The sequence below is a fragment of the Dongia soli genome, assembly GCF_034044715.1.
Classification (GTDB): Bacteria; Pseudomonadota; Alphaproteobacteria; order Dongiales; family Dongiaceae; genus Dongia_B; species Dongia_B soli.
The window spans coordinates 1-115,343 of sequence record NZ_JAXCLW010000009.1 but is presented as its reverse complement, the minus strand read 5'-3'; the positions used below and the strand labels follow the sequence as shown (position 1 = coordinate 115,343).

General features: G+C 59.1%; 93 protein-coding genes, 1 tRNA gene, 1 pseudogene and 1 CRISPR repeat array (1 of these 96 running past the window's edge). Of the genes and pseudogenes, 60 read left to right on the top strand and 35 right to left on the bottom strand.

Annotated features, from left to right (window positions below; all coding sequences use genetic code 11):
* The 4 genes from SMD27_RS21275 to SMD27_RS21260 form a co-directional block, all read left to right on the top strand.
* Positions 1 to 974: the 3' portion of a hypothetical protein gene (locus SMD27_RS21275; protein ID WP_320510459.1), read on the top strand. 1,321 nt of this gene lie to the left of the window's left edge; the window shows 974 of its 2,295 coding nt (coding positions 1,322-2,295); its start codon lies off the left edge, out of view; its stop codon occupies positions 972 to 974.
* 10 nt (positions 975 to 984) lie between these two features.
* On the top strand, positions 985 to 1,926 hold the full coding sequence (locus SMD27_RS21270; protein ID WP_320510458.1) for a TniB family NTP-binding protein: 942 nt from the start codon (positions 985 to 987) through the stop codon (positions 1,924 to 1,926).
* Positions 1,927 to 2,658: 732 nt separating this feature from the next.
* Positions 2,659 to 3,909 carry a hypothetical protein gene (locus tag SMD27_RS21265; protein ID WP_320510457.1) on the top strand — a complete coding sequence of 417 codons (1,251 nt, stop codon included), beginning with the start codon at positions 2,659 to 2,661 and terminating at the stop codon, positions 3,907 to 3,909.
* Positions 3,910 to 4,281: 372 nt separating this feature from the next.
* A complete protein-coding gene (locus SMD27_RS21260; RefSeq protein WP_320510456.1) occupies positions 4,282 to 5,091 on the top strand; it encodes a metallophosphoesterase in 810 nt (269 codons plus the stop codon).
* Positions 5,092 to 5,670: 579 nt separating this feature from the next.
* On the opposite strand, the gene SMD27_RS21255 is transcribed toward SMD27_RS21260, so the two are convergent.
* From SMD27_RS21255 to SMD27_RS21230, 6 genes are all read right to left on the bottom strand, one after another.
* Positions 5,671 to 6,075, bottom strand: coding sequence for a DUF6527 family protein (locus SMD27_RS21255; RefSeq protein ID WP_320510455.1), 405 nt, complete (start codon positions 6,073 to 6,075; stop codon positions 5,671 to 5,673).
* Positions 6,076 to 6,077: 2 nt separating this feature from the next.
* Positions 6,078 to 7,271 carry a ThiF family adenylyltransferase gene (locus tag SMD27_RS21250; protein ID WP_320510454.1) on the bottom strand — a complete coding sequence of 398 codons (1,194 nt, stop codon included), beginning with the start codon at positions 7,269 to 7,271 and terminating at the stop codon, positions 6,078 to 6,080.
* Entirely contained in the window at positions 7,231 to 7,482 is a 252-nt protein-coding gene (locus tag SMD27_RS21245) for a multiubiquitin domain-containing protein (RefSeq protein WP_320510453.1), read from the bottom strand. The genes SMD27_RS21250 and SMD27_RS21245 overlap by 41 nt, the downstream gene beginning before the upstream one ends.
* A gap of 175 nt (positions 7,483 to 7,657) precedes the next feature.
* Positions 7,658 to 9,136: a tetratricopeptide repeat protein gene (locus SMD27_RS21240; protein WP_320510452.1), complete on the bottom strand. Its 1,479-nt coding sequence runs from the start codon at positions 9,134 to 9,136 to the stop codon at positions 7,658 to 7,660.
* A gap of 324 nt (positions 9,137 to 9,460) precedes the next feature.
* A complete protein-coding gene (locus SMD27_RS21235) occupies positions 9,461 to 10,234 on the bottom strand; it encodes a protein kinase domain-containing protein (RefSeq protein WP_320510451.1) in 774 nt (257 codons plus the stop codon).
* Positions 10,235 to 10,246: 12 nt separating this feature from the next.
* Positions 10,247 to 10,576 (bottom strand): MarR family winged helix-turn-helix transcriptional regulator, encoded by a 330-nt coding sequence (locus SMD27_RS21230; protein WP_320510450.1) that lies wholly within the window; start codon positions 10,574 to 10,576, stop codon positions 10,247 to 10,249.
* 783 nt (positions 10,577 to 11,359) lie between these two features.
* On the opposite strand from SMD27_RS21230, the gene SMD27_RS21225 reads away from it, so the two are divergent.
* The 8 genes from SMD27_RS21225 (at position 11,360) to SMD27_RS21190 (ending at position 20,110) form a co-directional block, all read left to right on the top strand.
* Positions 11,360 to 13,555 carry a glycosyltransferase family protein gene (locus SMD27_RS21225; RefSeq protein WP_320510449.1) on the top strand — a complete coding sequence of 732 codons (2,196 nt, stop codon included), beginning with the start codon at positions 11,360 to 11,362 and terminating at the stop codon, positions 13,553 to 13,555.
* Between the two features lie 500 nt (positions 13,556 to 14,055).
* Positions 14,056 to 14,472, top strand: a complete 417-nt coding sequence (locus tag SMD27_RS21220) for an organic hydroperoxide resistance protein (RefSeq protein WP_320510448.1) — start codon at positions 14,056 to 14,058, stop codon at positions 14,470 to 14,472.
* Positions 14,473 to 14,652: 180 nt separating this feature from the next.
* On the top strand, positions 14,653 to 15,174 hold the full coding sequence (locus SMD27_RS21215; protein WP_320510447.1) for a DUF1097 domain-containing protein: 522 nt from the start codon (positions 14,653 to 14,655) through the stop codon (positions 15,172 to 15,174).
* Positions 15,175 to 15,204: 30 nt separating this feature from the next.
* Complete coding sequence (locus SMD27_RS21210) at positions 15,205 to 16,263, top strand: alpha/beta fold hydrolase (RefSeq protein WP_320510446.1); 1,059 nt, start codon at positions 15,205 to 15,207, stop codon at positions 16,261 to 16,263.
* A 145-nt stretch (positions 16,264 to 16,408) separates the two neighbouring features.
* Positions 16,409 to 17,464, top strand: coding sequence for an alpha/beta fold hydrolase (locus SMD27_RS21205; protein ID WP_320510445.1), 1,056 nt, complete (start codon positions 16,409 to 16,411; stop codon positions 17,462 to 17,464).
* 31 nt (positions 17,465 to 17,495) lie between these two features.
* Complete coding sequence (locus SMD27_RS21200) at positions 17,496 to 18,020, top strand: thioredoxin family protein (RefSeq protein WP_320510444.1); 525 nt, start codon at positions 17,496 to 17,498, stop codon at positions 18,018 to 18,020.
* A gap of 27 nt (positions 18,021 to 18,047) precedes the next feature.
* Positions 18,048 to 18,788 carry a response regulator gene (locus SMD27_RS21195; RefSeq protein WP_320510443.1) on the top strand — a complete coding sequence of 247 codons (741 nt, stop codon included), beginning with the start codon at positions 18,048 to 18,050 and terminating at the stop codon, positions 18,786 to 18,788.
* 2 nt (positions 18,789 to 18,790) lie between these two features.
* Positions 18,791 to 20,110, top strand: a complete 1,320-nt coding sequence (locus tag SMD27_RS21190) for an ATP-binding protein (protein ID WP_320510442.1) — start codon at positions 18,791 to 18,793, stop codon at positions 20,108 to 20,110.
* Between the two features lie 19 nt (positions 20,111 to 20,129).
* Here SMD27_RS21190 and SMD27_RS21185 read toward each other — a convergent pair whose 3' ends face one another.
* The gene (locus SMD27_RS21185; RefSeq protein ID WP_320510441.1) at positions 20,130 to 20,297 is read right to left on the bottom strand and encodes a hypothetical protein; all 168 of its coding nucleotides are present in this window, start codon (positions 20,295 to 20,297) and stop codon (positions 20,130 to 20,132) included.
* Positions 20,298 to 20,537: 240 nt separating this feature from the next.
* A complete protein-coding gene (locus tag SMD27_RS21180) occupies positions 20,538 to 21,578 on the bottom strand; it encodes a pentapeptide repeat-containing protein (protein ID WP_320510440.1) in 1,041 nt (346 codons plus the stop codon).
* Between the two features lie 244 nt (positions 21,579 to 21,822).
* Between SMD27_RS21180 and SMD27_RS21175 the strand changes: the two genes are divergently transcribed.
* Positions 21,823 to 22,236, top strand: coding sequence for a hypothetical protein (locus tag SMD27_RS21175; RefSeq protein WP_320510439.1), 414 nt, complete (start codon positions 21,823 to 21,825; stop codon positions 22,234 to 22,236).
* Between the two features lie 139 nt (positions 22,237 to 22,375).
* Positions 22,376 to 24,436 carry a methyl-accepting chemotaxis protein gene (locus SMD27_RS21170; RefSeq protein WP_320510438.1) on the top strand — a complete coding sequence of 687 codons (2,061 nt, stop codon included), beginning with the start codon at positions 22,376 to 22,378 and terminating at the stop codon, positions 24,434 to 24,436.
* A 75-nt stretch (positions 24,437 to 24,511) separates the two neighbouring features.
* Here the strand turns inward: SMD27_RS21170 and SMD27_RS21165 are convergent, their stop codons facing one another.
* The 3 genes from SMD27_RS21165 to SMD27_RS21155 form a co-directional block, all read right to left on the bottom strand.
* On the bottom strand, positions 24,512 to 27,703 hold the full coding sequence (locus SMD27_RS21165) for an efflux RND transporter permease subunit (RefSeq protein WP_320510437.1): 3,192 nt from the start codon (positions 27,701 to 27,703) through the stop codon (positions 24,512 to 24,514).
* Positions 27,704 to 27,714: 11 nt separating this feature from the next.
* On the bottom strand, positions 27,715 to 28,959 hold the full coding sequence (locus tag SMD27_RS21160) for an efflux RND transporter periplasmic adaptor subunit (protein WP_320510436.1): 1,245 nt from the start codon (positions 28,957 to 28,959) through the stop codon (positions 27,715 to 27,717).
* Between the two features lie 224 nt (positions 28,960 to 29,183).
* On the bottom strand, positions 29,184 to 30,116 hold the full coding sequence (locus tag SMD27_RS21155) for a LysR family transcriptional regulator (RefSeq protein ID WP_320510435.1): 933 nt from the start codon (positions 30,114 to 30,116) through the stop codon (positions 29,184 to 29,186).
* Between the two features lie 209 nt (positions 30,117 to 30,325).
* Here SMD27_RS21155 and SMD27_RS21150 point away from each other — a divergent pair, with 209 nt between their 5' ends.
* Entirely contained in the window at positions 30,326 to 31,348 is a 1,023-nt protein-coding gene (locus SMD27_RS21150) for a zinc-dependent alcohol dehydrogenase family protein (protein ID WP_320510434.1), read from the top strand.
* Between the two features lie 2 nt (positions 31,349 to 31,350).
* On the opposite strand, the gene SMD27_RS21145 is transcribed toward SMD27_RS21150, so the two are convergent.
* From SMD27_RS21145 to SMD27_RS21135, 3 genes are all read right to left on the bottom strand, one after another.
* Complete coding sequence (locus SMD27_RS21145; protein ID WP_320510485.1) at positions 31,351 to 31,947, bottom strand: sterol desaturase family protein; 597 nt, start codon at positions 31,945 to 31,947, stop codon at positions 31,351 to 31,353.
* A gap of 127 nt (positions 31,948 to 32,074) precedes the next feature.
* The gene (locus SMD27_RS21140; protein ID WP_320510433.1) at positions 32,075 to 32,674 is read right to left on the bottom strand and encodes a class II aldolase/adducin family protein; all 600 of its coding nucleotides are present in this window, start codon (positions 32,672 to 32,674) and stop codon (positions 32,075 to 32,077) included.
* Positions 32,674 to 32,961, bottom strand: a complete 288-nt coding sequence (locus SMD27_RS21135) for a hypothetical protein (RefSeq protein ID WP_320510432.1) — start codon at positions 32,959 to 32,961, stop codon at positions 32,674 to 32,676. The genes SMD27_RS21140 and SMD27_RS21135 overlap by 1 nt, the downstream gene beginning before the upstream one ends.
* A 16-nt stretch (positions 32,962 to 32,977) precedes the next feature.
* Between SMD27_RS21135 and SMD27_RS21130 the strand changes: the two genes are divergently transcribed.
* The 7 genes from SMD27_RS21130 to SMD27_RS21100 all read left to right on the top strand — a co-directional run bounded on the left by SMD27_RS21130 (position 32,978) and on the right by SMD27_RS21100 (position 40,891).
* A complete protein-coding gene (locus SMD27_RS21130) occupies positions 32,978 to 33,424 on the top strand; it encodes a YaiI/YqxD family protein (RefSeq protein WP_320510484.1) in 447 nt (148 codons plus the stop codon).
* 114 nt (positions 33,425 to 33,538) lie between these two features.
* On the top strand, positions 33,539 to 35,857 hold the full coding sequence (locus tag SMD27_RS21125; RefSeq protein WP_320510431.1) for an adenylate/guanylate cyclase domain-containing protein: 2,319 nt from the start codon (positions 33,539 to 33,541) through the stop codon (positions 35,855 to 35,857).
* Positions 35,854 to 36,732 carry an MlaE family ABC transporter permease gene (locus SMD27_RS21120; protein WP_320510430.1) on the top strand — a complete coding sequence of 293 codons (879 nt, stop codon included), beginning with the start codon at positions 35,854 to 35,856 and terminating at the stop codon, positions 36,730 to 36,732. The genes SMD27_RS21125 and SMD27_RS21120 overlap by 4 nt, the downstream gene beginning before the upstream one ends.
* Before the next feature lie 3 nt (positions 36,733 to 36,735).
* A complete protein-coding gene (locus tag SMD27_RS21115) occupies positions 36,736 to 37,428 on the top strand; it encodes an ATP-binding cassette domain-containing protein (RefSeq protein ID WP_320510429.1) in 693 nt (230 codons plus the stop codon).
* Between the two features lie 15 nt (positions 37,429 to 37,443).
* A complete protein-coding gene (locus SMD27_RS21110; protein WP_320510428.1) occupies positions 37,444 to 38,424 on the top strand; it encodes an MlaD family protein in 981 nt (326 codons plus the stop codon).
* Positions 38,421 to 39,332 carry a tetratricopeptide repeat protein gene (locus SMD27_RS21105; protein WP_320510427.1) on the top strand — a complete coding sequence of 304 codons (912 nt, stop codon included), beginning with the start codon at positions 38,421 to 38,423 and terminating at the stop codon, positions 39,330 to 39,332. The genes SMD27_RS21110 and SMD27_RS21105 overlap by 4 nt, the downstream gene beginning before the upstream one ends.
* A 50-nt stretch (positions 39,333 to 39,382) precedes the next feature.
* On the top strand, positions 39,383 to 40,891 hold the full coding sequence (locus SMD27_RS21100) for an MFS transporter (RefSeq protein WP_320510426.1): 1,509 nt from the start codon (positions 39,383 to 39,385) through the stop codon (positions 40,889 to 40,891).
* On the opposite strand, the gene SMD27_RS21095 is transcribed toward SMD27_RS21100, so the two are convergent.
* A complete protein-coding gene (locus SMD27_RS21095; protein ID WP_320510425.1) occupies positions 40,892 to 41,581 on the bottom strand; it encodes a queuosine precursor transporter in 690 nt (229 codons plus the stop codon).
* Between the two features lie 172 nt (positions 41,582 to 41,753).
* Here SMD27_RS21095 and queA point away from each other — a divergent pair, with 172 nt between their 5' ends.
* From queA to queG, 4 genes are read left to right on the top strand one after another with little or no spacing between them, the layout of a single operon-like run.
* Positions 41,754 to 42,812, top strand: a complete 1,059-nt coding sequence (gene queA, locus SMD27_RS21090) for a tRNA preQ1(34) S-adenosylmethionine ribosyltransferase-isomerase QueA (RefSeq protein WP_320510483.1) — start codon at positions 41,754 to 41,756, stop codon at positions 42,810 to 42,812.
* A complete protein-coding gene (gene tgt / locus SMD27_RS21085; RefSeq protein ID WP_320510424.1) occupies positions 42,809 to 43,936 on the top strand; it encodes a tRNA guanosine(34) transglycosylase Tgt in 1,128 nt (375 codons plus the stop codon). Before queA ends, tgt begins: the two co-directional genes overlap by 4 nt.
* Before the next feature lie 25 nt (positions 43,937 to 43,961).
* Positions 43,962 to 44,426 carry a preQ(1) synthase gene (gene queF, locus SMD27_RS21080; protein WP_320510423.1) on the top strand — a complete coding sequence of 155 codons (465 nt, stop codon included), beginning with the start codon at positions 43,962 to 43,964 and terminating at the stop codon, positions 44,424 to 44,426.
* Between the two features lie 3 nt (positions 44,427 to 44,429).
* On the top strand, positions 44,430 to 45,620 hold the full coding sequence (gene queG, locus SMD27_RS21075) for a tRNA epoxyqueuosine(34) reductase QueG (protein ID WP_320510422.1): 1,191 nt from the start codon (positions 44,430 to 44,432) through the stop codon (positions 45,618 to 45,620).
* Positions 45,621 to 45,708: 88 nt separating this feature from the next.
* On the opposite strand, the gene SMD27_RS21070 is transcribed toward queG, so the two are convergent.
* A complete protein-coding gene (locus SMD27_RS21070; RefSeq protein WP_320510421.1) occupies positions 45,709 to 46,287 on the bottom strand; it encodes a helix-turn-helix domain-containing protein in 579 nt (192 codons plus the stop codon).
* 519 nt (positions 46,288 to 46,806) lie between these two features.
* Between SMD27_RS21070 and SMD27_RS21065 the strand changes: the two genes are divergently transcribed.
* The 4 genes from SMD27_RS21065 (at position 46,807) to SMD27_RS21050 (ending at position 51,277) form a co-directional block, all read left to right on the top strand.
* The gene (locus SMD27_RS21065; protein WP_320510420.1) at positions 46,807 to 47,955 is read left to right on the top strand and encodes an ABC transporter ATP-binding protein; all 1,149 of its coding nucleotides are present in this window, start codon (positions 46,807 to 46,809) and stop codon (positions 47,953 to 47,955) included.
* An 86-nt stretch (positions 47,956 to 48,041) separates the two neighbouring features.
* Positions 48,042 to 49,091, top strand: coding sequence for an ABC transporter substrate-binding protein (locus SMD27_RS21060; protein ID WP_320510419.1), 1,050 nt, complete (start codon positions 48,042 to 48,044; stop codon positions 49,089 to 49,091).
* 100 nt (positions 49,092 to 49,191) lie between these two features.
* Complete coding sequence (locus SMD27_RS21055; RefSeq protein ID WP_320510418.1) at positions 49,192 to 50,445, top strand: ABC transporter permease; 1,254 nt, start codon at positions 49,192 to 49,194, stop codon at positions 50,443 to 50,445.
* 4 nt (positions 50,446 to 50,449) lie between these two features.
* The gene (locus SMD27_RS21050) at positions 50,450 to 51,277 is read left to right on the top strand and encodes an ABC transporter permease (RefSeq protein ID WP_320510417.1); all 828 of its coding nucleotides are present in this window, start codon (positions 50,450 to 50,452) and stop codon (positions 51,275 to 51,277) included.
* Between the two features lie 20 nt (positions 51,278 to 51,297).
* Here the strand turns inward: SMD27_RS21050 and SMD27_RS21045 are convergent, their stop codons facing one another.
* The 8 genes from SMD27_RS21045 to SMD27_RS21010 all read right to left on the bottom strand — a co-directional run bounded on the left by SMD27_RS21045 (position 51,298) and on the right by SMD27_RS21010 (position 60,146).
* Complete coding sequence (locus SMD27_RS21045) at positions 51,298 to 52,419, bottom strand: DSD1 family PLP-dependent enzyme (protein WP_320510416.1); 1,122 nt, start codon at positions 52,417 to 52,419, stop codon at positions 51,298 to 51,300.
* Positions 52,420 to 52,433: 14 nt separating this feature from the next.
* Positions 52,434 to 53,363 (bottom strand): serine hydrolase, encoded by a 930-nt coding sequence (locus tag SMD27_RS21040; RefSeq protein WP_320510415.1) that lies wholly within the window; start codon positions 53,361 to 53,363, stop codon positions 52,434 to 52,436.
* A gap of 21 nt (positions 53,364 to 53,384) precedes the next feature.
* The gene (locus SMD27_RS21035; RefSeq protein WP_320510414.1) at positions 53,385 to 54,401 is read right to left on the bottom strand and encodes an ABC transporter ATP-binding protein; all 1,017 of its coding nucleotides are present in this window, start codon (positions 54,399 to 54,401) and stop codon (positions 53,385 to 53,387) included.
* Positions 54,398 to 55,384 (bottom strand): ABC transporter ATP-binding protein, encoded by a 987-nt coding sequence (locus SMD27_RS21030; RefSeq protein WP_320510413.1) that lies wholly within the window; start codon positions 55,382 to 55,384, stop codon positions 54,398 to 54,400. The genes SMD27_RS21035 and SMD27_RS21030 overlap by 4 nt, the downstream gene beginning before the upstream one ends.
* Positions 55,381 to 56,217, bottom strand: a complete 837-nt coding sequence (locus SMD27_RS21025) for an ABC transporter permease (RefSeq protein WP_320510412.1) — start codon at positions 56,215 to 56,217, stop codon at positions 55,381 to 55,383. Before SMD27_RS21025 ends, SMD27_RS21030 begins: the two co-directional genes overlap by 4 nt.
* On the bottom strand, positions 56,214 to 57,155 hold the full coding sequence (locus SMD27_RS21020; RefSeq protein ID WP_320510411.1) for an ABC transporter permease: 942 nt from the start codon (positions 57,153 to 57,155) through the stop codon (positions 56,214 to 56,216). Before SMD27_RS21020 ends, SMD27_RS21025 begins: the two co-directional genes overlap by 4 nt.
* Positions 57,156 to 57,245: 90 nt before the next feature.
* Entirely contained in the window at positions 57,246 to 58,793 is a 1,548-nt protein-coding gene (locus SMD27_RS21015) for an ABC transporter substrate-binding protein (protein ID WP_320510410.1), read from the bottom strand.
* A 96-nt stretch (positions 58,794 to 58,889) separates the two neighbouring features.
* The gene (locus SMD27_RS21010; RefSeq protein WP_320510409.1) at positions 58,890 to 60,146 is read right to left on the bottom strand and encodes a D-amino acid dehydrogenase; all 1,257 of its coding nucleotides are present in this window, start codon (positions 60,144 to 60,146) and stop codon (positions 58,890 to 58,892) included.
* A 117-nt stretch (positions 60,147 to 60,263) separates the two neighbouring features.
* On the opposite strand from SMD27_RS21010, the gene SMD27_RS21005 reads away from it, so the two are divergent.
* The 10 genes from SMD27_RS21005 to SMD27_RS20960 all read left to right on the top strand — a co-directional run bounded on the left by SMD27_RS21005 (position 60,264) and on the right by SMD27_RS20960 (position 71,707).
* Positions 60,264 to 61,181 (top strand): LysR family transcriptional regulator, encoded by a 918-nt coding sequence (locus tag SMD27_RS21005; protein ID WP_320510408.1) that lies wholly within the window; start codon positions 60,264 to 60,266, stop codon positions 61,179 to 61,181.
* Between the two features lie 15 nt (positions 61,182 to 61,196).
* Positions 61,197 to 63,365 carry a malate synthase G gene (locus tag SMD27_RS21000; protein WP_320510407.1) on the top strand — a complete coding sequence of 723 codons (2,169 nt, stop codon included), beginning with the start codon at positions 61,197 to 61,199 and terminating at the stop codon, positions 63,363 to 63,365.
* A 105-nt stretch (positions 63,366 to 63,470) separates the two neighbouring features.
* Positions 63,471 to 64,361, top strand: coding sequence for a proline iminopeptidase-family hydrolase (locus SMD27_RS20995; protein WP_320510406.1), 891 nt, complete (start codon positions 63,471 to 63,473; stop codon positions 64,359 to 64,361).
* Positions 64,362 to 64,442: 81 nt separating this feature from the next.
* Positions 64,443 to 65,381 (top strand): ABC transporter permease, encoded by a 939-nt coding sequence (locus SMD27_RS20990; protein ID WP_320510405.1) that lies wholly within the window; start codon positions 64,443 to 64,445, stop codon positions 65,379 to 65,381.
* On the top strand, positions 65,378 to 66,232 hold the full coding sequence (locus SMD27_RS20985) for an ABC transporter permease (RefSeq protein WP_320510404.1): 855 nt from the start codon (positions 65,378 to 65,380) through the stop codon (positions 66,230 to 66,232). Before SMD27_RS20990 ends, SMD27_RS20985 begins: the two co-directional genes overlap by 4 nt.
* The gene (locus SMD27_RS20980; protein WP_320510403.1) at positions 66,229 to 67,281 is read left to right on the top strand and encodes an ABC transporter ATP-binding protein; all 1,053 of its coding nucleotides are present in this window, start codon (positions 66,229 to 66,231) and stop codon (positions 67,279 to 67,281) included. The genes SMD27_RS20985 and SMD27_RS20980 overlap by 4 nt, the downstream gene beginning before the upstream one ends.
* Positions 67,281 to 68,285: an ABC transporter ATP-binding protein gene (locus SMD27_RS20975; RefSeq protein WP_320510402.1), complete on the top strand. Its 1,005-nt coding sequence runs from the start codon at positions 67,281 to 67,283 to the stop codon at positions 68,283 to 68,285. Before SMD27_RS20980 ends, SMD27_RS20975 begins: the two co-directional genes overlap by 1 nt.
* A gap of 11 nt (positions 68,286 to 68,296) precedes the next feature.
* Positions 68,297 to 69,835, top strand: coding sequence for an ABC transporter substrate-binding protein (locus SMD27_RS20970; protein WP_320510401.1), 1,539 nt, complete (start codon positions 68,297 to 68,299; stop codon positions 69,833 to 69,835).
* Positions 69,836 to 70,223: 388 nt separating this feature from the next.
* The gene (locus tag SMD27_RS20965) at positions 70,224 to 70,721 is read left to right on the top strand and encodes a hypothetical protein (protein ID WP_320510400.1); all 498 of its coding nucleotides are present in this window, start codon (positions 70,224 to 70,226) and stop codon (positions 70,719 to 70,721) included.
* 470 nt (positions 70,722 to 71,191) lie between these two features.
* On the top strand, positions 71,192 to 71,707 hold the full coding sequence (locus SMD27_RS20960; RefSeq protein WP_320510399.1) for a DoxX family protein: 516 nt from the start codon (positions 71,192 to 71,194) through the stop codon (positions 71,705 to 71,707).
* A gap of 687 nt (positions 71,708 to 72,394) precedes the next feature.
* On the opposite strand, the gene SMD27_RS24265 is transcribed toward SMD27_RS20960, so the two are convergent.
* Both SMD27_RS24265 and SMD27_RS20945 read right to left on the bottom strand, forming a co-directional pair.
* The gene (locus SMD27_RS24265) at positions 72,395 to 72,925 is read right to left on the bottom strand and encodes an amidase family protein (RefSeq protein WP_379991260.1); all 531 of its coding nucleotides are present in this window, start codon (positions 72,923 to 72,925) and stop codon (positions 72,395 to 72,397) included.
* Complete coding sequence (locus SMD27_RS20945; RefSeq protein WP_320510396.1) at positions 72,922 to 74,328, bottom strand: amidase; 1,407 nt, start codon at positions 74,326 to 74,328, stop codon at positions 72,922 to 72,924. Before SMD27_RS20945 ends, SMD27_RS24265 begins: the two co-directional genes overlap by 4 nt.
* A 54-nt stretch (positions 74,329 to 74,382) precedes the next feature.
* Between SMD27_RS20945 and SMD27_RS20940 the strand changes: the two genes are divergently transcribed.
* Positions 74,383 to 75,216: a helix-turn-helix transcriptional regulator gene (locus SMD27_RS20940; protein ID WP_320510395.1), complete on the top strand. Its 834-nt coding sequence runs from the start codon at positions 74,383 to 74,385 to the stop codon at positions 75,214 to 75,216.
* A gap of 46 nt (positions 75,217 to 75,262) precedes the next feature.
* Here the strand turns inward: SMD27_RS20940 and SMD27_RS20935 are convergent, their stop codons facing one another.
* A complete protein-coding gene (locus SMD27_RS20935) occupies positions 75,263 to 76,594 on the bottom strand; it encodes an APC family permease (RefSeq protein WP_320510394.1) in 1,332 nt (443 codons plus the stop codon).
* A 569-nt stretch (positions 76,595 to 77,163) separates the two neighbouring features.
* Between SMD27_RS20935 and SMD27_RS20930 the strand changes: the two genes are divergently transcribed.
* Together SMD27_RS20930 and SMD27_RS20925 are read left to right on the top strand one after the other, a co-directional pair.
* A complete protein-coding gene (locus SMD27_RS20930; RefSeq protein ID WP_320510393.1) occupies positions 77,164 to 78,459 on the top strand; it encodes a lactonase family protein in 1,296 nt (431 codons plus the stop codon).
* Between the two features lie 323 nt (positions 78,460 to 78,782).
* The gene (locus SMD27_RS20925) at positions 78,783 to 79,727 is read left to right on the top strand and encodes a transporter (RefSeq protein ID WP_320510392.1); all 945 of its coding nucleotides are present in this window, start codon (positions 78,783 to 78,785) and stop codon (positions 79,725 to 79,727) included.
* Positions 79,728 to 81,414: 1,687 nt separating this feature from the next.
* Here SMD27_RS20925 and SMD27_RS20920 read toward each other — a convergent pair.
* From SMD27_RS20920 to SMD27_RS20905, 4 genes are all read right to left on the bottom strand, one after another.
* On the bottom strand, positions 81,415 to 82,017 hold the full coding sequence (locus SMD27_RS20920) for a sulfite oxidase-like oxidoreductase (RefSeq protein ID WP_320510391.1): 603 nt from the start codon (positions 82,015 to 82,017) through the stop codon (positions 81,415 to 81,417).
* 177 nt (positions 82,018 to 82,194) lie between these two features.
* Positions 82,195 to 82,746, bottom strand: coding sequence for a PAS domain-containing protein (locus SMD27_RS20915; protein WP_320510390.1), 552 nt, complete (start codon positions 82,744 to 82,746; stop codon positions 82,195 to 82,197).
* A gap of 262 nt (positions 82,747 to 83,008) precedes the next feature.
* Entirely contained in the window at positions 83,009 to 87,778 is a 4,770-nt protein-coding gene (locus tag SMD27_RS20910; RefSeq protein ID WP_320510389.1) for a trifunctional serine/threonine-protein kinase/ATP-binding protein/sensor histidine kinase, read from the bottom strand.
* A 57-nt stretch (positions 87,779 to 87,835) separates the two neighbouring features.
* The gene (locus SMD27_RS20905; protein ID WP_320510388.1) at positions 87,836 to 88,519 is read right to left on the bottom strand and encodes a response regulator transcription factor; all 684 of its coding nucleotides are present in this window, start codon (positions 88,517 to 88,519) and stop codon (positions 87,836 to 87,838) included.
* Positions 88,520 to 88,721: 202 nt separating this feature from the next.
* Here SMD27_RS20905 and SMD27_RS20900 point away from each other — a divergent pair, with 202 nt between their 5' ends.
* Together SMD27_RS20900 and SMD27_RS24260 are read left to right on the top strand one after the other, a co-directional pair.
* Positions 88,722 to 89,114 (top strand): response regulator transcription factor, encoded by a 393-nt coding sequence (locus tag SMD27_RS20900; RefSeq protein ID WP_320510387.1) that lies wholly within the window; start codon positions 88,722 to 88,724, stop codon positions 89,112 to 89,114.
* 852 nt (positions 89,115 to 89,966) lie between these two features.
* Entirely contained in the window at positions 89,967 to 90,404 is a 438-nt protein-coding gene (locus tag SMD27_RS24260) for a helix-turn-helix domain-containing protein (protein WP_407651944.1), read from the top strand.
* A gap of 862 nt (positions 90,405 to 91,266) precedes the next feature.
* On the opposite strand, the gene SMD27_RS20895 is transcribed toward SMD27_RS24260, so the two are convergent.
* Positions 91,267 to 91,794, bottom strand: coding sequence for a PAS domain-containing protein (locus tag SMD27_RS20895; RefSeq protein ID WP_320510386.1), 528 nt, complete (start codon positions 91,792 to 91,794; stop codon positions 91,267 to 91,269).
* Positions 91,795 to 91,918: 124 nt separating this feature from the next.
* Between SMD27_RS20895 and SMD27_RS20890 the strand changes: the two genes are divergently transcribed.
* The 11 genes from SMD27_RS20890 to SMD27_RS20845 all read left to right on the top strand — a co-directional run bounded on the left by SMD27_RS20890 (position 91,919) and on the right by SMD27_RS20845 (position 106,273).
* Entirely contained in the window at positions 91,919 to 92,161 is a 243-nt protein-coding gene (locus SMD27_RS20890) for a hypothetical protein (protein ID WP_320510385.1), read from the top strand.
* Positions 92,059 to 92,466, top strand: coding sequence for a DUF3644 domain-containing protein (locus SMD27_RS24255; protein ID WP_379991286.1), 408 nt, complete (start codon positions 92,059 to 92,061; stop codon positions 92,464 to 92,466). The genes SMD27_RS20890 and SMD27_RS24255 overlap by 103 nt, the downstream gene beginning before the upstream one ends.
* A gap of 109 nt (positions 92,467 to 92,575) precedes the next feature.
* Positions 92,576 to 94,819, top strand: a complete 2,244-nt coding sequence (locus SMD27_RS20885; RefSeq protein ID WP_320510384.1) for a CRISPR-associated endonuclease Cas3'' — start codon at positions 92,576 to 92,578, stop codon at positions 94,817 to 94,819.
* A 68-nt stretch (positions 94,820 to 94,887) separates the two neighbouring features.
* Positions 94,888 to 95,556 carry a type I-C CRISPR-associated protein Cas5c gene (cas5c, locus tag SMD27_RS20880; protein WP_320510383.1) on the top strand — a complete coding sequence of 223 codons (669 nt, stop codon included), beginning with the start codon at positions 94,888 to 94,890 and terminating at the stop codon, positions 95,554 to 95,556.
* Complete coding sequence (gene cas8c, locus SMD27_RS20875; protein ID WP_320510382.1) at positions 95,553 to 97,331, top strand: type I-C CRISPR-associated protein Cas8c/Csd1; 1,779 nt, start codon at positions 95,553 to 95,555, stop codon at positions 97,329 to 97,331. The genes cas5c and cas8c overlap by 4 nt, the downstream gene beginning before the upstream one ends.
* The gene (gene cas7c / locus SMD27_RS20870; protein WP_320510381.1) at positions 97,328 to 98,284 is read left to right on the top strand and encodes a type I-C CRISPR-associated protein Cas7/Csd2; all 957 of its coding nucleotides are present in this window, start codon (positions 97,328 to 97,330) and stop codon (positions 98,282 to 98,284) included. Before cas8c ends, cas7c begins: the two co-directional genes overlap by 4 nt.
* 2 nt (positions 98,285 to 98,286) lie before the next feature.
* Positions 98,287 to 98,973, top strand: a complete 687-nt coding sequence (gene cas4, locus SMD27_RS20865; protein WP_320510380.1) for a CRISPR-associated protein Cas4 — start codon at positions 98,287 to 98,289, stop codon at positions 98,971 to 98,973.
* Positions 98,970 to 100,004, top strand: coding sequence for a type I-C CRISPR-associated endonuclease Cas1c (gene cas1c, locus SMD27_RS20860; RefSeq protein WP_320510379.1), 1,035 nt, complete (start codon positions 98,970 to 98,972; stop codon positions 100,002 to 100,004). The genes cas4 and cas1c overlap by 4 nt, the downstream gene beginning before the upstream one ends.
* Positions 100,005 to 100,008: 4 nt before the next feature.
* Complete coding sequence (gene cas2 / locus SMD27_RS20855; protein ID WP_320510378.1) at positions 100,009 to 100,299, top strand: CRISPR-associated endonuclease Cas2; 291 nt, start codon at positions 100,009 to 100,011, stop codon at positions 100,297 to 100,299.
* Between the two features lie 208 nt (positions 100,300 to 100,507).
* Positions 100,508 to 103,731: a CRISPR direct-repeat array (repeat unit 32 nt; unit sequence GTCGCTCCCCATGCGGGAGCGTGGATAGAAAC).
* 1,445 nt (positions 103,732 to 105,176) lie between these two features.
* Positions 105,177 to 105,797 (top strand): hypothetical protein, encoded by a 621-nt coding sequence (locus SMD27_RS20850; RefSeq protein ID WP_320510377.1) that lies wholly within the window; start codon positions 105,177 to 105,179, stop codon positions 105,795 to 105,797.
* The gene (locus tag SMD27_RS20845) at positions 105,764 to 106,273 is read left to right on the top strand and encodes a hypothetical protein (RefSeq protein ID WP_320510376.1); all 510 of its coding nucleotides are present in this window, start codon (positions 105,764 to 105,766) and stop codon (positions 106,271 to 106,273) included. The genes SMD27_RS20850 and SMD27_RS20845 overlap by 34 nt, the downstream gene beginning before the upstream one ends.
* Here SMD27_RS20845 and traD read toward each other — a convergent pair.
* Positions 106,263 to 107,054, bottom strand: coding sequence for a conjugal transfer protein TraD (gene traD, locus SMD27_RS20840; protein WP_320510375.1), 792 nt, complete (start codon positions 107,052 to 107,054; stop codon positions 106,263 to 106,265). The two genes, SMD27_RS20845 and traD, sit on opposite strands and share 11 nt — an antisense overlap.
* Positions 107,055 to 107,397: 343 nt before the next feature.
* On the opposite strand from traD, the gene SMD27_RS20835 reads away from it, so the two are divergent.
* From SMD27_RS20835 to SMD27_RS24250, 4 genes and pseudogenes are all read left to right on the top strand, one after another.
* Positions 107,398 to 110,742, top strand: a complete 3,345-nt coding sequence (locus tag SMD27_RS20835) for an AAA family ATPase (protein ID WP_320510374.1) — start codon at positions 107,398 to 107,400, stop codon at positions 110,740 to 110,742.
* A 211-nt stretch (positions 110,743 to 110,953) separates the two neighbouring features.
* A complete protein-coding gene (locus SMD27_RS20830) occupies positions 110,954 to 111,409 on the top strand; it encodes a hypothetical protein (protein WP_320510373.1) in 456 nt (151 codons plus the stop codon).
* A 112-nt stretch (positions 111,410 to 111,521) separates the two neighbouring features.
* Complete coding sequence (locus tag SMD27_RS20825; protein ID WP_320510372.1) at positions 111,522 to 113,024, top strand: Fic family protein; 1,503 nt, start codon at positions 111,522 to 111,524, stop codon at positions 113,022 to 113,024.
* Positions 113,025 to 113,369: 345 nt separating this feature from the next.
* Positions 113,370 to 114,461 (top strand): annotated as a pseudogene (locus tag SMD27_RS24250) (recombinase family protein); the annotation flags it as partial.
* A gap of 42 nt (positions 114,462 to 114,503) precedes the next feature.
* Here the strand turns inward: SMD27_RS24250 and SMD27_RS20815 are convergent.
* Both SMD27_RS20815 and SMD27_RS20810 read right to left on the bottom strand, forming a co-directional pair.
* Positions 114,504 to 114,974, bottom strand: coding sequence for a hypothetical protein (locus SMD27_RS20815; RefSeq protein WP_320510370.1), 471 nt, complete (start codon positions 114,972 to 114,974; stop codon positions 114,504 to 114,506).
* Positions 114,975 to 114,999: 25 nt separating this feature from the next.
* A tRNA-Met gene (locus SMD27_RS20810) sits at positions 115,000 to 115,076 on the bottom strand.
* Between the last annotated feature and the right edge of the window lie 267 nt (positions 115,077 to 115,343).

Below are 115,343 nucleotides of genomic sequence, written 5' to 3'. Positions count from 1 at the left end.
CCGCAAAGACCGCGGTTCTGACGCTGGAAACGCTGTGGGAACTCATTTTAGAGGCGATCGTCGACAACTATCACATCACGGTGCACGACGGCATCAACATGCAGCCAAATCTCGCATGGAAGATCGGAGCTCGCGCAACTGGGATAACCGTATTCGCCGACGATCCTGATCGCCTCGATGCGTTCTTCGGGATGACCGTCAGTGACATCACTGTCCGGCGATCGGGCGTCCGGCATTTTGGCCTCAAGTACCATGATGAAGATGTCGTTACTCAGTTACTTCACGACAACGCCGCTTATCAAGTTGGAAGAAACCCGGCCAGGGGATCAAATCAGTTCAAGACCAAATTCACAATTAATCCAGCCGATATTGGGGGCATGAACGTCTGGAGCATAGCTCGCCAGGAATATGTCCGGCTGAAATGCACCGACGAGAAATATGCAAATGGTCTACCGTTGGCTGTTCACCGGCAAGTCAGGCAATACGCCAATGAGCGCAATAACGAATACCGAACAGAAAAGGACAGGCTTGCGGCATTGAACCAGCTTCGGGCCCATGCCGAAACGCATGACCCAAAGCTGCGGATGCGCAGCCGACGCAAGGAACTTCAACTCCGAAATGGTGCGCTATCGACGCCGTACAAGGGCGGTGTTCCGCTATTGACCGTGCCAGCATCAACATCTGGCATGGGTGCTTATTTCATCGCTACCGATGTCATGGCCGGTGACCGCCAAGATGGCGGTAAACCTCTACGTCAGTCACGGCGCGGCGGTAAAGCCGCTACGGAGAAGGCCGCCGGCACTCGTGCGGCCAACCAAGAAAAGGAGCGCCGCATCGGCGAAATTACACCTCCACCAACAGGCGATCAGTCGTCGCCGGTAGCTCGCCTCGACAAGGTCTCCAAGGATGTCGTCGATATGTTTTCCTCAGAAGATCCAGCGAGCATCAGGTCAAGTTGGACCAATGAAAAGTAGGAGCCTTTGGATGTCTGCAGCCCATAAAACAGAGCTCATCGCCGATTTCCAAGCAGCGTTTGAGAAGATCCGCTTTCATCATCCGCGAACAGTTCGACTTCATCATGAATTTGAAATAATGCGCAAGATCGCGCGGAAAACACGCTTCAAAATGCAGCGGGCATTGCCGGTCATTGGCCCTTCATCGTCCGGCAAATCCTGCGCCGTAGACCTTTATATGAAAGGGCTAAGCATTCCAGAATATGATGGGGAAATAGGCGTTCGCCCTGTAATCTACGTCGAGCTGCAGCCCAAGTCGACGCCGCGACGGCTCTATTCGGACATACTACGCACCTTTGAAGGGGAGAAAAGCAAAGCCGGCACCGAGGCTGACATGAGAGAGCGAATGTATCGGTACCTCATTGAAGCTCGGGTGGAGTTACTTATCATCGACGAATTTCATCACCTCATTCATCGGGAAGATAAAGCGCCGCAATACTCGGTCGCCGCTTCATGCAAGCAACTTTTGAACGAGGGGATCTGCGCCATGGCCGTTCTGGGCTTGAAGCGAGTCGAGGTAATTACGAAAGACCCGGAGTTCGCGAGCCGCACTCGACCACCGATCCAATTCGATCCACTAAATCCACTGAAGACGAAAGACCGCCAGCTCTTTATTGGCTACATTGATGAGCTCGATGAGCATCTCGTGTCGGCGGGGATTACCGGACGAAAATCCAATCTCGCGAAGCCGGAAATCTGCGCATGTCTTCAGGATGTCTCTTCGGGCACTATTGGTCACGTATCGAATCTCGTCCGATTTGCCATCTCAGGCATGGTCGAACGCGAAGACGACATCATTACGGAAGACGATCTCACCCTCGCAGTGGAAGAGTGGGCAATTCCGATGGGTGTTTGCGGCAGAAATGCTTTTGTCGAAGGCATTTCTTCGAGATCACTTGAGCCTATCGGATGACGACCTATGTATCAGCTATCTCCTAAGAGGGAACGCTTTTTGCTCCGGCCAGAGCCATCGATCTTGCCCGACGAGAGCCTATTGGGATTTTTAGCGCGAAGGGCCAGCGATAATGTGCATCAGGTTCTTCGCGAAGCTTTGAAGCGCGCGGGCTTGGTGACTTCGAGACCGCGAAATCTTCCTTTTATTGCTTCGCCTTTTGCGGAAAGCCTGGCGGATGTTCTTGGCTGCTCCAGTTCCGATATTATTTTGCGATGCTATAGCGGAGCGCTGCGCACAGAAAGAATGAACTTCTTCGGAAATGACCTACTAAGGACTTTTCGGGAACCCGAATTGCGACGAGTGTGTCCAGAAACGCTTCGGTTATCCGCCCACCATCGGGCCATCTGGGATATTCTAGCATTTGACCATTGCCCTCATACCGGTGGCGCACTTATATCGCAGTGCCCTAACCCCGCATGCGAGCGTCCGCTCAGGTGGAAGTCGTCATATGGCGTCCATATATGCGAGAACTGTAGAATCGACCTGCGAGATCATCGGACAATCGCCATCGAAGGAATCGAACTCGAAGCGACCCGTAGGATTGCTGCATTAATTGACCCCACATCAGAGTTGCACGAATCGGTTTGGCAATGGCTACCTACCGGGACTGAACTTACGACTGCCGGGCAGTGGTTCGAGTTTTGTGTAGCGATAGGGCCTTGGCTTGAGGATAGCTTCGCTGAAGTAGCAATGCCTCAACGTAGCATCCGCCAGCACAGAGAGAAAGCACGGTTCACTTCGAGGAGGTTGGCATTGGTTTACCGGTGGATAGTCGGCCTGCCTAAGTCGGCTTTTGATCTGTTCGACAAGCTGCGCGCAGCATCCAGCAAAAGGGCCGGGTATTACGGTGTTTACAAAGACCTGGGCGTGCTTTTTGGACAGAATGCATCGTACCTCAGCTATCGTCCACCTGCACGGCGGTTCATGAAGGAGATGGTCCACCAGTACTACGCGCTGCTCAACGAGCCTGTTTATCGATCGCCCAAGAAGCGCGCAGAAATGGCAGATGGTTCCTTGATCCCTATTTACACTGCAATCAAGACATTCAAAGTGGCTGGCTATATGATGCGACGCTTGCTTGTATCCGAAAGCATCGAATGTCATCGGCCGTCAGCTGACGTTCGCACTCCTATCTTCGTGCGTCGCAGTCAACTCGAGGAAATCCTCGAAGAAAGAAAGCGACTTTGTCGTGCCGAAGCTGCCTGCGAAGAGCTAGGAATTCCGGAGCACACCCTGTCCACACTTTCTGCCGACGGTCTCATCGATGCCGAAACTGGGCCTGCCGCTATAATCGCAGGAGATGGCCGCTGGTTCTCTCAAAGCAAGATTGGACAGCTTAAAAGTCGCTTAGTTGAAACGTCGTCTTGGTCTGACCGGCCGGAAGAAGATCGAATTTCCGTCAGAGATTTCTTTGCTCTCCACAAGCTCTCGGCTCGTGCATGGACCCCTCTTCTGCGTGCGGTGATGGCAGGAACGATCAGCCTTCGATCATCGAGTTCTAGCGACCAGATCGGCGAAGCGACCATATCCCCTGCCGCAAATCTCACTTTCAGAAGCCTACCCGAAGAGTATTGGGACGAGACGCTCCCTGGTGCGCCTGAGTTGATGAGTGTTATCGCGGCCAGCAACTACTTGGGTTTGCCGGAACACCATATCATCGCACTACTTAATATTGGACTTCTCGAGTGGAGAAGGAGGGGTGCGAAGAGGCGTCGACCACTGCGATCATCAGTATACGCGTTTGCGAAGACTTATATCCACGTTCCAGAAATTAAGCGGTTCATGGGCTGGGGTCGATGGCAACTCTACCATTTCCTCGAGCGGACCGGCACACATCCTGTTGCGTCGTATCAGGTTTGGGATGTCAGGCGCCGTCTCTGGGACAGAGATGCGATTCTGTCTTTTCCCGAGTTCCGGGAAAACCGGGGGATCTGGAGATAATAGCGGTATTGTTCGAAAGAGAGGAGATAGGTATGTCGCCCCGAATGTCAGTTTGGCTTGTCCACTCTGGACAAATTGACCTCTTACTAGTCCCAGCAACTGACCGCTCAGAGGCTCTTCTGCGTGGGCGCGAGATTCTAGCTCGGCTTCGATCAGCACAGTATACGGCTAGAGATTTTGACAACAACGGCCTGGACTGTAGGCTGGCTACTGACCGTGAACGGCGCGAGTTCGCAGCAGTGGATTTGAAGTGGCAAGATGCGCACCTCGCGGCAGTATTCCTGGAAGAGACCTCGGAGCCACCGACATAGTGCTATGCCACCTATCCTACCGCTAATGGGTCCACCCGCCGGAGTTCAAGAGGACAACGTTATGCGAGTGCACGTTTACTCCGATTTGCACCTCGAATTTGCCCCCATCCTTTTTCCTCAGGATGTGACATCTGGACGCCTAGCGGAGTTGGTTATCCTGGCAGGCAACATTCACACCAAGCGACGGTCGGTAGGATGGGCTGCTAAGACTTTTGATCAAGCAGTTGTGTTGGTTGGTGGAAACCACGAGCCCTATGGAGATAGTCTATATGCTGCCATTGCGGCAAGTCGATTGGCGGCGGCGCGGACTAACAGGAGAACAACTCCTGTGTATTTTCTTGAGCGAGAAGTATGTGATTTCAAAAATATTGATGGCCTTAATGTAAGGATCATTGGCGCGACTCTGTGGACTAACTTCCTTCTGTTTGGCCCTGAACAGATGAGCACGGAGATGGCGCGGGCTTGGCAGAACATGAATGACTACACTCGCATAAAAGTGCAGAACCGCGAAGTTGCTGAGAAGATACGGCTCACACCACATGATACGCTGCGCTTCCATGTCGCTGCTCGCACATTTATCGAAGGGGAGCTTTCAAAACTCTACGATGGACTCACGATAGTGGTCACGCATCATGCACCATCTGCTAAAAGCCTTTCTACAGATCAAGCTCGTGATCCCTCATCTTCAGCGTATGCATCCTCGCTCGAGACTTTGATCGAGGATTTTCAGCCGCATCTCTGGGTGCATGGCCATATTCACACTTCGTCGGACTACAGGATCGGGAGGACACGCATTGTATGTAATCCGCGCGGCTACCATCCTAACTACCTGAACCCTGATTTCGACCCGTCGCTCGTTGTAGAGATCTGATTTTTCAAAGAGAATCTGTAAACGTCCGGACGCTTACCTTCCAGTGGTGTGGATGAGATCAAAGAGGGGATAGTCGGTGAAAAGGTTTGCCAAATTGATCCTGTCAGGCTGGGCGATCGCCCCCTTAAATGCTCCAAGCTCCCCATACGGCCTCAGCACGTTAACGATCTGATGCTCTTTTCCGCCTAGCAGATCAAACAGCAGAATTTTGATACCTACAATGTGCTGCGTCTCGATGAGATGCCGGCTATGGAGGTCATCGTGCCCTCGGGTGGTTGGGACGGCGCCGGTGAGCCGACAATTGCTGTAGCAACCCGCGGTGTTAAACGCCGTATTTGACCGCGGCTTTGAATATCCGCTGATGCTCGGCTTTGTTGCCCCTCACATCGCCGTCACCGGTGGCGGCCGGTTCTTCGTCGACCCGTCGATGCCCTCGCTTTGAATCCTCCGTCGAACGTGCCGAAAATCGTCAATACACGTTATCGTGGGTTTCTCTACACAGTTCCGCGCATCGGCGGACGATCACAGGTCCGCAAATCTACACACCGCTCCAGCGCCGGAACCACCGCTTATAGCTTTTCATCGAAAGAGGGAGACGATGAACTTGATGACCTTTTGTGCGGCGGATCGCAAATGATCAAGCCAGAATGATGGTCGCGCATCGCGTGCGACATGGCGATCAATCTGGCTACGCATGATTGAAGCCGCCTGCGCATCTGTAAAGGCCGGTAATAAATCTACTTTACCAGCAGTGATGAAAAAATGTGATTTACACGGGGCATCAAAAACGCCAATCGAGGGCCGAATTGTCGCGAGCCTATTGCTTGACGTTACCTGATGACTATCCGGCACAAGAAGAGTTATCCGATGACCACAGCCGCATACACATAGCAATGCCGCGAGTTCGAATTCTTCGCTATGGTATACAACACCTTCTCGCAGCTGATTGGGGATGCGTTCAACAGTCTCATATACATATTTCATTCTTATTGTCTCACGGCGTTGATCTCAAAGGACGCTGTTTCAAATATATATGAGACTGCGTCGTCTTCGCGCTCATAGAGCCGAAAATGTTGCTTAAACCGGATCACCGCAAAAGCCGCATTCAACGCGTTAAGCTCAGCGATTTGCGCCTGTTTGCGGTACTCATCGGCTTTGTTATCCCCAGTTGGCAAATAGGGCGTGTCTAGGCTTTGCTCAAATGCCGAGCGGTCGACGCCGGTGACCCGAACGACGCCATTCATCCCAGTGACAGATCGGTTGAGACCCATTCCGCAATCCACAAATGGAATACTGTTCGCACTTAACCAGCCCACAATTTGTAGCCGTGAGGGACCGTTATCGATCGAGACAAATACAAAATCGAATTCGCGTAAGCGCTCGATATTTCCCGAGGTAACGAGTTCCGCTATTGGAACAATTCCATTATGCCAGTTTCCATACTGTTGTGCGAAGGCGTCGACTTTTTTCTGCCCGATCGCTCGATGAATGTAGCCAGGAATTCGAAATATCGTGTGCACTTGAACGTCGTCATCGTCGAATAGGGCGATCCGTTCGAGATGCGTGCGGGCGAGAAAGTCAAGGATATACGCGCCGGTGCCTCCCAAGCCGATGATCGCAACCTTTTTGCCTTTTAAAAGCGCTGATACATCGTTGATGTTGTAGCGAGACGACAGGGTGTCTGGAAAACGAAGAGGGCTACCCTGTTCGGCTGCCTTGATGGCAATCGCATGCAATGGTGTTGCGTCAGAATAGGCGGCCAGCGCCGGCGCTGTGATTACTTCAAGATATGTGTTCACCTTCTCCTCAAACGAACGATACGGACGCATTACGCCGCCATCGGTAAGTTTGAAGGAGAAAGAGTGGTCGGTGACGTAGCCTTCGGCCACCGTCACCTGGCCAGGTCCTCCCCCAAGCCGTAGTGCGCGCCCGCTTTGATCATGAGGCCGACTACCCCGAAACCACGCTTGATGATTGCTAGGCGGGTCGAGGACGTTATTTGTCAGATCGACAGGACTAATCCAGTCCCCATGTTTAAGGGTACCGTCTTTATCCAGGTAGGGCAGGCCATAGATGATGAAATACCCGTTAATGAAGTCGACCAGATAACCCTGGTCTTCTAGCTCCTGAACGAACGGATTATGATTCGCCAGTTCCCGAAACCCTAAAGCGCATGCCATCTTGCACCATCACCTTTTGTCCGGGAGCCAACGTGCCACTCACATTGTCGGAGTGACCACGCGAATATTTGATGAGATATTCAGTCGAGGTGGCGCCGCCGTCCTGAAGGTAAAACGCGACAACCTCATCGTAAAAGATCTTTTCTTTGCCGACTTCGTGTTCGTCTTGATTGACGAAGATCTCAACGGTTTTTTCTGGCTTGCCACTCACAGGTGACTTCTCCTTGCTGCGAATTGGCACATTCCGTGCCGCGTCTTGGATTGGCCGCGACTATTTGCGGCGTTACGTGTTTGCGTCTCGCTCGTCTGATCATTGTGCGTTCTCTTTGCGAATAAAGTCAGCATCAGCTGGTTGATCTCTCACTCGCGAAGCTACGACGGCGGGACTATGTTTTTTCGACACGAGGACCTTCGGCGCCCCCGAATTGGGAGGCCAGAAGTCTCATCTTCGCGGCAGAAACAATTTCCTTAAGTCGCAGATCATTCGAATTCGCGACAATATCGACGGCCTTATTGATGATGTCGGCCCGATTGGGAATTTGCGAATTTGATGCTTCTCGCGCCAGATAAGCCCAGGCCGATGCAATCAAGTTTGGAGCTTGCAATTTCTTGAAACCCTCGATGGCCATCAAATAATATGCAACTGCCTCGGCATAATGACTTTCTCGAAAAGAGATCAGGCCGCGATTGGCTAGTGCAATGTGTTCACTGATCGGATCTGCCTGTTTGATTTTATCTAGTGACGACTTTGCGGCCTCCAGGTCGCCCAGGTTTGCGGCGGAAAACGCTACCGTGTTTAGCAGAGCTGGCGTATCAGGCCGCACATTTAGGCCACGGTTGGCAAACTCCAAGGATGATTGGAATTCGTCTATATAGGCCGCTGTCGCGGCTCCGAATTCATATGGCCGGATCGAAAACGGATCTTCGGCGGCCCAGAGTTCACAGGCCGGAATCACATCGTGAAAGTTCCGAATGCGGTATAGGTGAAAGGCATTCGCCTCGTGGGACTCTTTGACGGTTTCGAATCGGGTCGGCGGAACTAGGTCGGTGGTGAGGACCCCGGCTGCCCATTCCGCCTGAGCAAGGGAATTGCCGGTTGGGTCGTCCATGCTTTGCGAGAAAAATTTTCTCGCTTTCTTTCGATTGCCACTGACCATTTCAGCTGTTGCGGCGGCGCCCGCAAGCTCCGTAATCTGACGCGGTCGCAGCTGCGCGCCTTCCAGGATCGCCATGGCTTGCTTATAACAACGGATCTTTTTGCCAGCTAAGTCGGAAATCGCAATTTCCGCTGCGATAAGCCAAGGATCGGTCTTAGTTGCGGGGCTTTGGGCGATGATGTCATAGGCGTGCTGGGGATCTCCTAAGTGGAGAAACAGCCGAGCAGCCGACCGGAGAACATGGCGGTTGAGGGGAGCCAGCTGCATGGCAACCAACATCGACTTTCGAGCCTGATCAGCTTGGCCCTCGATTGTCTGGGCGAGAGATAATTCTACCCAGCCAAGCGCATTGCGGGGATGCATACGCAGGTTGGCACGCCATCTCCTAATTGCCTGCCATGGCGTCAATGAGGGGCGATCAGCACTCCCTTCCCTTTCCGCACGGCCGAGCAAAGCCCTTGCCTGCTGCCGAATAGCTTCAGTTGCCGGAACATCCGCTAGAAGAAGATATTGTGCCGCTGCAACGCCTTCGATTTCACGTCCGTCGACCAGAGAATTTTCAACAAGCTCAGCTGCTGTCACGAGGGACGGAGATTTCCTCCACTTCATGGCACGTTTGGTCAAGTCGGCGGACAACTCAGCATCAATTGTCGCCTGGTTTCGCTTATGCGGTGTTCCCAGTTCGGAGGCGGTGATCGTCTGCGACAAACTGCGCCACCTGGGGACCATCCGGCGTTTTTCATTCCACACACGTATTGTCATGCCGTGGCTGCCTTTATTCTCGAAAGAGAACTATGATGCGACCAGATTCGGTTTAGGTCTGATACGTGTCGTTCAAGGGAATACTGGTCTGCCCGCCCGATTAATCGAGGATGGCCACGGCGAACTAGATCGGGGTTACAGAGGTGCCTGATCAGCGGAATGACGTCGGCGCGCACAGCGTCATCGATATACTGGGCGACGTCTTCGAGAAACCGTGAAAACGCCTCCTGCAGATATGGCAAGACACCGTCATACGTTGACGCCCATTGCTCAGGCCGAAATTGCTGATTCAGCCGCGCAAATTTCGGCCGTGACATTTACCCCAGTAAACAGAAAAGCAGCGAGGTTCCCCAGCATATACAGATCACATCCCATGCGCCGGGGGACAAAATCTGCATGGGTGTATCCGTAAAGTAGTTCGGGCGGTGCATATGAGCGATCGCCAGCGAACTTGCGGTCATCATGCCAGACGGGATGGCCCTTTCGCGCAGATCGACCGAAGTCGGCAATTTTTGATCCGGCCTTCGTGTAAAGGAGGATATTTGACGGCTTGATGTCTTGATGGGCAATCATCTCCTTATGGATTTGCCAAAGCCCGAGGCAGACGCTCTTTAGGACGTGCATGCACCAAACGTTGTCTAGTCTCAAGTTGGTGTTCATCTGGCATCGGACATCGCCGTCGGCCATTTCAAAGATCAGATAATATACTCTGCCTTCCATCTGGCTGTATCCGGGAACATCGACATTCCCGTGTTCAATGGCAAGAACGACGTTTGAGAGGCGTCTCTCGCGGCAATGTGCAAGAATTTCTCGCTCGTGATGGTAGGCCGATATAAGGATCTGCAATAGCTCGATCGTCTCCGCACCCGGCTCAAAAGCATCGGTGAAGTCAAACGCCTTCAGGAAACCGCGCTTATCGCTCTTCTCGACCTCGTAGCTGTGAGAGAACATTCCACCGCTGCCATTAGGGCGTCGGGCAAGATGCTTGGTAACCTTCCATCCACCTGAGAGTGTCATTCCTTCCAGTTTTTCTGCAGCGGTCATTGCCGTCTCCAGTTATTTGTTCATTGCTTCAAGAAGACGGTTCAGTCGTTGTTGACCCTGCTCAGTCAACAATAGGGCCCGTTTTCGAGGGTCCTCATCATTGATCTGCTGCGTGATGAGCGGCACCGGAACCGTGTTGCTGACGTTTTGATATCGACCGAGAAGGATGGAGACGTACCGGCTCGCCGTTTGCTGCGGAAGATTGAGTTCCTCCGCAAGTTCGTTGACGGATAAACCTGGCCGACTGGCGATAGCGATAAGCGCAATCAATTGCTGAAGGCTCAGTTCGGATTGAACTGTCTCCAACCCAGCCCTGAGCTGCGCAAGCTTCACCACTGACATACCTATACCCAATCCAACTCTCATTCACGTATAAACCCAAGTATGAGTATAAACACGAGATCGCGTTTATTCAATGGGTTTAACTCTTTTTAGTTCGGGGGCGTATAAATTTCGCACAGAAACGCGATGCAAACACCTGCATTGTGGCAAATTGCGCGTATCCAGGATGATAGGCCTAGATCTCTGGTTACCGTCAATTACAGCCGAGGCCCAGGTTGCGCATATCGGAATACGGAGGGAATTAAAGCTGCTTGAATGGGCGGTCGCTGCGACGTAAGGCAACGGCAATTCCTAACCCATGCAAAAGCGGCTGCAACGCTAATCCTCGGGCATTGGCTGATCGCCCGCACTAGGGAGAAGTTAGCTATCACGGGCCGGAGACACTCTAAATGAGAGTCCAGAACCCCGGAATTGCATATTTTGGGGTCGGGAATTTATCAATTAAAACATATGGTTATGCATGTGAATCATTTAGACTGTCCGAACTCTCGCATTGAACCATATTGTCCGGAAACCGTTGATTCTTCGAATCACCTAACCCATTGAAAAATAAAGGAATCAGGAATCACTGTTCGGAGGAGCGGATACGCTAGGCTCAGTCTCCAATAAATAAATTCCGGTTTCGCCACTTCAGGCGCCCAACTCGCGGCCATTCTCATTCATGCCTGTCCAGGGATTGTGTCCAGAGGCAGGCCGGTTATAAATGCCTAGGTCAGCATAGCTTGCGCGGACTCTCCGCCAGTTGAGTATCGTGCTGCGCCGCAATTGGCCTTGTGGGGGAAAATGATTACTGAAAATGGCACGGCGGCGACGGCCGCACAGCCGGGGCGCGTGCCGGCAATTCTTTCGGCACTTGTTGTCGTGGCGAGCGGGGTATTTATCCTGCGACTTGTCCTCGCCTATCTCGGTATCCTGCCCCCGATCAATGCAGGGAACCCTGATCTCTCGGCACCCGGCCTGATCCCCGCCATCTTGGTTCACATCGGTATCGGCTGCCTGCTTTTCGGCGGTGTTCTCGGCACCGGATTGTCGGCTGTAAGCCTCATCCCCGCACGCCTCAGACTGACGCGATTTGACCTGTTGATGGTCGCGCCGATCGCCGGGCTTTGTCTTTGGATCATCCTTTGCTTGATGGTCAGACTGCTCGACGGCGGCAGCTTGACGATCCTCGCTATCGCATTGGGCGTCATCGCGATACGCGGTCGGCATATCCCGGCCATGCTGACCGGACAGCGCTATTATCGCGCAAATTGGACCGGCGAGCCGGTAGCGCCGGCCTCCGCCAGCATTAATCCGCGCACGATGCTAATCACTGCTATCATGGCAATTGCCTTCGCCAGCAATTACGGCCTGCTCTGGCGTCTCCCCAGCGCGATCCCCAACGGCACGCTGGGCCTCGGCGACATGGCCTTCTTCACCGGCGCCTATCATTCGATGAAGCTAGGGCTTAATCCCTTCCTTGCCCTTACGATCGAAGGCGAGAGCTTTCATCCCTTCAACCAAACACCGCAACTGCTGGCATTGGGCTTCGACGCGATTCCGGGATTCGAGATTTCGCTTTATATGAGCACGGCGGTCTCGCTGTTCTTCTTTCTCACCATGGCCTTCCTGATAGCGACGCTCTGCCATTACCGGCGATCGATTGGCCAACCGGCGCTCAATGCGGGCACTCTCGTGGTTCTGGTGCTTTTGCTCTGTGCCTCGACCCGATATCCGAGCTGGATTGTCGAGACGCCGCCTTATGCTTTTGGCGCACCGCTCGCTTTGTCGATCATCTATTTGATCGAGCGCGGCCGGCAGCGCACCGGCTTTCTGATCGCCAGTTTGCCCTTGAGCGTCATCGCGTTTGGGGTCACCAAGGTGATGGTCCTACCCGTCATTGGCTGCTATGCAGCCTGCAATCTGTGCTACAAGTCCTGGAAGGACAAATCCAAATGGGCGCTGCTAGGCCTCGCCATCGGTGGCGGCTTGGCTTTGACTTTAGCTGTCATCCTGGTCGCGGTCTTCTGGCGCAAGTTCACCTCCTTTGCGACGCCGGAGGACATCGGACCTTATAGCTTGCACAAGCTTTATTACCATCTGGCCAAGGGCACGAAATTCATCAAGACGATGCGCAAGGCACTGCCATCCTTGTCGATGGATATCGCCCTAGTCTGGGTCCTCTTTGCCGTCTGGCGGCTGCGCAATATCGCCTTGTTTTTGTCCGTGCTGCTGGGCGCATCGCTCTGTTTCATTTATGCCTATGTTTTCGGACCGACAGCACCGACGAGCTTTTTGCTGGTTTTCGCCTGGCTGCTCATCAGTGCTCGGGAAAGCACATTCAATCAGACTGGGGCCATGCGGCATCTGGGGATCGCAGCCGCGCTTGCCTTATACAGTTTTCTGGGTCGCGATGTTGGCCGCTGGGAAGTTACCTTTGTCTGGGCCATCCCGATCGCGACAATGGCTTTCACGATTCTGAAAAACGTTCTGGACACATCCGAATCGCCGCAGCCTAGCAAGCCAAAACTGCATGCGTGGCAATATGCGGTTAGCATGGCGGCGGTGCTGTCGATTTTCGCTCATGCGACTGGCGAATTGCGGCTGGGCTGGGACGATCGTCGACCTGTCTCGCCGCGTCTCTATGACCTTTGGGTAAAGGTCAGGGAATTGACGCCGGCCAATGCCTTGATCTTCACAGATCAGACCGGCGAATCTGTCGACCGGCTGGTAGGCTGGAACGATTTTTCCATGACGGCGGAACGGCAATTCTACATTTCAAGCTGGTCGACTTCCGCTTTACGGGGCGATAAGGTTGCCCGGGCGTCCCGCCTGGAGGCGAATGCAGCGGTCATCAAGGGTGATCGGCAACCGCAGGACCTGAGGCTGAAGCGGTCATACGACGTCTATTTCGCGGCCGTTCGCGCGGATCGGAGCGTACCGGTCACATTCAAACCGATCTACAATAACGGCGAATACGCGATCTATCAGATCCCCTAGGAGCCGGGCGGTCGTTCGTCGCTGGCGAGCCGGGTCGTCTCGCTTCTAATGGCAAGCAAGCTTGGTCGGGCGTTATGTATCCATCTATATTCAACGCCATTTGCCGATAGCTGACAAATCACCGGTCGGGCTGAGAGGCTGAGGATTCCGTCCGCGGCAATGCACAGACGCAACCCAGTCGACGACGCCCCCTGGCCCTGGGGATGCTAGCAACCCGCTGATCGTCCAGGCCGGTGCCCCGGTCTTCATCGGGCACATCGATCTGACTGAGCCACCATCGGATGATCAGGATTGCCGACTGGTGTTTCCGGCGAAAAGCGAAGCTCATCATCGATAACCGGTCGTTAGCCGGGCATTGCACCCAAGCCGCGACACACTTCGATACAAATCGGCTTTTTTCCGACACATGGGGCATACGTCCCGTCCCCAGTTTCTGCGCCATGGCTGATGACAGCCACGGGTCCCGCAGCGGGGCCTCCGACAAGCAAGGAACAGACATCATGACGCAGATCGAAAAGGTCCTTTATACCGGTAAGACCCACACCACGGGTGGCCGGGATGGCGCCTCTCGCAGCAGCGATGGCCGCCTGGAGATCAAATTGTCATCGCCGGGCAGCGCCGGCAACGGCACCAATCCGGAGCAGTTATTCGCCGCCGGCTGGTCTGCCTGTTTTATCGGCGCCATGGGCCTTGCCGCCGGCAAGATGAAAGTCGCGCTGCCCGCTGATCTCGCCCTCGATACCGAGGTTGATCTCGGCACCGGTGATGGAGGCTATTTCTTGCAGGCCCGACTCAATGTCAGCCTGCCGGGGCTGGAGCGGTCGGTGGCGCAATCCATCGTCGATGCTGCGCATCAGACCTGCCCTTATTCCAAGGCCACGCGGGGCAATATCGACGTGACGATCAACCTCGTCTAATCCGCCATGACGATGGCCTGCCCGCCGATATGCGGCAAGCCATCGTCCCGTCGGCACAGTCGAACGCATCATCAGCGCCACGACCAGTCGTGCTTTCGGGTCATCGACAGGAGGCTTGGCCAACGCATTGCCTTGCCTGCTGTCCCGGTCTGCGGCCCCTCTAGTTCATGGAGATACGACATGACTCTCGGTTCATTTTCGCTCGCTCGCCTAACCGCAGCCATACCCGCCAAACCCCGGCATTTTCACACGGTGACATTGATCGCCGCCGTCGTCGCGGCGATTGCCACCTTCGCCACGACCGCCGTGCCGTTGCCGGCTTGGGCGATGTTTCTGGGTTGGGTCGGCTACAGCCTTGGCGCCCAGACACGGCGCGACGGTATCGCCAATCTGGCTTCCTTCCTGCTGGGACTGAGCCTAGGTGTCGGCACTGGCCTCGTCATCAAGCTGCTGACACCGCTGCTCGGCGATACCGCCGCGCCCTTCGCGGTGTTCGGTGATGTCATCCTGGTCCTCAGCTTGCGGAACCTGCCGCGCATCAACAATCCGCTCGCTTACTTCCTGGGCTTGATCAGCTTCTTCGCTTCAGCCCAGGCACCATCCGGATCGCTGCTGGCGATGCTGGCCGCGGCGGGGGTGATCGGCGCCCTAGGCGCGGAACTCTCGCGTCTGCTGCAATCTCGTCTCCTGCCGGCCGCCTGATCGCAACACCTCATTATCGGAGAGAGACATATGTCCGACGATATCAATCTGCCCCGTCGCCGCTTCCTAGCTACAACTGCCCTTGGTGCCACCGCTCTTGGTGCTACCGCCTTGACGCTGGGCGTGAGCCAACTTGGCCTCGCCGGTCCGGCTGAGGCCGATAGCGAAAACAACAAAAACGACACAGCCGCTTCCTTCGGTAAGCTCAAGCAGATCAATGCCGGCCTCCTGAACATCAGCTATGTCGAGGCCGGCCCGGCCGATGGCCCTGCGGTCCTGCTGCTGCATGGCTGGCCTTACGACATCCATAGTTTTGTCGAGGTCACGCCGATACTGGCAAAGGCCGGCTACCGCGTGATCGTGCCTCATCTGCGGGGCCATGGCACGACACGGTTTCTGTCTGAGACGACCTTCCGCAACGCCCAGCAGTCGGTGGTGGCACTCGACATCATTGCCCTGATGGACGCCCTGCACATCAAGCAGGCGGTGCTTGCGGGCTATGACTGGGGTGCGCGAACCGCCAATATCATTGCGGCGTTGTGGCCAGAACGCTGCAAGGCGATGGTCTCGGTCAATGGTTATCTGATCAACAATCTTGAGCGCAACCGGAAACCTCTGCCGGCCGAAGCCGAGCACGGCTGGTGGTATCAATATTATTTCGCCACGGAACGCGGCCGCGCCGGTCTTGCCGCCAATCGGTGCGATCTGGCGAAACTCGTCTGGCGAGTGAATTCGCCGGCTTGGCACTTCGCAGCCGCCACCTTCGACCGCACCGCTCGCTCCTTCGATAATCCGGATTATGTCGACATCGTCATCCATAATTATCGCTGGCGGCTGAGCCTGGCGGAGGGTGAGGCGCAATATGACGATCTGGAAAAGCGGCTGGCTGCGGGCCCGGTGATCGCCGTCCCGACCATCACGATGGACGGCGATTCCGATGGCGTCACACCGGCAACAGACGGCTCTGCCTATGCCGCAAAGTTCTCCGGCAAGCGCACCCACCGGATCGTCAGGGGCGCTGGCCATAACCTGCCGCAGGAAGCACCGGACGCCTTCGTCAAAGCCGTCATCGAAGTGGCCAGTACCTGAGCCGGCAGCTGCGAACATCAGGAGCGATACAAAAGATTACAAATATCGGCCGCAGCGGACACGTCGGAGATACCGCGGCCGGTTCACTATCCCAGTCGTTGCTCCCGGTTCGCGAGACATCATTACAAAGGCCTGGAGATAAAGCATGTCCGATATTCTTACACAGTCCCGCCCCACCCAATCCCGGCGCGACTTCATGAAAAAGATTGCCACAGGCGGCGTGGCGGTTGCCGGTGCCGCCGCCATCGGCTCCTCATTGGCCGAGGTCGCTCAAGCAACGAACCTTCCGCCGTCCGATAAGGAGGGCCTGGGCGAAGTCAAGCAAATCCGCACCGGGCAATTGGATGTCGGTTACTACGAGTTCGGCCCCCGTAACGGCCCCGTCGCCATCCTGCTGCATGGCTTCCCTTATGACGTGCACAGCTATGTCGAAGTTGCGCCGATGCTGGCTGGACGCGGGGCGCGCGTCATCGTTCCCTATCTCCGCGGCCATGGGTCGACACGTTTCCTGGAAAAAGCGGCGCCGCGCGCCGGGCAACAAGCGGCGATCGGCGCCGATGTCATCGACCTAATGGATGCGCTCGGTCTGCCGAAGGCAGTGCTCGCCGGCTATGACTGGGGCGGTCGTGCAGCTTGCGTGGCCGCAGCCCTCTGGCCGGAACGCTGCAAAGGCCTGGTCTCGGTCAACAGCTATCTGATCCAGGATATCGCCAAAGCCCAAGCGCCCCTGGCGCCCCGGGTGGAATGGGGACTGTGGTACCAGTTCTACTTCCAGACGGAACGCGGCCGTGCCGGCCTTGCCGCCAACCGGAAAGATATCGCCCGCATTTTGTGGGCGAACAACTCACCGAACTGGGCGTTCGACGATGCCACCTTCGAGCGCAGCGCCGCCGCTTTCGACAATCCTGACTATGTCGATGTGGTGATCCATTCGTATCGCCACCGCCTGGGATCGGTGGAAGGCGTCGCCCGTTATGCGACGCTTGAACGCCGACTGGCAGAGCAGCCGGTGATCCACGTGCCCAGCATTACCCTGGACGGTGCCGCCGATGGTGTTGTGCCCGCCACGGATGGAACCGCCAGCGCCGCACATTTCGGCGGGTCCCGCGTCCATCGGGTCGTTCCCGGTGTCGGCCACAACTTGCCGCAGGAAGCGCCGGGTCCTTTCGCCGCCGCCGTCTGGGAGCTGCTCTCCGCGTAACGCGCAACACCCCTGTTCAAGGAATTTGGAAATGCTCAAGCAGATTCTTCTGCCGCTCTCCCTCTGCCTGGCGGTTTCCGCCTGCAAACCGGAAGCCGCCTATAGCCAGACCGCAACGCCTTCCACCGCACCAGAATTCGCCGGCATCGATACCTGGATCAACAGTGAGCCGCTGACCATGGCCGGGCTTCGGGGAAAGGTGGTGCTGGTGGAATTCTGGACCTATTCCTGCATCAATTGCATCAACGTCATCCCCCATGTGACAGCCTGGCACGAGCAGTACAAGGATCAAGGGCTCGTGGTGATCGGCGTGCATTCCCCGGAATACGGCTTCGAAAAAATCACGGAGAATGTGAAAGACGCAGTGGCGCGCTACGGCATCCCATATCCGGTCGCGCAGGACAACAGCTATGCGACCTGGAAAGCCTATGGCAACCTGTACTGGCCCGCTCTATACCTGATCGATCGAGACGGCCGTATCGTTTACCGACATTTCGGTGAGGGCGATTATGCGGAGACCGAAGCCAGGCTCCAGCAATTGCTGGGAACATCTTAGGGCTATACTGAAGACGGGGTGGGCTGCATGGACCAAGTCGATCATATCCTGATCGTCGATGACGACCGGGAAATCCGCCGGATGGTCGCCGATTATGTGGAGAAGAACGGCTTGCGGGCAACCGCCGTCGCCGATGGCCGGCAGATGCTCACCGTGCTTGAGACCACGGCGGTCGATCTGATTGTCCTCGACGTGATGATGCCGGGGGATGACGGTTTGGTGCTGTGCCGTAATCTGCGCACCAGCAAGCATCGGTCGGTTCCCGTTCTGATGCTGACCGCCCGCGACGATGAAACGGACCGTATCATCGGCCTGGAGATGGGCGCCGACGATTACGTGGTGAAGCCTTTCTCGGCGCGCGAGCTTCTGGCGCGGATCAGGGCGGTGATCCGGCGCACCCGCATGCTGCCACCCAATCTGCAGGTAACCGAGGCCAGCCGATTGATCGCATTCGGCGATTGGCGACTGGATACGACAGCGCGCCATCTGCTTGACAAACAGGACACTGTTGTCGCTCTCAGCGGCGCGGAATTCCGCCTGCTGCGCGTCTTTCTCGATCACCCTCAGCGCGTGCTAAGCCGCGACCAGCTCATGAATCTCACCCAGGGGCGGGATGCGGAATATTTCGATCGCTCCATCGACCTGCTGGTAAGCCGGCTGCGCCAGCGCCTGCTCGATGATGCGCGCGAACCGGCTTACATCAAGACCGTGCGGAGCGAAGGCTATGTCTTCTCTCTGCCCGTGAAGCTTCTCGACAGTGACGCCTGACCATGCAGTTAACGCAACTGGCCTCACATTTTTTGCCCCGCTCTATCGCATCGCGGCTCTATTTGATTCTCTTTACCGGCCTGCTGGTCGCCCATGGCCTGTCCTTCGCCTTGCTGTTCTACGAACGCTACCAGACGGCGATGACCATGATGCTCGGGAGCCTGAAAACCGATGTCGCCACAGCCATCACCGTTCTCGATCGAACGCCAAATGCTGATCGCGAGAGCTTGCTGCCTGTGCTGGAGCGCCGGACCTATCGCTACATCCTAGGTTCAGGAGAGCCGGGCGATGCGCCGCTTAGCGAGCGCGCGCAGCGTGTCACCCGGCTAATCGCCTCGGTTCTTGGCGATCGCTATCCGGTGCACGCCAATACAATCTCCACTTATCCCGAAAAATACCAGATACACTTGACCCTCAGTGATGGCACGCCGCTGACGATCGAGGTGACACCCTCGCTGATGCCGATCGCGCGGTGGCTGCCGTTCGTTCTGGCGATCCAGGTCGCGCTCCTGTTGCTGTGTACCTGGTTTGCCGTGCGCCTTGCCACCCGACCGCTGGCGCATCTAGCGCATGCTGCAGAGACGCTCGATCCTGGTAAAGGCGGCCAGCATCTCCAGGAAGACGGCCCGACCGAAGTTGCCAAAGCAGCAACCGCGTTCAATGCCATGCAGGATCGCATTGCCCGCCATCTGCAGGAGCGGCTGCAGATCCTGGCGGCAATTTCCCACGATCTGCAGACGCCGATCACCCGCATGAAACTGCGCACCGAGGGAATGGCGGACCTGTCGGAGCGCGACAAGCTGACCGAGGATCTTGACCAGATGCAGCATCTGGTCCGTGAAGGTGTCGCTTACGCCCGCAGTGTGCATGGTGATGCGGAGCAGCCGCGGCGGCTCGATATCGACGCCTTCCTCGACAGCCTGGTCTATGATTATCAGGACACTGGCAAGCCGGTGACGCTCGCCGGCCATCTCGGTGTGACGATGGCGACGCGTCCACAAGCCTTGCGGCGCATCCTCGGAAACCTGATCGACAATGCAATCAAATATGCCGGTGCAGCGGAGCTGCTGGTCGAACGCGGCAGCGACAAATCCATCCGCATAACGATCCAGGATCGCGGCCCCGGCATCCCCGAATCGGCCTTGGAAAGCGTGATGCAGCCTTTCTATCGCCTGGAGGGATCACGCAGCCGCGATACCGGCGGCGCGGGATTGGGTCTCGCCATCGCCCAGCAACTGACGCTCGCCATCGGCGGCTCGCTTTCACTGCGGAACCGCCCGGATGGTGGCTTGCAGGCAAGTGTAGAAATCAGAGAAGCCTGATTTGTCCATCGTATGCCGGTTATTGGGCCATCGTCACGGTAACTTTCAGACTTGAATACCAAGCGGCGACATTGATGTGGTTCAGTTCGCCGGGTGGCTGGTCGTCTCCCATGCCATCGACCTGATTATCATTGGTCCAGAGATGGCCGGTCTTGGGATCGAAGTCGAGGCCGACGGCGTTGCGCAATCCGGAGGTGGCACATTAAACGCCTGTCCCAATTGCACATAGAGCTTCTTATCGGGGCCGCCAACACAGACCCGGTCGCTTGCGCCTCCTGGTTTTCTGAGCCTGAAGTCCGACCTCCCTGTGGGTACCCCAACCCACATGGACGCTTAAAAATACCATGAAGCGAGGGACCGTGCGCGCGGAGTCTGCCGCATTGATCCTTCGGATAAGATCGACTGGAGATCGTTAATGGCGGTGCCCTCAAGGATGAGCGCGTAGGCCTTTGGTCTCGATCCCCCGGACATAGGGCATGGCCCCGATCCGGGCAGAGTCCAGGCTGAGATCGCGTTGGAACGCGCCGGAGAAATTGGCACCCCGCAGATCTGCCCGGCTGAATTTCGCGCCGCAGAGATTGGCGCCGGTGAGATCGGTATAGAGCAGGCGCGTTTGCGCACAGGTGACATTGGACAGCAGACTGCCACGCAGCACTGCGGCAGAGAGATTGGCACCGCTGAGATCGAGGCCGCGAAGATCGCAATGGCTGAGGTCGAGGCGGACGCCGTTCTTGCCCAGGCTGTCAATCCAATCATGATGCGCCACGAGCCGGGCACGCAGTTCGCTCTGCGGGACGAGCCGCGCCTGGTTGATTTCCACCGTCAGCGGATCGAGCGCCAGCAAGCTGGTGGCATCCATCGTGGCGCCGATGAAACGGGCACCGGTCATGCGGGCGCCGGTGAAACTGGCATTGGCGATCTCGCTGCTGTCGAAACGGGCGTTGCGGATGTCGCTGTTGCGGAAGGCGGCGTTGGCGATCTGGGCGCCGGAGAAATCGACGCCGCGCAGGCGCGCGTCGGAAAAATCGGCATCCCGAATCCAGGCGCCGCGGAACGCCGCCGGCAATGCATCCGGCGACAGCGTGACATAGGCTTCGGATAGATCCGCGCCGTCGGCTGCGACCTTGCTGAGATCAGCATCGGCGAAGCGGGCGCCGCGCAAATCGGCGCGGGTCAAATGCGCATCGGCCAGATCCGCTTCGTCGAAACGGCTGCCGCGCAGATCGGCGCCTTTCAAATTGACGCCGCGCAGCCGCGCCCGGGTGAGATTGCATTCCACCAAAATGGCGCCTTCGAGATTAAGACCGCTGAGGTCGAGACCGCTGAGATCGCATTTCTGCAGCATGCAGCGACGCCCCTCCCGGCGCTGGCGACGCCAATCGAGATGCAGCTCCGCCACCCGGCAGAAAGCCTCGGCGGTCAAGCGAAGATCGGTGATTGTCTGTGCTGCGGGCCAAAGCCGGCTCATCTTCCATTCCTCTTGCCTAGCCGCTTCGATAGGACGCATCCACTCGTATGGCACGAATTGAGCATGACGCATGGCTGCTTGCCGAAATATTAACGAGTTTCATGCGATCAAGGTGACAAGTGACGGCCACGAACGGCTGCCCGTGATGCGATGGTGACTGATGCGGCTTTTCACCATATCGTTGCAGGTGCTACCGTAACATCGTCGCGACTCGCGCGGTGCGCCAGGAAAGTGGGGAACCTCAATGGCACAAATGGGAAAGCCGTCCGGCAGGGGCGCTGACGCCGAATTGCCGCAATTGAGTGAAACGCGGCACATCACCTTCAGCAAAGAAGCGCTGACCTATGCCCTGACATCCTATCTCGCGGCATCGAAGCAGCCCTTGCCGCCCGGCATGCTTCAATCCTGCGAGATCGCCGCCAAACCGGATATTTCCGTCACGCTGGGCATTCTGGATGCGATCTCGGGCATGCTGGAAAAGGCCAAAATTCCTGCCGAGACTGTTGGTGCGGCAATGATCCGTTATTGCCGCCTGGTCAATGTGCCGCTGCCACGTACGGCGGAAAAGTCCCTGGTCTCCGCCGGCGACAACTTGATCCTCACGGTCCACGTCCGGTCGGAACAGACAAAGCTGTTCGAGATCAAAGGCCGCGACTAATCATCGCCCCCGAGGCACGGCCCCAATCCATCAATCAAGTCTTTCTTAAGAGTCGTTATGCTACAGGAGGGCATTTCCTGCCAGCATAACGGGGTATGTGATGGGTTCGCCTGGGGTATTTTCGCGTCTGCCGCTTTCCATGAAGATTTTGCTACCGATCGTGGCGGCGGTGGTCATTGGCTATGTTGCGGCGACCTGGATATCATCCAGTCAAAGCGCCCGTATCGCCAAAGACCTGGCTATGGCGCAGGGCGAGGAAATGGCTCAGTCGCGCGCAGCCAAGATGGAAGCCGCTTTCAACGCGAATTACCAAATTGCTTATAGCCTGCGCGACACTTATCTGGGGATGCGCGGTGAGGGCGCGCTTAACCGGAAATCCTTCGTTGCCGCCTTGCGGGCCGCCATCAAGGCTAATCCCGATCTTATCGGTGTTTGGGCGGGCTTCCAGCCGAATGCTTTCGATGGGCAGGACGCCGCCTCGATAGGGACCGAAGGCGCCGACAAGACGGGCCGTTTCGTCCCCTATCTGTATCCCAAGGACGGTAATGTCCAACTTGATCCAATGAACTCGCTGGACAGCCAGGGCGCCGACGGGGATTTCTATCAGATTCCGTTGAAGTCGGGCGTCGATACCGTGCTGGAGCCTTACATCTATCCGGTGGCGGGCAAGGACACGCTGCTCGTCAGCCTGGCTGCGCCGATCAAGGTGGACGGCAAGGTCATCGGCGTCATCGGCGTCGACATGTCGCTCGACAAGATGAACCAGGATCTGCTGCAGGTGCGTCCCTATGGTACCGGCTCGGTCTCGGTCATCTCCAGCGGCGGCCTGTTCGCTGCTTCTGCGGACGCCAAAAATCTTGGCAAGCCGTTCGTCAATGCCAGCCCGCTTTTCCCCGATGCCTTGCCTCGGATGCAGCGCGGCGAGACGTTTTCGATGGACGATTATTCGCGGTCACTGGGCACGAATGTGACACGCGTCTTCGTGCCCATGCAAATCGGTGACGCACCGAAGCCTTGGTCGGTCTTGGTCAATCTGCCGGAGGACAAGATCCTCGCGCCGGTCAAGCAGGTCATCTGGGCCAATGTGATCGTTGCTCTCGCCGTGGTCGTTTTGTTGGCGATCGTCATCATGCTGCTCGTTCGCGTTGTAGCGGCAAGCCCGGTCAAGCGGTTGACCAAGGCAGTGGAAATCCTGGCAGACGGCAATACCGGCATTGAGGTGCCGATGACCGCGCGCGGTGACGAATTGGGCGTCATGGCAAAGTCCGTGGAGTTCTTCCGGCAAAAATTGATGGAAGTGCATCAGCTTCGCGAGCAGCAGGAAGAAGTGGAACGAACCGCCGCTGCCGAACGCCGCAATATGATGCTGAACATGGCCGACAATTTCGAAGCCAGCGTCAAGGGCATCGTCCGGTCGGTCTCCTCTTCGGCGACGAACCTTGAATCCAATGCGCAATCGATGTCGGCGGTGGCCGAGGAAAGTTCTCGGCAGGCGACTGCGGCGGCCGCAGCCGCCACCCAGGCTTCCGCCAATGTCACCACAGTCGCCGCCGCGGCCGAGGAACTTTCATCTTCGATCCGGGAAATCAGCCGACAGGTCTCCGACAGTAGCAACGTCGCCCGCGGCGCCGTGGATGAAGTCGCCCGCACCGGCCATACCGTCGAATCCCTGGCCGAAGCTGCCGACAAGATCGGCGGCATCGTGCAGCTGATCAACGATATCGCCAGCCAGACCAATCTGCTGGCCCTCAATGCGACCATCGAGGCCGCCCGGGCGGGCGATGCCGGCAAGGGCTTTGCCGTCGTCGCTTCGGAAGTGAAAAACCTTGCCAATCAGACGGCACGGGCGACCGAGGAAATTTCCGGCCAAATCGCCAGCATGCAATCGGTCACCAAGGAAGCGGTCGATGCCATGTCGCGCATCCGCCAGACCATCGACCGAATCAACGAAATCTCCTCGGCCATCGCCGCCGCTGTGGAACAGCAATCCGCTGCCACCCAAGAGATTTCCAGCAATGCACAACAGGCGGCAAGCGGAACCGACGAGGTCAATCAGAATATCAACGGGGTCAGCCGCGCCTCGGAAGATGCCGGCATGGCCTCCTCCCAGGTGCTCTCCGCCGCCGGCGACCTGTCACGCCAGTCGCAATCGCTGGCTCAGGAAGTCGATGGCTTCATCGCCAAGGTCCGGGCCGGCTGATCATCTTTCGGACAGCTCAAAGGAAAACAGCGGCATCGCAAGATGCCGCTGTTTTTGCTCCAGCAGGTCGGCCGATCAGGAGGTGGGGTCGGCCGGTTCCGGCTTCACCCAGTCGAGCTCCTGTTGCTTCGGCTTTCGGCCTTCCACCATGCGGCGGATCAGCACGTAGAAGAGCGGCGTCAAGAGCAAGCCGAAGAAGGTGACACCCAGCATGCCGGAGAAGACCGCCACACCCATGGCATGGCGCATTTCCGCACCGGCGCCGGTCGAGGTGACCAGCGGCACGACACCCATGATGAAGGCGAAGGACGTCATCAGGATCGGCCGCAAGCGCAGGCGGCAGGCTTCGAGGACGGCGGCAACCCTGTCCATCCCTTCCTGCTGCTTGTCCTTGGCAAATTCGACGATCAGAATCGCGTTCTTGCAGGCAAGGCCGACCAGCACGATCAGGCCGATCTGGGTGAAGATGTTGTTGTCGCCACCCGACATGATCACGCCCGCGATCGCCGACAGCAATGTCATCGGCACGATCAGGATGACCGCCAAAGGCAAGCTCCAGCTTTCATATTGCGCAGCCAGCACGAGGAATGCCAGGAGCACGCAGAGCGGGAAGACCAGGGCCGCCGTATTGCCCGCCAGGATCTGCTGATAGGTTAATTCGGTCCATTCATAGGTCATGCCGTTCGGCAGTTCCTGCTTCAGCAGCTTTTCGATCGCCGCCTGGGCCTGACCCGAGCTGTAGCCGGGGGCAGCCGCGCCGTTGATCTCCGCTGTTGCAAAGCCGTTGTAATGCATCACGCGGTCGGGACCTGCCGTATCGCTGACCTTCACGAAGGTCGATAGCGGCACCATCTCGCCAAGATTGTTGCGCACCTTCAACTGGCCGATCTGATCCGATTCCAGACGGAAGCGCTGATCGGCCTGGACATTGACCTGCAAGGTACGGCCGAAACGGTTGAAGTCGTTGACATAGAGGGACCCCAGATAGGCCTGCAATGTGTCAAAGATCTCGCTGATGGCGACACCATGGGTTTTGGCTTTCTCGCGATCGACATTGGCATCGATCTGCGGCACGTTCACCTGGTAGCTGGAGAACAGCCCGGTCAGCTCCGGCACCTGCTGCGCCTTGGCCAGAATATTCTGGGTCTGCTTATACAGCTCCTCATAACCGAGACCGCCGCGATCCTCGATCTGCAGCCGGAAACCGCCGATCGTGCCGAGGCCCTGGACAGGCGGCGGCGGGAAGATCGCGATGAAGGCTTCCTGAATATTGGCATATTGCGCATTCAGAGCCGCCGCCACGGCGCTGGCCGATTGGTCCGCTTTCTTCCGGTCCTCAAACGGCTTCAGGGTGACGAAGACGATGCCGCTATTCGGGCTGTTGGTGAAGCCATTGATCGACAGGCCGGGGAAAGCCACGGTGCTTTCCACATTGGGATTCTTCAAGGCGATATCCGACATGCGGCGGATCACCGCCTCGCTGCGATCCAGGGTAGCGGCATCCGGCAACTGCGCGAAAGCGACCAGATACTGCTTGTCCTGCGGCGGCACGAAACCGGTCGGCGTATGGGAGAAGCCGAGATAGCTGAGCCCCAGCAAGCCGGCATAGAGGATCAACCCGATGGCGCTGCCACGCAGTACCCGACGGACGGTACCGACATAGCCATGGCTGGCCAGTTCGAAGAACCGGTTGAAGGGGCGGAACAGCCAAGTGCCGAACAGCCAGTCGAGCAGGCGCGAGAACCGGTCCCTCGGCTCGTGATGCCCCTTCAGCAGGACAGCAGCCAAAGCCGGCGACAGGGTCAGCGAATTGAAGGCTGAAATCACCGTCGAGATGGCAATGGTTAAAGCGAACTGCCGGTAGAACTGGCCGGTCAGGCCGGAAATGAAGGCCGTCGGCACGAAGACAGCGCAAAGCACCAGCGCCGTGGCGATGATTGGCCCGGTCACTTCCCGCATGGCGCGCTTGGTCGCCTCCACCGGTTTCAGGCCAAGACCGATATTGCGCTCGACGTTTTCGACAACGACGATCGCATCGTCGACCACGATGCCGATCGCCAGCACCAGACCGAACAGCGACAAGGCATTCAATGAGAAGCCGAAGGCATGCATGATCGCAAAGGTACCGATCAATGAGACCGGCACGGCAGCCAACGGAATGATCGATGCCCGCCAGGTTTGCAGGAAGAGGACGACGACCAACACCACCAGCACGATGGCTTCAAACAGCGTGTGAACAACCGCCTCGATCGAGCCGCGCACGAAAACGGTCGGGTCATAGACGATGGTGTAATCGACGCCTTCGGGGAAGTTCTGCTTCAACTCCGCCATTTTAGCGCGAACGGCATCGGAGATGGCGATGGCATTGGACCCAGGCCGCTGGAAGATCGGCATCGCCACAGCCGGCTTATTGTCCAGCAACGAACGCAAAGCATACTGGCTGGAACCGAGCTCGACGCGGGCAATATCTTTCAGCCGCGTGATTTCGCCATTATCGCCGACGCGGACAATGATGTTCTCGAACTCATCCTCGGTAACCAGGCGTCCTTGAGTATTGATCGCGAGCTGAAAGCTGGTATCACCCGGCGCCGGTGGCGCACCCAAGGCACCGGCCGCCACCTGGCGGTTCTGTTCGCGAATCGCCGCTACGATATCGCTCGTCGTCAGGCCGCTCGAGGCAATCTTGTTCGGGTCGAGCCATACCCGGAGCGAATAGTCGCCGAGGCCGAACAGTTGCACATCGCCGACGCCGTCCAGACGCGCCAGCTCATCCTTCACGTTGAGCAAGGCGTAATTGGAGAGATAGAGCATGTCATAGCGGTTATCGGGCGAGGTCAAGTGCACGACCATGGTGAGGTCGGGCGAAGCCTTGTCGGCGGTGACCCCCAGGCGTTGCACCTCTTCCGGCAATTTCGGGAGGGTCCGGGTGACGCGGTTCTGCACCTGGACCTGGGCGATGTCGAGATTGGTGCCGAGCGCGAAGGTGATCGTCAGCGTCATCTTGCCGTCGGCGGTCGACTGGGAGGACATGTAGAGCATGTTCTCCACGCCGTTGATGGCCTGTTCCAAAGGCGCCGCGACAGTCTCGCCGATCACTTTGGGATTCGCGCCCGGATAGGTTGCCCGGACGACGACAGTGGGCGGCACGACTTCCGGATATTCGCTGATGGGCAATTGGAACAGCGAGATCGCGCCCCCGATCAGGATGATCAGGGAGAGCACAGCGGCGAAGATCGGCCGCTGAATGAAAAACTGCGAAAAATTCATCGCTGTGGTCCTTAGTTATGCGTCACCGAATCCGGATCAGTGCCGGCCGGCTGCTGCGCCATCTGTACGGGCTGGACGTTGCCGGCCGGTACGTCGAGCGCCGCCCGCGGCCGCTGCAATGTCGCCGGATCGGCCATGGCCACGGTTTCAGCCTGAACCTGCATGCCGGAGCGCACGCGCTGCAAGCCGTTGACGACGATCTTGTCGCCCTTGGCAAGGCCATTGCGGACAATGCGCAATCCTTCAACCTTCGGTCCGGGCTCGATGGAGCGGTAGGCGACCTTGCTTTCCGGCGTCAACACCAGCACGAACTTCTTGCCGAGATCGGTGCCGATAGCGGCATCATTGACGAGCGCGGCGGTATAAGTGCTGCTGCCGACCAGCTTCAGGCGAACATAGAGGCCAGGCGTGAACTGGCCGTCGCGATTGTCGAATACGGCGCGACCACGGATCGTGCCGGTGCGCGGATTGACCTGATTGTCGACGAAGTTCATATGGCCGAGATGCGGGTTGCCCTCTTCATTGGCCAGGCCGAGATAGACCGGGCTTGAATCGCCCCGCGCACCTTCGCGCGCCAGTTCCTTGTATTTCAGATAGACCCGCTCATCGACGTCGAAATAGGCATAGACCTTGTCGGTCGAGACGACGCTGGTGAGGATGCTTTGATCCGCGTTGGCGAGGTTGCCGGCTGTCAGCTCGGCGCGGCTCACGCGGCCGTCGATTGGCGAACGAACCTGGGTGAATTCCAGGTTGAGGCGAGCGGAGTCAAGCTGGGCCTGGGTCGCAGCGACGGCGGCGCGGGCGGCAACTGCCGCGGCATTGCGGGCATCCGCTTCTTCCGAGCCGATCACCTTGCCGGCAAAGAGCTTATTGCCGCGCACAGCTTCGCTGGCGGTTCGCTGCTGCGTCGCCTTGGCTTCCTGAAGCTGTGCCTCCAACCGATTGACCTCAGCCTGGAAGGGTCGCGGATCGATCTGGAACAGCAGATCGCCCTTCTTCACCATGGCACCTTCATGGAAGGCGACCTTGTCGATATAGCCGGAAACGCGTGACCGGATGACGACCGATTCCGGCGCCTCGAGACGGCCAGTGACTTCGTCCCATTCATTGACCGGCTGTTCGATGACCTCGGCGACACTCACTTTCGGCGCGGCCGGCTGCTGCACGGTCGCGGCCGGACTCTGGCCGCAGGCCGGCAGCGACATGAAGGCGGCCAATACAAGGGAATGGCGCAAGGTCTTCGATGACAGTTTCATTGTCTCGCTCCGCAAGTCGATTTCGCGGCCAGAGCTATCGGCCCGAAATTTGATAAGCAATTTATTTTCTAATTCAGAGGCGATCCGGCAGCATGACCGCCCGGTCTGTCGAACCGGTCCGTCGGGTTTCGCACTTGCGGAATTTGCGATGCCGATCGCCGACGCGCGAATTAAACGCAACGAAGATGATTATCATCGGCAATGATGTGACGTTTCTGCTGTTTTTAGCCCGATGTGTTTTCGCTCAGTGTGTCGGGATCGCCGACGAACATCTGGATGCGTGAACGGAGCCAGCGTTCCGCCGGGTCGTTATCGTGGGCGCCGCGCCAGGCCATGTGCAGTTCGAAATCCGGCAATTCCAAAGGCGGGTCCTCGATCCGCAATCCGCCAGCCGCAGCGAGGACTTGGGCGGTATAATCCGGGACCGAGACCACCAGATCCGTCCCCGCCATCAAGGTGCCCAGGCCATTGAATTGCGGCAAGGCCAGGACCACCTTTCGACTTAGACCGAGCTTCGCCAGATGGTCATCGATATAGCCGCTGAGATCACCGGCAAAAGACACCATGGCATGTGGACGGGCGCAATAATCATCCAGACTCAAAGCTCCTGGGATCGTATCGGCGCGCAGGATCTTTGCCCGCACGCGCCGTACGGTCTTGCGCTTGGCATTGGCCGGCAGTTCCTCGGTGTAGCAGACGCCAACGGATATTTCGCCTGAGGCTAACATGCTGGGCATCAAGAGATAATTAGCCCGGCGAATAACCAGAACGACACCCGGCGCCTCGGCCCGCAGCCGGCGAATCAAGGGCGGCAAAAGACCGAATTCGACGTCATCAGACAGACCGACGCGGAACACCGCTTCCGCCGTGGCGGGGTCAAATTCGGTGGCGCGGCTGATCGCCGTCGAAATCGAATCCAGCGCTGGGGACAGATGCGCGAAGATTTCCAACGCCCGGGCCGTCGGCTCCATGCTGCGCCCGGTCCGCACGAAAAGCGGATCATCGAACAAGGCACGCAGACGAACCAGCGATGCGCTGATCGCCGGCTGCCCCAGGAACAGTTTTTCAGCTGCGCGGGTCACGCTGCGCTCGTGCATCAGCGTTTCGAAGACAATCAGGAGATTGAAATCCACCCGGCGAAGGTCGTTTCGATTCATGGTCGGTCCAGATATGCAGGAATACAGGTTGATGTCTGGGCGCGCGGCCGTCAATTGGTTGTATTATCTGGGCTGTTATGACAGGGGTTGCATCATTGGCATTCATGATCACTATTGACGTGGCTGAATGGTTCCGACGGGGAAAGCGTCCTTATATATTATAATGAGGAAAACATAGAGGCCGGCCGGCCTCATATCCGAGGTTTGCGATGTCTCGCGTGATTCGCTTTTATCAGTTCGGCACCCCCGATGTGCTTCAAACCGAGGAGATACCGACGCCTCAGCCCGGTGCCGGCGAGGTATTGGTCCGGGTCCAAGCCATCGGCCTGAACTGGACGGATATACTCTGGCGACAGAACCTTGCCCCCGAACAGGCGCATCTCCCATCCGGCATCGGCTCGGAACTGGCCGGCACCGTCGAGGCGGTTGGAGAGGGTGTGGAGGATCTAGCGGTTGGCACGCCTGTCGCGAGCTTTCTTGCCCATACGCCAAATCGCTACCCCGCCTACGGCGATTTCATGCTGATGCCCCGTGAAGCCTTGACCCAATATCCGCATATGGTGTTGAGCCCGTCGGAAGCCAGTGTCCACTATACGCCGCTTCTGATTGCCTATTTCGGTCTGGTCGATTTGGCCGGGCTCAGGCGCGGACAATCGGTGCTGACCACCGAGGCCAGCCTCTGTTGCGGCCCATCGAGTGTGCAATTGGCAAAATCTTTAGGCGCTCGCGTCATCGCTTCGACCAAGGATGCTTCGCGTCGCGACTTTCTGCTCAGTGTCGGCGCCGACAAGGTTGTCGTGACCAACGAACAGGATCTGGTTCTAGAAGTCGAAAAATTCACCGAGGGTCACGGCGTCGATGTCATTCTCGATGCCTGCGGCGGCCGGCAGATGAATTTGCTGGGCGATCTCGCGGCGACACGCGGCAAGCTGGTGCTGTACGGCCTCAATGGCGGCAACGAAGCCGCTTTTCCCGCGTGGACGGCTTTTCGCAAACATCTGCAATTTTTCCAGCACAATTTGCTGGATTTCACCGGCCATGCCGAACTTGGCATCGAGCCCAATCGCGAGGCCGTGCAACGCGCGCTGAGCGACATCAATCAACTCACCCGCGATGGGCTTTTAAAACCGCTGATCGATCGCGAGTTTACGTTCGACCAGGTAGTCGAGGCACATCGATATATGGAAACCTGCCCCAATCACGGGCGCGTCGTCCTTAAGGTCGCCGACTGACATCAGGATGGCGATGACGGTGCCAAGGGCGCCTTTTGCACTTTGTTGGCCGGCGACCAGCCTGGTGGCATGAAGATCAGACGCCAGCGATCCCCCCAATTACCGGCCTGCCGGACGTCCCTCACCAGGGCGATGATTTCGCCATCGACGATAACCAGCGGATTATTGGACGGCATCGGCGGCAGGATACCGTACCTTAGCTTAACCTGGTCATCTTCCGCCTTATAGGTGCCGAAGAGACGGTCGAAGATGACCAGGATGCCGCAGAAATTGCGATCGATATAGGCCCTGTTGCTGGCATGATGCACCCGGTGGGCGGAAGGCGTGTTGAGGACAAATTCCAGCGGCCCAACTTTGGGAATCAACGTGGAGTGCAGCCAGAATTGATAGACGAGGCTGATCCCCAGCTTTCCCGCCAGGGATAAGCCTTCCTGTTCAACCGTCGGTACAACAATACCTCGACGAGGATGGCGACGGCGAAAAGCGGCAGAACACCAAAGTTGCTTCTGGATGCTGGAACTGTTCCACGACGACTCCCCACTGCCCGATCGTCGACGAACGCCTGCTCCATCAGCATAAGCGGGGCGAGCCAGCTCCACCAGAAACAAGGGGGTTTCCGGGCCATCAGCCCCGTCAACGGCATTGAAACCTAGTTACGGCAAATATAGCGGACTGAGCGCCCATCGCGGGGCGCTCAGTCCGGGATCATTTTCGACGGCACTGCGGTCAGCTGGCGTAGGAAGGGTCTTTCCGATCCAGCATCCGCTTCCAGGCGTCGAAATGCGCAAAGGACATGCCGCGATAATCATCCCAGCCGCGCGCGGTCTTTTCCGCGACATCCGGCTTCATGACATTGAGTTCCCGGCCAGTCGAATAAGCAAGCACCAGCGTCTGGCAGGCACGTTCCAGGAAATACAGGTCTTCAACGGCTTCCGCGATGGTATTGCCGGCAACCAGCGCGCCGTGATTGCCCATCATCATGATGTTGCGGTTGCCGAGCAGCGCGGCCAGCCGTTCTCCTTCGGCACGATCATCGGCAATGCCGCCGAACTGCCGGTCGACAACAATGCGATTGAAAAAGCGCGCCGTGTTCTGGTCGATCGGCTTCACCTCAGGATCGCGCAGCGCCGCCAGGGCCGTGCCATAAGGCGGATGAAGATGCAGAATGCAGCGAACCTGGGGAAGCTTCGCATGCATGGTGCCGTGGATGCACCAGGCGGATGGGTCCGGCGCATCTGGACGCTTCATGGTATCGGCATCCTCGCTGTCCAGCAGCAGAAGATCGCTTGCTTTGACTTCACTGAAATGCATCCAGCGCGGATTCATCAGAAATTTTTTCCATCGGGAGATACGGCAACGCTAAAATGGTTGCTGACCGATTCATGCCAGTTCATCTCCACGGCGATGCGGAATGCGGCCGCCAAATCGACCCGCAATTGCCACTCTTCCGCATCATATGCCTTGCCGGCCGACAATTTGGTAACATTGCTCACGGCTTTTCTCCCCTCTTGACGTGACCCGCTTATGCTGGCAGCCAAGCGGATATGAGACAATCCGCATTCAGGGCATGCGGCATCTGCACCGGAAAGCGGTTGACTTGTCAAATTAAGCATGAGGGGTGTCGGCTTGCTGGAAATATATGTCGACGGCGATGCCTGCCCGGTGAAGGACGAAGTGCTGCGGGTGGCGGAGCGGCATCAACTACCGGTGCATCTGGTAAGTAATCGCTGGCTGCGTGGCCCGGAAAATCCGTGCGTGCACCGCGTTGTTGTCACCGACGGCTTCGACGCCGCCGACAATTGGATCGCCGAACATGCGGGTTCCGGCGATATCGTCGTCACCGCCGATATCCCCCTGGCCGCGCGATGCCTTAAGAACGGCGCCTCGGTATTGGGCCCGACCGGCCGGCCGTTCAGCGAGGCGAATATCGGCATGGCCCTGGCGATGCGTGAGCTTAAATCCCAGTTGCGCGATGCCGGTGAAATACGGGATCACGGCCCCACTTTCTCCAAACGCGACCGCTCAGCCTTCCTCCAGGCGCTCGAAGGCATCGTCACCGCCCTCAAGCGCCGTTGACCACTGGCCGCTGCGGCTCGCCGGCCGCGCCGCTCTGCCGCCGCTATTGCCACCTCCCGCGCCCTCACCTACGATCAATTGCCGGATTGCACGCCCTGGAACAGAGGATCCTGGATGACTGCAGCCGACCAACTGGTCGATATCACCGCCGATCCGCTCGATATCAAGCGGCGGCGACGGCGTGCTGTTCTGCGAATCGGCGTACCCATTGCCGGCCTCATTCTTGTCATCGCAGCTATTCTCGGCATTGCGCTTTACGCCGATCAAGCCAATCGCAAAGGCGCGCTCGCTCTGTCGAACGATGTCCTGACAACGCTCGACGGACGTATTCGACAGCAAGTCCTGGCCTTTCTTGAACCCGGCGCCCGCGCCCTCCGCATTATCCGTGGCATGACCAAAGACGGCGCCTTCGATGACCGGCGTCCGGTTGCCGAGTCACTGTCGGTGTCGGTGCTGAAGGAAGTCAGCCAGATCGCCAATATCAATTTCGCCGATAGCAACGGCAATTTCATGATGGTGCGCCGGGCCGGCGGCAACAGAATCGACATCAAGGAAATCGACAATAGACCGGATGCCCGGCGGGTGACCTGGATTCATCGGGATGACCAGGGACACGAGCTATCGCGCAACGAAGATTCGACGGATAATTACGACCCCAGGACGCGTCCCTGGTATGATGGCGCGAAGAGCATTGATACGGTCTTCTGGACCGGCCTCTACATCTTCTTTACCGACCGCAAGCCCGGTCTGACCGCTTCGCAACGTTATTTAACGCCAGATGGCCGGCTGTATGTCGTCGGCGTCGACATCCAGTTGCACGAACTGTCGCATTTCCTCGCTTCCCTCCGGATCGGTCAGCATGGGCGCGCCTTACTGATCGATGGAGATGGCCATCTGATCGCCTTCCCCGATCAGAACCGCATGCAACATCTGATTGGCGATGACCTCACGCCGGCCAAAATCGACGCGCTTAACGACCCCGTCTTGACCGCCGCCTATGACCGGTTCCGCGTCGAAGGCCAGGGCCGGCGCGTCATCAAGGTCAATGATGAAAATTACATCACGACCACAACGCCCTTGCCCGGTGCCGGCAGGGACTGGTGGGTGCTGATGACGGTGCCGGAATCCGATTTCATCGGCTTTGTCGCCAACAATAACCGCACTGCCCTGCTCATGTCCCTCGGCATTGTCTTCCTGGCGGCGGTTCTCGCTATCCTGCTGGTTTATCAGGGGCTGCGGGCCGACCGCGCAGCCCGACTGCTGCTGGATCGCAGCCGGGCCCTCAACCGGCAAAGTGCCGCTTATAGCAATCTCGCCGAGCAAGCCGATCTTTTCACCGGCGATCAAGATCAACTGCCGCCGGTTTTCACCGAAACCCTGGCGGAGATGACCCAGGCCCACCGGATCAGCATCTGGCAATTACGACCCGAGAGCCAGGTGCTGCGGTGTCTCGACAGCTTCGAACGCGACAGCCAAGGGCATGTGGCTGGACTTGAGCTCCATAATGACGAATTGCCGCAATTCCTCGATGCCATCCGCAGCGGCGATGAGATCAATGTCAGCGACGCCGCTGCTGACCGTCGCACCGCGCAATTCCACCGGACGCTGATGCATCCGCTTGGCAGCCGGGGATTGCTGGTTGTGCCGATGCGCTCCCAGGGAACCATCTCCGGCGCCATCTGTGTCGAGGATGCTGCACAGATCGACGGCACGCGCGAATTCGTCCGCACGGTCGCCAGCATGTTAGCCCTGCGCCTGGTCAGCATGCGGGAACGGACGGTCGCGCGGGAGGCCTCATCGGAAGCGGCCGCGCAGCCTAGGACGATGAGCGAGCGCAGCTTCTCCGTCGATCTGGTCGCCCGCGCCCTGGACACGCCGGCTCTCGCTGCAACGGTCTATTCCAACAGCGCCGTCATGGTGTTGCGTCTGCCCGATCAGGCAGCTTTGGCCAACCGGGCAGCGGCAGACGGCCCGGCCCTCGCCGATACCATCGCCTGTACCCTGCAGAGCATGGCAGAACAGCATGCCATTCCTTACCTCAAACTGGTCGGTGATGAAGCGGTGGCAGCAGCGGGGTTCGAGCAAGGTGATCAGACCGCGATGACGCGGATTGCCAGCATGGCGGTGGCGATGCGTGATCGATGTTCCGCCCTGCTGGAGGATGCCGAAATGACAGCCGATTTTCGCATCGGCATCGATTGTGGCCTGGCAATCGGCAGTACGGTCGGCCGCGAGCCGCGCCTGTTCAACCTTTGGGGCGAGGCCGTCCGCACCGCCGATATGATGGCCAGTTCAGCCATTCCCAGCACGATCCAGGTCACGGAAGCAGCTTATCAACGCCTGCAGCAGGACTTCCTGTTCCGGCCGCGCGGCAGCTTCTATCTGCCTTATATCGGCGAGGCGCGTACCTTCGTTCTGGCGGGTCAGCTGTGAGCGCCGCGAGCGTCAACGGGGCGTCATCGCCGCAGTCACCGATCGTTCAGGCGTCGACCCAGCCGCCATCGCCAAAGTGGCGACATGGTCTTATCTGGCAATGGCTGGGCTGGCTTGGGCGTCTGACACGACGCCGCGCCCGGTTCCTTGTGACCCTGGCCTCGATGTCGGCTGGCATCGTCATCGACGCCTGTCGGCCAGCGAGCTGGCGGCGCACGACCAGGGCCGAGTTTCGCCGCGTGCTGCGCCAGTCGCTGGCGGGCGGGCTCACCACCACGATTTTGACCGCAGCGATCATTGGCCTCGGCATGGTCTATCAGGCGCTCTACTGGCTCGGCGCTGCCGGGCAAGAGGAATCCATCGGTTCTATTCTGGTCACCATTCTGATCCGCGAGATCATTCCCGTCCTGGTCGGGTTGATCCTGCTGGGGCGCAGCGGTTCCGTGACGCTTACCGAACTGGGCGGCTTGCAGGCGAGCGGGCAGATCGAGGTCTTGCAGGCACAAGGCATCGATCCGGTCGGGGCGCTGATTCTGCCACGCGGCATAGCCTTTGCCACCGCTGGCTATACGCTGGGCGTGATCTTCATGTTGGTCTCTCTACTGACCGGCTTTATCGTCGGCAGCCTGGTCGGTGCGGTGCGAATGTCGCTCTGGTCTTTTCTCGACAATGTGCTGACCGCGATGCATGCGGCCGATTTCGCGATCTTTCCCATCAAACTGGTGGTGATCGGCCTGCTGGTCGCCATGACCGCCTGCCTAACCGCGCTGGATGCCGAGCCACATCTTGACGCCAATCGCTTGATGCCGCGCGGTTTCGTCCGTGGCCTGCTGGCGATCATGCTGGTCAGCGGCATTCTGAGTTTGGCGAGCTGATCCATGGCAACGACGGCAATCCTCGATCTCAACAACGCTCGATCACGGCATTTGGTCGGCACCGCGGCCGATGCCAAGCTCAATCTGCGGCTGGGGCCTGGCGATTTCGCGCTGATCGATGCGCGCGACGCCGATCTCGGCCGCGATTTCGCAGATCTCTGCAGCGGCTTGGCGCCACCAGACAATGGGGCGGTGGAATTCCTTGGGCGCGACTGGACATCGCTGCCGCTGGATTATGCGCAGGCACTACGCGGACGGATCGGCCGGGTCTTCGCCGGCCGGAGTTGGCTCGATTTTCTCGATGCCGCCACGAACATCATGCTGCCCCAATTGCATCACACCCGCCGCGATCCCGCGACGTTGCGCGCGGAGGCCACCGATCTGTGCCGCGCTTTCGGCCTGCCGGGCCTGCCAATGGGGCGTATCGACATGCTCTCGGCTGGCGACCTTGTGCGCGCTAGTTTCGCGCGCGCCTTTCTCGGCGAGCCAATGCTGCTCCTGCTCGAAAGTCCGCTTCAAGGAGTCTATGCAGATATGATCCCGATGCTGCTGAACGCTATCGCCAGGGCGCGCGACCGGGGCGCTGCGGCGATCTGGATGACCCGGAACAAGGCAGTCTGGAGTGACCGGTCCTTTCCAGCCACCCAGCGCCTCAGGCTCGGCTATCATGGGCTGGCATCGTTGCGCACGGGTTGACAACGGGGGACCGGAATGCGCCTGCGCCATACTGATGAACTGATCGGCTTGCTGGTTGTGGTCGCGGTCGGCGTGCTGATCGCCACGATCATGCAGGCAGGCGTTCTGCGCGACTGGTTCAAGCCGGTTTCCGAATTGCGCCTTGTCCTGCCCGAAACCGGCGTCGCCGGATTGGAGGTCGGCGCCGATGTCGAGGTGCTGGGCACTCGCGCTGGCATCATCCGCCGGATCGTCATCGACCCCCGGCAGCAGATGTATGCCATGGCCGAAATTGACGAACAGGCAAAGGCTTTCATCCGCCGTGACAGCACTGCGGTCATTCGCCGCCGCTTCGGCCTGGCTGGCGCGGCCTTCGTCGATATCTCCCGTGGTAGGGGCACACCGATGGACTGGTCTTATGCGGTGCTCGACGCCACCACGGAACGAGCGCCGACCGACAGCATCAGTGCATTGATCGATGAAGTCCGGGCAAAAGTCTTCCCGATCCTCGACAATGTCGGCCATGCAACCAAATCCTTGTCCGAGGTAATGGACCGCATCAATCGCGGCGAAGGCAATGTCGGCCGCCTGCTGAAGGATGAAACGGTGGCGAAGGAAATCGAGGCCGCCGTGGCCTCGGCCCGTCAATCGGTTTTAGGCCTCAATGACATCATCGGCCAGTTGCAGCAATCGGCAAAGCAGGTCAACAGCTTGACCCGGCAGGCCGGCGGCCCGGCCGGCATCCCCGCGCTGCTGAAGAAAACGGATAATGTCCTCGCCACCCTGCAGACAGCGATGAAAGACCTGAGCAAAGCAAGCACCCGCTTGCCCGCCATCAGCCGAAATGTCGAGAGCAGTTCCGCTAACCTGCCATCGCTGCTGACGCAGACGCAGTTGACCGCTCAGCAGTTGGAACAATTGCTGACGCAATTGCGCAGTCTGTGGCTGCTGGGCGGTGGCGGCGAGTCTCCCCCAATCAGCAATCAACGCCTGCCGGCATCGGAGGTCCGGCCATGAAAAGCGGGTTCGGTCCTCTTGGGGCGCTATTCCTGCTCGCCGCTTGCGGCAGTGATGTGGCGAAGCCGGCTGTGCCGCCTGATCCCAGCATGGAGCAGCATGAACGCGCGGGACAGCTGGCTTACAGTCTCGACCGTCCCGAAGATGCGGTGGCACAATATCGCGAAGCGCTCATCCGCGCGGAAGCGCGCGACGACCTCGCGGCCATCGGCGATCTCAGCTTCAATCTCGCGGCAGCCCAATTGCGCGCCAACCAGCCGGATACGGCGCTCGCAACCGCCCGGCGCGCCCGGGCCGAACTGGCCCGGCGCGGCAGTCCGGGCATGCCGGCCCTCGATCTGATCGAAGCAACCGCGCTGTATCGCATCGGCAAGATGGCCGAAGCTGACCGGTTGGCGGCACAACTGCAACATCGCGATCCGGAGACCGGAGCTTCAGCCAGTTTCCTGCGCGGGCTGATCGCCGATGACCGGGGCGATCTCGCCGGGCTGCAGGCCGCCAGCCAGGTGCTCAGCCGGACCGCTGCGGGTAGTGAGAAGGCGCCGGTCGTGCGCTCAACCCAGCAAGCCGATGCGGCGGAACTGCGCGCCCGCCTCGCCCGGCGCCAGGGAAACTTTTCCGAAGCCAGATCCGCCGCCCTGCAATCCGCGGACCTGCGGCGCGATCTGCTGGATTATCGCGGCTTGGCCCGGGCGCTTTCGGTCGCCGCCGATGCGGCGCAACGACAGGGCGATTTGCCCGCCGCGGCCGATCTTTATCTGCGGGCCGGACGCTCGGCGGCGGCGCAGGACGACCGGAGGCAGGCGCGCGCCTGGCTCGATCATGCGATCGATCTCGATCAAGACGCCGAGATCACCGAAGCCGCGCGCCAAGCGCTGAAGGGTATTCGTGAGGCCGGCACCGACTAAGATTCGACTAATTTTTACGCTTTCTTGGCATGCAAGCCGGATGGGCTGCCATGCGGAATTACAGCTTCTCTCCACTGCCTGGACCGGAGATGCTGCCTGCCATCATGCCCGTCGATATCAGCGTCACGACCGCAGCGACTGCGAGTACGCCGCAACCACGCAATTTTCGTGTTCTCGCCGTCATCGTCGCCAGTTCCCTCTTCATGGAGCAATTGGACGCGACCGTGCTCACCACGGCTTTACCGACGATGGCGCGCAGTTTCAGCGTTGCGCCGCTGCATATGAGCCTGGCGCTGACCTCTTATCTTCTCAGCCTGGCGATCTTCATTCCCGCCAGCGGCTGGGTCGCCGACCGCTACGGCGCCCGCAACATCTTCTGCATCTCCATCGGCATCTTCACGCTGGGCTCGATCCTCTGCGGCCTGGCCGGCAGCCTGGAGGTGCTGGTCGCTGCGCGGCTGTTGCAGGGGCTGGGCGGCGCCATGATGGTGCCGGTTGGGCGCCTGATCCTGCTGCGCAACGTGGCCAAAACCGACCTCATTGCCGCCATGTCCTGGTTGCTCGTCCCGGCTTTGCTGGGACCGATCCTGGGGCCGCCGGTTGGCGGCTTTATTGTGACCTATCTGGATTGGCGCTGGATCTTTTACATCAATGTGCCGATCGGGCTCATTGGTGTCGCGCTGGCAGTCTGGCTCATTCCCGATATCAAGGAACCGCCGAAGGGCGGCTTCGACATCCTCGGCCTCCTCCTTTCCGGCATTGCCCTTGCTTGCCTTACTTTTGGCGTCGAATTGGGCGGACGCGGCGTGTTTTCCGGCGCGCAGACGTTGATCGTGATTGGCATCGCCGGCATCAGTTTCGCGCTTTACCTGCTGCATGCGCGGCGTCTCGCCAGCCCGATTCTCGATATGAGCCTGATGCGGATTCCGACCTTCAGCCTGTCGGTGATCGCCGGTGCCTTGACCCGCATCACCGGCGGCGCCATGCCCTTCCTGCTGCCGATGATGATGCAGCTTGGTTTCGGCATGTCGGCGGCTGAAAGCGGCATGGTCACCTTCATGAGTGCCATCGGCTTCATGCTGATGAAAGCCGGCGCGACACCGATCCTGCGACGCTACGGTTTTCGCAGCACTATGGTGTGGAACGCCTTGTTCGCCACCGCGCTGATCGCCGTCTGCGCAGCTTTCCGGCCGGCTTGGCCGCTCTGGCTGATGTATGCGGTGCTGCTGGCGGGCGGGTTCCTGCAATCGCTGCAATTTGCCGCTTATAACACCATCGCTTATGCCGATATCCCGCGCGATCGCATGAGTTCGGCAACCAGTTTTTATGCCACGTTCCAGCAATTGATGCTGTCGCTCGGCATCTGCCTGTCCTCCGGCGTGCTGCACCTATCCGTGACTTTATCCGGCCATGAACATGCGCAATTGTCGGATTTCTCCCTCGCCATCCTGGTGGTGACAGCGATTTCCTTCTTCGCCTCGCCGGTCTCGCTGCTATTCCCCAAGACTGCCGGCGACGATATGCGCGGGATTACACCGAGGGTCGCGAGCGACGACTGACTACTTACCGGATGAAAACGGGTTGAGCGCCACCCCACGGTCATAGACATCGATGCCTTCGCGCCGCTTGAGGAAATTGACGACGAGATAAGTCAACGGTGTCGCCAGGGCCTCATAGCCCGATTTGACCAGCCATTGCGTGACGACGGCGGTCGCCAAGACACCCGGCGGCATGACATCGTAAAAGGCGATGGTAATGAAGACGGCCGAATCCAATCCCTCGCCGACCAGCGTCGAGCTTATGGTGCGGACCCAGAGATGCCGGCCCTGCATCGCCACTTTGAGCCTCGACATGATCATGGCATTGGCGAATTCGCCGACCAGATAGGCCAGGAACGAGGCCAGCAACAGGCGCGGCGTGGTGCCGAGAATGCGGTCATAGGCGCCCTGATCGCCCCAGAACGGTGCGGCCGGCAGCAGGCCACCCAACCAGATAGCGACGACCGCCAGGAAATTGCAGAGGAACCCGAGCCAGATCACCCGCCGGGCGGCGCGATAGCCGTAAACCTCGGTCAGGACATCGCCGAGGATGTAACTGACCGGGAAGAGAATGACAGCGGCCGGCAGAACCAGCCCCTGGATCAGGGTCAATTTCACCGCGACGATATTGGAAACCACCAGGCTGGTGACGAAAAATGCAACCACCGCAACGAAATAGGATGAAAAACGGGCTCCGGCCGGCTGCGTCATCTTGCACGATCTCGCGAAATCGGTTGTCTATCGGGGCGGTCCGGGCTACCTGAACGCCGGCTTTGCGCCTGATGCGCCATATAATCCGGTTATCCCCGGAAAGCCACTGCCGAAACAACCGCAGCGAAAGTGCTTTAATAGTTTCCATCGTGACAAGTTACCAACCGTGACCTTGCAGACCGCCGATTTCGATTTCCATTTGCCGGAAGAGCTGATCGCCCAGCATCCCGTCACACCGCGCGATGCGGCCCGGCTGCTGCATGTCGGGCGCGACCGGCTGGCCGACCGGCTGGTGTGCGATCTGCCGGCGCTGCTGCAGCCCGGCGATCTGATGGTCTTCAACGATACCAAGGTGATCCCCGCCCAATTGTTTGGCGAACGCGCCGCCCGGGATGTGGCGGGGAGCGAAGCTGCCAAGGTGGAGATTACCCTGCATAAACGGGAAAGCCTGGATAGCTGGCGCGCCTTCGCCAAACCGGGGCGACGCCTGAAACTCGGTGACACGATCCGGTTCGGCGGCGACTTCACGGCCGATGTTGTCGAGAAGACGCCAGAAGGCGAGATCGTGCTGCGTTTCGCCGCCGCCGGCGCCGAACTGTTCGAGGCGCTGCATCGCCATGGCCAAATGCCGCTGCCCCCTTATATCCGCAAATTGCGGCCGTTGGAGGCGCGGGATGCTGCCGATTACCAGACCGTCTATGCCCGGGCCGAAGGTGCCGTGGCGGCACCCACGGCCGGCCTGCATTTCACCCCCCAGCTTTTCACCGCCTTGCAAGAACGCGGCGTCGAGAAACTGATGGTGACCCTGCATGTTGGCGCTGGCACCTTCCTGCCGGTCAAGGTCGAGAATATTGCCGAGCATAAGATGCATGCGGAATATGGCGAGATTTCCACGGAAGCCGCCGCGACGCTCAACCGCGCCCGCGCCGAAGGCCGGCGCATCGTCGGTGTCGGCACGACTTCGCTGCGGCTGCTGGAAAGTGCGGCGGATGAGACTGGGCATGTGCGCCCCTTCACCGACGATACCGATATCTTCATCACGCCCGGTTATCGCTTCCGCTGCGTCGATGTCCTGATGACCAATTTCCACCTGCCGAAATCGACCCTGTTCATGCTGGTCTGCGCCTTTGCCGGCATGAGCCGCATGCGGGCGGCCTATGATCATGCCATTCGCGCTGGCTATCGCTTCTTCTCTTATGGCGATTCCAGCCTGTTGGAGCGTTCCCAATGACCGAATCCTGTTTCACTTTATTGGCCAAGGACGGCAAGGCACGGCGCGGCCGTGTCAGCACGGCACATGGCCATGTCAACACGCCGGCTTTCATGCCGGTCGGCACCGCCGGCACGGTGAAAGCGATGCTGCCGGAATCGGTCGCGGCAACGGGGGCGGAGATTCTCCTCGGCAATACCTATCACCTGATGCTGCGCCCCGGCGCGGAGCGGGTCGCCGCGTTGGGCGGCCTGCATAAGTTCATGAACTGGCCGAAACCGATCCTCACCGATAGCGGCGGGTTCCAGGTCATGAGCCTCTCGGAGCTGCGCAAGATCACCGAACAGGGCGTCGAATTCCGTTCGCATCTCGATGGGCGCAAACACATGCTGAGCCCCGAGACCAGCACCCAAATCCAAGACCAGCTGGATTCCGACATCACCATGTGCTTCGACGAATGCACGCCCTTCCCGGCAACGCCGGACCAGGCAGCCCAGTCGATGCGCCTGTCGATGCGCTGGGCGGTCCGCAGCCGTGATGCTTTCCGCCGTCGGCCCGGCTATCTGCAATTCGGCATCATGCAGGGCGGCATCTATGAACATTTGCGTCAGGAATCGGCGCGGGCGCTGGTCGATATCGGCTTCGAAGGCTATGCGATCGGCGGGCTCGCCATCGGCGAAGGCCAGATCGAGATGTTCCGCATTCTCGATTTTGCACCGGATTTTCTGCCGGAAGACCGGCCGCGCTACCTGATGGGTGTTGGCCGGCCGGCCGATATCGTCGGCGCAGTCAGTCGCGGCATCGACATGTTCGACTGCGTGATGCCGACCCGGGCGGGCCGCACCGGCGCCGCCTTCACGCGCTTCGGTGAATTGAATATCCGCAATGCCCGCCATGCCACGGATCCGCGGCCGATCGATCCCAATTGTACCTGCCCGGCTTGTACGAGCTATTCGCGGGGCTATATCCATCACCTGAACAAGGCGAAGGAGATCGTCGGCGCCATGCTGTTAACCTGGCATAACCTGCATTATTATCAGGAACTGATGCAGGGCCTGCGCCGGGCCATCGAGGCCGGCACCTTCGCCGAATTCGTGATGGATTTCGAAGCGGGCCAGGCACGCAGCGACCTGCCGCCGCTATAGAAGAAGCCGATCTGGAGCCAAGATCATGAGCGAGAGCATTTATGCGGGACTGACCCAGCTTGGGCAGAAGACTGAGCTACCGACGTCACCGGAAGCGGCGGTTCTCGAACGTGTGCCGAACCCGCATCCGGACCAGAATTATCTGGTGCGCTTCACCGCACCGGAATTCACCTCGCTCTGCCCCATGACGGGCCAACCGGATTTCGCTCATTTCGTTATCGATTACGTGCCCGATCAGTGGCTGGTGGAATCGAAATCACTGAAGCTTTACCTCGGCTCCTTCCGCAATCACGGCGCTTTTCATGAAGCCTGTTCCGTCGATATCGGCAAAAAGCTGATCGATAATCTGCAGCCGCGCTGGCTGCGGGTCGGTGGCTACTGGTATCCGCGCGGCGGCATCCCGATCGATGTCTTTTTCCAGGCTGGCACGCTGCCGGAAGGCGTCTGGGTGCCGGATCAAGGCGTGCCGCCTTATCGCGGCCGCGGCTAGAGAATGGCAAGCGGGACCCTCGCAAGCAAATCGACCGGAGACCCGCGCGCCGAGATTCGCGCCGAAGCTTTGGCGCTCGGCTTCGATGCGATCGGCTTTGCCCATGCAGAATTGGCCGAGGCGACACGCGCTGAACTTGCCGCCTTCATCGCTGAAGGCCGGCATGGTGACATGGGTTGGCTGGCCGATAAGGCCGATCGGCGCGGCGACCCGAAAGAACTTTGGCCGGAGGCTTCGACGGTCATCGTGCTTGGCGTCAATTACGGCCCAAACAATGATCCGTTCGATTTCAAAGGGCGGCCGCAAACCGGCAACATCTCAGTCTATGCCCGCCATCGCGACTATCACGACACGATCAAGAAACGCTTGAAGGCTCTCGGGCGCTGGATGGCGGAGCGTTACGGCTGCGGCATCAAGGTTTTCGTCGACACCGCCCCGGTGATGGAAAAGTCCTTCGCCGAGGCGGCCGGCCTCGGCTGGCAGGGCAAGCACACCAATCTCGTTTCGCGCGATTTCGGTTCCTGGCTGTTCCTCGGCGAGATTTTCACGACGCTCGATCTCGGCCGCGATGACGCTGAGGAAGATCACTGCGGCGGATGCCATCGTTGCCTGGACATTTGTCCGACCCAGGCATTCACCGCGCCCTACCGGATCGATGCGCGACGCTGCATCTCCTATCTGACGATCGAACACAAAGGTAGCATACCGCGCGAGTTGCGGCCTTTGATGGGCAATCGCATCTATGGCTGCGACGACTGTCTGGCAATCTGCCCCTGGAACAAATTCGCCCGACCGACCTCGGAAAAAGATTTTCTCCCGCGCCAGGAACTGACGGCGCCCCGCCTCGCCGAGCTCGCCGCCCTGGACGATGCAAGCTTCCGGCAATTCTTCACCGCCTCGCCGATCAAGCGGATCGGCCGCGACCGGTTCTTGCGCAATGTCTTGATCGCGATCGGCAATAGCGGATGCGTGGAACTGGCCGATAGCGCCATCGCCAGATTACAGGATGCCTCGGCTCTGGTGCGTGGCGCCGCGATCTGGGCCGCATCTCGCCTTCTACCGCGTCATGCCGTCGAGAAGCTCGCGGCGGATCAGCTATCGGCGGAAACTGATGAGGAAGTTCGTGCCGAATGGCGCGCAGCCTTGCATGAAACTCCCGGCATTTCCGGACTTACCGGAGCCGAACATCTTTGATCCTCGATGTTGGGATCGATCGAATCGGACGCGGTGCCGTGCCACCCTGGCACAGGCTTCTGCTATCCGCTGCCAAGGGGACCCCAAATCAAGTTCGCGTATTCACCCAGAAAACCATAGCCCGGCCACTGCCGATATTGCGAAACTGATGCGGCAGCGAACTGGAAAAGCCGAAGCAATCGCCTTCATTCAGCACATGGCATTTGCCGTCGATCTCCAATTCGACAGTGCCGGCGGTAACGAAGGCGATCTCCTCTCCCGCATGGGTATAGGGCTTGTCGCCGGAACCCGCACCGGGCGCCATTTCGACGAAGAAACCGTTGAGCTGACTGACCCCGCGGGGCGACATGAGCTGCTTGCGCAAACCATCGCTATCGACGAAGAGCTGCCGCTGATCAACGCGCACGATAAAGGGTGAGTCATCGCGTCGGGCACTGTTGCTGCCGGGATCGATCAGCCAGGCCGGCGACACTTCGAAGACCGCGCTGAGATCGTAAAGAATTCGGACCGAAGGCGAACCCAACCCCCGCTCCGTTTGCGACAACGTGCCAATCGACACACCGATCCGGTCTGCGAGTTGCGTCAATGTCAGCCCCATCGCGCGCCGCCGGGTGCGTATCCGCTCTCCGAGTTCGCGTGCGCGGGGGTCGATTCCCGAAGCCCCCACTGATTCCACCGCCGCAAAAGCCTTAACCCCGGATACTTGCCGCGACCTTCCTGTTTTGACCGAAGTCTTGCCGCTCACGTCGTTCCTTCCCTGATCTATGGCTTGTCATGCAAGCCGTTTTTCTCTCCAGTCCTATTCAGCCCTTGTCGCAGGTTTTTCTCCGCGCCATCAGGCTGGAAATTCCTTTCAGCTAATCGATAAAGTTTCCTCTTTATTTTCAAAAATACATTGTTCCACGCAAGTCCGATGTGGCAACATGCCGCCAACAAAATCGCAGCTTAAGCGACAAACGGCTCCGATCAGCCAAAAAGGCGGGGAGCGGTTCTGGCAGGAGGTACGTAACCGCATGGCGATCATTCCCCGTATCTAGCGCCATAAGCGAATGGCTGGGCTTGTCCTGGGCTATGGGCGCCACCACGACGCACTCATCACGAGGCGCGGTGATCTCGCCAGTGGTTATGAAAAATCGGCTGCCGGCACGGCTGCGGCCAATTGGAATCAAGGAGTTTGAATAGACCGATGAGTGCACATGGACAGGCCGCAGGCGGCAAACTCGGCGGCCAAAAACTCGGCAGCCAGAAACTCGATGGCAAGACGCTTGTCCGCTTCAAAGAGGTCCAGAAGAGCTATGACGGCGAAACCCTTGTGGTGAAACGCCTCAATCTCGACATTCAGCAAGGCGAGTTCCTCACCCTGCTCGGCCCTTCAGGTTCGGGCAAAACCACCACATTGATGATGCTGGCCGGTTTCGAAACGCCGACTCACGGCGAGATCGAGTTGAACGGGTCGTCGATCACCCATATGCCGCCGGAAAAGCGCAATATCGGCATGGTGTTCCAGAATTACGCCTTGTTCCCGCATATGACGGTGGCGGAAAACCTGGCCTTTCCGCTCGAAGTTCGCAAATACAACAAGGCCGACATCCAGGCGCGCATCCGCAAGTCGCTGGAAATGGTGCGACTTGACGCTTTCGCCAATCGCCGTCCGGGCCAGCTTTCGGGCGGACAGCAACAGCGTGTCGCCTTGGCACGGGCTCTGGTCTTCGAGCCGGAACTGGTCTTGATGGACGAACCGCTCGGTGCTCTCGACAAGCAGTTGCGCGAGCACATGCAGATCGAGATCCGCCATCTTCACCAGGATCTCGGCATCACTGTGGTCTACGTAACCCATGACCAGAGCGAAGCCTTGACGATGTCGGATCGCATCGCCGTCTTCAATGACGGCATCATCCATCAACTGGCGTCGCCCGCCGAATTGTATGAGCGTCCGAGCAATGCTTTCGTGGCGCAGTTCATCGGCGAGAACAATCGCCTGCACGGCAAGGTCGCCGAGTTGAACGGCCATGGCTGTACCGTCGAATTATCCGCGGGCTTCAATGTCCAGGCTTTGCCGGTCAATGTCGATGGCCAGGGAAGTCCGGTCACCTTATCGTTGCGTCCGGAGCGCCTGAAACTCGACCCGCAAGACGGCTCGATGCCCAACCTGTTCAATGGCGAAGTCGTCGAACTGATCTATCTCGGCGATCACACGCGTGTGCGCGTGGCCGCCTGCGGTGCCGACGACCTGATCGTCAAAGTACCGAATTCGGAAGGGGTGCCCGCCTATCGCCCCGGCCAGCCGGTGCGGATCGGCTGGCGTCTGGAGGATTGTCGGGCCTTGGCGTCCTGACAATCGTTGAATTCCGATCGCACGACCTTTGTCGTCGCCCGACATGATTCAGACCTAATTGGCAGTTTGCAACTGGGAGGAAGATTATGCGTAAAAAACTAGCACTTGGGACGGTGGCCGTCGCCGCCCTCGGTCTGCTCGGCATCACTGCCGCATCGGCAGCCGATAGCATGACCATCACCTCATTCGGCGGCGCCTATCAGACCAGCCAGCGGAAGACCTATTTCGAGCCTTTCGCGGCGAAGACCGGCACGAAGATCACCGAAGAGGAGTATAACGGCGAAATCGCCAAGATCCGCGCCATGGTCGAGGCCAATAGCGTGACCTGGGACGTGGTCGATGTCGACACCCAGACCGGTCAGCAGGGCTGCGACGAAGGCATCTTCGAGAAGCTGGATTACAGCCGCATCCAGCCGCAGGACAAGTATATCGAGCGCGCCGCCCAGGAATGTGCCGTGGCCAACATGGTCTATTCGACGGTGATCGCCTATGACGGCGACAAACTGAAAGACGGCCCGACCAAGGTGGCCGATTTCTTCGACCTGAAGAAGTTCCCCGGCAAGCGCGCCCTGTGGAAGAACCCCTCCAGCACATTGGAACTGGCCTTGCTGGCCGATGGCGTTCCAGCCAACCAAGTCTATGACGTGCTCTCGACACCCGAAGGCGTCGACCGCGCCTTCAAGAAGCTGGATACGATCAAGAAGAATATCGTCTGGTGGGAAGCCGGCCAGCAGCCACCGCAATTGCTGGCTTCCGGCGAAGTCACGATGACGACCGTGTGGAACGGCCGCATCTATGACGCCAATAAGAATGAAGGCAAGCACTTCAAGATCGTCTGGGACGGCCAGATCCAGGATTTCGATATGTGGGTCATCCCGAAGAACGCGAAGAATCCGGACCTGTCTTATAAATTCATCGCCTTCGCCAATGACCCGACCGTCATGGCCAATCAGTCGAAATACATCCCCTATGGTCCGACCCTGAAGGACGCCATCCCGCATATCGCGCCGGATATCCTGAAGGACCTGCCGACCGCACCGGAGAACTCCAAGAACGTGCTGGTGAGCAATGCCCAATTCTGGGGCGACAACGGCGAAGAGCTGCGCAAGCGGTTCAATACCTGGGTCGCGCAGTAAATACCGCCTGATGAGACGAATGCGGGGGACGTTACGTCCTCCGCATTTTTCCACCGGCAATATACGGCCAGATCGAGCGAAGTGAGGCGAGACGTTGGTAGTGAAGACATTTGACGATCAGGTAATGCGGACCGAAGACGGCGTGCCGCTCAAAATCGCCCTGAAACGGGCTGAACGTAGCCGCAATCTACGGGCCTTGGCTCTGGTCGCTCCGCTCTTTCTCTTCATCGTGCTGACATTCGCGGCGCCGATCGGGATGCTGCTGTTTCGGGCGATTTACGACCCGGATCTTGCCCGAAATTTGCCGGCGACCACCGAAGCGATCAGATCCTGGAACGGCGAGGGCCTCCCCGACGAGCCGGTCTTTGCCGCCCTGGCAGCCGATTTGAAGGCCGCCCAGGAAAACAAGACCGCAGGCCAGATCGGCAAGCGGCTGAATTACGAGATGTCCGGCACGCGGTCGAAAATTCTCGCCACCGCCCGGATGGTGGCGAAATTGGAATCCGGCCCCTATAAGGAAGCCTTCCTGAAGCAGGACCCGCGTATCTGGGGCCAGCCCGATGTTTGGCACATCCTGAAGCGCGAGACCAAGCCCTTCACAGGCTTTTACCTGCTGGCCGCCCTCGACCATCAATTCGATAGCAATGGCAATATCGTCAGGACAGCGCCGGACCAGGCGATCTTCGTCGATATTTTCATCCGCACCTTGTGGATCGCCTTCCTGGTGACAGCCTTCACGCTGCTGCTCGGCTATCCGATCGCCTATTTACTGGCATCTCTGCCGACCAGTACCAGCAATTTGTTGATGATCCTGGTCCTTGTTCCGTTCTGGACCTCCCTGCTGGTCCGCACCACGGCCTGGGTGGTCCTGCTGCAGACCAACGGCGTCATCAACGACGCGCTTATTTGGCTTGGCATTTTGCAGGAACGCGTCCAGCTCATTTTCAACCGCGGCGGCACGGTGCTGGCAATGACGCATATCCAGCTCCCCTTCACCATCCTGCCGATCTACAGCGTGATGAAAACGATCTCGCCAAGCTACATGCGCGCGGCGCGGTCGCTGGGTGGCGGACCGTTCTATTCGTTCTGGCGGATCTATTTCCCGCAGACCGTACCTGGCATCGGCGCCGGCTGCCTTCTGACTTTCATCCTGTCGCTGGGTTATTACATCACACCGGCTTTGGTCGGCGGCCCAGCCGATCAGATGATCAGCTATTTCGTCGCGCTCTACACCAATACGGAATTGAACTGGGGCATGGCCTCGGCGCTGGGCGCCTTGCTGCTGGCGATGACGCTTATTCTTTATCTCGTCTACAACCGCCTTGTCGGCATCGACAAAGTAAAACTGGGGTGACGCCATGGCCCTACCGACCTATGCCTCCAAACTCGAGCGTATCTGGCGCTGGATATTTCTGGCGGTTTGCACGCTGATCCTGTTGTTCCTGATCGCACCGATCCTGGTGATCACGCCGCTGTCCTTTTCCAGCGAGCCGTTCTTCACCTACCCCCTGCCCGGCCTCTCTTTGCGCTGGTATATCGACTTCTTCACCTCGGATCGCTGGCAGATTGCGGTGATGAACAGCATCATCGTTGCCGTCAGTTCGACTGTCTTGTCGACATTTCTCGGCACACTCGCGGCACTCGGGCTCAGCCGCACCAAGCTGCCGTTCCGGGGCGCGATCATGAGCCTGTTGATCTCGCCGATGGTGGTGCCGATCGTCATTACCGCCGTCGGTATGTATTTCTTCTACGCGACGATCGGCCTGGCCAACACCTATCTTGGCCTCATTCTCGCGCATTCGGCTTTGGCGACGCCCTTTGTCGTGATCACCGTCACGGCGACGCTGACCGGCTTCGACCAGTCGCTGATCCGTGCCGCCGCCAGCCTCGGCGCATCAGGCACGCGCACGTTTTTCAAAGTGACCTTGCCGCTCATCCTTCCCGGCGTGACCTCCGGCGCACTCTTCGCCTTCGTCACTTCCTGGGACGAAGTCGTCGTGGCCCTGTTCCTGGCCAGCCCGGAACAGCGCACCCTGCCGCGCCAGATGTTCAGCGGCATCCGCGAACAGATCAGCCCCACGATCACCGCGGCGGCGACCTTGCTGATCTGTCTTTCGATTTTTCTCTTGCTCTCGGTCGAATTGCTGCGTCGTCGCGCAGAACGCCTGCGTGGCATTCGCAGCTAAAACGGCATCAGGCCCGCCGATCAGGTGAGCGCGCCACGCGCCTCGACGGGCCAGATATCGACGACCTCTTCACCGCGATGGACAATCAGCCAGTCATGCAGGTTGACTGTCGGATCGCAATGGCCGGGAATGAGGCGCAGGCGTTCGCCGAGAAGCGGCAGGGGGCCGTCACCTTTGCGGCGGATCACGCCGTGCTCGTCGGAAGGATTGCCGTAGACCAAATCTGCGCGGTCGAAGATGGCCGGCATGCCTGAATCGACGGCATGGGCCTTATGGCCGGCATCCACCACGGCATGATCCGGCCGAGCACTCATGACCGTCGTCAGCAGGGTCAGGCTGTGCTCAAAACGCGGTGTATCGGGCGCTGTTTCGTTGTCGCGGTAATCGCGGTCCATGAAAATATAGGACCCGGGCTGGATCTCGTCATACACGCCGCTGCCGGTTTCCAGATAGAAGGTGCCCGTGCCGGCGCCCGTCACGATGCCGATCGGCAAGCCGCGCTGCGCCATGGCGTCACGCAACTCGATGACCCGGCGGACCGCGACATCGATGGCCGCCTGACGTTGCGCTGGCTGACGCAGATGCTGGGCCTGGCCCTGATAGGCCTGGATGCCGGCATAGCGCAGCTTCGTTACCCCCATGCCGGTCTTGTCGATCAAAGACAACGCGTCCGCCGTGCTCAACACGCCGCAGCGCGCGGCGCCGACATCGATCTCAACATAGACATCGATCGGCGCCACCGCTTCTTGTGCCGCCTCCGCCAGGCGTTCGAGCCCCAGCACGCTGTCGATGCAGATCCCGATCCGCGCCCGACCGCTGAGCCGGGCGAGGCGCCGCAGTTTCGGCAGGTCGATCACCTCATTGGTTACCAGCACATCGCGAATGCCGGCGGCAACAAAGGCCTCGGCTTCGGAGACCTTCTGGCAGCATAGACCGATCGCACCAGCTGCTTGCTGCAGCCGCGCGATCGCACCGCATTTATGGCTTTTGCCATGGGCACGCAGGCGGATGCCATGCGACCGTACGAAATCCATCATCACAGCGCTGTTGCGCTCGAAGACCGTGAGATCGACCAGCAAGGCCGGGCTGTCGACCGAAGACATCGGAGCGCCGGGAGCGAGATCAGGCCGCGGCATAGCCATTGCTGTATCTCCCGTCAGCGGGCCAGCAATTCACAGACCTTGCCGGCAATGGCCGGCAGGACGGTCTCGCTTTCCGACATTTCCTTGCCTTGCGTGAAGGCGACGAGAATGAAAGCACGACCATTAGGTAACTCGACATAGGCAGCATCGTGATGACGATAGCTGGCATCGGCATCACCGGTCCAGCCGGTCCAGCCGGCTTTCGACCACAATTTGCTGCCTTCCGGCAAGCCGCCGCCGAAATAGCCCTGCACCTGGGCCGCTGGCCGGGTGACGAAATCGGGCTCCAGCGACCGGTGCAGCAGCTCGGCCATGTGGCGGCTCCGCGCCGGGGTCACCAACTGACCGCTGAAGATCGCGTAGAACAGCCGAGCGGTAGCATCGCAAGTCAGGCTGTTGTGATTGTTGCCGCCGAGACGAACAAAAATCTTTTCGCGCCCATAGCGATCGTCATCCATCAGTTTCTGGCAGACATTGATCGACTTCAGTTCAGGCCAGTTCAGCGACTGGAAATAACGGTTTACCCAATTGCGCCGCTCGGCCCAGTCGCGCATCTCCCCTTCACCGAGCAGGGTATCACCCGTCGTGCCTGTGACGAGATCGATGATGTAATTCGTCGCTGTGTTGCTGGACCACAGGATCATGTCGCGCATGGCGCGATCCAGTTCCTCATGCGGCTGCACAAAACCTTCTTCCAGCCGCGCTTCCACCGCCGCCAGATAGAAGGCCTTCACCACGCTGCAGGGATAAAAGGATTGCTCACTGCGATAGCCGAAGCCAGCCGGACGTTCGACAGCATTTTCCGGGGTTAGCGGTTTGTCGAACGGCAGCAATGTCACTGCGAACCGATCCGCTGCGAGGCCTTCCTTGCCGAAACGCTCCAGCGACCAGGAAATCAGTTCCTCACCCAATTTGCGGCTCTGCGCGGTCGTTTCGTAAAACATCGTCATTTCCCCATTTCGCAGTCAGGCGATTTCATACATGCGGCGGCAGCGCACCAGATGGCCTTCGCTATATTGCTCGAGATCCGGCCGCCGCGCACGGCAGGCTTCCTCCACCCAGGCGCAACGCGTCGAGAAGCTGCAGCCGGCCGGCGGATTGAGCGGGTCCGGCAATTCCCCTTCCAAACCGGCCGCTGCGGTGCGGCGGTCCGGATCAGGAAAGGGGATCGCTGACAGCAAGGCCTTTGTATAGGGATGGCGCGGCGCGTCGAACAAAGCATCCGCCTCCGCCAGTTCCACGACTTCGCCAAGATACATGACGGCGATGCGATGGCTGATATGACGCACGACATTCAGATCATGCGCGATGAAAATAAAGGCGATGCCGAATTTGTCGCGCAGTTCCTCGAAGAGATTGATGATCTGCGCCTGGACCGAGGCATCCAGCGCGGAAACCGGTTCGTCGGCGACGATCAGCTGCGGCTCCACCGCCAAAGCGCGGGCGATGCTGACACGCTGCCGCTGGCCCCCGCTCAAGGCATGCGGCAACCGATCTTTCAAGCGTGGCGGCAGCCCGACGGTCAGCAGCAACTCTTCCACACGCTCGGAACGCGCCTTCCCACCTTCGACGAGACCATGCGCTTTCAAGACCTCTTCCAGCGTCTGCTCCACGCTCATGCGAGGATTGAGCGAGGAATAGGGATCCTGGAAGATCATCTGGATCTGTCGGCTGGCAGCCTTGCGATCGCCGATCGCCGATAGCGGCTTCCCCTGCCACAAAACCTCGCCGGCGCTAGGATCATAGAGACCGGCAATGCAGCGGCCGAGCGTGCTCTTGCCGCAACCGCTTTCACCGACCACGCCCAAGGTTTCTCCCGGCCTGACTGCAAGGGACACATTTCGCACGGCCTGCAACACCCGCGCAGGCTTACCGGTTGCCAGCTGTAACAGGCTGCGGTTCTCGCCAAAGCTTTTCGACAGGTTACGGACGTCAAGCAATGGCGCGTGCGTCGCAGCCGGCGATGTCGCAACGGCGCTCACAGACCCAGCTCCTTGACACGTAGACAGGCCGATCCGTGTCCTGGTTCGATCATCTCCAGTTCAGGCAGCCTCTGCTTGCATTTATCCGCCGCATGCGGGCAGCGAGGATGGAAGCGGCAGCCCGGCGGCGGAGCCGCCAGGTTGGGCGGCTCGCCACCGATCGGCTTCAGCTTGGCGCCACGGCCAGCATGGGCTGGCAGAGCGTCGAGCAGCGCTCTTGTATAAGGATGCGCTGGGCGGCGGAAGATCTGGGGGGTCTCGCCCATTTCGGCAATACGCCCGGCATACATGACGGCGACGCGGTCACAGGTTTGCGCGACCACGCCGAGATCGTGGGTCACCATGAGCACGCTCATGCCGGTCTCATCCCGCAGCCGGAGAATGAGCTTCAGGATTTGATCCTGGATCGTGACATCGAGCGCCGTGGTCGGTTCGTCGGCGATCAGCAATTGCGGCCGGCAAGCAAGGGCAATGGCGATCAGCACGCGCTGCCGCATGCCCCCGCTGAAATGATGGGGATAGGCGCCGAGCCGCGATTCCGGCGAGGTGACCCCGACACTGGAAAGAAGGCGCACGGCCTCTTCCCGTGCCGCGCGCCGGCCGAGACCACGATGCCGCCGCAAACCCTCCATGATCTGGTCGCCGATCCGCATGGTTGGATTAAGCGCGGTCATCGGGTCCTGGAAGATCATGGCAATCCGCGCGCCACGCACATCCTCCATGCCGCGGTCGTCGAGTGACGCCAGGTCGATTCCATCGAACAGGATCTTGCCGCCCGCGACCTCCGTCGCCGCTCCGCCAAAGAGGCGTATCAGCGACCGGCAGGTAGCGCTTTTGCCGCAGCCGGATTCGCCGACCAGGCCGAAAATCTCACCCGGCCGGATATCGAAACTGACCCCGTCCACCGCGGTCACCGCGGAGCCGTGGCCGTTGAAGCGGGTCACAAGATTCTCGACCTGCAGAAGTGCGGTTGCGCCGCTCATGCTTTCGGCCTCAGGAAATCGTCAAGCCCGTCGCCCAGCAAGGCAAAGGTAATGCCGACATAGACGATGGCGAGGCCGGGAAACAGCGATCCCCACCATCCGTCGAAAATGAAATTGCGGCCCTCGGAGATCATGACGCCCCATTCCGGTGTCGGTGGCTGGATGCCAAGACCGAGAAAGCCGAGCGCGGTGACCGCCAGGATCGTCAGGACGACGTCGGCCATCATGAAGACAATAGCCGGGGTGATCGCATTAGGCAGTACATGGCGCAGGATAATGCGCAGATGGCTGTAGCCAAGCACCTTTGCCGCCTGGACATATTCCATCCGCTTCACCAGCAGCACCTCGCCCCGCACGATACGGGCGAAGGAGATCCAGGCGACCAAGGTAAAAGCGAGATACATATTGGCGATGCTGGGACCCAGCGAGCCGACGATGGCGATCACCAGCACATAAAAGGGAAAAGCCCAGAGGATATCGACCAGCCGCATCAGCACGATATCGGTCTTGCCCCCGATATAGCCGGAAACGAGGCCGACAGCGCTGCCAATCAGGAAAGGCAGCAGCACGCACATGATGGCGATCTGCAAATCCACCTTCGCCGCCGTTACCACACGAGCGAAGACATCGCGTCCGAGGTCATCGGTACCGAACCAATGATCGATGCCGGGCGGAATGAGGGATTGACCAAAATCCACCGCCAGCGGATCGGCCGACAACAGAAGCGGACCGATGAAAGTGAGTACCAGAAGAAGCAGCAACAGCAGCAGGCCGATCTGCAGCGATCTGTTGCGCCGGAAACGGGCACGGGTTTCTGTTGAAATCAAGCTCATGACAATTTCACGCGCGGATCGGCAATCGCATAGGCGATATCGGTGATGAGATTGATCGCCACGACGAGCACGGCAAAGGTGACCGTCAGTCCCTGGACCATCGGATAGTCGCGAGCCGAAATCGAGGAGACCAGCAAATAGCCGAGGCCCGGAATGGCGAAGACGGATTCGATCACGACCGTACCGCCGATCACCCAGCTTGTATGCACGCCCAGGACCGAGATGGTGCTGATCAGCGAATTGCGCAGGATATGGCGGAAGAGAACGACGCGCTGGCGCAAGCCCTTGGCGCGCGCGGTATCGATGTAATCCGCCCGCATGACATCGATCAGGCTGCTGCGCAGCGACCGGATGGTCAGCGCCGCCGTACCGAGAGCGATGATCAATGCCGGAAGGAAAAGATGATAGACCCGGTCAATGAAGGTATCGCCGTAACCCGAAACCGGGAAGATCGGATAGACGACGCTAAGCAGCAGAACGACGAGAACGCCGAGCCAGAAGGCCGGCATGGACATCACGGCGACGAAGAAGATCTTGATCGCGTGATCGGTGATGCCGTTCTTGCGCAAGGCGGCGAGCAAAGCCAAGGGGATCGTCATGGCGACGGCCAGCAGCGTGCTGAAACCGACCAGGGCCAGGGTTGCCCACAGCCGCTCGACAATCAGCGGTCCGACCGCTGAGCGATAGGCGATCGATTGCCCGAAACTGCCCCGCAGCATATCGCCGAGGAAGCTCAGATATTGCTGCCAGAGCGGGCGGTCGAGCCCGAGCTGCGTCGTCAGCCGCGCGATATCCTCGGCGTTACCGCGATTGCCGAGAATGAGAGTTGCCGGATCACCCGGCAGGACCCGGAGCAGCAGGAAGGCGATCAGCGTGATCCCGAGCAATACGGGTATCAGCTGCAGCAACCTGCCGAAAGTGAACTTTAAGATCTCCATCGCGCAACCAATCTACGGCATCGACCTGGAACCGGCGCGAAACCGGGCCGCGCAATTTATCAAACGCGCAGCCCGATTCCGTTCGGTCATTTACTTTACGACCACATCCTCGAGACGGTAATTCGAGGTCGGCAGGACGGCGAAGCCCTCGATATTCTTCCGGCTGGCATAGGGAACGCCCTGATGATAGAGGAAGATGAAGGGAGCGCCGTCATGTACGTGGGCTTCCATTTCCTTGAACTGCTTTTCCCGCTCGGGACCATCGGCCGTGCGGCGTTCCAGTTCATAGAGTTCATTCACCCGGTCGTCCTTCCATTCGGTATGGAAGGCATTGGCGCGCTCCGGATTGACGGCGGTGAAGCCGATCAGCTGGTCCGGATCGATCGTGTCGCTGGTCGTATAGCTCAGCGACATCTCGTAATTGCCGGCCTTGGTGGTGCTATATTGCGATGTACCTTCGATGCTCTGCAGCTTCAGATCGACACCGACCTGCTTCAGGCTGCTCTGCAGGGCGCTGGCGACCTGGCGATAGGTGACATCGCCCGACGGCACCAGCATGGAGGCGGAAAAGCCTTTCTCATAGCCGGCTTCCGCCAGAAGCGCCTTCGCCTTGGCCACGTCATGCGGATAGGGCTTCAGATCGCTGTTGTGATAGGCCATCACCGGCAGCGAGGAAACTGCTTCCTTGCCATTGCCGCGCAAGACGCCCTTGACCAGAGCCGCCTTGTCGACGGCATAGTTCAACGCCTGGCGCACGCGCTGTTCGTCGAACGGCTTCTTTTTGGTGTTGAGCTGAACGAGATCGGTACGGAAGACATTGGCAACACCGACATTGAGCTTCGGGTCGGCCTTCAGCTGCGACACCTGGTTGAAGGGAATGCCGACGATGGCATCGATCTCACCAGCCTTCAGTTTCAGGACCCGGGCATTGTCTTCGTTGATGATCTGGATCTCGGCTTCGTCGACCGCCGGCTTGCCGCTCTGCCAGTAATTCGCATTCTTCGCCAGCACCATCTTTTCGCCATGGGTCCATTGCTTCACTTGGAAGGGGCCGGAACCGAAGGGCATCTTGAAGAATTCGTCACCCTTCGCTTCGACCTCTTTCTTCGGCAGGATCGAGGCACTGAACAAAGCGAGATTGTTCAGCATCGGCGTGAAGGGCTTGTCGAGATGCAGGGTCACCGTCTTCGGATCGACGATGGTGTATTTCGTGACCGGTTTGAAAAAGCGCGCCCAATCGGACTTCTCGCCTGCCGCACGCTGCAGCGAATAGACGACATCTTCCGCTGTTACCGGCTCGCCATTGGCGAATTTGGCATCGCGCAACGTGAAAGTGTAATCGAGGCCGTCGGGTGAAATCGTCCATTTCTCGGCAAGGCCCGGCTCAAGTTTGGTACCGTCCTTGGAGGGGCGCACGAGCTGATCGAAGATCAGCAATTCGGTCCAGATCGACGGATTGTCGCTGGAAGCAATGGGGTCGAGTGTCAGGGCGTCTTCCGCGATCGCCACCCGCAGATTGGCGGCATCCGCCGGCATCGCCAGCAAGGGTGCCGACAAGCTGCCGAGAATCGTGGCGACGAACAAACCGCGCCGCCAGGCTTGGCCAGTCTTCATATGATTGATGAAACTCAAGGTCATTGGGTAGCTCCTCCCTTATAGGTTCCCAGTGTTTTCGTAAAATGCATGCTCGTTGAAAAAGCAACTTCGTTCAAAGCATCCCCGTCCCGATCCACGTCAATGCACCGTATCAAGGCGGAACGGATCGACGGCGATGGATGTCTTGCCGCCTTGCACCAGCTCGGTGACCAATTTGCCGGCACCGCAAGCGAGGGTGAAACCGAGCGCGCCATGGCCGACATTCAGCAGCAGATTGTCGAATGGGCTCAGACCAATGATCGGCTTGCCTTGTGCCGTCGCCGGCCGTTGGCCCGCCCAGGGCTGCGCATCGTCGAGATTGCCAAGATGCGGAAAACTGTCGATCACCTGGCGCTTCAACACGCTCATGCGGCCATGATCGATAGCGGCATGCGGCGCCCCGATATCGACCATAGCGGCGATGCGCACCGTTTCACCCAGCCGGGCATAGACGATTTTATGCCGGCTGTCGGTCACGCTGATCCGCGGCGCCACAGTTTCGGACGTCACCGGCACGGTCAGGCTATAACCCTTCAAGGCGCAAAGCGGCAGATGGATGCCGAGCGGCCGTGCGAGATCTCGACTGGCAAGACCGGCGGTCAGCACGAAGAGATCGCTGTCAATTTCGCCGCGATCAGTGAGCACCGCCCGAATGCGCTTACCGTCCGCTTTCAGTGCGCCGATCTTGTGATGATAGAGCCGCTCGACGCCATAACGCTCCAGCAGCACGCGATCGAGCTCGCTGCAGAACTTTTGGCAATCCCCGGCATCTTCCGAGGGCGTGTAGATTCCACCTGCCAGACGACCGCGCAGGCTGGCGAGCGCGGGTTCGAGAGCAATGCAGGCCTCCGCATCGAGCACCTCCTGCTCGGCCCCGAGGCTGCGCTGGTAATCGACCAAGGCACGCGCTTCGTCCAAGGCCGTGGCATCGCGATGGATCACCAGCTTGCCCTGATGACTGAAATCGAAATCCAGCATCTCGCGCTTCAGCAGATCATGCAGGACGTCACGGCTGAGATAAGCGAGCGAGGTCAGTTCCGCCGTATGCTGACGGCTGCTTGCCCGGGTGCAGGCACGCAGGAAATTCAGCGACCAGCGCCATTGCTCCAGATCCGCGCGCAGATGGAAGCGGAGCGGAGAGTCGCGGTTCAGCAGGTATTTCGGCAAGGAGGGCAGTACCGAGGGTGCCGCCAAGGGGGCCACATAGGAATAGCTGAGCTGACCCCCATTGGCGTAGCTCGTTTCCTGTCCCGGCAAGCCGTTGCGGTCGATCACCGTCACCCGGTGCCCCGCCTCGGCCAGGAAATAGGCCGTGGTGAGGCCGACGACCCCCGCCCCCAATACGCAGACCCGCATAGTCGATCCGTCGATGTGACAATTAGAAGACTGACAATTTGCTAAAGCAGCTGCTTGAGCAAGTTCCTTTGTTTGCACTATATATAACCTAAGGTTATATGTTTAGGACGTAATATCATGCAGTTAAGGCATATTGAAGCCTGCCACGCCGTTTTCCAGACCGGCGCCATTGCCCGTGCCGCCCGGCTGCTGGGCGTCAGTCAGCCGGCCGCCAGCAAACTGATCAAGCATGCGGAACAGCAATTGGGCTTTCGCCTGTTCGAGCGGATCAAAGGCCGGCTGGTGCCCACCCGCGAAGCGGAGATGCTGGCGCCGGAAGTGGAGAAAGTGTTCCGGCAATTGGAACAGTTGCGCCGCCTCGGCCAGAACCTAGTCCCTCACGCGCAGGGACGCATCCGTCTGGGCTGCATTCCCAGCCTGGGCCTGAGCGTGGTGCCGCAGGCGATCCAGCAATTCCAGCGCACCCACCCGGATATTCAATATGAAGTTCGCACGCAGCACACCTCGCAACTGATCGAAGGTTTGATGTCGCAGGAACTCGACCTCGCCTTCACCTTCGACATCGAGCCGCAGGTCGGCATCCGCGCCGAACGCCTGGGGCCGGCCGAGTTGTTCTATATCCGAAAGGATTTCAACAAGACTGAAGCACGGTTGAGCGAAATCGACCGCGATGACCTGATCGGGCTGATGGAAAGCGACCCGCTCGGCCGGTTGCTCGATCGCAAGCTGCGGCATGAGGGTCTGGTCGCATCGCCGAAAATTCAGGTCCAGACCTATTACATCGCTTGCGCCCTAGCAGAAAAAGGCTGCGGCGGCGCCATTGTCGATGCCTTTACCGCGATGTCCTTTCGGGACAAGGATGTCGGCATCGCCCGCATCAAGCCCAGTATCGGTTTCAAGGTCGTGGCCCTTTACAGCGACCTGCGCGTCCTACCCCGGCATTGCAGCGACTTCATCAAAAGCTTCCAGGCAGCTTGCGAAATCTCGCTGAAACCCAATCGGCGGCGGGCCGGCTTTTCAGGCCGAGCGGAATGAAGTAGCTTTATCCGCATGAGCGCTCGCCTTCCCCGCCATCGGCTCCAGGTATCAGAAGAGCTTGCCGGCTTCCTGGAGACTGAAGCCTTGCCTGGCAGCGGCGTCGAGATCGAAGCCTTCTGGGCGGGTTTCGATGCCCTCGTCCACGATCTGACACCAACCAACCGGGCCTTGCTGGCAAAACGCGACGCCTTGCAGGAGAAGATCGACGACTGGCATCGGCGCCATCGCCCCAGTTTCGATCCCGCCGCCTATCGCGCCTTTCTTGAAGAGATCGGCTATCTGGTGCCGGAGCCGGCCGATTTCGACATTGCGACCAGCAATACCGACGAGGAGGTTGCGGTCCAAGCCGGACCTCAGCTGGTTGTGCCAATCACCAATGCGCGCTACACGCTCAATGCTGTCAACGCCCGCTGGGGCAGCCTTTATGATGCGCTCTACGGCACCGATGCGATTCCCCGGGACAAGGCAGCAAGAGCCCTGAAAGGCTACGACCCGGAACGCGGCGCGCGGGTCATCGCCTATGCACGCGCCTTCCTGGATTATGCGGCCCCATTAAGTGGCGTCTCTCATCAGGCAGTTACCGCCTACCGGATCAGCAATGGATCGCTGGAAGCCGTGACGCCCCACTGCGTGACTGCGTTGCGCACACCTTCCCAATTTCGCGGCTTTGTCGGCGCCCCCGATCAACCTTCGGCGATCTTGTTGCGCCACCAGGGGCTGCATCTGGAGATACAGATCGACCGCAGCCACTTCATCGGGAAATCAGACCCCGCCGGCATCAAGGACGTGGTGCTCGAAGCGGCCGTCACCACCATCGTCGATTGCGAGGATTCGGTTGCCGCCGTCGATGCCGCCGACAAGGTCCTGGTCTATCGCCATTGGCTCGGCCTGATGCAAGGCAGCCTGGCCGAGGACGTAACCAAGAACGGAAAGACTTTCACCAGGGTCCTGGCATCCAACCGGGTCTATACGGCACCGGATAACGGCACGCTTACCTTGCCCGGCCGCGCCCTCATGTTCCTGCGCACCGTCGGACACCACATGACCAATCCGGCGATCCTGCTGGATGATGGCAGCGAAATTCCCGAAGGTATTCTGGATACGGTGGTCGGCGCCGTCATTGCCCGGCATGATCTCAACGGCAGTGGGCCGTTCCGCAATTCGCGGTCGGGCAGCATCTATTTCGTCAAACCGAAGATGCACGGGCCGGAAGAAGTGGCCTTTGCCGATGAGCTGTTTGCCCGGGCGGAGGATATTGCCGGCCTGCCACGACACACCATCAAAATGGGCATCATGGATGAGGAACGGCGCACCACGCTGACGCTCAAAGCTTGCATCGCTGCAGCGAAACACCGCGTCGCTTTTATCAATACGGGCTTCCTCGACCGCACGGGGGATGAGATCCACACCTCAATGGAAGCTGGTCCAATGGTGCGCAAGGGAGCGATGAAAACCACGCCCTGGATTGCCGCCTATGAGCGTAACAATGTCGAGGTTGGCCTCGCCTGCGGCCTGCGCGGCAAAGCCCAAATCGGCAAAGGCATGTGGGCCATGCCGGATATGATGTCGGAGATGTTGCAACAGAAAAGCAGCCAGCTTGAGGCCGGCGCCAATACCGCCTGGGTTCCCTCGCCGACAGCGGCAACTCTACATGCGCTGCATTATCACCAGGTCGATGTAGCCGCGGTCCAGGCCAGCCTGGAAGGAAAGAGAAGCGGTCTGATGGATGAGCTGCTGACCATTCCCGTTGCGACCGATGCCAATTGGTCGCCGGAGGAGGTCCAGCAAGAGCTCGACAATAATATTCAGGGTATCCTTGGCTATGTGGTGCGATGGATCGACCAGGGCATCGGCTGCTCCAAGGTGCCCGATATCAACAATGTCGGATTGATGGAGGATCGCGCCACCTTGCGCATCTCCAGCCAGCATATCGCCAACTGGCTGCATCACGGCATTGTCAGCGAAGCGCAGATAAGCACTACCTTCCGCCGCATGGCGGAGGTCGTGGATCGCCAGAATGCAGGCGATCCGGCTTATCGGCCGATGGCACCAGATTTTGAGACATCTCAGGCCGCCCAGGCAGCACTGGAACTCGTCTTTAAAGGACGTGATCAGCCCAATGGCTATACTGAACCGTTGCTCCATCGCTGGCGTCTCGCGCTCAAAGCAGCGCATGACTGAACGGCACAGGATCCGCATCCGGTCCTGAAACGCGGGCGATTGAAAAAACTGCTTTCGGGCTTTAAGGTCGCTGCCAATCAAAATGCGACGTTACGGGAGGCAAAAATGTGGCGGGAAATGGCGCCCGATGCACAAGTCGATGTGACCATCGACGGGTACCGGGTCGTTACCTATAGCTTCGGCAAGGGCAAAGAGACTTTGTTCTGCCTGAATGGCGGACCGGGCCTGCCTTGCGATTATCTGCGCGAAGCCCATTCCTGCCTGATCGATGACGGTTTCCGCGTCGTCACTTTCGATCAGTTGGGCACCGGTAAATCCGACCGGCCGACCGATCAGAAATTATGGGACATTACCCGCTACGTGGCGGAGGTGGAGACAATCCGCCAAAAGCTCGATCTGGGCCAGGTTCATTTGCTCGGCCATTCCTGGGGCGGTTGGCTTGCCATCGAATATGCGCTCACCCATCCTGGCGCCCTGCGGACATTGATCCTGGAAGATACCGTCGCCGACATGCCGCATCTGGTGAGCGAGCTCAATCGCCTGCGCGCGGCGCTTGGTGCCGAGACGGTCGCCATGATGCAGCGTCATGAGGCCGAAGGCACGATCAATCACTCGGCTTATCAGGCAGCGATCACCATTCTGAACTATCGCCATGTCTGCCGCCTCGATGAATGGCCGGCACCCGTGAAGCGATCCCTGGATGACTGGAACATGGGTCCCTACGTGACGATGCAGGGGCCGAATGAATTTCTTTATACCGGCAATCTAAAGGACTGGAACCGCGTGCCCGAACTGCACCGCATCACCGTACCGGTCCTGATCACCACGGGCCAGCATGACGAATTGACGCCGGCCTGCGCGCTGCGCATGAAGCAGCATCTGCCGAATGCCGAACTGCATTGCTTCCCCAACAGCTCGCATATGCCGTTTTATGAGGAGCCGGAGGCCTATTATCCGGTTCTGCGCGGCTTCCTGAAACGTCACCGCGGCGCGTGACCCCGTGATGTTTGATCGGGTTTCAGACGTGCCATGCGCGCATTCGTCTGGATGGCAATGTCTCGAGCGGGCTGACGACTGATGCATCGTTTTCGCTTCATTCTCTTCCGTCCCTTGCAGCTCATCCCGGTGCTGTTTGGCATCAGCGTCATCACCTTTATCCTGGTGCGCGCCATTCCGGGCGATCCGGCGCGAATTCTGCTCGGCACAAAATCGACGCCGGAAGCAATTGCCCGCATCCGCGAACAATACGGGCTCGATGAGCCAATCTGGCTGCAATATCTCTACTTCATCAAGAATTTGCTCCGCGGCGAAATGGGGAAATCCATTCTTTATAAATCCCAGGTTCTCCATCTCGTCGGCGACCGCATCATGCCGACGCTCAATCTGGTGATCTACAGCGTGATCCTCGCATTGGTGATCGCCGTGCCCCTGGCGGCGATCGCCGCCACCAAGCGCGGCCGGATCGCCGATCACATCATTCGCCTCGTCTCGACGGCGGGGCTGGGCTTCCCGGCCTTCTGGCTGGGGATCATGCTGATCATCCTGTTCAGCATCAAACTGGACCTCCTGCCGGTCTCGGGCTACGGCTCCAGCTTCAGCGATCAGTTACATCATCTCATCCTGCCAAGCCTGACGGTCGCCCTCGCTTTATCAGCGATCATCATCCGGAGCTTGCGGGCAGGCATGATCGCGGAAGCGGCATCCGATTACGTGCAGGCAGCCCGCGCCAAGGGGCTGCCGGAATCCTCGATCTTCTGGCGCCATGTCCTGCCGAATTCCATCGTGCCGACCATCAACTTGCTGGCAATCAATATCGGCTGGCTGATCGGCGGCACCGTGGTGATCGAAACGGTGTTTTCGATTCCCGGCATCGGCCAGCTGTTGATCCGCGCGATTTTCACCCGGGATTATATGGTGGTGCAGGCCGTATCCCTGGTCTTTGCCGTCGCCACCGTGGCGATCAACTTCGTCTCCGACATCCTGAGTGTCGCCATCGACCCGCGGATCAAGCTATGAGCATCACGGTCGCCGCCTCCTCGCGCTTCAACTGGCTGCCGCGTTTCGGGCGCGGTCCCTTCCCGCTCTATGCCGGCGCGACGATCATCGCCTTCTGGGTCATCGTGGCGCTTCTCACCCCCTGGATCGCACCCTACGATCCGATTACCCAGGATTTGAGCCAAACCTTGCAACCGCCGAGCCTGGCACACCTGCTTGGCACCGATAATTTCGGGCGCGACGTTCTCAGCCGCATCATGTGGTCTTCCCGCATCGATCTGCAGATGGGGATCATCGGCGTTGTCTTTCCTTTCATGATCGGCACCATTGTGGGATCGCTCGCCGGCTATTTCGGTGGCTGGGTCGATGCAGTCTTCATGCGTATCCTTGACGTGGTACTTGCCTTTCCATTCCTGGTGCTGATGCTGTCCATCATCTCGATTTTGCAGCCAGGCCTGATCAGCTTCTATATCGCCATCGCCCTGGTCGGCTGGGTTTCCTATGCACGGTTGATCCGGGCGCAGGTCCTGGTGCTGAAGAACAGCGACTTCGTCATCGCCGGAAAAAGCCTGGGCTTCAGCCATCTTCGGCTGATGTTCAAGCATATCTTGCCAAACTCCATCACCGCCTCGATCGTCTTTTCGATGTCCGATGTCGTTCTGGTGGTGCTGGCCGGCTCCTCGATCAGCTATCTCGGTCTCGGCGTGCAACCACCGACGGCGGAATGGGGGGTCATGATCGCCGAAGGGCAGAATTTCATCTCCTCGGCCTGGTGGATGACGACCTTTCCCGGCCTTGCGCTGGTCCTGATGGCTTTCGGCTTCAGCTTGCTGGCTGACGGTCTCGGCGAGAAATTGGGAGTCCGCGAATGACGGTCGCCACTTCCATGCGGACGATATCCGGCACGCCGGTGCTCAGTGTCCGAGATCTTGTCGTCGGCGCCAAGACGCCGCAAGGGCCGCGCACGATCGTCGATGGCGTTTCCTTCGATCTTCACCAGGGACAAATCCTCGGGCTGGTTGGTGAGAGCGGGTCGGGCAAAACCGTGACCTGCCGGGCCCTGATGCGGCTGCTGCCTGCGACCAGCCTCAGCATTCAATCCGGCAGCATCAGGTTGATAGACCAGGACATTGCGCATCTGCCGGAAGACAAGATGTGCCAGTTGCGGGGCAGCAAGATCGGGATGATTTTCCAGAATCCCACCAGCCATCTTGACCCCGTCATGCGTATCGGCGAACAGATCGCGGAAAGCATCCGATTTCACGAAAACGCATCGCGGCGAGAAGCAAAGGCCAAGGCGGTCGATCTGCTGCGACAGGTCGGCATTCCCGATCCGCAAAGCCGGGTCGATAATTTTCCCCACGAATTCTCCGGCGGCATGCGCCAGCGGGCCTTGATCGCCACGGCGCTTGCCTGCAACCCCGGTATCCTGGTTGCGGATGAGCCGACGACCGCTCTCGATGTCACGGTCCAGGCCCAGATCCTGCGCCTGCTCCTAGACCTGCGCGATCAGCGCGGACTCGCCATGATCCTCATTACCCACGATCTTGGCGTTGTTGCACAGACTTGCGACAGCATCGCCGTGATGTATGGCGGGCGCCTCGCCGAGATCGGTCCGAAGCGGGCGTTGCTGCGCGAGCCGCGGCATCCTTATACGGCCCGCCTGATTGCCTGCCAGCCAGGTGCATCGACAGGCTACGGTTTGATGCCGAGCATTCCGGGGCAACCGCCCTCAGTCAACGCATTCCCGTCTGGTTGCCGCTTCCACCCCCGCTGTGACCTCGCCATTCCGATTTGCCAGCAGGAGCATCCGCCGATGCGAGAAATGGCCCAGGATCATTTCAGTGCCTGTCATCGTGCCGAAGATGTCGTGCCGTTACGCACGGATACCGACGTCAATCAAGCTCGAAAGGCACTGTGATGTCGGCGCTTCTGCAAGTCGAGGATCTTGAAGTTCACTTCCCAGCAGGCGGCTTCGCCTTGCCCGGCAGACCGAAACGGCTGGTAAAGGCGGTTAATGGCGTCTCCTTCGAATTGGCGCGGGGCGAGACCTTGGGCCTGGTCGGCGAAAGCGGCTGCGGTAAAAGCACACTGGGCCGGGCTATTCTCCATCTCAATCCCATCACCGCGGGCAGAGTCGTTTTTGACGGCACAGACATGTCACGCGGAGAAGCCGCAGATATCCGGAAGCTGCGCAGCACCGCCGCGATGATCTTCCAGGATCCCTATAATTCGCTGAGCCCGCGCCAATCGATCGGCGATACCCTGGCCGAGGTTCTGCGGGTTCAGCGAAAAAATTCCGGCGGAAAGATTGAAGAACGCGTGCGCAAGTTGCTGTCGCTGGTCGGCCTCAGCGCCGACCTCATCAACCGCAAGCCGGCCACATTAAGCGGTGGGCAATGCCAGCGGGTCGGCATTGCTCGCGCTTTGGCGATCGATCCCCAACTGGTGATTGCCGATGAATGCGTCGCCGCCCTCGATGTCTCGATCCAGGCACAGATCATCAACCTACTGATCGAGCTCAAGCAGCGCATGAACCTCTCGCTGATCTTCATCGCCCATGATCTGGGTGTCGTGCGTCGGCTTTGTGATCGTGTGGCGGTGATGTATCTGGGGCGCATCGTGGAAACCGGGCCCGTTGAGCAGATCTTCCGAGCGCCGAAGCATCCCTACACGGCGGCCCTGATCCGGGCAATTCCGGCCATCGATCCGGACCTATCCTTGCCGCAAAAGCCTCTCGGCGGTGAGCCGCCAAGCCCGCTGCACCTGCCACAAGGTTGCAGCTTCCATCCGCGCTGCCCGGCGGTGATGGAGCAGTGCCGGCACGATCCGTTTCCGACTGACCGTTTCATCGATGGACGGGATGTCGCCTGCCACCTTTATCCAACCGCCGAGCCGTCTTTAAACGGACAAGGCAATATCTGAGGAGCGGAACCATGAGTAAAAAGCGTTTGAGAAGCAGCTGTGCCGCCGCACTGCTGACAGTCATGACCCTGGGCGGCTCGCTGCTGATGAGCATCGACCAAGCCTTGGCCGACACCATCCTCACCATCGGCCGGCGGGAAGACGGCACCACGATGGATCCGATCAAGACCTCGCAGAATGTTGATTTCTGGATCTTCGGCAATCTCTACGACGTGCTGGTGCGCGTCGACAAGACCGGCACCAAGCTTCAGCCGGGGATTGCCGAGAAGTGGGACGTCTCCCCCGACGGAACGGTCTATACATTCCATCTGCGCGATGCAAAATTCTCGGATGGCTCGCCGATCACCGCCAAGGATGTGGCTTTTTCGCTGAGCCGGATTCGCGACAACAAGGAATCGCTCTGGATCGAGACCTATTCGGTCATGAAGACGATTGAAGCCAAGGACGACAAGACACTCGTCATCACCTTGAAGCAGCCAGCCGCACCGTTCCTCGCCTCACTGGCCATGCCCGGCGCCGCCATCCTCTCCGAAAAGGACGTGACTGCCCAGGGCGAAGAAGCCTATGGCGAGAAGCCGGAGGTCACATCCGGCGCCTTCACGGTCGCGGAATGGGCGCGCGGCGACAAGGTCGTGCTGAAGAAGAATCCGAACTTCTGGCAAGCCGATAAAGTTAAGCTGGACGGGTTGGAATGGATCTCCGTTCCGGATGACAATACCCGCATCCTGAAGGTGCAGGCCGGCGAACTCGACGCCGCCATTTTCGTCCCCTTCTCGCGCATCGCCGAGCTGAAGAAGGATTCGAACCTGAAAGTTGTCCTCGATCCCTCAACGCGCGAAGATTCGCTGCTGATCAACCACGAGCATGGCGATCTCGCCAAAAAGGAAGTGCGCCAGGCAATCGATTACGCTATCGACAAGCAGGCAATTGTCGACACCGTCACCTTCGGCATTGGCGAAGTCGCGAATTCCTACGTGCCCAAAGGCAGCCTCTATTATTACGCGGACAATCTGCGTCGCCCCTATGACCCGGCGAAAGCGAAAGAATTGCTGGCGAAAGCCGGCGTCAAGAATCTCACCCTGAATTATCTCGTCGAGGCCGGCAACGAGGTCGATGAGCAGACTGCGGTTCTCATTCAGCAGCAATTGGCCAAGGCCGGTATCACCGTGAACATCCAGAAAGCCGATCCCAGCCAGACTTGGCAGATGGAAGTCGATGGTAATTACGACCTCGCGGTCAATTATTGGACCAATGACATCATTGACCCCGATCAGAAAACGACCTTCGTCCTCGGCCATGATGCCAATATGAACTACATGACCCGCTACAAGAACGAGCACGTCAAGGATCTGGTCGCCAAAGCGCGGGTTGAGATGGATCCGAAGAAGCGTGAGGCGATGTATGTCGAACTTCAGAAGACGGCCAAAGATGACGTCAACTGGATCGACCTCTATTACAGCCCCTATCGCGGCGTAACGCGCAAGAATATCGAGGGCTTCTACCAGAATCCTCTCGGTCGCTTCTTCATGGAAGACGTCGTCAAAAACTGACACTGTCACCTGGTGAGAACAACGGCCGGGGAAACCCGGCCGTTTTTTTTGCAGCCGCTTAGCAGCCGAAACGGCTTTCCCCGCATGGCGGCGATACGAACTTCACTGCCTCGCGACACCCAGCAAATCGAAGCGAACATTGATGCTTCGCCGTAAGGGATGCCGCCCGGTATGACACCAGAGGGAGGGCAACAATTTTATCGCAGCTTCCGCGTCATCTCGGAAAAGGCCGTTTCGCTTTGAGAGGCTCGCCACGCTTAACGGGCATGTGATTGATCGAATACGGAACCAACTGCCGCGATAGACGATTTTTTTTAGATGGAAGGCAACGATGCAACGATGCCTCGCGGCAAACTTGCTTGCCGCGCCAGACCGAATTGGGAGATACATGATGCGCCTCAACAGTCAAACCAGTCGGATATTAGTGGCGTTGCCCGTTATGATGGCCCCGCTATTCCTTGTAGGCTGTTCGTCGCCGAGCTCGCCACCCCAGCAGGTCGAATCGCAAAACCCCAGCGTCACCTATAAATATCGTGGTGACGACGAATTGCTGGCGGCCAATCAGAAGGCGGTAACCTTCTGCAACCAGTATAAGTCTCTGCCGCAAACCCAAGACATTCGCGATTCGTCCAACGGCGAGAAAACCGTGACGTTCGATTGCGTCGCGGCGCCAGCCACGTCGACGACGGTGACAACCGTCCCCTCCACAACCTTATCAGCGCCCAGCTCGAATCTTACCTCCACCTATCGTACCGATCAGGAGCTGCTGAATGCGTCGCGCAATGCGGAAATCTATTGCGGCAATCAGGGGGCTCGGCAGACTACGGCGACCATCGTTACCAACACCGATGGCAGCCGAACCGTAACCTTCCAGTGTGTCTCTTAGCAATCGACAGTTGCCGTAATGGGCAGCGCCTCTGAAAGCTAAACCGAAGCCGCCCGGCAGGACGGCTTCGGATACTTCTCGTCTCTCCGTAGATATTGCCTCTGTGGCGGCGGCCGCTTGAAAGCTCGCGTGGCCAGCAACCTGTTTTGACCTTGGCAATAAATTCGCCACCGCTGTAACCCGAGAATGGGCTCGGGCGAATGCATCTACATCGCCTGTTTGAGCGAGATGCCATCGCGGATGAAAAAGAGAGCAGAATGTTTGATATGAAGAATCTCACGCGTCTGAAAAAGCTCAGCGCCGCCGCCCCTGACGCCATGACGCATCTATTCGAAGACTAATTCCCTCTTTTTACCTTCGCCAGCCTCACCATCCGCATGAACCATTGCGGTGGGTAGAGCTGTTTGGTGCGTCCGCAGTCTTGCCCATGTGGCGGGAGCACCTGACTACTTTCAAATCACGTGATCAATATGGAAAAGATAGGTCTATCGCCGGGATTGATGCATATCCTCGTCAGGCCATTCGGCCGACCTGCCCTGCCCTACTGGGCGACCGCCATCCCGTTGCGCCTGATTGTAGGATACGGGTTCATGGAACACGGCTTCGCCAAGCTGGCACGAGGCGCAGACTCGTTCGTGAATATCCTCGACGCGATCGGTGTCCCCGAGCCGCATCTCATGGCCTGGGCAACGATCTTAATCGAGATAGCCGGTGGCTTGGCCGTGCTCCTGGGCGCCTTCATCTCGTGGGTCAGCATCCCCATGGCGGTGGTTCTTCTGGTGGCGATGTTCACGGTTCACCTGCCCTATGGCTTCAGCTCGATCAAGCTCATGGCTGTGACCGCAAGCGGCGCTCAATTCGGCCAGCCAGGCTACGAGACGGATCTTCTGTATCTGGCCTGCCTGGCAGCCCTCGTGATCGGGGGCGCGGGGCGCTGGTCGATTGACGGGCTCATCGACAGACGATGGAGCGCGAGCCGGCCATAACGACGAAGCGCGCTAGCCGCGTTACGCCTTCAGATCTATTTGGCGGGAGTCTGAGTCTGAGGCTGAGCCTCAGGCACCGTGACACCAGGAATATCCAGATCCACGCATGGATGCGAATTGTCTGGCGGACAGTAACGCCACATTTCGTGGTTTCTCGGATAACCCGCACGGGTTTCCGTCATGGCTGAGGGAAACATAGCTGGTACAGCGCTCCGCGGTGCCGAAGCAACAGGCACCCGGTTGGCTGCGGGCAATCTGTCGTCGTCCGCAGCGCCTGCTGGTGATGAGCCAGCACACAGCGTCGTGACAATGCTGAGGTAAGTCACCGCCGACAGGAAAAAACGGCCGATGGATAAGTGCATTGGATGAGCGCTTTACTCGCTTCGACAGGTGACCAGGACGCCATCAGTACCATGCTTGGATGAACGTCCGATTAATAAGCTGTCGTACGATGCGCCATTTAAAAAGGCCCCGCTCTTTCGAACGGGGCCTTTGGATTGGTTGCGGGGGCCAGAAACCACAGACAGTTTCGCTTACCCCGGATTGAGATTTAAAGCCTTTACGATTTAGATGACTTTGCCGTCGGAGTTTTTTTGCCCTTCGACCATTTTCGATGGGATTCGCTCAGATAGGCTATCGCACTGTAATCGTTTAACAAATTTAAATCTTGGTTAACCTGCCGCATCCTCAGGTACACTCCGATTGGCGTCCTACTGCCACGTGGTGCTTACGTGAGAGAGGGATTTGAGCGGAAGATTTCCCATGCCTAAACTCACGAAGCGGCTTGTGGACGCCGCCGAGCCTCGAGAAAAAGATTATGTCATTTGGGATGACGACTTGCCCGGTTTCGGCCCTGCCGAAGGCGAATTCGACCGTCTGGACCTTGCCCAGCGCGATCATGCCAGCAGCCGCTAGGCGCCGGACGGCATTTGCGGTGGCCGTTGCAGGGCCGCCCCCAAGAGCCGTGGATCCAGCCGCAGTCGGATAGCCGGCGACATGAAAGAGATCCTTCACCGCGAAGGGGATGCCGTCGAGCGGCCCGAGCGAGACCCCCTGCGCCCTGCGCTCATCAGCCGCCGCCGCGACCTTGAGCGCCGCTTCGGAGAAAAGTGCCACAAAGGCGTGCAGGGAGGGGTCATGGGCTGAGACGCGGTCAATGGCACCAGGCGGCTTGCTGCAAGGTCCTGAATGAACCGCGTAATAGGCGTAGCCCGTCATACCGCTCGTGGCGGGACCACCGGCGGCATCAAGGTTTCGAGCGCAGCGGCGACGGAGAGCACTTGCTCGTCGGCAAAGCGGCGGCCGACAATCTGCAGGCCAACGGGCAGGCCGTCCCCCGCCCGCCCGACAGGCAGCGACAGGGCCGGGAGCTGCGGCAACATGTTGAAGGGGCAGGCCACGTCCAGCCCCTTGTAGCGGCCATTCGGTAGCGTCGCGACATAATCGTCGTCCGTCTCGGTCACCGGCGGGGCCGTTATGGCACAGGTAGGGCACAGAAGCGCCTCGTATCGCTCGAACAGCGTGGCCAAATCGCGCCACATCGCCGTGCGCAGAAACTCAATGCGCTTATAGGCAGTCGCTCCCATGGCGTCACCGCGCGCGATCATGGCCACGACCGTCGGATCCATCTTGTCGCGCCAGGTCTCGATCTCCTTGCCGAAGAAAGCCGACATGAACACGCACCATAGGTCGAACCATTCGTCGTTGACGGCGCGCGTCCAGGCGATCGGTACTTCCTCCACCACCGCGCCAGCGGCGCGCAGCACCTCGACTGCGTGACGCAGGGGAACCTCGACCCCAGGTTGTACGGCATAGTAACCGAGGTCCATCGACAGCGCGAAGCGTCGCCCCTTGAGGTCTGCTGCCGCAGCACTTTGAAGATTGAAGCCGATAGGCAAAGATGAGATGTCCTCGTCACTCGGACCGGCAGCGGCGGCCATGAAGGCGACAGCGTCCTCGACACGGCGGGCCAGCGGACCGAAATGGGAGATATTGTCGAACACGCTGGGCAGAAGCGTCATCGGGATGCGGCCGAGGCTCGGCTTCAACCCGACGATGCCGCAGAAGGCGGCGGGAATACGTATCGATCCGCCCATGTCCGAGCCTTCGGCGAAAGGCACGACACCGGCCGCCACCGCCACGGCCGAGCCGCCGGAAGAGCCGCCGCTGGTGCGCTCCCGGTTCCACGGATTGCGGGTCACGCCCCAGCGCGGACTTGCCGTCATGCTGGAATAGGCGAATTCCGGCGTCGTGGTCTTGGCCACCAGGATTGCGCCAGCCTGCTCGAGGCGACGAATGCAGAGCGCGCTTTTGTCCGGCACCCAGTCTGGCCGGGTCCAAGAACCCAGCGTCGTAAGGTCGCCCTCGGTCGGCGTCAGGTCCTTGGCGACGAAGGGAACGCCGTACAACAATCCGGTCGCCTCGCCGCGCGCCACCTTTCTGTCAGCTGCGCGAGCGGCCTCCAGCGCCCTCTCCTCACGGATGAGCGTGAACGGGTTGAATACCATCGCCGCCACCTTGGCGCGGCGGATCGATTCTGCCACCACGGTCTCGGCGCTGAAGGCGCCAGTGCGGATGCCGTCTGCGATCGCGGTCGCGGCAAGATCGAGTGGATGGGTCAAGGCGTATTCTCCTGAAGGTTCAGCATGTAATGAGCGGGCAAGGGGGGTTGCGCCATGTGCCCGCACCTGGGCAATCTGTGCCGGTCACAGAAAACGCATCCGGTCCGCCGTATGGCATTCAGAGCAAACAGCAAGCCCCCGTCCTTCGCCGCGTGGAACGCCGCCCTCGGCGCCGCAGCGACGGCGATAGGTACGCGCGGCTTCCCCGACGCGCTGGCAGCGGCGCTTCGGCTTCTGACGCCATTCCAGATGATGAACGGCTTCGCCTATTCGCCCGACAACCATGCCTTCGACCTCTACAACGAGAAGATCGTGGCCGAACGCGCCATCATCGTCGACCGCTATCTTGCCGGTACCTTCGTGCTGGACCCGTTTTACGATGCCGTGCGCAACGATTCCAGCCGGCGCATGATCGTGATGCGGGAGCTCGCGCCCGACAACTTCCGCCAGACCGAATATTATCGGCTGCATTACGCCACGACGCGGATCGTGGACGAGATCGGCTTTGTGATGAAGCTGGAAGACAGCTTCTGCGCGGTGTTGTCGCTGTCGCGCACTGGCACGAAGGCCCCCTTCGTCGATGAAGAGCTACAGAGCCTGCGCGCGACGGCTCCCGTCGTGTGTGCCCTCGGAGAGCGACACTGGTTCCATCTTCCGGGCCGTTCGCTCGCCGCTGGCACAGCAAGGCCAGCTGAGCGCATAGAACACCCGCTGTTGACACGCCGAGAACTTGAAATCGTCACGCTGATCCTCAAGGGGCACTCCAACTTCTCGCTTGCCACCGTGCTGTCGCTTTCGCCCAACACGGTCAAAGTGCATCGCCGGCAGATCTACTTGAAACTGAATATTTCCAGCCAAGCCGAGCTTTTCCGCCTTTTCCTCGCGTGAGGCCCGTGGGCTCGATCTCGAGATGGCTCAGCATCGGGCCCTGCACTCATTCGACGAAGTCCATCTCCGGCGGCGCGACGCGGAAGAACTTCGTCAGATACGCCAGGTAGACGACGCCGATCGCAAGCCAGATCAGCCCGAGCAGCTTGGCGTGACCGTCGAGATTGATCAGCAGGTAGAGATCGCAGACCGCCGCGACAGCGGGAATGATGAGGCCGAAGAGCACACCGATCGGCCTGACCTGCTGTTCACCCCGGAGATAGAGCGCGATCACCGAGATGTTGACGGCGGTGAAAGCCAGGAAGGCGCCGAAGTTGATGAAGGACGTCGAGGTGGTGACATCCATCGTCAGCGCCAGCAGGCCCACGATGCCGACCAGCGCGAGGTTGAGGACCGGCGTGTGCCATTTCGGATGCAGCTGGCCGAAGATAGCGGAGGGCAGCACCCTGTCGCGCCCCATGGCAAAGAGCAGACGCCCGACGCTCGCCTGCGCCGCGAGGCCGGAGGTGAACTGCGCGACCACCAGCGTGGCCAGGAACAACGTGACGAATACATCGCCGCCCACCGCCTTGCCAATCTCGGTCGCAGCCGCGTCCACCGACTCGAATTGGAAGCCGGGATGGGCGAGCTGGGTGATATAGCCAGCCAGCACGAAAATGAGGCCGCCGGCCAGCGCCGTGATGAGGATGGCGCGCGGCATGGTGCGCCGAGCGTCGCGGGTCTCTTCCGTCAGCGTTGAGACGGCGTCGAAGCCGAGGAAGGAATAGGCGGCGATCGCGGCACCTGCGGCGGAGGCCGAGAAGGGCACATCCGCCTTAAAGAAAGGCTCGACCGAAATCAGTCCGCCGGGGCCATTGGCGGCAACGACATAGCGCGCGGCCAGGAACAAGAAGGCAATGAGTACGCCGAATTGCACCAGCATCAGGATGAAGTTGACCCGGTTGGCGAAGACGATCCCAATGACGTTGACGGCTGTTGTAAGGCCGATGAAGGCGACGATCCAGATCCAAGCAGGAATCGCCGGGAAGGCCGAGGTAAGGTAGGCCGCGCCAATCAGCCAGATCACCATTGGCAGGAAGAAATAATCGAGCAGCACCGCCCAGCCGACCAGGAAGCCCACACTCGGGCTGATCGACTTGCGGGCATAGGTGTAGGATGAACCGGCGACCGGATAGACACGGGCCATGACACCATAGCTCATCGCGGTCAGGAGGATCGCGGCCGAAGCGACGAGATACGCCATGGCGGTCGTACCCTGACTGGCGGTGGCCAAAGCACCAAAAGTGCCGAAGACAATCATCGGCGTCATATAGGCAAGGCCGAACAGCACGACGGACCATAGGCCGAGCGCGCGATCGAGTTTCACCGGTTCGTTCATTGTTCCACTCCCAATGTCTGGCATCCGACGCGTTTCGGCACTCGCGACTGGCAAAAGTCCGGTGCTGCTCGCATTTTCTTGATCCGAACCATGACACTGGCCGGTGCCCCCGAACATAATACTAAGAGGTTACCCCCTGCCGTCAGGCTCGGCCACCCATCTGCGGCGTGCGGAGGTCCTGGAAACGTGTCTGACCGTCCTAACTTGCTGACATGCGCGTTCGATAGCACGAGCCAGCCCTGGCACGCTCCCGGCCAGAAGTAAAGTTGATCATTTGGATGGCATTGCTTTCTGGTTCTCGGATCGCACACTCGCCTGTCCGAAGCGAATGGAGGACTCTGGAACACGTTTTTCGGAGTCGCGCGCGAATCCGGTTCTCTAATATCGGCTAGAGTGATCGGCAATAAGTTAGGTGAAGAGGGACCGTCGCGAACCTCACGGCCAGGACTCTGCCGGGGCAGGCAGTGAGATTTACGTTTCCACGCAATATGAAGCAAGTCTACGTCCGGGACATCCCTCATGGAACCAAGAAGCCGTGCTCGCAAACGGCAGCAACATAGGAGAACTACATGACTCGCCGGCGATCATCGAATCTCGCCCTTTTCGCTCTTGTCCTTATCGCGCTCGCGCTGCTTCTCTTCGGGACTTTCGCAAGAGACGCACCGGCTTCGGACTTCGTAGGTCATGTCTACATGCAGACCAACGAGACCCAGAACCGCATCATGCACTTCGGTCGCAAGGCGGACGGGCAACTCAAACTACTGGAGAGTATCCCTACCGGCGGCGCCGGCTCGGGCGTCTTCAAGCCGATCAGCGGTCAGGAGAGCGCGCCCAACGCATTCGAGGGCGCTGGCAGCGTGATCCTAGCCGAATCCAACACCCTGCTGTTCACGACGAACGGCGGCGACAACAGCGTGACGAGCTTCCGAGTGAGTCCCGACGGCAAGCTGACTATGATCGATCGGCAAACGACCGGCGAGCCTGTAACCGGGCGCAGTGGAACGGCGAAGTCGCTCGCCTATCGCCCTCAAAGTCGAACACTTTACGTGCTCCATGCTTTCGGCCCCAACCACCTCCGCTCCTACACGGTCGCTAAGGATGGCAAGTTGAAGCTGCGTCCGGAGCGCTATTCGGTAAACACTGCGACGAAGACCGATCGGGTGTCGACACAAGCGGTTCTGTCGCCCGATGGCCGCTTCCTGTTGGTCGACATCCTCTTCGACACTCGTCCAAGCGCCAATCCCGACGGGTCGCCAAATCTGGTTGTGGCGAACGCCCCCGACCGAGATGGGCTCGTGGTATTCCCGGTGCGCGACGACGGCACGCTCGATAAGCCTTCGTTTGCCGATGCCGGCGGCGCGGGCCCATTCTACATTACCTTCCTCCACCGGAGTCGCGATGCCTTCCTGAATGGTGTCGCCGTAGGAGACGGCGTTCTCACGAGTCGCATTGATGGCAAAGGTCACGTGACCAACGGCCCGCTGGTCCCGATCGATACCTCGCTCGGGAAGCCGTCCGAGCTCTGCTGGCTACAGGTGACCTCTGACAACTCGCTCGTGCTTGCGACCAACTTCGGCTACGGAACGGTCTCGACCTACCGTCTCAAAAAAGGCCGATTGAGCCTTCTCCAGGACCCGGCCAACAAGGCGATACCGGGCGACGGCACCTTCCGTGCCGTGAACAAGCTCGTCAGCAGCGGACCCAGCGATAGCTGGCTGACCCCCGATGACCAGTACTTCCACCAGATCTTCGGGAATGCCTCGGTGCTTGTCAGCTACCGCCTCGACAAGACGAGCGGCAGACTGACGGAGATTGGTCGAAACAAGATTCCCTACAACAGCCCCCAGGGCCTTGCGGGATTCTAGGCGTCCACTGACGGAGCGCGCTCGACCAGGCAAGATCCAGCTACTCCCACTGTGATCAGGTCCGGCGAACGCGCTCCCGTCACCATCGCGCCCCTGCCGCGCAAATCAGTCAACCGCGAGGACACCATGGCGCGGCTTGACGCATAGATTGAGATACGAAACGCGGACCGCATGGTCCGCCCGATACCACATTTTACGCAGTACTGATGAGGTGAGCTGCTGCCTTACAACCGGCAGCCTCCATCCTAAGCAGCGACCCACACCGGACGCTTACGGAGGTCCGGCATATCCCCCGACTGCAGAAGACAATAAGGAATTTTTCGATGAAGAAGGTTTCGGCCAGAGCGGAATGGATGGTTGCTCTAGCAATCGTTTGCGCGGTAGCCGCCACACCGCTTCCGGCCATGGCCGCGGATGGCGATAACGGCTTCTTGGGACTTGACTTGAAAGGCTCGCTTGGCAAAGGCCGGCACACTCGCTACGTGCCTCCGCTGACCAACCCGCTCTTCAACGAGACCCCTTACATCACCACCGAGGCGCGCTTGATCTATCTCTACAACCGGCTGCCAGAGGATTTCGTGACCGATGGCGGCTACGTCAATGTTGCGGCCCTGCAGCTGCGGGTCGCCCTGACCGAGCGCCTCGGCTTCATCGCGACCGAAGACGGCTATGCGGATGCCCACTTCAACAAGGTGCTGGACGACGAAGACGGCTTTTCCAACATTGCCTTCGGGTTCAAGTATGCAATCCTGGACGATCCAAAGAGCGAATCCCTGCTGACCGCCGGTTTGCGCTACGAGATTCCCATCAACGACCTGGAAACCGGCGGCATCAAACTGCAGGGCGACGGCGACGGCTTCCTCAATCCTTTCATCACCGGCGCGACGACCTTCGGCAAACTCGGCCTGCAGGCAAGCCTGGGTGCAAACATCGCCCTCGACGGCGACGCCGACACCTCGATTCTGCACTATTCCCTGCATACCGACTACGAGGTGTTGCCGGGCTTCTTCCCGTTAGTCGAGCTAAACGGCTTCACGCCGATCGACCACGGAAAGCGCCTGACGGGGGCGCTCGGAAAGTTGGACGGCGTCGATCTGCTGAACTTCGGCAGTGATGACAGTGACACCACGGTCACCATCGGCGGCGGCTTTCGCTATCGCTTCACCGACAACGTGCAAATCGGCGTCGGTGGGGAAACACCGATCACCGACAAGGACGACTCGATCCTCTCCTATCGCCTCTACTCCGATCTCGTTGTGTCCTGGTAGCGCGGCAAAGCAAAACGGCGGCCTCAGGTGAGGCCGCCGCCGTTTTCGACGCTGAGCGTCGCGAACATTATCCGCCGGCACTGATTACTGGATTCGTTGGACACGCTCACGCACGATCGCTTTCCAATCTATTTGAGGATCGGGAACGGCAACGACCCTGCACCAGCTTCGCGCGCTGATCGCGCCTTAGGCGTAGTCGTGAACTCTGTGGGGGTGCCGGCGCGGATGGTGCGAGCAGGCGATCGCGCGGCCAAAGCAAAATTTGCGGCCAAGCTAAGGAACTGGATTTCCGGATGCGAAATACTGGGCCGCCCCCTCTTTCCAGCCCTTGGCCGGATTCAAGCACGCGTGGCGCGCTGATCCCTCGGCGCTGGCCAGCTCTGGATTCCAGCAAGCGCGTCCGCTCGTCCAGGGACGCCCGACACAGGTTTCATCGCTTTAGCACCAGTGGCAACGTGACTTTAGGATATAGCGTCTCCGAGCCCCTGTGATGCCGCATTGCCATCACAGGTGCGGAGTTGTCGCGGGGATAGTTGACGGTGAACATCCAATGGAGCTCCACCAAGCTCGGTACGTTCTAGCGGTTGCAAGCACGCTGAACTTCACCGGCTCCCCAGCAATAGAGATCGGCAGGTTCGGGGGATTGACTCCGGCTGGCTCCGCAGGCACCCAACGGCCCGCGTCGTCCGCGTTATCGCCTGCGCCGCATCGGCAGCAGGATCATCCGCCGGCTACCGTGACTATCCAAACAAAGGCTCCGAGAGGGGGCCTATGGCGGCGATACGAAATCCCGATTGCGTGCTGATTGACGCGCGGACCGATTGGCGCGGCCCAAGATTTAGCGCGCCCACCGGCCGCAAAAATAGGTCGAATTAGTTCTCAACGGTATCCGGCTTTGGCGCCAATGCTGCTGCTGTGGACTGATGCGGAGGATAAATTGTGGGCCAAAGAAGGGCCGTCGCTACACCGGATCTAATAGAAGGGATTTCGGTCAGAACCGCGACCTATTCCCCCAGCTCCAGCGCGGGCTGCACGTCGCGCTATACTTGAACGCTGTCTCCTGGCCACGGATCACCTTGCGCACCGTCGCCCGCGACACCGACAGGCCCGTACGATCTCCCTAATGGTGCTGCTCGAAATAGGCTCGCCGGATCAGGCCAATCAGGTCCACGCCAATCATCCTCGCTTGTCCTTCCCCGCCGATAAAGGCCAAAGGATGGACACTGACACAATGCGTCAGAGGGGTCAGTATTGGACGCGAAATCGCCCCTCAGGGGGTCAATATTGCTCGCGATTTTACACGTTCAACGGCAAAGCACCTTACGAAGTGCTTCGCGAACGACGATGATTTGAGCCAATCCTGTCTCGCCACTCTGCCGTCATTACAATCTGACGCCTGCCGATGTCTATTTCGGACGCGGCCAGCCATCCTCAGACAACGAGAAAGGATCAGGCGCGACACCATCCAGCAACGCCGCTTGCAAGACCAAAACGCTGCCGCAGTCAACACCCATGAGCCAAATCCTCCGTTAAATCACGGGCTCTCGTGTCCCAGATAGTCTGATGACGGACAATGGGGTGGGGCAGTCTCATTTTATGGGAATTCAGGGTACGCAAAATCAATTGTTTAGCGGAGTTTCAATCTCACGTTATTGGGCGACCTATACTTCTGCCAGCGTCCCGATGTTCAGCTCGAAGATCGTTGCTCTTTGAACGGGTCGCCGTAAATGTGATATCCGTTAAATTCCCATAAGCCCGGCGATTCGCGATCCAACAATTGGATCGCGCGCACCCACTTCACGCTCTTATACGCATAGAGGCTTGGCACCACGAGGCGCAGCGGATAGCCATGCTCAGCCGTGAGGGGTTCGCCGTCATGCCGCAGGGCGAGAATCGTCGTCGGGCACAGAAAATCGGAGATTGGCAGGTTTGCCGTGTAGTTATTCTCGCCGTGGACCATCACATGCTGCGCCTCCGGCCGCAACTTCACCCGCCTCATCAATTCTGTGGCGAGCAATCCTCCCCAATGATTGTCAAACCGACTCCAGCGCTCGACGCAGTGCATGTCCGCACATACTTCGCTCTGCGGCAGATTGGAGAACTCTTCCCACGAAAGCCGCAGTTGCTCCTCCACCAGGCCGAACACGCGAAAATCCCATGTCCTGGGGTTAAAGAGCGGCACCGAGCCCACATGCAGCACCGGCCACTTGAGCGTCAACGACTGTCCTGGGGGCAGCCGACCAGCGGCACGCATCTCACGCTCCCGTTCACGTCGCTCGTTCGATTGCATAAATAGCTCCACCGCAAAAGTAAGCGCGACCTAATTGGCGCACGTGATAATTTTCGGAGCCTGAAGCGTGATCAGCCGGATTGCGGCGGACATAGCCAAACATTGGGTTCGTGGTCCCGCACTCCGAGAAGCGACCTATCAAGGTGCTAGTCCAGACCGAAGTGGCGAGGGGAAGCCTTACTGCTCCCCTTCGTCGGTCTTGGAGTTAGAACTGCTTGCAGATTCCGGGAGTAAGCCAGGAACAGTCTTGCTGGTATTGTGACGGAAAATGTTGACGGCTCCGATCACTTCGTCCTGGTTGTTACGAATTGGAAAGACATTAACAAGCGCCAGAAGACGATTACCGTTGGGCTGTTCGCAAATCACATCGGCGTTCCGCACGGTGGCGCCGTTATTGATCACCACGGAAGGTGGCGCGAGTTCGTGCGGCATCACTTCTCCCGAAGGGTAACGAAGGCGGTGTGACCCGCAAAACTTTTCCGAGGTTCCCAGAGACGGCGTACGTCCCCAACCCGCGATTGCAGCTTTGTTGCACTTGACGACGGTGGCATCCTTTTCGAGAACGTATATCCCTACCGGGATGGAATCCATTGCCGCTTGGTCTGCGAGAATTCCTTTTGCGATGAGGTGCCCGTCGACGAGTTCTCCTCGGAAGTCGATTTCGTCGAAGTCGCCATCCAAAATCATCTCGCTTGTCGCTAAGCCATTATCAGTCAGGTTGGTTGCCATTTTCAACCTCCTTTACGCAAAGACTTAATAGATGGTCCGGCCGATTTGGCCCGTTTGTCAAGCGGACTACACGGCAAGCTGATGACTGGAACCGTGGCCTAATGCGCTTACGACCTACGTAAGATCACAACACGAGACACGGGTTGGCTTCCATTGCACCAAGGTTTAGGTCGATACGCGGTTATTGCCCCACACGACTCCGACCTACGAAGCGAAGGTGACTAGGGCGATCGCCTGATTGTTGGGCGCGCTGAACTTTGGCTTAGTTATGTGTCGGCAGTGTGAATCTGAAGACGGCGCCACGTGGTTGATGTGCTTCTGCCCACAAGCGTCCTCCATGGGCATCAATGATAGAGCGACATATCGAGAGGCCGATCCCGAATCCACCGGCCTTTGTAGTGTAGAAGGATTCAAAAACACGCTCTAGATCATTCGCTGCGACGCCTGGCCCGGAATCGGCTATGGCCACGAGCAGCCCATCCGTGTGGTGCGATTCCGTCGTGATCTCCACTTTCCGCTCCGAAACGTCCGCACTCGTCATCGCTTCGATGGAATTGAGAATGAGGTTAAGCATGACTTGCTGAAGCTGAACCCGATCTCCTTTAACAGGAGATAGTCCTTCCGCAGTACGCACGTGAACCGATACGCCATTCTTCGACAGCTCCCCCCTTACCAGCGCGAGCACCTCTTCGACCGCCTTGTTCAGATCCATGCTCTCGATACGTGGCGGAGCCTTCTTTATCTGATCCTGGATCCGACCAATGATGTTACCTGCCCTGTATGTTTCGCCCACCACACACTCCAGCGCCTCCCTGACTTCTGGCATATTAGGCGGATTCGCCGTGAGGAAGCGTAGAGCTGCATGGGCGTTATTCCGTACCGCCCCAATCGGCTGATTCATCTCATGTGCGATGGAGCCGGCAAGCTGTCCCATCGTTGCCACACGGTTGGCGTGCGCCAAGTCCGTCTGCAATGCGCGTAACATGTCAGCGTCCCGCTTGCGCTCGCTCAGATCAAGTACGAATGCAACACCTTGGTACCCACCTTGCTCGAAGGTGGACACACCAATCAACACTGGCACAAGGCTGCCATCCTCCCGGAAGAGTTCCGTTTCGAACGGTTGTAGGCTGCCCTGCACCTTTAATTGGGGCTGATGTTCGAACCAGACGGTCGGTGTCAGATCCATCCAACGCACGCCGCCCGAAACGAGATTCTTGCGGTCGAGTCCGACCATACGAAGAAACGCGTCATTGGCCTCGACTATGCGATCTTGAACATCCCAGAAGACTATTCCGATGATGTTGGCATCCACTAGGCGGCGGATCCTGGCCTCCCGCTCAGCGAGCTCGCGGTAGAGGCTGGCGTTCTCTATTGAGATAGCCGCCTGGGAAGCGAGCAGTGTGAGGACTGCCATTCGAGCAGGAGTAAACGCGCCGGTCGTAAGGCTGTTCTCCAAGTACAGTATCCCAATCAACCTAGTCTGCTTTAGTATCGGCAGGCAGAGCACTGACCGTGAGCAGTGGCTGCGAATATAGACATCCTCTGAGAACGAGTTCTGACTGGACGCATCGTGCAGGAGAACGCTTTCTTTGGCCCGAAGGACATAGTGAAATATAGACTTCGGCAGATCAGCGGCCGTGACGCGTGCTTGTTTGAGAATCACGTTCACGTTGCTGCTGCTCGTTGTGGCCTCTGCTTCAATTTGGTATTTGTCGCCTCGCGGAAGAATTAAGAGACCTCGATCGGCGCCCGCATGTTCGATTGCCGAACTCATGAGCGTGTTGATTAGCTTCTCGAAAACAATCTCGCCTGAGACTGCTTCCAAGACCCTGATTACCGTAGCCAAATCGAGCTGCTCGACGGGTGTCGCTATCGTCGCCGTGGAATCCGGGATCGACTTGTCCACTTTGAGGTGCGGATAAAGCTCCTCGAGTTGTCGAACCTTTCCGTCGGCTCCCCAGCGCAGGTAGCAAGCCCGCGCGGCCCGCAAATAGGTCGCCGCGATCTTCTCGTAGCCGCGCTCTGCGTAGAAACGACCGGCAATCTCATTGGCAATAGCCTGGTTGTGCACGAACCCGTATTTGTGAGCCTCGCGGATGGCCTTGTCGTACAGCTCCTGAGCGTTCGGTACCCGGCCCTCTATGCGGGCGATCTCGGCGCCGATCAAGGCGACGCGGTCTTTGAAAGTCTCTGGATCGACCTCCGCCCACGCCTGGAGTTCCCGGTGGTGGTCCAGCAGAGCATTGAAATGGCTCGGTCTCTGCTCCGGTGTGGCGTGATCCCAGGCCGCCGCATGCGCCAGCGCGCCATAGAACCGATACACCGCTGACTCGAACATTGCCGCCGACGTCCAAAGCAGCGGTTCCGCCTGCAGCGCCGCGTCGACCGCCGACGCGAAGTCTCCGGCGAAAAAGTGCGCCTGCAGCTTTCGCGTCCAGTAGTGGAACTCGGCGAGAACCAGATCGGGACTCTTGGCCAAGCGGCGTTCGGTATCGAGTTCGCTATATCCCTCATGATCCAGGCACCCGAACCTCGCAGTCAGGCCGCGCAAGGTGAGGATCAAACCGAGCTGTGCCCCGCACCGCTCGATGGCCAAGCCGAAACGCACCCGCCTGGCAAATGCCAGGCCGTTCTCGCATTCCTTTTGCACTTCCGCGAGCGGATCTCCGGCGGCGAGGCAAACGGTGACGGTCAGCAGCTCGCACTCCGCCGCCAGATACTCGATTGAGAAGATGAGCTGGTGATTCCGCTCCCAAGTCTCTTCTGCAAGAAGGGCTCTGCCGGCCCTGAGATACTTGAGCGCCGAGTCGTATGCCGTCGCGAGTTTCGCGCGCCGGCCTGCGATCAGATTTAGTTCTGCAACGCGCTCGCGATCCTCAACAGAGGTGATAAGACTCGAGCCCCGGTTGAGTTGATTGACGATCTCAAATATCGCCTCCTCACGTTTTTCAGCGCGCGTGTGCTCTGCAAGGAGTATTCCAATGCGTAGATGGGCCTCGGCGCGCAGCTCCTGTGGGATCAGCAAGTAGGCGGCTTCCTGCACGCGGTCGTGCACGAAACTGTAGGAATTGTCAGCACGAAAGATGAGGCCCGATCGCACGGCTTCCCAAAGATGCTCGTGCATGTCCTCGACCGAGCCCTGATATCCCATCCGCAGCATCTCGAAGTCTGCAGTGTTGCCCATGCAGGCGAACTGCTGGAGTACCTTCTGGGTTTCTGGCGGAAGGCGCTTCAACTTCTCGACCATCAGCTCTACAACATTGTCCGTGAAGCCTTTGGCACGAATGCGAGCTAGGTCCCATACCCAACGCCGCGAGCGGTAATCGAATGTCAGCAGGCCATCGTCCGCCAGAGTAAAAATGAACTGGATTGCAAAGAACGGGTTGCCACTGGTCTTCTCGTGAATCAAGTCGGCCAGCGGCGCGGCGCGCTCCAGTTGGCAGCGAAGGGAATCCACAAGCAGTCTACCTAGATCGGCGCGACTGAGTGGTGTGAGAACGATGTGCTGCACGACCGCTCCGGCTTGGCGCATCGCTCTCAGCTTGCGCGCCAGCGGATGGGTCGAACTGACTTCATTGTCCCGGTATGCGCCGATCAACAACAGGTGCTTCATGTCCGGCTGGGTCAAAAGATCCTCGAGCACATCGAGCGTTGCGGCGTCGAGCCATTGCATGTCATCGAGGAAGAGCGCGAGCGGATGTTCAGATCGCGCAAATACGCCGATGAACCGTCGAAAGACGATCTGAAAACGTCTCTGCGCTTCCTGCGGTGGCAATTGGGGCACCGGCGGCTGCTCGCCAATGATATGCCTCAATTCCGGGACAAGATCGACGAGGAGTAGTCCGTTTGGACCCAGCGCCTCACGAAGTGCGTCCTGCGATTTGCGCAGGTCTTCCTCGTTCTGGCTAAGGAGCCGCCGGATGAGGCTCTGAAACGCCTGGGCCAGTGCGGCATGCGGAATGTCGCGCCTATATTCGTCGGATTTGGCTGACGCAAACAAGCCACGCGGGGGCGCGAGTGGCTTGCAGAGCTCATTAACGACGGCGGATTTCCCGATACCGGAGTATCCGGAGAGCAGCACCAGTTCCGCTCGGCCACCACCAACGATGCGGTCGAAAGCGGTGAGCAGAGTATCAACTTCGCGGTCCCTTCCATACAGCTTCTCGGGGATCATGAGGCGGTCCGGGGTGTCACGAGCGCCAGGGGTGAAGTCATCGATCCGCCCCTGGGACTCCCATTGGGATAGGCAGCGCCGAAGATCGCTCTCGGCTCCCCCCGCTGTCTGATACCTCTCGTCCGCCGTCTTGGAGAGCAACTTCATCGTGATTGCGGAGACTGAGGCCGGCACGGTTCCCAGCCGCTCACTGGGTGCGGCTGGTTGTTTCGCAATGTGACAGTGCACCCATTCCATCGGGTCGACGGCCGCGAAGGGAAGACTCCCGGTCAGCATTTCGTAAAACGTCATTCCAAGCGAGTAAAGATCACTCCGAGAATCGATCGAACGGTTCATTCGTCCCGTCTGCTCGGGTGCCATATAGGCGAGCGTTCCCGCGATGAACTCGGGAGGTTCGGGTGACTGTCGCTCGCGAGGAAGTTGGGATGCAATCCCGAACCCGGTGAGCCACGCGTTGCCGGTGTCGTCGACGAGGACATTCGCAGGCTTGATATCCTTATGTATGAGGCCCTGCTGATGGACTTGACCAAGTGTTCTTGCCAACCCAATGGCGGTGCTAAGGAAGCGAGTCAGGTCGAGCGGTCGCCCCTTGTCACGCTCAAGAATCCGATCCAGCGGCTGACCGCCAGGGTCCTTGAGTAAGAGAATCGTCCGCCCTTCGTGACGAGTAATGGCCAGTGGTTTGGCAGCCCACGCGGGATTGAGTTCGGCTGCGAGCGAGTATTCATGCAAGAGCCGCTTGATACTCTGAGGCGATGGATGTTCAAAGAGTGCGATCGCCAGGACCGGCGAGGAGTCGTCGTGCTTTCGGCCGCGGTAAAGGGTAAAGTCCGCGCTTTCTCGCAGGGGCACCAGCACGTACCCCGAGAGCCCCAGGATGGGTGACGTTCTGTGGCCCGTTGGGCTCTCCACGGTTTAGGCCAGCTTGGAGTTCTCGGGCAGCAACTTGAGCAGCTTCAGCTTATCCACCATTCGGCACAGTTGTGGCACCGATGTGGCTCCGATCTTCTTCATCATATTGCTGCGATGGACCTTCACCGTGGTTTCGGTGATTCCCAACTCGCCGGCAATCTGCTTGTTTAGTCGACCCTCCGCAACCCGAGCCAGAATAACGCGCTCGCGCGCGGTCAGCAGTTGGAATCGCGCCCTGACTTCGCTCAAGACTTCATCATTTTGCCGGCGCACACGATCGCGAGCGAGCCCGGCACTTATGGCATCCAGAAGATCCTGCTCCCGGAACGGTTTCGTCAAAAACTCGATGGCGCCCGCTTTCATTGCTTGTACGCTCATCGGAATGTCACCGTGACCGGTGACGAAGACGATCGGGAGCGTGACTCCCGCCGCGGCGAGATCGCGCTGAAAATCGAGTCCGCTTCGCTCTGGTAACCTGACGTCGAGGACCAGACAGGTAGGGCTATCGGGCGGGTCAGAGCGGACAAAATCGTTAATCGACGCAAACAGTCGCGGGTTCACGCCCACAGCTCGCAGAAGTCGTCCGAGGGATTCGCGAAACCCCTCGTCGTCATCGATGACGACTACGCAGGAATGTGAATTTGGCGCGGCTGCGGCTCGTGATCCAAGGTCCGTGGACTGGCGCATCTGTTCCCTCCACAATTCATTTGCCAATCTTAGTCCTAACGAAAACGCTTGAACAGCCGTCCGCCCACCCCTGAGGGGCAGAAATCCTAAACCAAAGTTTAGAGTCGCGGGTCCGTTACAGCGTTATGCTTGATGTCAGATGCTGCACCTAGCCGGCCTCACAAGCGCGGTGTAGCCGCGGCCGACACTCATGGAGGCCATATTGCCCGAACGACCACTAATCTCTGTCGTCGATGACGACCAGTCTTTCGGCGAATCCATGCGCAGGCTTCTGAAGGCGCTGGATTACTCTGCCGCGGTGTTTCCGTCTGCAGCGCAATTTCTCGCGTCTGCGCAACTTACGGCCACCGCCTGCTTGGTCGCCGATATTCACATGCCGGAAATGACCGGTGTCGAGCTTTATAACCATCTGGTCGAAAGTGGGCACTCAATCCCGACGATTTTGGTCACCGCCTATCTGGATGAGCGCTCGAAGGAGTGCATGCTTACCCGGGGGGTGCAATGCTACCTTCGTAAGCCGCTGGTGGAAGCTGCGCTGATCGACTGCCTTCGCACCGCGGTGGCGCACGGGCAAGCGTGTCGGAGCAGTCGATGAGTCTACACTCACCTTCTCATCGTCGACTCAACAGGGTCTTTGTGTTCGTCGCATAGGTCGCGCATGCCTTGCTCACCATGCCTTTAATGTGCCTTCACCCATGTATGGAGTGCGCGCGATGCTCCATGAGACGTCCTTGGAGCCGACGTGCGCATCACAGCGCCGGTGCCCAACTGGCCGCCCAACTATAACGTGACCCCGACGCATGTCATGCCGGTGACGGGGCTCACTCTTGAACGATGTACCTCGGTATAGTCGAGTTGTCCCTTCTGCCAATGCGGCCCTCCCTAGAGTGGCGGCCTGAAGTGCTGACGCGCAATACCATCCAGTGCGACGCGGGCCCACTATAGAGCTCAAGAAGAAGCAACCCATTCTGCTTGAGGCCTGAAGCGTTACGATGATCTACGCTCGCCTATCCGAGGGAGCGACTGATAGAGCCGACACAGCCCAGAGGAGCAGATCCTCAAGAAACTGCAAGGCGTGATTGCTACTAACTGCCCGCCGCCGGAAATACATGGTGCCAGAATGGACGGTCACCTGGCTCGATCGCGCCTGTGGCTGTAGCCCGGTGGCGGTTGACGAGCGGAGCCTCGGCGTCGCGAGAGCCGTGGCCGCGATGAATGGCGGTGGACTGATGAACAGCTACAGGCGCGAGGACGGGTCGACGTTCCGCGTGAGGCAGAAGGTCACAATGATCGCCCCTCGTCCAGGGCAGGACGAAGCCGACGCAAGCCTAGAAATACCTGACGATGGCGCTTTCGTCGTTGACCTTCGTAACGATCGGGTTGGACGGGTCTGAGACGTGGCCCGCGCTCGTAACACCGCCTGACAGTACTTTTAGCGCCCAACGAAATGCGACGAGAGTCGCGCTACTTGAGAGGCCTCGTCTTGATATACATTCAAAGTGTCACAGAATCAGCGCCCATGCCATCAGTGCCCATGCCAGCGCCACAAGCTCGGGGCGGTCTCCCGCCCGGCGCTACGCGCCGTGTTTTGGAATATGTGGAGACGCACCTAAGCGAGAAAATCGATCTCGCGGTGCTGGCTGGAGTGGCAGGTTTCTCGGTTTTTCATTTCGCGCGAGAATTCAAGCAAACGGCGGGTGTCACACCGCACTTCTATCTCTTACGGAAGCGTGTCCAACGAGCCAAAGAAATGTTGGCCCAGACCGATCTTTCACTGTCCGAGATCGCACTCGCCGCAGGTTTCGCTGACCAAAGCCACTTGGCACGTCATTTTCGTCGAATGGTCGGATCGACTCCCAGAGAATTTCGATGGTCACATCGGTAGCGATATTGCTGTACAGCGTCTACTGATGGCAGTTAGTCCTCTTTGTTCTACGGAATTTCTGCAATTTCCATGGGGCACCTTTTTGATGCCCATCATCCTTTAAGCGGGTTCTTACTGGGCTCTGAATCGCTTTTGGTGCAGCGTATGATTCAGGCAGCACTGAGAAGGCGGGCTCCCGCAGATCGAGCTTGGCGCGGCTGTACGTCTGCCTTTTGACCAATTGGAGCTTTGTGATCTGGCCTTCCGTCTGTCCTTCGGCCAAAGTCGCGGATTGCCGCGCGAACAGCCTCGTGATCTGCCATTAGGCCATTGGCAAAGGACGTCAAGAGGCTTGCCCGCGCTTCCTCGATCCAGGCGTCCAGCGCGCCTGCCTCCCGCCTTCGGACCATCGCGTTGAAGCGGTCGACGAGATCACGCGCGGCGACAAGCGTTAGCGCAGAAGCCTCGACTGTGGCAATCGTAACAGCCTCGGCCTTTGACAGATGATCTCGATCGATTGGCATCGCGCGACCTAAGGGAGACCGCCGTGGTCTTGCAGTTTTCATCCAGGCGACGTCGGCTCGCCCATTCCGACACGATCCGCTGACTGCCGCGAAACCCAGACGACCGCAGGCGCCGCCAAAGTTCAGTGCCGTTGCGACAACCGGCGTGCCACGCCGCATCAAGCTTGCGCCAGAAGCTACAGACAGTTTCGACTACCGATGATAGATATCTGATTTGTTGGCTGGGGCGCCAGGGTGCTCACCCATGTTTACCGAAAACTCCTGAAAAATATGGCTACTTACAGCCTTCGATTCAGCCTCGAGGGGCCACTGTGTCATACCCTGTGACAGTCCAAGCCAGGTCAAAGCCTCCATCGCGGTCACTGCGGCCGGGCGATCGCTGGGGCAGAGACTCGCCTTAGAGAAATCAGGTCCTCAGGGTCGACGCCTCCCAAGGCTCCAAGATGCTCGACCGCCAAGCACTGCGTGACGGCGCCGTGTGACTGCAACGGCAAAAGCGCGAATTCAGAAAGCGCCTGGCGACCATTTCGCATCGGATATCCATAATGTCCGACAATAGGCTCACCGAGATCCATCGTACTCCCATAGAGCTCCCGCAGCGCTTCCGTCAGGCCGTGTGGGAGGATGATTTCGTCGATCGATGCGCCGGTAAAATTGGAGCCATACATGTGCGCGACGTGGGTACCGACAAGCCGGAAACTAATCTGCCGCGTCTGCCGTTCCAGATCGACTAGCAAAATGTGTGGCAATACACCCTTTGGCATCTCCAAGGGGTCGATCTCCGCACGCGTGGGTGCTGATCGTCCGTCGACCTTCGCCAGCCAGTAGTTGCAGATCTCAGGTACCGCGGGCGAGAGGTACTCTCCAATATTCGCTAAAGCTCGCATCTTAGTCTCTGAATAGCTCACAATCCCTAAGGCCTAGCAGGTACCCTGGGGGCCCCCAGCACATCAAAACGTGATTTTTTCATATTGGCAAGATATTCTTAGCGACGAGGAGGAGCTTAGGGTGATGCCAGTCCGCAATGCGGCGGGAGCCTTGACCGTAGACGAGAAACCGATTGTCAAATCCCGTCGCGCTCGAAAATGGCGAAACCAGGATATTCAGGACCTGTTGAACCGTGGCCGCAAGGCGACCATCAATAGCGGTGGATCACCGAAGTTAAGCAGAACGCCAGAGTTCAGCCTGCGACGGATCAAGAAACTGACTTCTTCATTGCTAAGAAAAGAGCTTGGGCCCCAAAAACCGGACTGAACTTTTTCGACGATGAACGGCTAATCCGCGCACGAGAGGCCATTTGCCTCGCTGTCCAGGTGTTCAACAGCCCCACGACAAATTTCAAAACCGAGGTTTTTTCAGTTCTCGCGAATATCGCGTTGATCTGCCCTGTTCAAAGTGGTCCGGCTTTAAAGTTAGGATTGCACCACATTTTTATTACTGCCGTGCGCACGTCATTTCGGAAGGGACACCCAGAACAGCCTGAGTTAGCCACGTATCTGTCAGGTTATTTGTCGGCCACATATCTCGAGACGGCAACCATGAGGTGGGTGCGGAATTGACGCCGGCGCCCGCACCACCGGCGACAAGGATATTTCCGCACTTTGATGAGCTTGACTGCTCCTCATGTCGACCTTTACGATATTTAGTTAAATAACTATCGAGACCCATGTGTATTACGCGCATTCGACCGAGCAGGCCGACCGATCGGATTGGCACGTTTTACAAGATCATCTGACGAAAGCTGCTGCTCTTGCCGGGACTTTCGCCGAACGCTTCGGATCGTCGAAAGCCGCCACTCTGGCCGGACTGCTGCATGATCTCGGCAAATACAACCCGGATTTCGCTCGGCGCCTGGAGGGCGCGCCGATCAGGGTGGATCATTCGACTGCCGGCGCCGCGATCGTCCGGGATATGGCGAAGGGAGATGATGGACTGATTGCCGAGCTCATCGCCTATGGCATTGCGGGCCATCATGCCGGTCTCCCGGATCGTCTTGGAGATGTGGCAAGCCTCGAGTCACGGATTGCGGGATTTGATCACCAGACGCTCGATCCAATCTGGAGGACTGAGATATACCCGGACGCGACCGGACTTTTGCCGTCCTTCGATTGGCAGAAGGATCGCCTCGCCTTTCAGCTGTCCCTCCTTGGCCGCATGATCTTTTCATGCTTGGTCGATGCCGATTTCAAAGACACGGAAAAATATTACGCCAGCATCGGCGATCTCACCGTCGACCGCGACTGGCCCTTCTTGCAGGAAGCCCTGCCCCGATTGATAGCAGGCTTCGATCGGCACATGCAATCGTTCGGCCGGCAGGAGAGCGGCATCAATCGACTGCGCAGCGAGATTCTCGACCATGTCCGGGCAAAGGCCGGCGACAAGCCAGGCCTGTTCACGCTGACCGTGCCGACCGGCGGCGGCAAAACCCTGGCCTCACTGGGTTTCGCGCTTGATCACGCGCGCCGACATGGCCATCGCCGCATCATCTATGCCATTCCTTATACCGCCATCATCGATCAAACGGCCCGCATTTTCCAATCGCTGCTGGGCGAGGACATCGTGCTTGAACATCACTCGGCCATCGAGATGGAGACCCTCGATGCTGCGCGGCCGCCCGAAGGCAAGGGCAAGCTGCGGCTGGCGATGGAGGATTGGAGCGCCCCGGTGGTGGTGACCACCAATGTGCAGTTATTCGAAAGTCTTTACGCCGCGCGCCCCGCACGTGTGCGCAAGCTGCACAATATCGCGGGGAGCATTATCATCCTCGACGAGGCGCAGACCTTGCCGCGCCCCCTGCTGACGCCGGTCACCTGGATGCTGGAAGCCCTGGCCCGCGACTATGGCTGCACCATCGTCTTATGCACGGCGACGCAGCCGGCACTCGACAAAGCCCGTTTTCCGGCCGGCCATCCCACCGGCCTCGATCTCCAAAGCCGGGAACTGGCGCCCGATCCGGCTCGGCTCGCCGCCGCGCTCAAGCGGGTCACGCTGCGGCATGGCGGCGCGATGACCGATGACGACCTGATCGCCGACCTGGCGGGAACGGCACAAGGCCTTGTCATCGTCAACAGCCGCAAGCATGCGCTGGCGCTGTTCCGGGCTGCCTGGGCTGCCGGACTGGATGGGGCGATGCATCTGACGACGCGACTATATCCGGCCCATCGGCGGGATGTCCTCGACCGGATCAAGCAAAGCCTGGCGAATGAGGCCCCGTGCCGCCTGATCGCCACAAGTCTGGTTGAAGCCGGTGTGGATCTCGATTTTCCCCGAGTCTGGCGCGCAGAAGCAGGCCTGGACCAGATTGCCCAGGCGGCAGGCCGCTGCAATCGGGAAGGGAAGCGGCCACCGGCTGAAAGCCTCGTCACCGTCTTCAGTGCGCCCGTCAATCCGCCGCCGCGTGAAATAGCCGCCTTGTCACGCGACATGGCCCGCATGATGGACAAGCACGAGGATCTTTTCTCGCCGCAGGCCATGGCCGATTTCTTTGGGGAAGTCTATTGGCGTGTCGGCGCCGATGGCCTGGACGCCAAGAAGATTCTTCCGGACTTCCGCATCGGCAGCGGCATGACGAACTTCGCGTATCGCAGCGTCGCCGAAAAGTTCCGGATGATCGACAGTACCATGGTGCCGGTGATCATTGCGCGCGACGAGTTGGCACGCGAAGCGGTGAAGCGTTTGGCGATCAAGGAGATTCCCTCCGGCAAGCTGGCACGCCAGCTCCAGCCTTACACCGTTCAGATACCGAGCAAGGCCCGCGCCCGCCTTCAGTCCTGCGGGCATGTATCCTTCATCGCGGAAAAATTCCGTGCCGACCAGTTCGCCGTGCTGCAAACCGCCAGCCTCTACGATCCGGAAGTCGGGTTGTTGTGGGAAGACGCGGAATACCTGGGGATGGAGGATACGATCATATAGTAAGGCCACCTTGCGCACCACCACCCCCGGAATTTGCGGGCTCGCCTAAAGAATTGCGAGGATATTATATGGCTTATGGCATTCGACTTCGGGTATCCGGCAAACATGCCTGCTTCACCCGGCCTGAGATGAAAGTTGAGCGTGTCTCCTATGACGTCATGACGCCTTCGGCGGCACGCGGCATTCTGGAAGCGATCCATTGGAAACCGGCCATCATGTGGTGGATCGATGCGATCCATGTCCTGAAGCCTATCCAGTTCCAATCCATTCGGCGAAATGAGGTCGGCAGCAAGGTTTCGACCCGCAACGTCAAGACGGCGATAAAGCGGGCCAGCCTCGATGGGCTGGTGTTCAAGGTGGAAGAAGACCGGCAGCAACGGGCTTCTTTGGTATTGGCCGATGTCGCCTATGTCATCGAGGCGCATTTCGACATGACATCGAAAGCCGGTCCCGACGATAACGAGGGCAAGCATCTCGATATCTTCAATCGCCGCGCGGCGCGTGGGCAGACATTTCATCAGCCCTGCCTTGGCACCCGCGAATTCGCGGCCGATTTCGAGCTTCTGCCGCCGGATGCGCCTCTGCCGCCCACGATCGACGAAAGCCGGGATCTCGGCTTCATGCTCTACGATATCGATCATGCGGCACCCGGCAAGCCCTCGCTCTATTTCCGTGCCAAGCTCGAAAAAGGCATTGTCAGAATCCCTGCCCCCGACACACCGGAGGTGTTGCGATGACCATCTTGTCTTCCCTGGCCCGCGCCTATGACCGTCTGCCGGGCGCGCCGCCCTTCGGCTATTCCTCCGAGAAAATCGGTTTCGCGATCTCGCTCAACCCCGATGGGACCGTCGCCCATGTCATCGACCTGCGCGGCGAAGGCAAGAAAAAGGCGCCAAGGATGATGCAGGTACCCCAACCGGCAAAGCGGACGGTGGGCATCGCTCCCAATTTCCTGTGGGACAAGACAGCCTATGTCCTCGGCGTCACAGCCGGTGAGGGCAAGCGCACCGCCGAAGAGCATGCCGCCTTTATCCGCTATCACCGGGACGCGATCGGCGCGACGCAAGATGCGGGGCTGAAAGCCTTTCTCCTGTTTCTGGACAATTGGGCCGCCGCACATTTCGCTCCCCCGCTTTGGCCCCAGGAGATGAGAGACCAGAATGTCGTCTTCGTTCTCGAGGAAGACCGCCGGCAAAATATTTTCTTGCATGACCGGCCTGCGGCCCAAACCGCCTGGGCTGGCTCAGGCGCCCAAAAAGGCGACAGTCCGGACGCCCTATGTCTGGTGACGGGCGAAGCCGGGCCCATCGCGCGACTACATCCTGCCATTAAGGGTGTATGGGGCGCCCAATCCTCCGGCGCGTCCATCGTGTCCTTTAATTTGGATGCCTTTGCCTCGTACAATCACGAACAAGGCGATAATGCGCCCGTCTCCGAAGCCGCCACGTTCAAATACACGACGGCGCTCAATACCTTCCTCGGTAGTGACAGCAAGAATCGCCTGCAGATCGGCGATGCCTCGACGGTATTTTGGGCCGACGCATCCGAGACCTCTCTCGCCGATGATGCGGAGAGCATCTTCAGCGCCATGCTGAATGCCGTCGATGTGGTGACGGAAAATCAAAAGATCGGCGACATTCTCGCTCGCATGCGCAAGGGCGAGCGCTTGAGCGATTTCAACCCCCAACTGGCCGAGGGCGTCCGGTTCTACGTGCTGGGCCTGGCCCCCAACGCGGCACGGATATCAATCCGCTTCTGGTTTGAAGACACGTTCGGCCGATTGGCGGAAAATTACCAGCGCTACATCGCCGATACCGCGATCGTGCCGCCACCGCACGAGGGATATCCGCCCCTATGGCGCTATCTCGTGGAAACCGCCGTGCTCGGCAAGCGCGAGAACGTGCCGCCAAACCTTGCCGGCGACTGGATGCGGGCGATCCTGGCCGGTACGCGATATCCGGCGACACTGCTCTCCACCGTTCTCATGCGCATTCGCGCCGACAAGGACATAAACGCATTGCGGGTCGGGATGCTGCGCGCCGTGCTTATTCGAAATTTCGACAGGACAAAGGAGGCTCCCGTGTCACTCGATCCGCAAAACGACAATAAGGGCTATTTATTGGGCCGGCTCTTTGCCGCCTACGAAAAGGCCCAGACGGAGGCACTGGGGCGCAATGTCAATGCCACCATCAAGGATAAATTCTATGGCGCCGCGTCCGCCACGCCACGCCGTGTTTTTACCGTGCTGGACAAAGGTTCTGCCAATCACCTCTCCAAGGTGGGCAAGCAGAATCCCGGTCGCCGCAAATATCTCGACACGATTATCGGCGCCATTCTCGACCGAATGAGTCCAAGCAATGACCCCTTCCCGGCATCTCTATCCGCCCAGGATCAGGCTTTGTTCGGGCTCGGCTATTACCACCAGCGCAACGCCTTCTTCATCAAATCTGATACCACGGCTTCAGAAGCCACGAATTCAGACACCACTGCCACGGAGGACGCCACCCTATGACCTCCATTAAAAATCGCTACGATTTCGTGCTGCTGTTCGATGTTACACGCGGCAATCCCAATGGCGACCCCGATGCCGGCAACCTACCTCGGCTCGATCCTGAAACCAATCATGGGCTAGTGTCCGATGTGAGTCTGAAACGGAAAGTACGGAACTATATCGACATCGCCAAGGCCGGTGAACCCCGCTTCAACATCTATGTCCAGGAAGGCGCCATCCTCAACGAGCAGCACCGCAAAGCCTATATTGCCTTGCGGCCAACAGACGGGAAGGCAGCCAAGGATGCCAAGCTCAACCCGAAAAGCGATGAAGAGGCGAAAAGCTTGACCAGTTTCATGTGCGACAATTTCTTCGACGTGCGCACATTTGGCGCGGTGATGTCGACCGGGATCAATGCCGGCCAAGTGCGCGGGCCGGTACAGTTGACCTTCGGTGCCTCCATCGAACCGATTGTGCCGCAGGAAATATCCATCACCCGCATGGCGGCCACCAATGAGGCCGAAAAGAAACAGCGTGCCGAAGGCGGCGAGGAAATCAACGAACGGACCGATAACCGGACCATGGGCCGCAAACATATCGTGCCTTATGGTCTCTATCGCAGCCACGGCTTCATCTCGGCGAAGCTGGCCGAACGCACGGGATTTTCCGAAGCGGATCTCGATGTGCTATTCCAGGCTTTCGAATCCATGTTCGAGCATGACCGTTCCGCCGCCCGCGGTGAAATGGCCAGCCGCAAGCTGATTGTCTTCAAACACGCCAGCGCGCTCGGCAACGCTTCGGCGCACAAGCTCTTCGAGCGCGTACGCATCGGCCGTGACATCGACGGGGAATTCCGGTCTGTGGATGATCGAGGCATCGACAATTATCCGCCGGCACGCAAATTCGCGGATTACCGCATTGACATCGACCGGACCGACTTGCCGGAAGGCATTGAGATCATTGAGCGGCTATAGCGGTGACGGAAGGCATCATGCCATCCGTGGTGGGAGATGCCGAAGAATGGAGGGGCGAACCCATCCCGATTTCGGCACTTCAGCATGCTGTTTATTGTTTAAGGCAGGCGGCGCTGATCCATCTCGAGAAGCTATGGGCGGACAACCGTCTGACAGCCGAAGGGCATGTCATGCACATCGCCGCCGACCGGCCGGGTGACCGACGGTTGCGCGATATCCGCAGGGTGTCCGCCTTGCCCATCGCCTCAATCCGCCTCGGCATCACCGGGGTGGCGGATATGGTGGAATTTCGTCAGGGCGAGAATGGTGAAACGCCCTACCCTGTCGAATTCAAGCGCGGCAAGCCCAAGCGACACCAGGCAGATGACGTCCAGCTTTGCGCCCAGGGGCTATGCCTCGAAGAGATGACAGGCCACCCCGTCCCGGCAGGTGCCCTGTATTACGGTGAAACAAAGCGGCGGGTAGAGATACCATTCGATGCCGAGCTCAGAAGGCTGACCCAGGAAACGATAGATCAGTTGCGCGCGATCTTCACCTCACTCGAGACGCCACCAGCCACCTACCGTGCCGGGCTCTGCCGTGCCTGCTCGCTGATCGAGCTTTGCCGTCCTCGAGCGGGCGCTCAATCGGCCAAGGCCTGGCGCAGCCGCATGCTGACCGACGTTCTGGCGGATAAGGGATCAGCATGAAAAAGCTGCTCAACACCGTCTACATCACCACGGAAGGTGCCAGCCTGCGTAAAGACGGGGAAAATCTCGTCGCCGAGGTTGATGGTAGAGAGCGCGCACGCATGCCGCTCCATATGCTGGGATCATTGGTGCTTTTCGGTGCCATTTTCGTTTCGCCTGCGCTGATCGGTGCCTGTGCCACAACGGGTATCACCGTCGTGCTGCTCGACCGCGCCGGACGTTTCCAAGCACGCATCGAGGGGCCGGTCAGTGGCAATGTGCTGCTGCGACGCGCTCAATATGCTGCTTCCGAGGCCCCCGAAGATATCGTTCGCAGCATCGTGTTGGGAAAAATTGCCAACCAGCGTGCTGTCCTCATGCGGGCGTTACGCGACTATGGCGCGGAGATGGACACCGCAGCGGCCGCTGACATCAGCCGTTCGACCGACCGGCTCGCCCGTATCCTGCGCTCTTGTGAACTGAATAGCCACAATATCGATAGCCTGCGTGGTGCGGAGGGCGAAGCCGCAAATCTCTATTTCGGCGTCTTCGATCTTCTGATCCGCAGCCCGGACCCACAATTGCGCTTCAACGGCCGGTCACGCCGGCCACCCCTGGATGCGATCAACGCGCTTCTGTCTTTTCTCTATGCGCTTCTCACGCACGACTGCCGTAACGCCCTTGAAAGCGTGGGCCTCGATCCGGCCGTGGGATTCCTTCATCGCGATCGTCCGGGCCGACCGAGCCTGGCGCTCGACCTCATGGAGGAGTTGAGGCCTATCCTCGTCGACCGCCTGGTGCTCTCCCTCGTCAATCGCCGGCAAGTTCGGGCGAAAGATTTCGAAACGCGTGACGGTGGCGCAGTCATACTGTCCGATGAGGCGCGCCGCACGGTTCTCATGGCCTGGCAGGAGCGTAAGAAGGAAGAGCGCAAACACGACTTTCTCGGCGAGACCGCGCCGCTTGGCCTCGTCCCCTATCTACAGGCGCAGTTGCTGGCCCGGCATTTACGCCATGACATCGACGCCTATCCACCCTGGTTCTGGAAATGATGCCATGATGGTTCTCGTGACCTATGACATTGACACGACGCATGCCAACGCCGCCACGCGGTTGCGTCGGGTCGCCAAAGCCTGCCGAGATTATGGCCAACGCGTCCAGTTCTCGGTCTTTGAGATTGAGGTCGATCCTGCCCAATGGACACGACTGAAGGCGAAGCTTGAAAGCATTCTCGATCCGGAGCGCGACAGCCTTCGCTATTATCATTTGGGCGCCAACTGGCAGCGCCGGGTCGAACATGTCGGCGCCAAGCCCGCAGCCGATCTCAATGGCACCGTCATCGTCTAGTCAGCGCAAGCGGCCCGCGATGCCCTGCCCGTGCGAACCACTAGCATGTTCACGAATCCAGGCACGTTCGCACCGCCAGCAAGTCATTGATTTCGTTATTTGATCGTTTGGCTCGACAAAAACGCCTCATAGCTGCCTCACCCACAGGCCCTGCTTCGCACAAAAATTGACCTTTTCGTTATGAACTCAAACTGTTATCGCCCGAGGGGTCGCTCCCCATGCGGGAGCGTGGATAGAAACGCGCACCAATCGTTCAATCAGACACATGGATATGGTCGCTCCCCATGCGGGAGCGTGGATAGAAACCTCCAGCAGGGTTCCGGCAAGGACGCCGAGATCGTCAGTCGCTCCCCATGCGGGAGCGTGGATAGAAACGCGCAGGCCGATTTTCAAGGCCGGCGCCGCTTCATGTCGCTCCCCATGCGGGAGCGTGGATAGAAACGAGCAGGGCAAGCGGAACCTGGACGACGCGACGCGTCGCTCCCCATGCGGGAGCGTGGATAGAAACACCTTCGGCGGCGAGCCACTGACGGCGACGGCAGGTCGCTCCCCATGCGGGAGCGTGGATAGAAACATGATTCATCCTTTTGAACGGTGTTGCCGCGGATCGTCGCTCCCCATGCGGGAGCGTGGATAGAAACCTTGGGGGTGATCTGAAAGCCCCGCGGCGTCATCGTCGCTCCCCATGCGGGAGCGTGGATAGAAACTCTTTGCCGGCGACAGCAGCCAGTCGGGCTACGGCGTCGCTCCCCATGCGGGAGCGTGGATAGAAACGATGCCAGCATTACGCAGGGAAGCTGGACCGGCGGTCGCTCCCCATGCGGGAGCGTGGATAGAAACGTTTCCCAATAACTGAGCGGCGCCAACCGCATCAGGTCGCTCCCCATGCGGGAGCGTGGATAGAAACCGCTGATGCTCCGCGAGCTTGAAGCGCGACGCCGGTCGCTCCCCATGCGGGAGCGTGGATAGAAACGTCTTGCGGACTACTCGAACATACTTCAAGACAAGTCGCTCCCCATGCGGGAGCGTGGATAGAAACACTATGTCGATGATACCGGCCTCATGACCATCCGGGTCGCTCCCCATGCGGGAGCGTGGATAGAAACCATCCTGGCCGATGGCTCTTTCGCGCTCTCCTGGCGTCGCTCCCCATGCGGGAGCGTGGATAGAAACTCTTGCAGCACACTCAGGTATTTGACCGAGCGCGCGTCGCTCCCCATGCGGGAGCGTGGATAGAAACGGCTTCGGTACGGTCGATCTCCAGGTCGATGCCGGTCGCTCCCCATGCGGGAGCGTGGATAGAAACGCGGCCACGTTGACGAAATGCATGTGGTCCTTGGTCGCTCCCCATGCGGGAGCGTGGATAGAAACCCCAAGATTATAAACCACGCAGATCGACCGGCATCGTCGCTCCCCATGCGGGAGCGTGGATAGAAACATTCAGCGACAGACCGATCATCAGGTCCGACTTAGTCGCTCCCCATGCGGGAGCGTGGATAGAAACTCATCCGGCGCGGCGGTGGGGCGGGCGTTCCAGGTCGCTCCCCATGCGGGAGCGTGGATAGAAACGGCATAGCAGCTGAATTGTTCGCGCGGACATCCCGTCGCTCCCCATGCGGGAGCGTGGATAGAAACATCTCCCCAATGCCAATGACCTTGCGGCCATCCGTCGCTCCCCATGCGGGAGCGTGGATAGAAACGTCAAGGTCGCGGCGCTTGATCATGCGCTCGGCCTGTCGCTCCCCATGCGGGAGCGTGGATAGAAACTTCTTGTACTGGCCTGGGCCGGTCTTGCATGTGAGTCGCTCCCCATGCGGGAGCGTGGATAGAAACAATGAAGGAGATTGCCGATAAGATTACCGAGTGCGGTCGCTCCCCATGCGGGAGCGTGGATAGAAACACCATGTGTTTGATTTGCTCTTCTGTCATCACTTGTCGCTCCCCATGCGGGAGCGTGGATAGAAACAATTGTCGATGTTAGACCTGATGACCTGCGAGGAGTCGCTCCCCATGCGGGAGCGTGGATAGAAACATGAGGTAAGCCACGGTGTTCTCTCCTTGCTAGGGTCGCTCCCCATGCGGGAGCGTGGATAGAAACGCGCGGTCGGTCAAATACCTATCGGTGCTGCAAGAGTCGCTCCCCATGCGGGAGCGTGGATAGAAACATGTCCTGGCGCGAGCGATAGCCCTTCTGCGAAGGTCGCTCCCCATGCGGGAGCGTGGATAGAAACATAACGGACCATCTCGGCGTCGGGTTCCAGGAGGCGTCGCTCCCCATGCGGGAGCGTGGATAGAAACTTTCAACCTGTCACCCCAGGCCTTAGCCCTGGCCTGCAGGTCGCTCCCCATGCGGGAGCGTGGATAGAAACATCTCGCTCGAATACAAGGGCGACCAGATCCCGAAGTCGCTCCCCATGCGGGAGCGTGGATAGAAACGAGGAATAGCTGAGCAGGCCACGGCCCAAACCGTGTCGCTCCCCATGCGGGAGCGTGGATAGAAACTTCGCCGGAATCGGCGTCTGGTCCTATGCCTTAGGTCGCTCCCCATGCGGGAGCGTGGATAGAAACTTCCCAAGCCGCTGGAACCATTGCGTTGGTTATTGTCGCTCCCCATGCGGGAGCGTGGATAGAAACCAGCTTGTGAACGCATGGGGTGAGAAGGAAGGCCAGTCGCTCCCCATGCGGGAGCGTGGATAGAAACATGGAACGCATGAAACTCATCAGCCGACATCTTATGTCGCTCCCCATGCGGGAGCGTGGATAGAAACACGAAGTTGTGAGCGTAACCCGAGGGGATGAGGCCGTCGCTCCCCATGCGGGAGCGTGGATAGAAACTTTCCTGAACGCTTGATGATGCCCGGGCCAATGGGTCGCTCCCCATGCGGGAGCGTGGATAGAAACCCGCCAAACGACACAGTATTTCCCTCTGTAGAGGTCGCTCCCCATGCGGGAGCGTGGATAGAAACTCCTTCGGTTCGGCCGGCAGGGCGCGGATGGCCGGTCGCTCCCCATGCGGGAGCGTGGATAGAAACCTCGGGACATATTCGGGATGAACGAGATAAAGCAGTCGCTCCCCATGCGGGAGCGTGGATAGAGACCGTACACAGCTATCGAGGTCGAAGGTGGATCGGTGTCGCTCCCCATGCGGGAGCGTGGATAGAAACCTGACAAATGGCAGCGGGGCACCGATTCCGTACACGTCGCTCCCCATGCGGGAGCGTGGATAGAAACTATCCCTATCAGGTCGAAGGGCGAATGATCCTGACGTCGCTCCCCATGCGGGAGCGTGGATAGAAACCTGAAAGTCGATGCCAACATCCTCGCGCCGCACAACGTCGCTCCCCATGCGGGAGCGTGGATAGAAACCTCCGCTGCGCCAGGAAGGCGTCAAGCAACTCGTGTCGCTCCCCATGCGGGAGCGTGGATAGAAACACATTGTCTAAGACCGCCCATAAAGCCCGCGGCTCCGGAGGCGGTGGCCGATCTCCTTCTCGTTGGTTTGCCTTTTGTCCGCTGGAACATGCGAACATGAAGATATCACTCTTGGCTTCAGGGATATCCGGCATGCGAGCGGGCGTGTGTTTCCGCATGTAATAAGGACCCCATTTAAGGGGTGATCGGCATCCAAAAGGGACCCATTTTGACGCCGTTTTTCCAGATAAGCGTGAGCAGGAAGACGAATAGCAGACCATCGGCGACAGAATCCAAGCACCAAGAATGACGGAGGCGCTCTGATGAACAAGAGAGATCGAGGCAACATCGGCGTGGCGGGTTCCGAGCGGAATTGGCAACTCTTTAGGCTGAGCTCTAGCTCATCCGTCGTGAGGCCATTTTCGGCAATCAGGACACACTCCTTCCGGATTCGAACCGCGAACACGCGGCATTGCCGGCTTTCGGATGGCTCGGTGACGGTTACCTCCCCGGAGGGTTGGTCATCATCGCAGCCAACCCTGGCGGTGGCAGAAGCACCTATGTCGCTACCTCGGGCGATGCCCGCCTCTATGCGGCGATCACGACGCTTCGAGCTACGGCACGCCTCCTGTCAAGGAGGAAATGGTGCTCGCGTTCGAGAAAATGAACGCCTTCCCTTTCTGCGCGGAACACATTGGACGATCGCCGGTCGGAGGATCCACATCATGCAGGCACGGAACCGAGGCGCAAGCCGCATTGATAGCGCGGAGTCGCTATTCCTCTCACGCACGACAGCGGCCTTGACCGCGACCGCGCTCATCGTCGTCGGAATGAGGCTGGCTCTACCTGTTCGCGCAGGCCTGCCAGACTTGCGACGACAGCGAGAATCTCTCATTGGAAGTGGGCGTTGGAACAGCGGATAGCACGGGCGGCCAGGCGTCGATGCGATCTACGACGCGAGCGGAGCACACCAAGGGATCGTCAAGTCTGACGAAGGCAAGCTCCTGATCTCTGATCGGAATGGTCAGCGGATCGGTACGGCCCTGGGCGAGGAAAACCAGCTGGTCATGTACGACGCTAACGCTCTGCGGAAATCGGCGATCCAACACCCGCAGCAGTGCACCGCTGGTCGCCGCGGCGTCCCTCCGGCTTATTTCGTGGTTGATCTCGACACGCCGGACTATGCGGCGGAACTTGGCTCAAATCCCAACCGGATGCACGACACTAAGGAAGGCCTATATCTGGATTAATTTCGAAGAAACTGATACGAAGAGGACGTTGACATGTGTAATCAGGGTTCCTGCTCACCCATGTCAAAATGCCTGAATCGGCTGAACGGGTGAAGACCCTCGCGCCGAACCGGAACAGCATAGTCATCATGACGAACAGGGGTTCGACCATGGCATACGACCGCGCCAAGGAGGCTACCCGCTTCACCTAGGAAACCCACTTCCTAGGTGTCGAAAATGCATGTCGTATCCAGGCCTCCGGAACATCCGGCGCCATTCACGCTCTTCCGCCTCAAGCGGAAGCTGATTCGTATCGGCCGAAACGCCGTCGGCCATCATATCGTCCGCCTGCGGCTTGGAACCTTCGCCAGCCTGAAGCGGGCGGCCGATCCATACCCGCCCAGTCGCTTCTGCGTCTGGTCCATCCCCAACGGCCCTTTCGACTATGACGGCCCCCGCAAGCTTCGCGGGAATGCCGACGGTCCCGGCCTGATTATCGTCGATGCTGACGGTAACATCGTGCCACCTGGGCTCCTGATCACCGAAGCGGAACGCCTCGCATGCGCGCGCCGCATCGCATGGGAGGAAAAGCGAGAAGGGCGATTTCGAAACGGTCCCGCCGAAGGTGCCTGGCGCCGTCGCACCAGTCGACGCTACTTCCGCAGTCCTAAGACTCATCGGGAAATTCGTGAAATGCAGGACGACGACGTCGACGGATTCCGTATCAAGACACGCGCCTGCCGACGCAACCTTGTCGATGCCTACGACGATCCCTCTTTCGCCAGACAACCCTGCCGAAGCTGGAAACGTTACAGGAAAACACAATGGAAGGAGCGCAAGGACAATCGAAGCCGCTAACTGTGGGGAAAATGCCATACGGGGACCGCTCAGTTGCTTGGCACCGCTATCACCAAGCAGATCATTGGTTCGGTGCTTTTGCGACACGTTGTCCAGTGGGCGTCGCTATTCAAGGCAGAAAGCTTCATCATTTTACTGGCATCTCAATTGAAATCATTGTTCTTTTTGACGCGAGGTTTACGAGACCAGAAAACGCCGGCAACGAGTTGACGATCGGCGCGCGGTTCGGCCACGGCGATGGTGCTCAGTTCGACGCCTTCGCCGTCACCGGAATGGTCGAACGAATGGCGCTCGAAGGTACGGCGTTAATAACCTACGAGATGCTCATCGGCGGCACTTATGGCGAGACGCTTGATGACGGCGGAGTCGCCGTCGATCTCTCAAAGTATTTCCGAAACTGTCAGCTTTCTGATCAGAACATTCATCGCCACTTCCTCGAAGGTGTATGCTCTCTGATGGCGATCTTTATCCAATAGCCGGCGCCAATGAGCTGATATCCATCCACGCGTTCGATCCACCCGCCCGGTGATTCGCCATCAGGCGATACCGGCCATGATCTGTTCGTAGGCTGATATGCCATGGGTCAACCGTTCCCGACCAAATCTTATTTTTTCGGTCGAAGCTAATGCCGAGCAATTGCAGCTCCCGGCTGAGATCATCACCGATCGGCTTGGGAAACATCAGGCACAGTGGCGCGGTTCCATCGAGCCTGACCTCTATCGGCAATACAGAAATCCAACGCTTCCGAGCAGCCACGTTATCGCGGTTTTGGCCTATGACCTCCAAGATGGAAGCCAGAACGGCAACGTCCCAATCCATCATCCCGGCTCGTTCAAATACTGCACCTGCGGCAATCCAGCGCCGATTCCGCGCTTTATCCGCGGGACCGGTACTCGCGCCAGACGTGCCCATCTCCTCGAGGATTTTCGCCCCTCGAATACGCCACTGTTTCGTTTTTTTGAGATCGTCTTGGCATTCCCAGGCGCTGATCAGCGCCCCCTCCAGCACACGGCACTGGAAGTCTGAAAGCCCAGATTGCTCAAGGAGAATGCCGAGCCGCAGGAGCTTCCGGGTTCGAAGTCTCACCGCCAAGCTCGATGCTTTGGCGCGATCCCGACTGGTCCTCAGCGATCTCTGCATGATTTCACGCTGAAGAGAGTCCATCCGCTGACCATTCTTCTCCTCGAGCGTCGTGATCTCAGCTTCACGCAGCTTGATCTGCTGGATCTGGCGAACAATTTGGTCCAGTTTCGTCATGATTCCTTTTTTACCTCACACAATCCCGTACGGATTCCGAGATAGTGGCAGCCGGGCGTAGCCGCCACGTGCGGATAAAAAAAGAGTCGCCAAACTTTCCGGGCGCCCTCGCCCGGCCTGCCGAAGCCATTTTCCGACTATTGCGTTGGGTCGATATTTCGGCATATCCGCCGACCGCGCGCAGCGCGGTCTCTGACACGGGCACCGGAGGTGCCGTGGAAGCGCAATATGCAGTTTGCTTAGCGCAAACCGCAGGCGATACCGATTTCTGGCAAATTGCCGCCCCACAACTATCTGACTTCAGCGTGACACTCAGGAAGGTTCCGCGCTGGAGAAACGCCGCATGGCGATCGATTTTATCAGGGTCTCGATTCTATCGGAAACCAACGGAGACAGTCCCGTCGGGCTCGGCGCTTACCTGTGTCGGGAGAATTGGCACAATGCCCTGACCGGGGAAAACCATCGTCACGCCCATAAACGCACTGACCTGATCGGGCCTCCTATCGTCATCCTGCCTGAGGGCGCGGATCCCAAATTCTCGAATCCGCTGACGCTGTGGACGGAAGCCGAAATCGCGGAAACGACGTTTGACCGGAAGGTAAAAATCTATCGATTCAAGAAAAGGGCGACATTTGCGAAGCACGTCATCCTCGCGCTGCCGAAGGAATTGTCGGACGAACAACGGGAAGACATGACACGCCAATGGGTATCAGAGAACTACCGCGGCGTCGGCGTCATGACTGCGATTCACAGGCCAGACGATCCAGACTTTGGCAATTACCATGCGCATCTTCTCGTGACGACCCGACAGATCGTCGGCGGCAGTTTCGCCAAAAAGGCTCGTTATCTGGATCCGGCATTTCGAAGCAGGACCGGCATGAAAGGCGCCTATATGGAAGGGCAAAAGCTTCCCGAGAAGTGGCGGGCTTTCCAAGATGAGTATTTCCTGCGCCACGGAATCGATCTCGCTGTCGACCCATCTCAGGCGATTTCCCGCGAGCATTGGGGTAAAGCGCGCTATGTCCTAGACAGCAACAAGGCTGCTTTAGATAGGAAAGCGAAAGCCGACGCCAGAGCAAAAATGCTCGATTCCATTAATGTCGTCGCCGAAGCGACAAAGAACCGGGCGACCTTCAGCCGCCAGGCTTTATTTGGGATTTTGCGGCGGCACCACATCTTTGGTGAGGAAGCCAGCGGCATCATCCGGCAGATTTTAGCAAGTGCCGAAACAATCCAGCTTTGCGATCAAGCCACCGGAGAGCCGACCGGGCTTTACACGACGCGCACGATCCGCGAACAGGAAAAGGCCATCTTGGAAGCAGCGATGCAGCTCAAGAAGCGGCGCCCTACAAAGAAGCAGCTGGCGACGATGAAAACAGCCGCAGTGAGGCTGGGCGGAGAAATGAACCTCTCGCCGGAACAGCTCGCGGCGTTATCCCATGCGACCGGCAATGCCGGCATTCATCTCATCCGCGGCGTTGCCGGTGCCGGCAAATCCTACACCGTCAAGGCGATCCGGGACGCCCATGAAGCGGCGGACTTCCACTGCATTGGCCTCGCGCCGACCAACACCGTCGCGGCCGCTTTGGGCGCTGATGGCTTTGCGCGCGCCGCGACATTGCATTCGGAACGATACCGACAGGAGAGTGGCAAATATCCCGATCAGACCTGGAACCGGAAGACCTGCGTGATCGTCGACGAGGCCGGAATGGTCGATTCCGAGATGACCGAATGGCTGCTGCGATCTGCCGAAAGTGCCGGCGCCAAGGTCGTCCTGGTCGGTGACGAGGCGCAACTGGCTTCAGTTTCGCGCGGCGGCATGTTCCGTATTCTCAAGAATCACCTGGGCGCCGCCGAGCTGAGGGATATCCGCAGGCAGGAAGCCGATTGGGCAAAGGCGGCAAGCCTTTCGCTGGCCGAGGGGCGTCCCGCCGAAGCACTGAAGGTATATGATGTTCACGGAAAACTGCACTGGGCCTCTGGGATCGAAGACGCCATGGCAGCGCTCGTCGGCCGCTGGTCGAGCGATTTCAAGGAAAATCCACAGCTTGCACGGTTTGTCTATTGCGCGACGAACGATGTGGCAAACAAATTGAACGATTTGCTGCAAGAAGCGCGATTTGGGCCCGACGGGGAGTTCGGCATCTTCACCTGTGTCCGAGGCCGCATCAAGCTGCACCTGAAGGATCGGGTTCAGTTTCACGCCACTGACAAAAGCCTCGGCATCATGAATGGGCATATCGGCACTGTAATTGGCATTGCTGAAGACGAGATTTTGGTCAAACTCGATGGCGGCGCGACTGTCGCCTTTGATCCGTCGGCATTCGACGGATGGGGTTTGGGCTATGCCGGGACCATTTATCGCGGCCAGGGGAAGACCCTCCCTCAAGCTTATGCTCTTTATGACAGAGTTCTCCCCTGGTCTAGCCGCGCGAGCTACGTTGCCATGACGCGCCATAAAACTGCTTTCGATCTCTTTGTGCCCCGCGATCTCGCCGCAAATCTCGACGTACTTGGACGGCAGATGTCGCGGGCCGACGGCGCCGAAGCCTCCCTGGTCCACCTGACCACAGAAGAAGCAGCTGTCAAATTCCCCAGGATCCCATTTGCTATTTTCGATGGCTCGCCCGTTCCTCGGAAAATCGACGCCGCATCGGCCGAAGCCGCCAGTGCTATGGAGATCCATTGGCAACGTGTCCCGCCCGGCCGCTTCGCGGCGGATTTTAACAAGCTCGACCGTGTCGCCGCAAAGACCGACATGGGCCATCCCCTACGCGCTCACCTTTCCCGCGCGACGACGATCGCTCGCGGCCGAGGCTTTCGTCCCTGGAGTGGCGAGCCCGACATCTATTGCCTGCGCGATTCGCTGCCACATTACGATGGTCTGACACGAATCACACACCCCGCCCTGGAACCCCAATACGGTGAAATCGACGTCCGACCCATCGTCATCAACATCGACGATATCGAGGCGCATGCCTGGATGAATATGCAACGACGGGTACGTCGGCTGGACCACCGGGTCCTCGATGCTATTATCAAGCAACTGGACCGTGTTAAAAACCAGATCAAGGTCACCTCCACTGTCTTCGCGGACATTGTCGTCGCGCAAAGCCTTGCCCGAGTTGCCAAACTCCTGAAGAAGCTGGACCCTGCCGGAAATCCGCGCCCGGCCCGTAGCCGGGAGGAGTTCATCGAGATTCGCAGACTCATTCCCATTCCACGAGAAATCCGGGGCCGTTTCCGTCTCTACCGGAAGGACAAATCCGGTGAGCTGGTCGAGTGGGATATCATGGGCATTGAAACCAAACGCAACGCAACCAGGACGGCCGCCTCGACGAAGACGCAAAGTCTCCAAATGGCTGCCGCGAAGGACGCGCTCGCACCTCAGTTGGACAACATAGCGCCGTCTAAATTGGCCACAGGGCAGAACACGGCAGATATGAAAAGGGCGAGCATGCAAAGGGTGAATGTCATGCCCAGTCAACCACAGAGACAAGGTATTCCCGGTATATCGTCGATCAAGCCAGTGCCTCCGATGAAACCGGCACCTCAATCAGCACAGCGAGCGCCGAATCCGGCCGCGCAAAAGATGGATGTAACGCCCAACCAACCGCTGACACGCAGCATGCCGTCCCCATTGAGCAGTCCGCCGCCGACGAAGGCGGACGAAAACAACGTGATCTAGGCATTTGCTGGACCGGTTGGGCAGATGCCTGGACCGTCCCTCGACCCGATATGTGATTTAGATACGGCATATCTCCCTCAAGCAAGATCAACAAAGCCAATAGTTCCCGCCACCGCCCCGTTGGAATGCGGGCGGCGGCGGGAAGCATACCCGGCCGGAGCAGGAGCAAAACCCGAGAGGGTGAGCCCGCGAGACAGCACGGGAGGGTATCATGCTGCCTTCGGAAGACCTGTTACACCGTACGTATGTGTTCACAAAAAGCGGCCTGAGCGTCAATTGCTCAATCTGGCGGATCGACGAAGTCCTCGCTTATGCGACCTTCACAGACGAGACCGCGCTTTATCTGCCAGGCGCTTTTGAATCCGGCCTGCCACCGGCACTGTGCAAGATTCTTCAGGACCTGGATCGTGCCCGCGCGACATGGTCACTTGAGAAAGTCGAGCGAGATCCCTGGCTGGACGTCGTCAGAGCTGATCTGGAATTGGATCTCGCGAGAGCTCAAGCAGAGATGAACCGCCGATTTCTGTTCGGCACCTTCGAGCGCCATGCTGCTGAGCTCGCGGGCGAGACGGCCACCAAGGCAGTCGCCAAAAGGCGATTTTATTTGGCGCTGGTTGTCGTGCCACCTGCTATCGGTAGCTGCACGGCCATTTTGTCACCCCATTAATTGACAGCGGCACCCCGATCACATTCGGTAGGCCTGGGGTCCCGGCGAGCGTCTTCAGAAACGCTGACAGCCGAACCACGGCGGCCGAACAGCTCCTTCAGGGAGATATCAAATGGCAACCCAAGCCCTCTTTCTTCCGCACTCATTGTTCAAGACGGTCCGCGGCGAACTCTCTGCGTTACAGTCCCATCTTGATGACGTGTTCCTCGAGTTCGTCGAGTATCGCGGCACTCAGTCGATTATGCTTCGTGCCGACAATGCGCATTTCGGCGATGCGGCGCTGCCCTTCCTGACGTGCGATTCAGCCGCCTTGGCTTTCTTTTCGGCGGGTAGCGGGCCTTGCTTCTGGCCACGCCCCCTGCCGGAGGATAAAGTGGTTGGTTTTCTCGGCGTTCTAGAAACCGCCGTCAGCAACTGCGCGACGCTTTCCGCGCATAGCCGGATGGCGTTACTGAAGGAACTTGGCGCGGCTCAATCCGCGCCGCCAATGCCGCGTCCACCTCTGCTGGCACCGACACGGATGTCACCGCGGCACCGCCGGATCCGGAGCAAAGCGATGATATTGAACAATACGCTCCGGCATTGCCTCGATGCGATCGATATAAAATTGAAGGGATATGCAGCGGCACTTTATCCCGCTCATCTGGAAGAACCTATCGTCAGGCTATCTTACCATGCCCGCTATGCGAGACGGATGATCGTCAAGAAAGGTTACGAAGGTAATCTAATGGCGGCTCTGATCGGGGAGACGCGCTACGGCGATCTGATTGACAACCTCATCCTCGCGGAAGGCCTTGCCGATACAACGATCCGCTTATTTGACAGGTTTGATCCATATGATGTGCCCATGCGGATACTCGATGAAGTGCCGCATCTCTGCAGTGTGAATAGAGATGCGCGCCCGCTCTATTTGGGTCCGAAGTGGGACCGGATCTGGCGTCTCGACGGCGATCTCTTTCCTTATTCCTCGCAAAGGCCTTTCAGCCCGCCTAAGGTGCCGCCATTTGCCATCGAAGATGCAATGACGCGCTATGTCGATGAAGTTGACGAGCACCGATGGGTCGACATCCATCCGCTGATCTACGCTACGCTCTCCCTGGTGAAATTCATGGAGATTCTGCCCTTCGCGGAAGCAAATGGCCGGACCGCCCGAATGCTATTTGGTGCGCGGCTGCGACGCGCGGGCTGGCCGGTATTGCCTTGGGAAGTGATTTTCGAAAGGCACTACGATCGCTATCAACGCCTGTTGCGAGATGCCATTGAGAACGGCAGGATCGATGCCTTCCTCGCATTCATGCTGCAAGTTTGCGAGCGCGCCATAACGCTCGGCCACGCGATGGTGGAAGTGATGACCGGCCAGCGCCTCGAACTCACCGCTGCGCTCATCATAGAGGGCATCGAGGAAGATCCGGCGCCGCGGATCGCGATGGACCTGCTCAGTGGCGCGCTCGTCAACAATGTAAGACGGCACGGGGTGCGAGACTCCCTTCTCGTTCCGCTGGCGAAGCTGTGTGATCAGGGTCTGCTGCAAATCATCGGAACACCGACGGGAATCAGCTATAGCGTCCCGGCGATCCGAGACCTGGTTTCGCCCTTCGGCAAGGCCCCTCTCTGAGAGTGATAAAAATCCGTTGGATATCCAAGTGAGCTGGATATCCGACGACGTCGCTTTTCTAAGAATCTCACCCCGATTTTGATCATTGCTGCCCCGGCGACCGAATCTCTCCGTCATGAAGAGAGAAAAAGCCGCTGATAACGCTGAGCCAAGGGTCGCGTCCGATGACGGGATAACGGATGCGTCTGTTCCTGTTCCCACAGGTAGCGACGGAACGAGTGTGGTCTTTGGCACAGAAGCATCAGCGGCCGTGAAGGACGCTTTGTCGCAACTCACCCGGCTCCTCGCACGACAGGCTTTCGCCAGGCTGGCCGACGATCACTTAATAAGAAGGAACAGCCGTTCATGACCATCAAGGCCGCCATTTATGCCCGCTATTCCAGTGACCTACAGCGCGAAGCATCCATCAAGGACCAAACCGACGCCTGCGAAGATTACGCAATCCGTAAGGGATGGCATGTCGTTGCTCGTTATGATGACCCGGCGATCAGCGGCGCCAGCGTCGCAAACCGCCCGGGTATCCAACAGCTCATGGCAGAAGCACGGGCCAAGCGATTCTCCGTTGTCGTCGTCCATGCCATCGATCGCCTGGGCCGGCGGCTCGCGGATCTTGCGGATATATACGACACGCTGGATTATCGGGGTGTTGAACTCCATACGCCGGAAATGGGGCGACTCACGCCGCTGCATATCGCCATCTTCGGCATGATGTCACAGCAGCAACTGCGCGACATTGGCAGCAAGACGAAGCTCGGCCAGATCGGCCGCGTCAAGGAAGGAAAGATCCCCTCCGGCATCGCCTATGGTTACCGGCCCCTGCCCGGCAAACTCGTCGGCAAGACGCTGGAGCGCGGCGAGCGCGAGATCGTCCCCGAAGAAGCTAACATCATCCGCCGGATCTTCGAGGCCTATGCCGATGGCAGGACGCCGGAAGCGATCGCCCGGGAGCTGAATGTGGAAGGCATCCCCGGCCCGCGCGGCGAGGTCTGGCTCAACACGACCATTCGAGGGCAAGGCACGCGCGGCACAGGGATTCTCAACAATGCCCTGTATATCGGTCGGCTGGAATGGAACCGTTGCTCTTATGTGAAGGACCCGCAAACCGGCAAGCGGCAAGCCCGACCGAACGCACCGGAGCAATGGTACGTCACTGAGGTCGATGAGCTGCGCATCGTGGATGACGCTTTATGGATCCGCGTGAAAGCGCGGCAGCAGGAGATCGCCCTAAAGCGCACCTGCCTGGCGGCTACCTCGGGCAATTGCCTGAACGGGGCCAGGCGCGCTCGGTTCGTCCTCTCCGGCAAGCTGCGCTGCGGGAGCTGCGGTCACGATTTCAACGTTGTCGACAAGCAGCACTATGGCTGCACCCGGGCCAGGTCCGCGGGGACCTGCGGCAACACCCACAAGATCAAACGCGCGGCGCTTGAGACGCGCGTCCTGGCTGGGATCAAGCACGGCCTGATCGATGCTGACTACCTGTCACAGTTCCGGGCCGAGCTCGAGACTGAACTTGCGGCGGCCAGCAAAGCCCAATGCGGTGACCGCCAGCGACTCCACCGCGACCTTGCCGCGGTCGAGAAGAAGATCGGCAACCTGGTTGCGGCGATTGCCGAAGGCGCCGCCATCGCCGCCCTGAAGGCGAGCCTGGCGGCCTTGGAGGCGGAGAAAGTCACCTTGGAAGCAAAACTGGAGGAAGCCATGGAAGAAGCGCCGCAACTCGATCTGCCGCCCGACTGGGAGGCAGCTCACCGGGCGGAGGTCGAGCGCCTGGAGGAATTGTTGTCGGATCCGCAGTTGCGCGACGGCGCGATCACGGCGATCCAGAGCCTGATCGAGCAGATCGTGCTCACTCCCATGACAGAGGGAAGCGGCCTGAAAATTGAGCTGGAGGGCGCCCTGGCGGGGCTGCTGACCCTGGCTGAAGCTGCAAAAGCAAGCAAGCCCTGGCATGGAGACCAGGGCTTGTCACTATCTGTGGTTGCGGGGGCCAGATTTGAACTGACGACCTTCAGGTTATGAGCCTGACGAGCTACCGGGCTGCTCCACCCCGCGTTAATGATTCGGACCGGGTATAGGCCCGGTAGCCTTGTTCGTTTTGGCGACAGGCCTTCGGCCTTTCGCTGGGGCGGGCTGCTCTTGCAGCGTGTCCGCCTTTGATTTGCGTCTTCCCTTAAGCACGAAAGGCGCCGTGAGGGCGCCTTGGTGTGGTGTTTGTATTGCTGACGGATGTGCCCTTGCTGGCTTCGAAGACCTGGCGGCGACCTACTCTCCCACGTCTTGAGACGGAGTACCATCGGCGCTGAGGGTTTTCACGGCCGA

Coding starts and splice junctions, on each gene's coding strand:
- SMD27_RS21270 (WP_320510458.1), top strand. CDS start 985: ATGTCTGCAGCCCATAAAACAGAGCTCATCGCCGATTTCCAAGCAGCG.
- SMD27_RS21180 (WP_320510440.1), bottom strand. CDS start 21,578: ATGAGCCGGCTTTGGCCCGCAGCACAGACAATCACCGATCTTCGCTTG.
- SMD27_RS20985 (WP_320510404.1), top strand. CDS start 65,378: ATGAGCATCACGGTCGCCGCCTCCTCGCGCTTCAACTGGCTGCCGCGT.
- SMD27_RS21135 (WP_320510432.1), bottom strand. CDS start 32,961: ATGCTTAATTTGACAAGTCAACCGCTTTCCGGTGCAGATGCCGCATGC.
- SMD27_RS20825 (WP_320510372.1), top strand. CDS start 111,522: ATGGCAACCCAAGCCCTCTTTCTTCCGCACTCATTGTTCAAGACGGTC.
- SMD27_RS20925 (WP_320510392.1), top strand. CDS start 78,783: ATGAAGAAGGTTTCGGCCAGAGCGGAATGGATGGTTGCTCTAGCAATC.
- SMD27_RS21210 (WP_320510446.1), top strand. CDS start 15,205: ATGTCCGACGATATCAATCTGCCCCGTCGCCGCTTCCTAGCTACAACT.
- SMD27_RS21230 (WP_320510450.1), bottom strand. CDS start 10,576: ATGTCAGTGGTGAAGCTTGCGCAGCTCAGGGCTGGGTTGGAGACAGTT.
- SMD27_RS20890 (WP_320510385.1), top strand. CDS start 91,919: ATGCCAGTCCGCAATGCGGCGGGAGCCTTGACCGTAGACGAGAAACCG.
- SMD27_RS21030 (WP_320510413.1), bottom strand. CDS start 55,384: ATGAGCGGCGCAACCGCACTTCTGCAGGTCGAGAATCTTGTGACCCGC.
- SMD27_RS20905 (WP_320510388.1), bottom strand. CDS start 88,519: ATGCGCCAGTCCACGGACCTTGGATCACGAGCCGCAGCCGCGCCAAAT.
- SMD27_RS20980 (WP_320510403.1), top strand. CDS start 66,229: ATGACGGTCGCCACTTCCATGCGGACGATATCCGGCACGCCGGTGCTC.
- SMD27_RS24265 (WP_379991260.1), bottom strand. CDS start 72,925: ATGACGGGCTACGCCTATTACGCGGTTCATTCAGGACCTTGCAGCAAG.
- SMD27_RS21215 (WP_320510447.1), top strand. CDS start 14,653: ATGACTCTCGGTTCATTTTCGCTCGCTCGCCTAACCGCAGCCATACCC.
- SMD27_RS21250 (WP_320510454.1), bottom strand. CDS start 7,271: ATGGCATGCGCTTTAGGGTTTCGGGAACTGGCGAATCATAATCCGTTC.
- SMD27_RS21155 (WP_320510435.1), bottom strand. CDS start 30,116: ATGAATCGAAACGACCTTCGCCGGGTGGATTTCAATCTCCTGATTGTC.
- SMD27_RS20845 (WP_320510376.1), top strand. CDS start 105,764: ATGGAAGGAGCGCAAGGACAATCGAAGCCGCTAACTGTGGGGAAAATG.
- SMD27_RS20850 (WP_320510377.1), top strand. CDS start 105,177: ATGCATGTCGTATCCAGGCCTCCGGAACATCCGGCGCCATTCACGCTC.
- SMD27_RS21205 (WP_320510445.1), top strand. CDS start 16,409: ATGTCCGATATTCTTACACAGTCCCGCCCCACCCAATCCCGGCGCGAC.
- SMD27_RS21065 (WP_320510420.1), top strand. CDS start 46,807: ATGAGTGCACATGGACAGGCCGCAGGCGGCAAACTCGGCGGCCAAAAA.
- SMD27_RS20990 (WP_320510405.1), top strand. CDS start 64,443: ATGCATCGTTTTCGCTTCATTCTCTTCCGTCCCTTGCAGCTCATCCCG.
- cas5c (WP_320510383.1), top strand. CDS start 94,888: ATGGCTTATGGCATTCGACTTCGGGTATCCGGCAAACATGCCTGCTTC.
- SMD27_RS21235 (WP_320510451.1), bottom strand. CDS start 10,234: ATGACCGCTGCAGAAAAACTGGAAGGAATGACACTCTCAGGTGGATGG.
- tgt (WP_320510424.1), top strand. CDS start 42,809: ATGACCGAATCCTGTTTCACTTTATTGGCCAAGGACGGCAAGGCACGG.
- SMD27_RS20960 (WP_320510399.1), top strand. CDS start 71,192: ATGGAAAAGATAGGTCTATCGCCGGGATTGATGCATATCCTCGTCAGG.
- SMD27_RS21005 (WP_320510408.1), top strand. CDS start 60,264: ATGCAGTTAAGGCATATTGAAGCCTGCCACGCCGTTTTCCAGACCGGC.
- SMD27_RS24260 (WP_407651944.1), top strand. CDS start 89,967: ATGCGACGAGAGTCGCGCTACTTGAGAGGCCTCGTCTTGATATACATT.
- SMD27_RS21060 (WP_320510419.1), top strand. CDS start 48,042: ATGCGTAAAAAACTAGCACTTGGGACGGTGGCCGTCGCCGCCCTCGGT.
- SMD27_RS21040 (WP_320510415.1), bottom strand. CDS start 53,363: ATGTTTTACGAAACGACCGCGCAGAGCCGCAAATTGGGTGAGGAACTG.
- SMD27_RS21255 (WP_320510455.1), bottom strand. CDS start 6,075: ATGAAATATGTATATGAGACTGTTGAACGCATCCCCAATCAGCTGCGA.
- SMD27_RS20970 (WP_320510401.1), top strand. CDS start 68,297: ATGAGTAAAAAGCGTTTGAGAAGCAGCTGTGCCGCCGCACTGCTGACA.
- SMD27_RS21015 (WP_320510410.1), bottom strand. CDS start 58,793: ATGACCTTGAGTTTCATCAATCATATGAAGACTGGCCAAGCCTGGCGG.
- SMD27_RS20835 (WP_320510374.1), top strand. CDS start 107,398: ATGGCGATCGATTTTATCAGGGTCTCGATTCTATCGGAAACCAACGGA.
- SMD27_RS21115 (WP_320510429.1), top strand. CDS start 36,736: ATGGCAACGACGGCAATCCTCGATCTCAACAACGCTCGATCACGGCAT.
- SMD27_RS21200 (WP_320510444.1), top strand. CDS start 17,496: ATGCTCAAGCAGATTCTTCTGCCGCTCTCCCTCTGCCTGGCGGTTTCC.
- SMD27_RS21190 (WP_320510442.1), top strand. CDS start 18,791: ATGCAGTTAACGCAACTGGCCTCACATTTTTTGCCCCGCTCTATCGCA.
- SMD27_RS21195 (WP_320510443.1), top strand. CDS start 18,048: ATGGACCAAGTCGATCATATCCTGATCGTCGATGACGACCGGGAAATC.
- SMD27_RS20920 (WP_320510391.1), bottom strand. CDS start 82,017: ATGCAATCGAACGAGCGACGTGAACGGGAGCGTGAGATGCGTGCCGCT.
- SMD27_RS21095 (WP_320510425.1), bottom strand. CDS start 41,581: ATGACGCAGCCGGCCGGAGCCCGTTTTTCATCCTATTTCGTTGCGGTG.
- SMD27_RS20815 (WP_320510370.1), bottom strand. CDS start 114,974: ATGCCAGGGCTTGCTTGCTTTTGCAGCTTCAGCCAGGGTCAGCAGCCC.
- SMD27_RS21050 (WP_320510417.1), top strand. CDS start 50,450: ATGGCCCTACCGACCTATGCCTCCAAACTCGAGCGTATCTGGCGCTGG.
- SMD27_RS21225 (WP_320510449.1), top strand. CDS start 11,360: ATGATTACTGAAAATGGCACGGCGGCGACGGCCGCACAGCCGGGGCGC.
- SMD27_RS21110 (WP_320510428.1), top strand. CDS start 37,444: ATGCGCCTGCGCCATACTGATGAACTGATCGGCTTGCTGGTTGTGGTC.
- SMD27_RS21260 (WP_320510456.1), top strand. CDS start 4,282: ATGCGAGTGCACGTTTACTCCGATTTGCACCTCGAATTTGCCCCCATC.
- SMD27_RS20940 (WP_320510395.1), top strand. CDS start 74,383: ATGTGCCCGCACCTGGGCAATCTGTGCCGGTCACAGAAAACGCATCCG.
- SMD27_RS20895 (WP_320510386.1), bottom strand. CDS start 91,794: ATGCGAGCTTTAGCGAATATTGGAGAGTACCTCTCGCCCGCGGTACCT.
- SMD27_RS20935 (WP_320510394.1), bottom strand. CDS start 76,594: ATGAACGAACCGGTGAAACTCGATCGCGCGCTCGGCCTATGGTCCGTC.
- SMD27_RS21170 (WP_320510438.1), top strand. CDS start 22,376: ATGAAGATTTTGCTACCGATCGTGGCGGCGGTGGTCATTGGCTATGTT.
- SMD27_RS21160 (WP_320510436.1), bottom strand. CDS start 28,959: ATGAAACTGTCATCGAAGACCTTGCGCCATTCCCTTGTATTGGCCGCC.
- cas8c (WP_320510382.1), top strand. CDS start 95,553: ATGACCATCTTGTCTTCCCTGGCCCGCGCCTATGACCGTCTGCCGGGC.
- SMD27_RS21125 (WP_320510431.1), top strand. CDS start 33,539: ATGACTGCAGCCGACCAACTGGTCGATATCACCGCCGATCCGCTCGAT.
- SMD27_RS20830 (WP_320510373.1), top strand. CDS start 110,954: ATGCTGCCTTCGGAAGACCTGTTACACCGTACGTATGTGTTCACAAAA.
- SMD27_RS21025 (WP_320510412.1), bottom strand. CDS start 56,217: ATGAGCTTGATTTCAACAGAAACCCGTGCCCGTTTCCGGCGCAACAGA.
- SMD27_RS21140 (WP_320510433.1), bottom strand. CDS start 32,674: ATGAATCCGCGCTGGATGCATTTCAGTGAAGTCAAAGCAAGCGATCTT.
- SMD27_RS21105 (WP_320510427.1), top strand. CDS start 38,421: ATGAAAAGCGGGTTCGGTCCTCTTGGGGCGCTATTCCTGCTCGCCGCT.
- queG (WP_320510422.1), top strand. CDS start 44,430: ATGGCAAGCGGGACCCTCGCAAGCAAATCGACCGGAGACCCGCGCGCC.
- cas7c (WP_320510381.1), top strand. CDS start 97,328: ATGACCTCCATTAAAAATCGCTACGATTTCGTGCTGCTGTTCGATGTT.
- SMD27_RS21020 (WP_320510411.1), bottom strand. CDS start 57,155: ATGGAGATCTTAAAGTTCACTTTCGGCAGGTTGCTGCAGCTGATACCC.
- queF (WP_320510423.1), top strand. CDS start 43,962: ATGAGCGAGAGCATTTATGCGGGACTGACCCAGCTTGGGCAGAAGACT.
- cas2 (WP_320510378.1), top strand. CDS start 100,009: ATGATGGTTCTCGTGACCTATGACATTGACACGACGCATGCCAACGCC.
- SMD27_RS21150 (WP_320510434.1), top strand. CDS start 30,326: ATGTCTCGCGTGATTCGCTTTTATCAGTTCGGCACCCCCGATGTGCTT.
- SMD27_RS21175 (WP_320510439.1), top strand. CDS start 21,823: ATGGCACAAATGGGAAAGCCGTCCGGCAGGGGCGCTGACGCCGAATTG.
- SMD27_RS20995 (WP_320510406.1), top strand. CDS start 63,471: ATGTGGCGGGAAATGGCGCCCGATGCACAAGTCGATGTGACCATCGAC.
- SMD27_RS20965 (WP_320510400.1), top strand. CDS start 70,224: ATGATGCGCCTCAACAGTCAAACCAGTCGGATATTAGTGGCGTTGCCC.
- SMD27_RS21220 (WP_320510448.1), top strand. CDS start 14,056: ATGACGCAGATCGAAAAGGTCCTTTATACCGGTAAGACCCACACCACG.
- SMD27_RS21045 (WP_320510416.1), bottom strand. CDS start 52,419: ATGGCTATGCCGCGGCCTGATCTCGCTCCCGGCGCTCCGATGTCTTCG.
- SMD27_RS20975 (WP_320510402.1), top strand. CDS start 67,281: ATGTCGGCGCTTCTGCAAGTCGAGGATCTTGAAGTTCACTTCCCAGCA.
- SMD27_RS20915 (WP_320510390.1), bottom strand. CDS start 82,746: ATGGCAACCAACCTGACTGATAATGGCTTAGCGACAAGCGAGATGATT.
- SMD27_RS21265 (WP_320510457.1), top strand. CDS start 2,659: ATGCCTCAACGTAGCATCCGCCAGCACAGAGAGAAAGCACGGTTCACT.
- SMD27_RS20930 (WP_320510393.1), top strand. CDS start 77,164: ATGACTCGCCGGCGATCATCGAATCTCGCCCTTTTCGCTCTTGTCCTT.
- SMD27_RS21100 (WP_320510426.1), top strand. CDS start 39,383: ATGCGGAATTACAGCTTCTCTCCACTGCCTGGACCGGAGATGCTGCCT.
- SMD27_RS21010 (WP_320510409.1), bottom strand. CDS start 60,146: ATGCGGGTCTGCGTATTGGGGGCGGGGGTCGTCGGCCTCACCACGGCC.
- SMD27_RS21000 (WP_320510407.1), top strand. CDS start 61,197: ATGAGCGCTCGCCTTCCCCGCCATCGGCTCCAGGTATCAGAAGAGCTT.
- cas1c (WP_320510379.1), top strand. CDS start 98,970: ATGAAAAAGCTGCTCAACACCGTCTACATCACCACGGAAGGTGCCAGC.
- SMD27_RS21165 (WP_320510437.1), bottom strand. CDS start 27,703: ATGAATTTTTCGCAGTTTTTCATTCAGCGGCCGATCTTCGCCGCTGTG.
- traD (WP_320510375.1), bottom strand. CDS start 107,054: ATGACGAAACTGGACCAAATTGTTCGCCAGATCCAGCAGATCAAGCTG.